At 62.2% G+C, this 105,709-nt stretch carries 100 protein-coding genes, 1 tRNA gene and 1 other RNA gene; 53 read left to right on the forward strand and 49 right to left on the reverse strand.

Annotation, left to right across the window (positions count from 1 at the left end):
• The 6 genes from RIF72_RS12710 to RIF72_RS12735 form a co-directional block, all read left to right on the forward strand.
• The coding region (locus RIF72_RS12710) for a sugar phosphate isomerase/epimerase family protein (protein WP_309075242.1) at positions 1-995 on the forward strand (995 nt) is incomplete at its 5' end.
• Positions 996-999: 4 nt separating this feature from the next.
• The gene (locus RIF72_RS12715) at positions 1,000-2,028 is read left to right on the forward strand and encodes a Gfo/Idh/MocA family oxidoreductase (protein WP_309075243.1); all 1,029 of its coding nucleotides are present in this window, start codon (positions 1,000-1,002) and stop codon (positions 2,026-2,028) included.
• Positions 2,025-2,495 carry a heme-degrading domain-containing protein gene (locus tag RIF72_RS12720; protein WP_309075244.1) on the forward strand — a complete coding sequence of 157 codons (471 nt, stop codon included), beginning with the start codon at positions 2,025-2,027 and terminating at the stop codon, positions 2,493-2,495. Before RIF72_RS12715 ends, RIF72_RS12720 begins: the two co-directional genes overlap by 4 nt.
• A gap of 60 nt (positions 2,496-2,555) precedes the next feature.
• Positions 2,556-2,726 carry a hypothetical protein gene (locus RIF72_RS12725; protein WP_309075245.1) on the forward strand — a complete coding sequence of 57 codons (171 nt, stop codon included), beginning with the start codon at positions 2,556-2,558 and terminating at the stop codon, positions 2,724-2,726.
• Positions 2,727-2,769: 43 nt separating this feature from the next.
• On the forward strand, positions 2,770-3,036 hold the full coding sequence (locus RIF72_RS12730; protein ID WP_309075246.1) for a type II toxin-antitoxin system Phd/YefM family antitoxin: 267 nt from the start codon (positions 2,770-2,772) through the stop codon (positions 3,034-3,036).
• Entirely contained in the window at positions 3,033-3,293 is a 261-nt protein-coding gene (locus tag RIF72_RS12735; RefSeq protein WP_309075247.1) for a type II toxin-antitoxin system RelE/ParE family toxin, read from the forward strand. The genes RIF72_RS12730 and RIF72_RS12735 overlap by 4 nt, the downstream gene beginning before the upstream one ends.
• Before the next feature lie 15 nt (positions 3,294-3,308).
• Here the strand turns inward: RIF72_RS12735 and RIF72_RS12740 are convergent, their stop codons facing one another.
• Positions 3,309-3,977, reverse strand: coding sequence for a response regulator (locus RIF72_RS12740; RefSeq protein WP_309075248.1), 669 nt, complete (start codon positions 3,975-3,977; stop codon positions 3,309-3,311).
• Positions 3,974-5,572 (reverse strand): sensor histidine kinase, encoded by a 1,599-nt coding sequence (locus RIF72_RS12745; protein WP_309075249.1) that lies wholly within the window; start codon positions 5,570-5,572, stop codon positions 3,974-3,976. The genes RIF72_RS12740 and RIF72_RS12745 overlap by 4 nt, the downstream gene beginning before the upstream one ends.
• Positions 5,573-5,868: 296 nt before the next feature.
• Here RIF72_RS12745 and RIF72_RS12750 point away from each other — a divergent pair, with 296 nt between their 5' ends.
• Genes RIF72_RS12750 through RIF72_RS12765 form a run of 4 tightly spaced genes read left to right on the forward strand, consistent with a single transcriptional unit; the run spans position 5,869 to position 9,354 of the window.
• On the forward strand, positions 5,869-6,873 hold the full coding sequence (locus tag RIF72_RS12750) for a tripartite tricarboxylate transporter substrate-binding protein (protein ID WP_309075250.1): 1,005 nt from the start codon (positions 5,869-5,871) through the stop codon (positions 6,871-6,873).
• A complete protein-coding gene (locus RIF72_RS12755; RefSeq protein WP_309075251.1) occupies positions 6,870-7,373 on the forward strand; it encodes a tripartite tricarboxylate transporter TctB family protein in 504 nt (167 codons plus the stop codon). The genes RIF72_RS12750 and RIF72_RS12755 overlap by 4 nt, the downstream gene beginning before the upstream one ends.
• Positions 7,373-8,965 (forward strand): tripartite tricarboxylate transporter permease, encoded by a 1,593-nt coding sequence (locus RIF72_RS12760; protein ID WP_309075252.1) that lies wholly within the window; start codon positions 7,373-7,375, stop codon positions 8,963-8,965. The genes RIF72_RS12755 and RIF72_RS12760 overlap by 1 nt, the downstream gene beginning before the upstream one ends.
• Entirely contained in the window at positions 8,962-9,354 is a 393-nt protein-coding gene (locus RIF72_RS12765; protein WP_309075253.1) for a universal stress protein, read from the forward strand. The genes RIF72_RS12760 and RIF72_RS12765 overlap by 4 nt, the downstream gene beginning before the upstream one ends.
• 70 nt (positions 9,355-9,424) lie before the next feature.
• Here the strand turns inward: RIF72_RS12765 and RIF72_RS12770 are convergent, their stop codons facing one another.
• Genes RIF72_RS12770 through RIF72_RS12780 form a run of 3 tightly spaced genes read right to left on the reverse strand, consistent with a single transcriptional unit; the run spans position 9,425 to position 13,499 of the window.
• A complete protein-coding gene (locus RIF72_RS12770) occupies positions 9,425-12,013 on the reverse strand; it encodes a GH32 C-terminal domain-containing protein (protein ID WP_309075254.1) in 2,589 nt (862 codons plus the stop codon).
• A gap of 38 nt (positions 12,014-12,051) precedes the next feature.
• Positions 12,052-13,257 carry a NosD domain-containing protein gene (locus RIF72_RS12775; protein ID WP_309075255.1) on the reverse strand — a complete coding sequence of 402 codons (1,206 nt, stop codon included), beginning with the start codon at positions 13,255-13,257 and terminating at the stop codon, positions 12,052-12,054.
• Positions 13,258-13,316: 59 nt separating this feature from the next.
• Positions 13,317-13,499 carry a hypothetical protein gene (locus RIF72_RS12780; RefSeq protein WP_309075256.1) on the reverse strand — a complete coding sequence of 61 codons (183 nt, stop codon included), beginning with the start codon at positions 13,497-13,499 and terminating at the stop codon, positions 13,317-13,319.
• A gap of 393 nt (positions 13,500-13,892) precedes the next feature.
• Here RIF72_RS12780 and RIF72_RS12785 point away from each other — a divergent pair, with 393 nt between their 5' ends.
• The 8 genes from RIF72_RS12785 to RIF72_RS12820 all read left to right on the forward strand — a co-directional run bounded on the left by RIF72_RS12785 (position 13,893) and on the right by RIF72_RS12820 (position 22,741).
• Entirely contained in the window at positions 13,893-15,170 is a 1,278-nt protein-coding gene (locus tag RIF72_RS12785; protein ID WP_309075257.1) for a sugar ABC transporter substrate-binding protein, read from the forward strand.
• 72 nt (positions 15,171-15,242) lie between these two features.
• Positions 15,243-16,130 (forward strand): sugar ABC transporter permease, encoded by an 888-nt coding sequence (locus RIF72_RS12790; protein ID WP_309075258.1) that lies wholly within the window; start codon positions 15,243-15,245, stop codon positions 16,128-16,130.
• A complete protein-coding gene (locus RIF72_RS12795) occupies positions 16,130-17,095 on the forward strand; it encodes a carbohydrate ABC transporter permease (protein WP_309075259.1) in 966 nt (321 codons plus the stop codon). Before RIF72_RS12790 ends, RIF72_RS12795 begins: the two co-directional genes overlap by 1 nt.
• 46 nt (positions 17,096-17,141) lie before the next feature.
• Positions 17,142-18,539: a NosD domain-containing protein gene (locus RIF72_RS12800; protein ID WP_309075260.1), complete on the forward strand. Its 1,398-nt coding sequence runs from the start codon at positions 17,142-17,144 to the stop codon at positions 18,537-18,539.
• A gap of 70 nt (positions 18,540-18,609) precedes the next feature.
• On the forward strand, positions 18,610-19,698 hold the full coding sequence (locus tag RIF72_RS12805) for a LacI family DNA-binding transcriptional regulator (protein WP_309075261.1): 1,089 nt from the start codon (positions 18,610-18,612) through the stop codon (positions 19,696-19,698).
• A gap of 49 nt (positions 19,699-19,747) precedes the next feature.
• Positions 19,748-20,695, forward strand: a complete 948-nt coding sequence (locus RIF72_RS12810) for a carbohydrate kinase (protein WP_309075262.1) — start codon at positions 19,748-19,750, stop codon at positions 20,693-20,695.
• Entirely contained in the window at positions 20,688-22,205 is a 1,518-nt protein-coding gene (locus RIF72_RS12815; RefSeq protein WP_309075263.1) for a glycoside hydrolase family 32 protein, read from the forward strand. Before RIF72_RS12810 ends, RIF72_RS12815 begins: the two co-directional genes overlap by 8 nt.
• A 5-nt stretch (positions 22,206-22,210) precedes the next feature.
• Positions 22,211-22,741 (forward strand): GNAT family N-acetyltransferase, encoded by a 531-nt coding sequence (locus tag RIF72_RS12820; RefSeq protein WP_309075264.1) that lies wholly within the window; start codon positions 22,211-22,213, stop codon positions 22,739-22,741.
• Positions 22,742-22,745: 4 nt separating this feature from the next.
• Here the strand turns inward: RIF72_RS12820 and RIF72_RS12825 are convergent, their stop codons facing one another.
• Both RIF72_RS12825 and RIF72_RS12830 read right to left on the reverse strand, forming a co-directional pair.
• Positions 22,746-24,881 carry a glycogen debranching N-terminal domain-containing protein gene (locus RIF72_RS12825; protein WP_309075265.1) on the reverse strand — a complete coding sequence of 712 codons (2,136 nt, stop codon included), beginning with the start codon at positions 24,879-24,881 and terminating at the stop codon, positions 22,746-22,748.
• Positions 24,878-25,930, reverse strand: a complete 1,053-nt coding sequence (locus RIF72_RS12830; protein WP_309075266.1) for a glycosyltransferase family 4 protein — start codon at positions 25,928-25,930, stop codon at positions 24,878-24,880. Before RIF72_RS12830 ends, RIF72_RS12825 begins: the two co-directional genes overlap by 4 nt.
• Positions 25,931-26,088: 158 nt before the next feature.
• Here RIF72_RS12830 and RIF72_RS12835 point away from each other — a divergent pair, with 158 nt between their 5' ends.
• Positions 26,089-26,796, forward strand: a complete 708-nt coding sequence (locus RIF72_RS12835) for a DsbA family oxidoreductase (protein WP_309075267.1) — start codon at positions 26,089-26,091, stop codon at positions 26,794-26,796.
• A 64-nt stretch (positions 26,797-26,860) separates the two neighbouring features.
• Here the strand turns inward: RIF72_RS12835 and RIF72_RS12840 are convergent, their stop codons facing one another.
• From RIF72_RS12840 to RIF72_RS12870, 7 genes are all read right to left on the reverse strand, one after another.
• A complete protein-coding gene (locus RIF72_RS12840; protein WP_309075268.1) occupies positions 26,861-28,399 on the reverse strand; it encodes an alpha-N-arabinofuranosidase in 1,539 nt (512 codons plus the stop codon).
• 66 nt (positions 28,400-28,465) lie between these two features.
• Positions 28,466-29,362, reverse strand: a complete 897-nt coding sequence (locus tag RIF72_RS12845; protein WP_309075269.1) for a carbohydrate ABC transporter permease — start codon at positions 29,360-29,362, stop codon at positions 28,466-28,468.
• 2 nt (positions 29,363-29,364) lie between these two features.
• Positions 29,365-30,312, reverse strand: a complete 948-nt coding sequence (locus RIF72_RS12850) for a sugar ABC transporter permease (RefSeq protein ID WP_309075270.1) — start codon at positions 30,310-30,312, stop codon at positions 29,365-29,367.
• Between the two features lie 36 nt (positions 30,313-30,348).
• Positions 30,349-31,683 (reverse strand): extracellular solute-binding protein, encoded by a 1,335-nt coding sequence (locus RIF72_RS12855; RefSeq protein WP_309075271.1) that lies wholly within the window; start codon positions 31,681-31,683, stop codon positions 30,349-30,351.
• 203 nt (positions 31,684-31,886) lie between these two features.
• Complete coding sequence (locus RIF72_RS12860; protein WP_309075272.1) at positions 31,887-32,888, reverse strand: LacI family DNA-binding transcriptional regulator; 1,002 nt, start codon at positions 32,886-32,888, stop codon at positions 31,887-31,889.
• A gap of 105 nt (positions 32,889-32,993) precedes the next feature.
• A complete protein-coding gene (locus RIF72_RS12865) occupies positions 32,994-33,785 on the reverse strand; it encodes a TIM barrel protein (RefSeq protein ID WP_309075273.1) in 792 nt (263 codons plus the stop codon).
• Positions 33,782-34,903, reverse strand: a complete 1,122-nt coding sequence (locus RIF72_RS12870; protein WP_309075274.1) for a Gfo/Idh/MocA family oxidoreductase — start codon at positions 34,901-34,903, stop codon at positions 33,782-33,784. The genes RIF72_RS12865 and RIF72_RS12870 overlap by 4 nt, the downstream gene beginning before the upstream one ends.
• Positions 34,904-35,008: 105 nt before the next feature.
• Between RIF72_RS12870 and RIF72_RS12875 the strand changes: the two genes are divergently transcribed.
• Together RIF72_RS12875 and RIF72_RS12880 are read left to right on the forward strand one after the other, a co-directional pair.
• Positions 35,009-36,007 (forward strand): LacI family DNA-binding transcriptional regulator, encoded by a 999-nt coding sequence (locus RIF72_RS12875; protein ID WP_309075275.1) that lies wholly within the window; start codon positions 35,009-35,011, stop codon positions 36,005-36,007.
• A 48-nt stretch (positions 36,008-36,055) separates the two neighbouring features.
• Entirely contained in the window at positions 36,056-36,760 is a 705-nt protein-coding gene (locus RIF72_RS12880) for a TetR/AcrR family transcriptional regulator (RefSeq protein WP_309075276.1), read from the forward strand.
• Positions 36,761-36,796: 36 nt separating this feature from the next.
• Here the strand turns inward: RIF72_RS12880 and RIF72_RS12885 are convergent, their stop codons facing one another.
• The gene (locus RIF72_RS12885; RefSeq protein WP_309075277.1) at positions 36,797-37,474 is read right to left on the reverse strand and encodes a LytR C-terminal domain-containing protein; all 678 of its coding nucleotides are present in this window, start codon (positions 37,472-37,474) and stop codon (positions 36,797-36,799) included.
• Entirely contained in the window at positions 37,467-37,766 is a 300-nt protein-coding gene (locus RIF72_RS12890; protein WP_309075278.1) for a type II toxin-antitoxin system VapB family antitoxin, read from the reverse strand. The genes RIF72_RS12885 and RIF72_RS12890 overlap by 8 nt, the downstream gene beginning before the upstream one ends.
• 145 nt (positions 37,767-37,911) lie before the next feature.
• Between RIF72_RS12890 and RIF72_RS12895 the strand changes: the two genes are divergently transcribed.
• Positions 37,912-38,832 (forward strand): hypothetical protein, encoded by a 921-nt coding sequence (locus tag RIF72_RS12895; protein WP_309075279.1) that lies wholly within the window; start codon positions 37,912-37,914, stop codon positions 38,830-38,832.
• Between the two features lie 67 nt (positions 38,833-38,899).
• Positions 38,900-40,489, forward strand: coding sequence for a stealth family protein (locus RIF72_RS12900; protein WP_375164225.1), 1,590 nt, complete (start codon positions 38,900-38,902; stop codon positions 40,487-40,489).
• Here RIF72_RS12900 and RIF72_RS12905 read toward each other — a convergent pair.
• From RIF72_RS12905 to RIF72_RS12920, 4 genes are all read right to left on the reverse strand, one after another.
• Positions 40,467-41,468: a phosphodiesterase gene (locus RIF72_RS12905; RefSeq protein WP_309075280.1), complete on the reverse strand. Its 1,002-nt coding sequence runs from the start codon at positions 41,466-41,468 to the stop codon at positions 40,467-40,469. The two genes, RIF72_RS12900 and RIF72_RS12905, sit on opposite strands and share 23 nt — an antisense overlap.
• 143 nt (positions 41,469-41,611) lie before the next feature.
• Positions 41,612-42,094, reverse strand: a complete 483-nt coding sequence (locus RIF72_RS12910) for a glutathione peroxidase (protein WP_309075281.1) — start codon at positions 42,092-42,094, stop codon at positions 41,612-41,614.
• A 121-nt stretch (positions 42,095-42,215) separates the two neighbouring features.
• Positions 42,216-43,814, reverse strand: a complete 1,599-nt coding sequence (locus RIF72_RS12915; RefSeq protein WP_309075282.1) for a M23 family metallopeptidase — start codon at positions 43,812-43,814, stop codon at positions 42,216-42,218.
• Positions 43,815-43,969: 155 nt separating this feature from the next.
• Positions 43,970-44,365, reverse strand: a complete 396-nt coding sequence (locus RIF72_RS12920; RefSeq protein ID WP_011773425.1) for a MarR family winged helix-turn-helix transcriptional regulator — start codon at positions 44,363-44,365, stop codon at positions 43,970-43,972.
• A 97-nt stretch (positions 44,366-44,462) separates the two neighbouring features.
• Here RIF72_RS12920 and RIF72_RS12925 point away from each other — a divergent pair, with 97 nt between their 5' ends.
• Positions 44,463-45,905 carry an MFS transporter gene (locus tag RIF72_RS12925; protein ID WP_309075283.1) on the forward strand — a complete coding sequence of 481 codons (1,443 nt, stop codon included), beginning with the start codon at positions 44,463-44,465 and terminating at the stop codon, positions 45,903-45,905.
• Positions 45,906-45,948: 43 nt separating this feature from the next.
• Entirely contained in the window at positions 45,949-46,869 is a 921-nt protein-coding gene (locus tag RIF72_RS12930) for an oxygenase MpaB family protein (protein ID WP_309075284.1), read from the forward strand.
• A gap of 182 nt (positions 46,870-47,051) precedes the next feature.
• Here RIF72_RS12930 and RIF72_RS12935 read toward each other — a convergent pair whose 3' ends face one another.
• The gene (locus RIF72_RS12935) at positions 47,052-50,513 is read right to left on the reverse strand and encodes a bifunctional proline dehydrogenase/L-glutamate gamma-semialdehyde dehydrogenase (RefSeq protein ID WP_309075285.1); all 3,462 of its coding nucleotides are present in this window, start codon (positions 50,511-50,513) and stop codon (positions 47,052-47,054) included.
• Between the two features lie 123 nt (positions 50,514-50,636).
• Between RIF72_RS12935 and RIF72_RS12940 the strand changes: the two genes are divergently transcribed.
• On the forward strand, positions 50,637-51,566 hold the full coding sequence (locus tag RIF72_RS12940) for a LysR family transcriptional regulator (RefSeq protein WP_309075334.1): 930 nt from the start codon (positions 50,637-50,639) through the stop codon (positions 51,564-51,566).
• 184 nt (positions 51,567-51,750) lie between these two features.
• On the opposite strand, the gene RIF72_RS12945 is transcribed toward RIF72_RS12940, so the two are convergent.
• Positions 51,751-51,835: transfer RNA gene (locus RIF72_RS12945), tRNA-Ser, on the reverse strand.
• Positions 51,836-52,140: 305 nt separating this feature from the next.
• Between RIF72_RS12945 and RIF72_RS12950 the strand changes: the two genes are divergently transcribed.
• Entirely contained in the window at positions 52,141-52,464 is a 324-nt protein-coding gene (locus tag RIF72_RS12950; RefSeq protein ID WP_309075286.1) for a hypothetical protein, read from the forward strand.
• 11 nt (positions 52,465-52,475) lie between these two features.
• Here the strand turns inward: RIF72_RS12950 and RIF72_RS12955 are convergent, their stop codons facing one another.
• Complete coding sequence (locus RIF72_RS12955) at positions 52,476-52,964, reverse strand: hypothetical protein (RefSeq protein ID WP_309075287.1); 489 nt, start codon at positions 52,962-52,964, stop codon at positions 52,476-52,478.
• Between the two features lie 464 nt (positions 52,965-53,428).
• Between RIF72_RS12955 and ffs the strand changes: the two genes are divergently transcribed.
• The 4 genes from ffs (at position 53,429) to RIF72_RS12975 (ending at position 57,849) form a co-directional block, all read left to right on the forward strand.
• Positions 53,429-53,525, forward strand: an RNA gene (ffs, locus tag RIF72_RS12960) — signal recognition particle sRNA small type.
• 34 nt (positions 53,526-53,559) lie between these two features.
• Positions 53,560-56,574, forward strand: a complete 3,015-nt coding sequence (locus RIF72_RS12965; protein ID WP_309075288.1) for a DNA polymerase III subunit gamma and tau — start codon at positions 53,560-53,562, stop codon at positions 56,572-56,574.
• 33 nt (positions 56,575-56,607) lie between these two features.
• The gene (gene recR, locus RIF72_RS12970; RefSeq protein ID WP_017198356.1) at positions 56,608-57,207 is read left to right on the forward strand and encodes a recombination mediator RecR; all 600 of its coding nucleotides are present in this window, start codon (positions 56,608-56,610) and stop codon (positions 57,205-57,207) included.
• Between the two features lie 36 nt (positions 57,208-57,243).
• Positions 57,244-57,849: a dihydrofolate reductase family protein gene (locus RIF72_RS12975; protein ID WP_309075289.1), complete on the forward strand. Its 606-nt coding sequence runs from the start codon at positions 57,244-57,246 to the stop codon at positions 57,847-57,849.
• Here RIF72_RS12975 and RIF72_RS12980 read toward each other — a convergent pair.
• On the reverse strand, positions 57,830-58,924 hold the full coding sequence (locus RIF72_RS12980) for a hypothetical protein (RefSeq protein WP_309075290.1): 1,095 nt from the start codon (positions 58,922-58,924) through the stop codon (positions 57,830-57,832). The genes RIF72_RS12975 and RIF72_RS12980 overlap by 20 nt on opposite strands.
• Before the next feature lie 106 nt (positions 58,925-59,030).
• Here RIF72_RS12980 and RIF72_RS12985 point away from each other — a divergent pair, with 106 nt between their 5' ends.
• Both RIF72_RS12985 and RIF72_RS12990 read left to right on the forward strand, forming a co-directional pair.
• On the forward strand, positions 59,031-59,549 hold the full coding sequence (locus RIF72_RS12985) for a DUF427 domain-containing protein (RefSeq protein ID WP_309075291.1): 519 nt from the start codon (positions 59,031-59,033) through the stop codon (positions 59,547-59,549).
• Positions 59,550-59,690: 141 nt separating this feature from the next.
• The gene (locus tag RIF72_RS12990; protein ID WP_309075292.1) at positions 59,691-61,037 is read left to right on the forward strand and encodes an aspartate kinase; all 1,347 of its coding nucleotides are present in this window, start codon (positions 59,691-59,693) and stop codon (positions 61,035-61,037) included.
• A gap of 71 nt (positions 61,038-61,108) precedes the next feature.
• Here the strand turns inward: RIF72_RS12990 and RIF72_RS12995 are convergent, their stop codons facing one another.
• Positions 61,109-61,705: a TetR/AcrR family transcriptional regulator gene (locus tag RIF72_RS12995; protein WP_309075293.1), complete on the reverse strand. Its 597-nt coding sequence runs from the start codon at positions 61,703-61,705 to the stop codon at positions 61,109-61,111.
• 135 nt (positions 61,706-61,840) lie between these two features.
• Between RIF72_RS12995 and RIF72_RS13000 the strand changes: the two genes are divergently transcribed.
• The 3 genes from RIF72_RS13000 to RIF72_RS13010 all read left to right on the forward strand — a co-directional run bounded on the left by RIF72_RS13000 (position 61,841) and on the right by RIF72_RS13010 (position 66,085).
• A complete protein-coding gene (locus tag RIF72_RS13000; protein WP_309075294.1) occupies positions 61,841-63,115 on the forward strand; it encodes an MFS transporter in 1,275 nt (424 codons plus the stop codon).
• Positions 63,116-65,611, forward strand: a complete 2,496-nt coding sequence (locus RIF72_RS13005; RefSeq protein WP_309075295.1) for a glycoside hydrolase family 3 C-terminal domain-containing protein — start codon at positions 63,116-63,118, stop codon at positions 65,609-65,611. It begins immediately after the preceding gene.
• Positions 65,612-65,785: 174 nt separating this feature from the next.
• Positions 65,786-66,085, forward strand: coding sequence for a DUF4193 domain-containing protein (locus RIF72_RS13010; RefSeq protein WP_011773410.1), 300 nt, complete (start codon positions 65,786-65,788; stop codon positions 66,083-66,085).
• 105 nt (positions 66,086-66,190) lie between these two features.
• On the opposite strand, the gene RIF72_RS13015 is transcribed toward RIF72_RS13010, so the two are convergent.
• From RIF72_RS13015 to RIF72_RS13025, 3 genes are all read right to left on the reverse strand, one after another.
• Positions 66,191-66,586 carry a LapA family protein gene (locus RIF72_RS13015; protein ID WP_309075296.1) on the reverse strand — a complete coding sequence of 132 codons (396 nt, stop codon included), beginning with the start codon at positions 66,584-66,586 and terminating at the stop codon, positions 66,191-66,193.
• Positions 66,587-66,753: 167 nt separating this feature from the next.
• A complete protein-coding gene (locus RIF72_RS13020; protein WP_309075297.1) occupies positions 66,754-66,984 on the reverse strand; it encodes a hypothetical protein in 231 nt (76 codons plus the stop codon).
• Positions 66,985-67,086: 102 nt separating this feature from the next.
• Positions 67,087-67,311, reverse strand: a complete 225-nt coding sequence (locus RIF72_RS13025) for a hypothetical protein (protein WP_375164226.1) — start codon at positions 67,309-67,311, stop codon at positions 67,087-67,089.
• 116 nt (positions 67,312-67,427) lie between these two features.
• Here RIF72_RS13025 and RIF72_RS13030 point away from each other — a divergent pair, with 116 nt between their 5' ends.
• From RIF72_RS13030 to RIF72_RS13045, 4 genes are all read left to right on the forward strand, one after another.
• On the forward strand, positions 67,428-67,889 hold the full coding sequence (locus tag RIF72_RS13030) for a MarR family transcriptional regulator (protein WP_309075299.1): 462 nt from the start codon (positions 67,428-67,430) through the stop codon (positions 67,887-67,889).
• Between the two features lie 113 nt (positions 67,890-68,002).
• Positions 68,003-68,521, forward strand: coding sequence for an SSI family serine proteinase inhibitor (locus tag RIF72_RS13035; protein ID WP_309075300.1), 519 nt, complete (start codon positions 68,003-68,005; stop codon positions 68,519-68,521).
• On the forward strand, positions 68,508-69,446 hold the full coding sequence (locus RIF72_RS13040; RefSeq protein ID WP_309075301.1) for a 3-methyladenine DNA glycosylase: 939 nt from the start codon (positions 68,508-68,510) through the stop codon (positions 69,444-69,446). The genes RIF72_RS13035 and RIF72_RS13040 overlap by 14 nt, the downstream gene beginning before the upstream one ends.
• A 29-nt stretch (positions 69,447-69,475) precedes the next feature.
• Entirely contained in the window at positions 69,476-69,910 is a 435-nt protein-coding gene (locus RIF72_RS13045; RefSeq protein WP_309075302.1) for a serine protease inhibitor, read from the forward strand.
• A 132-nt stretch (positions 69,911-70,042) separates the two neighbouring features.
• On the opposite strand, the gene RIF72_RS13050 is transcribed toward RIF72_RS13045, so the two are convergent.
• Positions 70,043-73,129 carry a S8 family serine peptidase gene (locus RIF72_RS13050; protein ID WP_375164227.1) on the reverse strand — a complete coding sequence of 1,029 codons (3,087 nt, stop codon included), beginning with the start codon at positions 73,127-73,129 and terminating at the stop codon, positions 70,043-70,045.
• 387 nt (positions 73,130-73,516) lie between these two features.
• A complete protein-coding gene (locus RIF72_RS13055) occupies positions 73,517-76,459 on the reverse strand; it encodes an exo-alpha-sialidase (RefSeq protein WP_309075303.1) in 2,943 nt (980 codons plus the stop codon).
• A 209-nt stretch (positions 76,460-76,668) separates the two neighbouring features.
• Between RIF72_RS13055 and RIF72_RS13060 the strand changes: the two genes are divergently transcribed.
• Together RIF72_RS13060 and RIF72_RS13065 are read left to right on the forward strand one after the other, a co-directional pair.
• Positions 76,669-77,607, forward strand: a complete 939-nt coding sequence (locus RIF72_RS13060) for a phosphoglycerate dehydrogenase (RefSeq protein ID WP_309075304.1) — start codon at positions 76,669-76,671, stop codon at positions 77,605-77,607.
• A 127-nt stretch (positions 77,608-77,734) separates the two neighbouring features.
• Entirely contained in the window at positions 77,735-78,679 is a 945-nt protein-coding gene (locus RIF72_RS13065; protein WP_309075305.1) for a manganese catalase family protein, read from the forward strand.
• Between the two features lie 69 nt (positions 78,680-78,748).
• Here RIF72_RS13065 and RIF72_RS13070 read toward each other — a convergent pair whose 3' ends face one another.
• A complete protein-coding gene (locus RIF72_RS13070) occupies positions 78,749-79,039 on the reverse strand; it encodes a DUF1540 domain-containing protein (protein WP_054808888.1) in 291 nt (96 codons plus the stop codon).
• Positions 79,040-79,216: 177 nt separating this feature from the next.
• On the reverse strand, positions 79,217-79,402 hold the full coding sequence (locus RIF72_RS13075; RefSeq protein ID WP_017198376.1) for a hypothetical protein: 186 nt from the start codon (positions 79,400-79,402) through the stop codon (positions 79,217-79,219).
• A 278-nt stretch (positions 79,403-79,680) separates the two neighbouring features.
• Here RIF72_RS13075 and purS point away from each other — a divergent pair, with 278 nt between their 5' ends.
• From purS to purL, 3 genes are read left to right on the forward strand one after another with little or no spacing between them, the layout of a single operon-like run.
• The gene (purS, locus tag RIF72_RS13080) at positions 79,681-79,932 is read left to right on the forward strand and encodes a phosphoribosylformylglycinamidine synthase subunit PurS (RefSeq protein ID WP_011773385.1); all 252 of its coding nucleotides are present in this window, start codon (positions 79,681-79,683) and stop codon (positions 79,930-79,932) included.
• 1 nt (position 79,933) lies between these two features.
• A complete protein-coding gene (gene purQ, locus RIF72_RS13085) occupies positions 79,934-80,704 on the forward strand; it encodes a phosphoribosylformylglycinamidine synthase subunit PurQ (RefSeq protein ID WP_309075306.1) in 771 nt (256 codons plus the stop codon).
• A complete protein-coding gene (gene purL / locus RIF72_RS13090; RefSeq protein ID WP_309075307.1) occupies positions 80,701-83,010 on the forward strand; it encodes a phosphoribosylformylglycinamidine synthase subunit PurL in 2,310 nt (769 codons plus the stop codon). Before purQ ends, purL begins: the two co-directional genes overlap by 4 nt.
• Before the next feature lie 45 nt (positions 83,011-83,055).
• On the opposite strand, the gene RIF72_RS13095 is transcribed toward purL, so the two are convergent.
• Genes RIF72_RS13095 through RIF72_RS13105 form a run of 3 tightly spaced genes read right to left on the reverse strand, consistent with a single transcriptional unit; the run spans position 83,056 to position 86,149 of the window.
• Positions 83,056-84,474 (reverse strand): bifunctional diguanylate cyclase/phosphodiesterase, encoded by a 1,419-nt coding sequence (locus RIF72_RS13095; protein WP_309075308.1) that lies wholly within the window; start codon positions 84,472-84,474, stop codon positions 83,056-83,058.
• The gene (locus RIF72_RS13100; protein ID WP_309075309.1) at positions 84,471-84,974 is read right to left on the reverse strand and encodes a hypothetical protein; all 504 of its coding nucleotides are present in this window, start codon (positions 84,972-84,974) and stop codon (positions 84,471-84,473) included. The genes RIF72_RS13095 and RIF72_RS13100 overlap by 4 nt, the downstream gene beginning before the upstream one ends.
• Positions 84,971-86,149 (reverse strand): GGDEF domain-containing protein, encoded by a 1,179-nt coding sequence (locus RIF72_RS13105; protein ID WP_309075310.1) that lies wholly within the window; start codon positions 86,147-86,149, stop codon positions 84,971-84,973. The genes RIF72_RS13100 and RIF72_RS13105 overlap by 4 nt, the downstream gene beginning before the upstream one ends.
• Positions 86,150-86,258: 109 nt before the next feature.
• Between RIF72_RS13105 and RIF72_RS13110 the strand changes: the two genes are divergently transcribed.
• A complete protein-coding gene (locus RIF72_RS13110) occupies positions 86,259-86,552 on the forward strand; it encodes a DUF503 domain-containing protein (RefSeq protein ID WP_309075311.1) in 294 nt (97 codons plus the stop codon).
• 6 nt (positions 86,553-86,558) lie between these two features.
• On the opposite strand, the gene RIF72_RS13115 is transcribed toward RIF72_RS13110, so the two are convergent.
• Positions 86,559-87,200: a GntR family transcriptional regulator gene (locus RIF72_RS13115; protein ID WP_309075312.1), complete on the reverse strand. Its 642-nt coding sequence runs from the start codon at positions 87,198-87,200 to the stop codon at positions 86,559-86,561.
• A 164-nt stretch (positions 87,201-87,364) separates the two neighbouring features.
• Here RIF72_RS13115 and RIF72_RS13120 point away from each other — a divergent pair, with 164 nt between their 5' ends.
• The 6 genes from RIF72_RS13120 to RIF72_RS13145 are packed head-to-tail and all read left to right on the forward strand — an operon-like array spanning position 87,365 to position 92,604.
• Positions 87,365-88,732 carry an MFS transporter gene (locus RIF72_RS13120; RefSeq protein ID WP_309075313.1) on the forward strand — a complete coding sequence of 456 codons (1,368 nt, stop codon included), beginning with the start codon at positions 87,365-87,367 and terminating at the stop codon, positions 88,730-88,732.
• On the forward strand, positions 88,729-89,523 hold the full coding sequence (locus RIF72_RS13125) for a carbon-nitrogen family hydrolase (RefSeq protein ID WP_309075314.1): 795 nt from the start codon (positions 88,729-88,731) through the stop codon (positions 89,521-89,523). The genes RIF72_RS13120 and RIF72_RS13125 overlap by 4 nt, the downstream gene beginning before the upstream one ends.
• A 10-nt stretch (positions 89,524-89,533) precedes the next feature.
• On the forward strand, positions 89,534-90,220 hold the full coding sequence (locus RIF72_RS13130) for a DUF2848 family protein (protein ID WP_309075315.1): 687 nt from the start codon (positions 89,534-89,536) through the stop codon (positions 90,218-90,220).
• The gene (locus RIF72_RS13135; protein WP_309075316.1) at positions 90,217-91,704 is read left to right on the forward strand and encodes a 4-hydroxyphenylacetate 3-hydroxylase N-terminal domain-containing protein; all 1,488 of its coding nucleotides are present in this window, start codon (positions 90,217-90,219) and stop codon (positions 91,702-91,704) included. Before RIF72_RS13130 ends, RIF72_RS13135 begins: the two co-directional genes overlap by 4 nt.
• A gap of 2 nt (positions 91,705-91,706) precedes the next feature.
• Positions 91,707-92,078, forward strand: coding sequence for a cupin domain-containing protein (locus RIF72_RS13140; protein ID WP_309075317.1), 372 nt, complete (start codon positions 91,707-91,709; stop codon positions 92,076-92,078).
• 1 nt (position 92,079) lies between these two features.
• A complete protein-coding gene (locus RIF72_RS13145; RefSeq protein WP_309075318.1) occupies positions 92,080-92,604 on the forward strand; it encodes a flavin reductase family protein in 525 nt (174 codons plus the stop codon).
• A 123-nt stretch (positions 92,605-92,727) separates the two neighbouring features.
• On the opposite strand, the gene RIF72_RS13150 is transcribed toward RIF72_RS13145, so the two are convergent.
• The 12 genes from RIF72_RS13150 to RIF72_RS13205 all read right to left on the reverse strand — a co-directional run bounded on the left by RIF72_RS13150 (position 92,728) and on the right by RIF72_RS13205 (position 103,409).
• The gene (locus tag RIF72_RS13150; protein WP_309075319.1) at positions 92,728-93,048 is read right to left on the reverse strand and encodes a putative quinol monooxygenase; all 321 of its coding nucleotides are present in this window, start codon (positions 93,046-93,048) and stop codon (positions 92,728-92,730) included.
• A 118-nt stretch (positions 93,049-93,166) separates the two neighbouring features.
• Positions 93,167-94,060, reverse strand: coding sequence for a carbohydrate ABC transporter permease (locus RIF72_RS13155; RefSeq protein ID WP_309075320.1), 894 nt, complete (start codon positions 94,058-94,060; stop codon positions 93,167-93,169).
• A complete protein-coding gene (locus RIF72_RS13160) occupies positions 94,060-95,076 on the reverse strand; it encodes a sugar ABC transporter permease (protein WP_309075321.1) in 1,017 nt (338 codons plus the stop codon). The genes RIF72_RS13155 and RIF72_RS13160 overlap by 1 nt, the downstream gene beginning before the upstream one ends.
• Before the next feature lie 5 nt (positions 95,077-95,081).
• The gene (gene ngcE / locus RIF72_RS13165) at positions 95,082-96,491 is read right to left on the reverse strand and encodes an N-acetylglucosamine/diacetylchitobiose ABC transporter substrate-binding protein (RefSeq protein ID WP_309075322.1); all 1,410 of its coding nucleotides are present in this window, start codon (positions 96,489-96,491) and stop codon (positions 95,082-95,084) included.
• A gap of 176 nt (positions 96,492-96,667) precedes the next feature.
• Positions 96,668-97,294 (reverse strand): hypothetical protein, encoded by a 627-nt coding sequence (locus RIF72_RS13170; protein WP_309075323.1) that lies wholly within the window; start codon positions 97,292-97,294, stop codon positions 96,668-96,670.
• Positions 97,295-97,389: 95 nt separating this feature from the next.
• The gene (locus tag RIF72_RS13175) at positions 97,390-97,800 is read right to left on the reverse strand and encodes an MmcQ/YjbR family DNA-binding protein (RefSeq protein ID WP_309075324.1); all 411 of its coding nucleotides are present in this window, start codon (positions 97,798-97,800) and stop codon (positions 97,390-97,392) included.
• Between the two features lie 49 nt (positions 97,801-97,849).
• Positions 97,850-98,674 (reverse strand): polysaccharide deacetylase family protein, encoded by an 825-nt coding sequence (locus RIF72_RS13180; RefSeq protein ID WP_309075325.1) that lies wholly within the window; start codon positions 98,672-98,674, stop codon positions 97,850-97,852.
• Positions 98,675-98,812: 138 nt separating this feature from the next.
• A complete protein-coding gene (locus RIF72_RS13185; RefSeq protein ID WP_309075326.1) occupies positions 98,813-99,238 on the reverse strand; it encodes a CoA-binding protein in 426 nt (141 codons plus the stop codon).
• A gap of 85 nt (positions 99,239-99,323) precedes the next feature.
• On the reverse strand, positions 99,324-100,229 hold the full coding sequence (locus RIF72_RS13190; protein WP_309075327.1) for a hypothetical protein: 906 nt from the start codon (positions 100,227-100,229) through the stop codon (positions 99,324-99,326).
• On the reverse strand, positions 100,226-100,780 hold the full coding sequence (locus RIF72_RS13195) for a sigma-70 family RNA polymerase sigma factor (protein WP_309075328.1): 555 nt from the start codon (positions 100,778-100,780) through the stop codon (positions 100,226-100,228). The genes RIF72_RS13190 and RIF72_RS13195 overlap by 4 nt, the downstream gene beginning before the upstream one ends.
• 273 nt (positions 100,781-101,053) lie before the next feature.
• Positions 101,054-102,475, reverse strand: a complete 1,422-nt coding sequence (locus RIF72_RS13200; RefSeq protein ID WP_309075329.1) for an HNH endonuclease — start codon at positions 102,473-102,475, stop codon at positions 101,054-101,056.
• A 61-nt stretch (positions 102,476-102,536) separates the two neighbouring features.
• A complete protein-coding gene (locus tag RIF72_RS13205; RefSeq protein ID WP_309075330.1) occupies positions 102,537-103,409 on the reverse strand; it encodes an NAD(P)H-binding protein in 873 nt (290 codons plus the stop codon).
• A 443-nt stretch (positions 103,410-103,852) separates the two neighbouring features.
• Here RIF72_RS13205 and RIF72_RS13210 point away from each other — a divergent pair, with 443 nt between their 5' ends.
• Entirely contained in the window at positions 103,853-104,989 is a 1,137-nt protein-coding gene (locus RIF72_RS13210; protein ID WP_309075331.1) for an AI-2E family transporter, read from the forward strand.
• Positions 104,990-105,002: 13 nt separating this feature from the next.
• On the opposite strand, the gene RIF72_RS13215 is transcribed toward RIF72_RS13210, so the two are convergent.
• Complete coding sequence (locus RIF72_RS13215) at positions 105,003-105,458, reverse strand: DUF1801 domain-containing protein (protein WP_309075332.1); 456 nt, start codon at positions 105,456-105,458, stop codon at positions 105,003-105,005.
• Positions 105,459-105,709 lie beyond the last annotated feature (251 nt).

A 105,709-nucleotide genomic window follows, 5' to 3' on the forward strand; every position in this document is an offset into this window, starting at 1 on the left:
GCCCGTACACCCTGTTCACTGGCCAGTGGGCCGACCTCCCTTTCGAGGAAGTCGCGCGCCTCGCTTCCGGTTGGGGCTATGACGGCCTGGAAATCGCCGTTTCCGGAGACCACCTGGACGCCTGGCGTTGGGACGAGCCCGGCTACGTCGAATCCAAACTCGCTGTGCTGGAGAAGTACAACCTGAAGGTCTGGGCCATCTCCAACCACCTCAAAGGCCAGGCCGTCTGCGATGACCCGATCGACTTCCGCCACGAAGCCATTGTCGGCTCCCGCGTGTGGGGTGATGGGGAGCCCGAAGGCGTCCGCCAGCGCGCCGCCGAGGAAATGAAGCACACCGCCCGCCTCGCGCGCGCTTTGGGCGTGGATACCGTGGTGGGGTTCACCGGCTCCTCCATCTGGCAGTACGTCGCTATGTTCCCGCCCGTCCCCGAAAAGGTCATCGACGCCGGCTACCAGGACTTCGCCGACCGCTGGAACCCCATCCTGGACGTCTTCGACGAACAAGGGGTCCGTTTCGCCCACGAAGTGCACCCCTCCGAGATCGCCTACGACTACTGGACCACCGTCCGGACCCTCGAAGCGATCGGCCACCGGGAAGCGTTCGGCCTGAACTGGGACCCTTCGCACTTCATGTGGCAGGGCATCGACCCGGTGTCCTTCATCTGGGACTTCAAGGACCGGATTTACCATGTGGACTGCAAGGACACCAAGCTCCGCCCCACCGGCCGGAACACGGTCATGGGCTCGCATCTGCCTTGGGGCGACCCGCGCCGCGGCTGGGACTTCGTCTCCGCCGGACGCGGGGACGTGCCCTGGGAATCATCCTTCCGCGCCCTCACCGCCATCGGCTATGACGGACCCATCTCCGTGGAATGGGAAGACGCCGGCATGGACCGCCTCCACGGCGCCCCCGAAGCCCTGGCCGCCCTGAAAAAGTTCGACTTCCCGGCCTCCCAAACCAGCTTCGACGCCGCGTTCAGCAGCAAGGACTAAGCACGTGACTCTCAGCAATGGCACCTCTGATGGAACAATCCGCTGGGGCATTCTCGGCACCGGATTTATCGCCGGGCTCCAAGCCAAGGACCTGAACGAGAACGGCTTCACCGTGCAGGCGGTCGGCTCGCGCTCACTGGAATCGAGCAAGGCGTTCGCGGAGCAGTATGGCGTTGCCACGGCGCATGGCAGCTATGAGGATTTGGCGGCTGACCCTTTGGTTGACGTCGTCTACATCGCCACACCCCACCCCTTCCACCACGCGAACGCCCTGCTGGCGTTGAATGCGGGCAAGCACGTGCTGGTGGAGAAAGCGTTCACCATGAACGCCCGCGAGGCTCAGGACATCATTGACCTGGCAGAGTCCAAGGGGCTTGTGGCCTTGGAGGCCATGTGGACGCGGTTCCTTCCCCATATGGTCCGCATCCGGGAGCTTATTGCGGCCGGCGCTATTGGCGAGGTCCGGAAGGTGGTGGCCACACATAACCAGAGCCTTCCCAAGGATCCGGCCCACCGGCTCAACGATCCTGCACTCGGTGGCGGAGCGCTGCTGGACCTGGGCATTTACCCGATCTCTTTTGCTTTCGACATCCTGGGCACACCTGCGTCGATCAAGGCCAGCGCTTCCATGTCGGCCACCGGCGTGGACCGCCAAACGGCGGCAATCTTCGAATACCCCGACGGCGCCCAAGCGATCGTTGATTGTGAGCTGGACGCCGCCAGCGCCAACCGCGCAATGGTCATCGGAACCGATGGGTGGATCGACATCGAACACACCTGGTACAACCCGGTTCCGTTCACGGTTTTCGGGGCTGATGGCACTGTTGTGGAGCGCTACGAGCAGCCCGTAAACAGCCGGGGCATGCAGTACCAGGCGGCAGAACTCGAACGCCTGATCCGCGCCGGCGAGACGGCGGGTACCATTTTGCCGCCGGCCGAGACCGTGGCCATCATGGCTGCCATGGACGAAATCCGGAAACAGATCGGACTTCGCTACGAATCTGACGCCACCCTGGAAGGAACCCAAGAATGAGTGATTCACCGCGCCTTGCCGAACTCCGCCAGCAGGAAGAAGAGTTGGTCTTCGCTTCGTTCGATCACCATGACGCATGGCGGCTCGGCTCGTTGATCGCCAACCACGCCATCGCCTCGGAGCTCGGGGTTGCGATCGATATACGGCGGCACAACATAGTCCTCTTCCGCTGCGTCCTTCCCGGTTCCACCGCCGACCAGGAGGAATGGATCCGCCGCAAGTCTGCTGCCGTGCTGCGGTTTGAGCACAGCACGGCCTTGTTAGGTGAAAAGTTTGCCGAACGCAACCCCCTTGGCGGCGGGTGGCTGGCCCCGGAGGACTACACGCTCGACGGCGGATCGTTCCCCATCCGCGTACGAGGCGCAGGCGTAATTGGTGCTGTTACGGTTTCCGGTTTGTCCTCGGACGAGGACCACCAGATGGCGGTGGACGGGATCCGCAACTATCTGAAAACGGTGGGGATTTAGGGACTCTCTCTAGCAGGAATCGGCTTTGATTTGGGTAAGCGGCTTCACTCGATTGAGCGAATGAACTCTACACAACGCAACGTCCCTTACCGGCTATTAATCCGTGGGTACCGGGAAGCCGACCACACGTCCGGAAGCACGGCCCGGGCGTCGCAGGGGCTGGTAGAGATTCCCACCGATTCCGCCGCCGCGCCCGGTCTTGGGCTGGAAATCGGCCGCATGAGCGCTTAGCGCCGAAATGTACATTTTCGCTAAATAAGCCTAAAATCAGGTTATGAGCGAGATGACAGTAACCGTTGCGCGTAGCCGGCTCTCCGAAGCGGTCGATACCGCGCGAGTGAGCCATGAACCGGTGTACTTGTTGCGCCGTGGTCGTCGCGTCGCTGCGCTGATCGATGCAGAGGATCTCGCGAAGCTAATCGAGGCAGCTGAAGACCTCCACGACCTCCGCGCAGCAAACGCTGCGCGGACCGAAATGACCGAGACGGGCGACGAAGCGGTGCCGTGGGAGGAAGTCAAAGCTGAGCTGGGCTTGGCTTGAGCTATGCAGTACAACTCGCGCCTGCCGCCGTCCGCCAGTTGCGAAAGCTCCCGCCGGATGCTCGCCGACGCATCCAGGCCGCCATCGAGATCCTCGCCGAAACACCTCGCCCGCCAGGGGCGAAAAAGCTATCCGGAAGCATCAGCGACTGGCGTGTACGTACCGGTGACTACCGCATCATCTACGAGATTCGTGACGCACAGCTCCTCGTTCTGGTGGTAGCCACGGGCCACAGACGCGACATCTACCAGCACTAAGGCGCGCCCGGCGAATCACCGCCCCTTCAGCACATATCGCCTTTCAGGGCGTCCGACGCCGTACTTGAGTCTGACCTCCAGCGCTCCCTCGTCGTGGAGGTACTCGAGGTAACGCCGGGCGCTCACCCGCGAGGTCCCCAGCTGCTCGGCGAGCTCGGCGGCAGAGAGGTCACCGGGCGCTGTTTTCAAGGCTGATTCAACCAGCTCGAGCGTCTCAACGCTGCAGCCCTTTGGCAGGCTCCGCTCGGAAGCGCCCAAGCCGAAGACCCGGTTCACGTCGGATTGCTCGGCCTCCACTTTGGAGGCGTCCAAGCCTTGGTAAGCGCTGAGGTAATGCTCCAGCCGCTCCTGCAGGTCAGCCTGAGAGAACGGCTTGATGAGGTAGTGGACGATCCCGCCCCGCAAGGCCTTTCGGACGGTTTCCACTTCCCGGGCAGCGCTGATCACCAGTACATCGAGGTCCGGGGCCACATCCCGGAGTTGGTGCATGAGTTCCAGCCCGTTGATGTCCGGGAGATGGATGTCCAACAGCACCAGGTCTGGCTGCAGCCGCTCGGTTTCCACCACAGCCTGGGCTCCCGTGTGCGCCACGCCCACCACCCCGAAGCCCGGCGTCCGCTGGATGAACCCGGCGTGGACCTTGGCCACCATGAAATCGTCGTCGACGATCAGAACCTTGATCACGGCTGCGTTGCCCCTTTGTCGAAGTTGGAGTGGTGCTTGTCGAAGCGTGCAGTGAACACGGCGCCTTCATCATTGGCCACCGTCAGGTCACCCCCGGAGCGCCGGCAGATCACCCGCGACAACGCCAAGCCAAAGCCCCGCGCATCGCCGGGTCCGGGCTCTTTCGTAGAGAAGCCTTGCCGGAAAATGTCCTCCGCGGAGCCGGAGGGCACCCCGGGACCGTTGTCCCTGACGGTCACTGTAACCTCGTCTCCCGAGTCGGCAACCAGCACGCCTACCGAGGCCCCGGGAAGTCCAGTGACGGCGTCGAACGCGTTATCCACCAGGTTTCCCACCACGGTGGTGAGGTCGCGTGACAGTTCCTCGTTGACGCGTGGCAGCGCGGACTTGGGATCCAGCTTCAGCTCCACGCCCCGCTCCGCCGCCAGGCTGGCCTTGGCGATCAGCAGGGCTGCGAGCGCGGGGTCCTCGATGCGGCTGGTGACGTCGTCGTTGAGCCGCGTCCTGTCTACGGTGGCTCCATTGACGAACTGCACCACGGAATCGTATTCGCCTATCTGGATCAGGCCGGAAATGACGTGGAGTTGGTTGGCGAACTCGTGGGCCTGGGCCCGCAAAGTATCGGTCACGGTCTTGGTGGCGCCGAGTTCACTCTCGAGGGAGGACAGCTCGGTCCGGTCCCTCAAGGTGGTGACGGAGCCGATGTCGCGTCCGTGGGAACGCAGGGCAACGCGGTTCATGACCACCAGCCGCTCCCCTACCAACACCAATTGATCCGCATCTGACTGCTCGCGGGTGAGGACTATTTTCAGCGCGGGGTCCACGTGGAGGGATCGCAGCTTCTTTCCCACACAATCCGGTGGCAGGCCAAGGAGTTGCCTGGCGCTTTGGTTGGCCACCGTAATGCGTTCGTGGGGGTCCAAAGCGACCACGCCTTCCTTCAGGCCCTGCAGCATCGCTTCACGGTTCTCCACGAGACCGGTGATTTCCCGCGGTTCCATGCCGAGGGTTTGCCGCTTGACGCGGCGGGACAGCAGGAATGATCCCGCAATGCCTAAAACACTGGCAACACCCAGATAGGTCAGCAGGTTGGGAATGGCGTCCCCCAGCCGCTCGATGGTGGATGGGTAGTTCCTGCTGACGGATGCTACACCGATGACTTTTCCGGAATCGTCCAGGACGGGGACGTGGGCGGACAGCACGGCACCGCTGCTGCCTGGCAGGACACCTGTCCAGGCGCGCCCTTCCATCACTTGGCTCTCACCCAGCGGCAAGGGTTGGCCCAACAGTCCGGGATCCGATGAAGCCACTACGGTGCCGTCAAGTTTGGCGAGTGCCACCTGTGATGATCCCGAAACGGTACGCACGGATTCGGCAACGGCAGGGAGGGCTGAACCGACGCGCGGTTCGGCCTCAGGCAGCAGCGCGCGAACAGTGGGGTTGCTGCCCAAGGCTTCAGCAGCCAGCAGCGCACGGCGCCCTTCAGTCCGTTCGAAGGTGGCGGCGGATTGGGCCAACGAAATGGCCACAACGGCAACAAGAACTGCCAGGACGATCAGTAACTGCAGCACAAGGTACTGCCCTGCCAGGGACATGCCTCTTCTTCGAGACAGTCGCGTGAGTGGAGTCACTGCTGGGTTCCTTTGGTGGCGCCTGGGAGCGGGGGAAAAACAGTTCCCCCGTGGCGTATCGGAACTATACCCCAGTGGCACAGAAGACCCCAGTGGCACGAAAGACCAGCTCAGACCGCAGAAGACCGTGAACGCAATGAACTTAAAGATCACTGCGAACACAAGAGTGATCCCTGTCACGCCCGGACCTAGCATCAAGTGAACAGGGCACAACGCTGATCGCCCTGCACCGAATTTTCGATGATGAGAAGAGGAACACCATGCGCCAGATCCGCGCATTGCGAGTCGCCGCCGTCGCCGCCGGCCTCGCCCTGATGGCCACCGGCTGCGGTGCTACAGGTAAGTCCACCGGTTCTGACAGCACCGGTGCAGCAGGTCCGATCACCGGACTCCAGATCATGGTTCCAAACACTCCGGGCGGTGGCTACGACACCACCGCCCGGGCAGCCGCCAAGGTACTGGACGACGAGAAGATCTCCACCAACACCGAAGTGTTCAACCTTGCGGGTGCGGGCGGTACGGTGGGCCTTGCCCGCATCGTCAATGAGAAGGGCAACGGTGACCTCACCATGCTCATGGGCTTGGGCGTTGTTGGAGCCAGCTACACCAACAAGTCCGAGTCGAAGCTGACGGAGACCACCCCGCTGGCGAAACTCATCGAGGAACCCGGCGCCATCATGGTCAGCAAGGATTCCCCCTACAAAACCATCGATGACCTGGTGACGGCGTGGAAGGCCAACCCCGGTTCCATCGCAGTTGGCGGCGGTTCTTCGCCGGGCGGCCCGGACCACCTCCTGCCCATGCAGTTGGCCGGCGCGGTGGGCATCGACGCCACCAAGGTCAACTTCGTCTCTTACGACGGCGGTGGCGACCTTCTGCCCGCCATCCTTGGCAACAAGCTGGGCTTCGCCGCTTCCGGCGCCGGCGAGTACCTGCAGCAGATCAAGTCCGGTGAGGTCCGTGTTCTGGCCACCAGTGGCGAGAACCGGCTGGAAGGCGTCGACGCTCCCACGCTGAAGGAGTCCAACATTGACCTCGTCTTCACCAACTGGCGTGGCGTCGTTGCCCCTCCGGGCATCAGCGAGGACGACAAGAAGTCCCTGATCGCCGCACTTGAGAAGATGCACGCTTCCACAGCCTGGAAGGAAACGCTCAAAACCCACAGCTGGACCGATGCCTTCGTGACCGGCGATGAATTCCAGACGTTCCTGACAGACCAGGACAAGAGGGTGGCGGACGTACTGACCAAGCTCGGGTTGGCGTGAGCTCCTTAGCCACAGGCCTGAAAGGCCGCGCCGAGCTGGGGGTAGCCCTCCTGCTCGGCGCGGTAGGCGTCCTGGTCTTCCTGGACGCGAACGGCCTGGTCACCCCGTACTCGCAGTCGGACCCGGTGGGGCCCAAGACTGTACCGTTCATTGTCTCCGGCTTGCTGATCGTCTGCGCTGTTCTCCTTGCCATCAACGTCCTCCGCGGCGGCAAAGGCGAGGCCGAGGGCGGCGAAGACGTCGACCTGGCACACCCTGCCGACTGGAAGACCGTCCTCCCGCTGGCCGGTGCTTTCATCTTGAACATCCTGCTCATCGACTGGGCCGGCTGGGTCATTTCCGGAACGGTCCTCTTCTGGGGCAGCGTGCTGGCGCTCGGCAGTCGTCGCTACCTCCGTGACGGCCTTATTTCCGTCGCGTTGTCCTTGCTGACCTTCTACGGCTTCTACCTCGGCTTGGGCATCGCACTGCCGGCCGGGCTCCTGGAAGGAATCCTCTAATGGACGTCTGGTCCTCCCTGATGGACGGTTTTGCCACCGCCCTCACCCCTATGAACCTCTTGTTCGCCGTGATCGGCGTCCTCCTGGGCACCGCCGTCGGCGTCCTTCCCGGGCTGGGCCCGGCCATGACTGTGGCGTTGCTGCTTCCTGTCACCGCCGCCCTGGAGCCCACCAGCGCCTTCATCATGTTCGCCGGTATCTATTACGGTGGCATGTTCGGCGGTTCCACCACTTCCATCCTCCTCAACACACCAGGGGAATCGTCGTCGGTGGTGACGGCCATCGAAGGCAACAAGATGGCCAAAGCCGGCAGGGCCGCACAGGCGCTTGCCACCGCGGCCATCGGCTCGTTCATCGCCGGCACCATCGGCACCGCGCTACTGGCGGTCTTCGCACCCATCGTGGTGCAATTCGCCGTCAGCCTGGGTGCTCCCAGCTACTTCGCCATCATGGTCCTCGCCCTACTCGCGGTGACTGCCGTCCTTGGCTCGTCCAGGCTCCGCGGCTTCGCTTCCCTGGCCCTTGGTTTGGCCATCGGGCTGGTGGGTATCGACTCCGTGACCGGCCAACGCCGACTCACTTTCGGCCAGCCCTTGCTGGTGGACGGCCTGGACATCGTGGTTGTTGCTGTCGCAATCTTCGCCGTGGGTGAAGCCCTCTGGGTTGCCGCCCACCTGCGCCGTACGCCCCTTCACGTCATTCCCGTGGGTCGTCCTTGGATGGGTAAGAAGGACTGGGGCCGTTCCTGGAAGCCTTGGCTCCGCGGCACGGCTTTCGGTTTCCCCTTCGGCGCGCTGCCGGCTGGTGGTGCCGAGATCCCCACTTTCCTCTCCTACGTCACCGAGAAGCGGCTCAGCAAGCACCCGGAAGAATTCGGCAAGGGTGCCATCGAAGGTGTCGCTGGACCCGAGGCTGCCAACAACGCTGCCGCTGCCGGTACCCTGACTCCGATGCTCGCCCTCGGCCTGCCCACCAACGCAACAGCCGCCGTCATGCTCGCCGCCTTTACGTCCTACGGCATCCAGCCCGGTCCGCAGCTGTTCTCCAGCCAAGGCCCGCTGGTCTGGGCGCTCATTGCCAGCCTCTTCATCGGCAACTTCCTGCTCCTGCTCATCAACCTGCCCCTGGCACCCGTGTGGGCCAAGCTGCTGCAACTCCCCCGCCCGTACCTTTACGCAGGCATCCTGTTCTTCGCGACGCTGGGTGCGTACTCGGTCAACCTGCAGGCTTTCGACCTTGTGCTCCTGCTGGCACTCGGTGCCCTCGGATTCATGATGCGGCGCTTCGGACTTCCGGTACTGCCGCTGATCCTCGGCGTCATCCTGGGTCCGCGCATTGAGGGTCAACTCCGCAAGACGTTGCAGCTGAGCGCCGGCGATCCCGCTGGCCTGTTCAGCGAGCCCATCGCGATCGTGGTTTACATCATCGTGGCGCTCATCCTGGCCTGGCCGCTGATCTTCAAGCTCATCCGCCGCAACCGTCCCGTGGCAGCGCTCGTAGTGCCGTCTGCGCAGTCAACTCCCGAAGAACCGGAGACAGCCGCCCCCATCGAATCGACCACACCGACCCACCGAAAGCAGGAGAAACCATGACCATCGTGGTGGGATACGTCCCCACACCAGAAGGCGAAGCAGCGTTGACGCAGGCCATCGCCGAGGCCAAGAAGAGCAATGACACCCTGCTGGTCATCAACTCCTCCAAGGGCGACGCCCTGGTGGACAACCGATACGCCCAGGAACCGGACATCCAGAGCATCGAGGACCGTCTAGCCGATCAGGGCATCCAGCACATCATCAAGCAACCGGTCCGCGGCCATGACGCGGCTGCCGAAGTCCTGGACGCCGCCGACGAGAATGATGCCGATCTGATTGTCATCGGCCTTCGCCGCCGCAGCCCGGTTGGCAAGCTCATCATGGGCAGCGTCTCCCAACGGATCCTGCTGGAGGCGGACTGCCCGGTCCTGGCGGTCAAAGCGGAATAACTAAAGGCATAAAACGCACGACGACGGCTGGTCGCCTGGGTGACCAGCCGCCGTCGTGCGTTTGGCCGGTTTAGCCGCCCCACATCGCTGGGTTGAGCGGCGTCACGGTCATGCTTTCAAGACGAGCAGTGCCTCCTTCGGAAAAAACCGAGATGGCGTTGGCGCCGGCGGTTGGGAAGACCTGGTCCGTGATGGCTGTCAGGCCGTCCTGCGCGAAGAGCTCCACGGACGCCCTGTCCAGATAAAGGCGCAGCCGCAGCCGGCCATTGAGCAACTCCACCTTCGCGTCCTCGACTGAACTGAAGGCGGGATGGAAGCCCTCGTTGCCGGAGTTGGTCCTGTCGACGGAGAGCCGCTGAGTGGCAGTGGTGTAGCCGATCCGGGTGGATTCGTTGGCGTTCCCGAGGACTTTCAGGCCAAAAGCGGACGCAGTTCCGGGTGAGAACTCAGCGTCTATCTGCACCACGTCGCCTGTGATTGGAAGCGTGGTGGTTCCAGCTTGGATGTCCTGGGAGGATGCGGTGTAGCTTGCTCCCGCGTCCTTTAGGGCGTCCACCTGTGACACCACTTGCTGCCTCAACCTTGGTCCGGCGGATGTCTGGGTCAACACCACCTCGCGCGGCAGTGCCATGGTTCCGCGCCAGGTTGAAGTGGGCGTGTTTTGGCCGTAATCCCAGTTGTTCATCCAGCCCAGCATGATCCGCTTACCACCGGGGGCATTATTGAAGGACACCGCGGCATAGTAGTCCCGGCCCCAGTCCAGCCAATCGTGCTTTTCCAAGTGGGATACGTCCGAGGAGACGAACTCATCAGCAAGGATATGCCCCCATCCGCCGCGGTTGTTGTCCACGATCCTGATGGTGGCCTGGCTGCCCTTATAGGCGCTGACGTCCCAAGCGTTCCAGCTCAAGTGTTCGGAATCGGAGCCGGTCGCCGTCCGCACGGTCTGACCGTTGACCACCAGGTTCACCGTGGTTTCGCTGCTGCGGATCTTGGCTGGCTCGGAGCCAAGGACCATGTTGTCCAGCGTCAGATGACCCCAAGGGCCAGTTGCGTTGTCCACGATTCTGATGCGCGCGATCTGGCCGTGCCAAGGGGAAACATCCCAGTTTTGCCAATTCAGGTCCCCCGAGTTGGCGCCGGTCGCAGTGCGGACTGGCACCCCACCCACCAGCAGCTCGACTTGCAGTTGCCCGTCGGTGCGGCTGCCTCCGCCGAGGAGGAATGCGATATTGGTGTTGGTCAGATAGAACTCAGGGGACGTGATGGTGCCGACATTGTTGTCTTGGTAGGGGCCACCTTCGAAAGTATTGATCCTTTTCCCGATAGCGAATTCGCCGCCCGACGTCGACGGGTTCAGTGCCGCTTGGAAGTCGCCGGCTTGTTGCCAGCCGGCTTGAGTCAGCGTTCCGGAGTAGTCGAAGCCATCAAAAAGCAGGTAACCCGGCGGAGCCTGGTTACCTGACTGCTGTCCGGGCTGCCGGGCATGCTTTCCGCCCCCGACGAGGAAGTTAAGGTAGTCCTTGTCCAGTGTGAAAGGTGCGGATTCCATGGTGCCAACCGGGGTGTCTCCACCGTTAAAGCTGTTCACCAACCCGGCGCCAATGTGTCCGGTGACTTGCTGTTGCCCCGGGAGGGCCCCTGTGGCCGGTGCGCTTGCCCAGGGACCGGAACTGTTGGATGGATCGTTCTGGATGTTCCAGCCGGTGAAGTTGCCGCCGTTGAAACCGGCCAGGACGTCGCCGGGTGGAAGCTGGCCGGCAGGGTCGATGTTGTCGGCGGTGAATGTTGTCCCGTTGAAGTCCCCAACGAAGTATTGTCCGCCGCTGCCGCCGCCGACCGCACCGGGGTTGATGTTTACGGCCAGCACCCACTTGATGTTGTTGGGGTTGCCATCAATGGGTAGGGGGAACAGGTCAGGACACTCCCACTGCCCACCAACGGCATTTGCCGGGCCGAAATCCGACAGGTAGTTCCAGTCCTTCAGGTTGGTGCTCTTGTACAAAAGGACCCGGCGCTCATCGGCTTCCACCGCCGCCATCACCCAATAGTCTGCTCCGGCCGGGTTGTCGTACCAGAAAACCTTGGGGTCCCGGAAGCTGGAGGTATTCCGGTTGAGGACGGGATTGCTGCCGTATTTGGTCCAGCTGTGCCCGTCGTCGAGGCTATAGGCCAGTGATTGGGCCTGTTTGCCGGCCAGACTCGGATGGGCCCCAGTGTAGTTGCTCGTGTACACAGCCACTAAAGGCGGGTTTTGCAAGGTCCCAAACCCGCTGCTGTTCTGGGTGTCTACCACCACTGATCCGGAGAAAATCTCCTCGATGACGTTATTGTTTCCGTCGCGGCCGCGCGGGATGGCGAGCGGCTGTTCCTCCCAGTGGATCAGGTCTGTTGAGGAGGCATGACCCCAGCTCATGTTCCCCCACCCCGTTCCTTCAGGGTTGTACTGGTAGTACATGTGGTACTTGCCGTTGTGGTAGACGAGCCCGTTGGGATCGTTTATCCAGTTGGCCTCGGGTGTGTAGTGCAGATAGGGCCGATACTGCTGCGTGGACGGATCCGGACCTGTAGCCGCAGCATTCGTCGCGATGGTGAACGAAGCAGCGGCGAGGGCCACCACCGTCCCGAGTGTCAGCAAAGCTTTGGTGCGTCTGGTCATCTTTGACAGACCTTTCAAGAGTGCTTGCCTGGGAGTGGTTACGGCGTCGCCCTGAACGAGTGGCTGCTCTGGAACGGCTGGAACTGAGCTTGGGTTCCGCTGTCCAGGACTTTGGTTCCTGTAGTGGACGAGTCAAGGGTGACGGTGTGCACCGCGATTGCTGACACCGTGTTGTTGGTGGCAATGAAGTTGTTGTTCCCCGATGCCACCAGGATGATGGTGGGCGTCTGTCCCGACGGTTTTACGGACCCGGACGGGACGTCGTAGCTGAAGTGGTTTCCTGTCACGGTGTTGTTGCTGCCGGCGATATGAACCAAGCCGAAGAGATCATCCAGTCCGTTGTTGTACGGCTTAAGGGGGTCGAATGGTTCCATCTGACGGAGAAAGTGATTAGCCCCCACGAGGTTCTCGGTGCAGCTCCCCTCAAAATTCACCATCCCCGGGTAGAAAGCATGGAACCGGTTGGCAGTGATGGAAGATCGGCCGCAGTCCTTGAAGTGCACGCTGCTCTTCCCGCGCGGGAACACGTTGTTGCCTGTGACCAAAAGGCCCCAATGGCCCTCTGCGAAGATGGAGAACCCCACGAAACCCGCGCCGATCAGGTTGTCCGTGACTTTGGAAGCCTGGCCTGAGCCCGTGAGTTCAATGCAGGAACCACATTCAGCGAGGAAATTGCCGCTGACGCTGAGGGCATCCGTGTCCCGCACCACCAGGCCGTGCTCCAGGTACACCATGCCCATCCCTTCAACCCTGCAGGAATCGTTGGCGGAGTCGAAACGGATGCCAGTCTTGCCGTTGACGTAATCGTTCTCGTTGGCTCCAAAGGAGACTCCATCCAGGCAGAAGTTCTGGAAAACCACGGAACTAAGCCGTGGATCACCTGTCCGGTAAACGCGGAAGGCGTCGCCGTTCCCATCAGTGTTTTCCACCCGGATTCGGCTGCCACCAGGATTAATCTCATGCCAAGCTGAGGTGTTGCCAGCGTTGTAGCGGATACTCAGCGAGGTGAAACCGTGCCCGGAACCGCGGATGGTCAGGTAACTGACGTCCACGTTCACACGGGTCTTAAGCGAGTAGTCTCCCGGCGGAATGTAGATCACGGCGCCAGGCTTGGACGCCTGGTTGGTCTGTTGGCTCTTGATGTCAGCAATGATGCTGTTCATGATGAGCCCAATGTCGTTATACGGGCTTGCGCTTGGGTTCCCTGGAACGCTCCAAGTGGTGACGTCGTAGACAGTGGTCAAAGCTGGTTCTCCTCATCGTTGGGGTACTGCTTGAACGGTGTGCTGCACTGCTGATCGGCCTAAAGGACTCCAATAATTGCCCTGTGACCGGGCGGGGCCGGCGTAGGACCAGGGGTTTGCTGCGGAACGCGCGCCTGCGCCACCTCGGGCTGGGAAGAGAGCGCGGCGGCGGCCGCTACGGCCGCCGCCGGGAACATCCGGAGGATGCTCCTTCGGCTGAGGGTGATGGTGGGTGGTTTCACAGTTCTCCTTTGAAGTGGGCTTCGTGCCTGCCTGCGACCGGTTGCTGTGGCAAAGCTTGCAGAGTCCTGCGGCTTGCAGAGGCGTTACCTTTGCCGCCAAATGCACCCCGAGGACTGGAGCGAGCGGCGGGACCGGGTGCGAGTTCCAAGCCTCGGAACCTGCCAAAATTGCCAAAACGATTTATCGCGAGACTGGGAGTTACACTAAGCGCCCTTGAAGCGGGCTGTCAACGACAAAATCTTCGGCCATTTTTTGGCAACAGCCGGCCGGCAAAGTGACTCTTGACACTCCCAAACCCACACCCCTACAGTGTTGCCAAGTCGTTTTGGCAAAACGATTCTTCACCCCAAATAGTCTTGCCATCCCGTTCGAGAGAAAGTGAGTCGACAGCGATGTCCACTCGAAACACCATCTCCAGGCTCGTCACCCTTGGCGGCCTCTGCACCGCCGTCGCACTCGCGGCTACCGGATGCGGCGCAGGGGGCCCTGCACCAACGTCGGGTAGCGCCGCAGGCACAGTCAACGTCCTGGTGGAAGCCGGCGGTCACGCCGAACTCACCGGCGTTGCCGAACAGTGCACGAAGGACACCGGAATCGACGTCAACTTTGTGGAACTGCCGTACGACGGCATGTTCAACCGGCTCTCCAGTGAATTCTCCTCCGGCAACGTTTCCTTCGACGTCGCCGCCCTCGACTCCGTGTGGCTCCCGAGCTTCAAGGACGCGGTCCAACCCATCGACGAGATCTTCACCGAGGAGGCCAAGAAGGACATTTTCCCCGCACTGGTCAAGGAAGCAAACGTCGATGGCCATTTCATCGGCCTGCCGGCGTGGACCAACGCCGAGATCATTCTCTACCGCAAAGACCTCTTTGAAGACGCCAAAAACAAGGCCGACTTCCAGGCAAAGTACGGCTACGAACTGGCCGCCCCCACCACGTGGAAGCAGTACCAGGACATCTCGGAGTTCTTCACCAAGGACGGCATGTACGGCACGGATGTGAAGGGCGCCGTGGAAACTGAATGGCTGGCCCACGTCCTGCAGGCCGGCTCTCCCATGGTCCTCGACGGCGACAACGTAGTAATCGACAACGCAGCCCACAAAGAAGCGCTCGACTTCTACGTAAGCCTGACAAAGTCCGCGCCTCCAGGCGCTGCACAGGTGGACTGGGCTGCAGCGCAGAACCTGTTCAACCAGGGCAAGACCGCCATGACCCGCTTCTGGGCCCACGCTTACCGTCAGATCCCCACGGATTCACCCGTGGCAGGCAAGGTGGGAGCCGCAGCAATGATTGGCGGCAGCGCCGGCGTCGCTGGGGTCCCGGGACCCTGGTACCTGTCCGTCCCGAAGGCCACCAAGAACGCAGACTCCGCAAAGAAGTTCATCAAATGTGCCTACGACCACAACGGCCTGGGCATTGAATCAAGCCTTGGCCTGGCCTCCCGCATTTCCGCCTTCGAGAAGTACCAGGACCAGCCCGGATACGAGAGCTTCAAGCCTCTGATCGAAACCCTCAACGGCAAGGCCACAGCCACCCGACCGGCAACAGCCAAGTGGCAGCAAATCGTTGACACCGTCCTGGTCCCGCTCCTGCAGAAGGCAGTGGCCGGCGGCGATTCCGCGACCCTCCTGGCCGAAGCCAAGAAGCAGATCCAGGACCTCCTCAAGTAAAGACTCCGCGGCCGGCACCCGGAACCATAAACCCCGTGCCGGCCGCGGCCCCAACCAGCAGAAGAGAAAATCGTGCGCATCTCCGATCGCCGCTTCGCCCTATACCTGATGACCCCGGCGGCGTTGTTCCTGGCCATCTTCGTGGCCTACCCGCTATTCCGCCTCATTGCAGACAGCTTCTTCAAGATCTCGCCCATCGCAGGCGGCCCGCGTGACTTCGTGGGCCTCCAAAACTACGTGACCGCATTCGCCTCCGAAGCGTTCATGGGGGCGGGGTGGCGGACCCTCGCCTACACCTTGGTGGTAGTCACCCTCGAGTTCGCCCTCGGCTTGGGAATGGCACTCCTGTTCACCGCCCTCGGGCGCAGCTCGCAGGTATGGAGGACCGTCTTCCTGTACCCGCTGATGATCGCCCCGATTGTCGCCGGCTTGCTGTGGAAGTTCCTGATGATCGACAACTTCGGCCTCATCGGAACCCTCCTGCACCAGGCGGGCATCCTCTCCAACCCCAACCAGATCGGGTGGTTGTCAGATCCGAATATCGTGCTGTTCTCAGTGGCGATCCCGGACATCTGGCTCACCACCTCCTTCATGTGCCTCGTGCTTTTCGCCGGCCTGCAGAACATCCCCGGCGATCTCATTGAAGCTGCACGCCTGGACGGCGCCAGGGCACCTGCCCTCCTGTTCCGGATCATCCTTCCGCTCCTCCGCCCGGTGATCGCAGTGGCGTTGGTTGTCCGGGGAATCGACGCCGCACGCGCCTTCGACACCATCCTGATTCAAACCAACGGCGGCCCCCAGTCCGCATCCGAAACCATGAGCCTGCTGATCTACCGCACCATGATTCGCTTCGGCGATCCCGGCCTGGCCAGCGCCATGGGCACTATCTACCTGCTGGCGATGCTCGCCGTCGCATTCTTCGCGGTGGCCACCATCTGGCGGCCAGGAAAGGACAACTGATGAGCTCCCGGACCGCGATTCCACGGAACCGAGCCACAACTGAGGGCGACGTGACCGGCCAAGCCGCACAGCCGACGTCGAAAGTCACCGCACCGCAGCGCCTGCGCCAGCGTCGCGGCGTCAACCGCGAAGGCTTGGAAGCCGGACGCCGCAGCACCCGGACCATCCTGTGGATCCTGCTGGCGGCGGCCATGGTGCTGTACGGCTTCCCGTTCCTATACCTGCTGTTCACCTCATTCAAAACGCCGATCGACACCATCGCCGTTCCGCCCACCATTCTGCCCACGGAATGGACGCTGGAGAACTACGCCAACGCGCTGGGCCGGAGCGGAGTGCTGGCCTCGTTCATCAACAGCGTGCAGACAGCCATCATCAGCACCCTGCTGTCACTGGTCCTGGCTATCCCGGCCGCCTACGGCATCACGCGCTACAAGACTCCCAGCGGCCGGGTGTTCATCATGGCAGCACTGGTAACGCGTATGGTCCCGCCGGTGGCCATCGGCATCCCGCTGGCATCAATGATGTCCTCCGTAGGGCTCGCGGACACGCCCATCGCTTTGTCCATCGCCCACACCACCATCTCGTTGCCACTGTCCATCTGGCTCATGTCCAGCTTCTTCGAGGCTGTGCCCCGCGACTTGGAGGAAGCTGCAACGGTTGATGGCTGCAGCAGGCTCGGAGCACTCTGGCGGGTGGTCATCCCGGTGGTCTCCGGAGGCATCGCAGTCACCGCGATCTTCGCCTTCCTGGCCTCGTGGAACGAATTCCTGTTCGCCCTCCTCATGACCGCCATCCGCTCGCAAACTACTCCGGTGGTTATCGCGAACTTCCAGACCCAGTTCGGACTGGACTGGGGATCCATGACCGCACTCGCGGCGGTCTACTCGATCCCCGTCATCCTCCTGACCCTTCTCCTGCAGCGCAAAATCGTGGCAGGCATGACGCTCGGCGCTGTTAAGGGCTAAGAGCACGGTCAAGGCTACGGAAACTTTCAAGCTAAGAGAGGACCCCATGTCCAGCAGCAACTACTACGACGTCACCACGTGGCCAATCGGTAACCCCTCTGAGGACGTTGGTGAAGTTATTAACAGCATCATCGCGGACATCAAGGACCGGCAGACGGTCAAGGATGAGAACGACGGCGGCAAGCCGGGAGCGGTGATTTACCTTCCGCCCGGGGACTATCACCTCCGCACGCAGGTGGTCATCGATGTCAGCTTCCTCAAGATCCAGGGCTCGGGGCACGGCTTCACGTCCTCGAGCATCCGATTCAATGTTCCTGAGGATGAATGGCCGGACCTCCATGAGATGTGGCCCGGGGGAAGCCGCGTCATCGTCGATCTTCCGCTCAGCAACGACATACTCAGGGACGACGAATCCAAGGGCGCCGCGTTCTACATCGAACGTAGCGGGAGCCCTCGGATCAGCTCGGTGGAATTCTCCGACTTCTGCATCGACGGGTTGCATTTCACCCCGGATGGTTCAGCGCTGCCTGCGGAGAACAGCTACGTCAACGGCAAGACCGGCATCTACGTGGCCAGCGCCAATGACTCCTTCCGGGTAAACGGGATGGGATTCGTCTACCTCGAGAACGCGCTCACCATCTACAAGGCGGACGCCCTTTCCCTTCACGACAACTTCATTGCCGAATGCGGAAGCTGCATCGAACTCCGTGGCTGGGGCCAGGCATCAAAGATCACCGACAACTTGATTGGGGCCGGCTTCAAGGGTTACTCGATCTACGCCCAGAACCATGGCGGGCTCCTGATCACCGCGAACAACATCTTCCCCCGCGGTGCCAGCAGCATCCATTTCGACGGCGTCACGCGTTCAAGTGTGTCCAACAACCGCCTGCACTCGTTCTACCCCGGGATGGTGGTTCTTGCAGGGAACAGTTCCGAGAACCTCGTGGCCACCAACCATTTCCTTAGGGACCACGAGCCCTGGACTCCCTTCCTGGGAGTCGACAATGGGCGGAATGACCTCTATGGGCTGCTGAGCATCAGCGGCAACAACAACTCGGTGATCGGCAACCACTTCTCCGAAATAGTGGACGTAGCCAGCATTCGACCATCAGGGGCCACACCCGTGATCATCCGCCTGGCAGAGGGGGCCGGCAACTTCGTCTCCAACAATCACGTGGTGGCCATGGACGTTCGCGCTGCATCGAGTGACTCTTGCTTCTCGGCCCAAGTGGATGCGTTGTTGACCACCGGGGCTTCGGAGGGCCTTGCGGTGACCGCGGTCCTGGTTGATTCCGCCTCGGCCCGGAATACCATCCTTGATTCCGGACATGACGCCCAAGTGATCGCGAACAGGGGCGTCAACGCTGTGAGGGCCACACCGACCATTGGTTTCAACGCCGCAGGGACCGCCCAAACGAGCCAAACTACAGGTATTCCTCGATAGCCTACTGGGACGAGCAGGCCGAACGTAGGATCAGCAGCAAACATCAACACCATGAGGACGTGGGAGAGAAATGACCAAAAGATCCGTAGGTATCAAAGACGTGGCCGCCGCGGCCGGTGTCTCTGTCACCACCGTCTCCCATGTCCTCAATGACGTCGCCTACGCCCGCGTAGGCAACGAAACGAGGGAACGGGTCCACGAAGCGGCCCAACGTCTGGGTTACGGACCCAATCGGCTGGCCCAGGCTTTGCGCACCCAACGTTCGGGCATGATCGGTTTCATCAGCGAAGAAATTGCCACCACTCCACACGCAGGCAGGATCATCCTCGGGGCCGAGGAAACGGCGCGGGCCCGTGGGTACAACATCATGATCATCAACTCCACCAGCACCGGTTCCCAGGATTCGCGCGAAAGCGACGTCGCTGATCTGCTGGATCGCCAGGTGGATGGCATCCTGTACGCCACCATGTACCACCGGAAACTGTCCGTTCCCAAGAATCTGGCCGGAGTTCCCGCGGTCCTGGTGGACTCCGAGGACATCAACCACTCTGTTTCCTCAGTCATCCCCGATGAAGCCGGTGGCGCACGGCTTGCGGTGCAAACCTTGATTGACGCGGGGCACACGCGGATTGGCATGATCAACAACACTGACGACGTACCGGCAACGCACTCCCGGCTGAAGGCCTTCAAGGACACGCTGGCCGATGCCGGGCTGGAGTTTCACGAAGAGCTGGTCCACTCGGAACTTTCCGAGGTGCCGGGCGGCTACCAAGCGACGCTCCGGGTTCTGGAGTCCCCCAACCGGCCCACGGCCATCTTCTGTTACAACGACCGGATGGCCATGGGCGCTTACAGGGCGGCCGGGAAACTCGGTTTGCGAATACCCGAGGACCTCTCACTCGTAGGGTTCGATAACCAGCAGCTCATTGCCGAAAACCTTTACCCCTCGCTGACTACGGTTGCCCTTCCGCACTATGAAATGGGCGCGTGGGCAACAAAAAACCTGATCGACGCCATTGAGGGAAAAACGGACCTGCAGTTGTTGTCTGCCCACCCCACCGTTCTTCCCTGCCCTTTGGTCCTGCGTCATTCCGTGGCCTCCCCACTTTCCGGGGCAGATGACGGTAGCGCAGAACTGTCCGCACGCACAAACACCTGACTTCATCTGCGTCCAGCCTCGGACGCCCCAAACCCACAAAGGACCATAAATGCACAGCCGCCCTGTCCCCTCCTGCCCTGAAACGGATGTCCTGGTAGTCGGTGAGGCCCTCATCGACATCATTGACACCGCAGCGGGAGCCGTCGAGTTCCCCGGTGGTTCAGGACTGAATGTTGCGTTCGGGCTTGGCAGGTTGGGTGTCAGCACCTCGTTTCTCACCGCACTGGGCAAGGACGCGCGCGGTGTGCGAATCCAAGAGCATCTGGCCAGCGCCGGAGTGTCCCTGCTGCCGGGGGCCGGGAACCTGCCGAGGACATCCACGGCCACGGCCCTCCTGGACAGCAGTGGCTCGGCGGAATACGACTTCGACATTCAATGGGAGCTCCCGCATCTCAGTCCCCCAGTTCTCCCAAAGGTGCTGCATACGGGCTCGCTGGCTACCTTTTTGGACCCAGGAGCAAAGCAGGTCCGCACGTTGTTGGAGTCGTTCCCCGGCTTGATTACGTACGATCCCAACATTCGCCCGACGCTGCTCCCCGACCATGCCGCAACTCTCCGGACCTTCGAAGAATCTGCAGCCTTGGCCACCGTGGTGAAACTCAGTTCAGAAGACGCGCAGTGGCTTTACCCCCGGCGGTCCCCCACCGCCGTCGGGCACCACCTTCTTGGCCTTGGGCCGGAAGCGGCGATCATCACTGACGGCGGTTCCGGGTCCTTCCTGTGGTCGAAGACCGCCCACGTCCACGTGCCGGCGCGCGCTGTTTTGGTCAAAGATACCGTCGGAGCCGGCGATTCCTACATGTCCGCCCTGATTGCAGGGCTGATCGAGGACCCTCAGGGCGATTTCGACGCCGCCAAGCTCACCCGTCTGGGCACCGCAGCCTCTCTCGCTGCGGCTATCACCGTGGGGCGGCACGGAGCCAACCCGCCCACACGGACCGAACTGACCGAATCGCTTGAACTGGCGGCTACTTCCGGAAAGAACTCCAATGACTGATACAACCACTCACACTGCCGCTCCCGCAGAACACACCGTCCGGCCGGCACTTCACTACACCGCCAACAGCACGTGGCTGAACGATCCCAATGGGCTCGTATTTTACCAAGGCCTTTACCACCTCTTCTACCAGAACAACCCCTTCGACAACGTCTGGGGCAACATGTCCTGGGGCCATGCCACGTCGAAGGACCTTCTTCACTGGAACGAGCACCCCGTGGCCATCCCCTGTGATGAGCAAGAGGACGTGTTCTCCGGGAGCATTGTGGTGGATAACGGCAATACCACCGGCTTCGGCAGCCCGGAGAACCCCGCCCTGGTTGCCATCTACACCAGCGCTTTCAAGGAAGGCTCGGGATATGAAGGGACTCAGGCGCAGTCTCTTGCCTTCTCCACGGACGCGGGCATGACATGGCAGAAATACGCGGGGAACCCGGTCCTGAACCGCGGCTCCGCCCATTTCCGCGACCCCAAGGTGTTCCGTTACCAAGGTTCGGCGGGTTCCTTCTGGGTAATGGTGGCAGTGGAAGCGCAGCATCAACAGGTGGTCCTGTACCGCTCGGCCGACCTCAAGGACTGGGAGTACCTGAGCACGTTCGGGCCTGCCAATGCCACGGGCGGCGAGTGGGAATGTCCTGATCTCTTCCCCCTCCCCGTCGACGGGAACCCGGATCACGTGAAGTGGGTCCTGGTGGTCAACATCAACCCCGGTGCCGTAGCAGGAGGATCGGGAGGGCAGTACTTCGTGGGCCATTTCGATGGGGTTCAGTTCACCGCGGACAGCGATTCATTGGTTGCTGACGGAAATACCAACCTGAGGCACTGTCTATGGCTCGATTGGGGCCGCGACTACTACGCAGCAGTCTCCTTCAGCAATGTTCCGGACAACCGCCGCATCATGATCGGCTGGATGAATAACTGGGACTACGCCAACTCCCTGCCAACGTTCCCGTGGCGATCCAGTATGTCGCTTGCCCGCGAGATTGAGCTCGCCACCATTGACGGCCTGCCGCGCCTGGTCCAACGCCCCGTTCTGCCAGCTGACCTCGGGCCAACCATCTACACCATGGAGGACCAGGAAATTCGTGATTCCAGGGTGGCATTGCCGCACGCAGATCCTGCTTCAGTCCAGGTGATTGACGCCGATATCCTGCCCGGATCTGCCGGAACAACCACCCTGAGCCTTCTCGGCGCAGCGGACGGGAATGCCGCAACGCTTGTCAGCTTCGACGCCGTCACCCAGCAATTGACCCTGGATCGACGCCGCTCCGGAAACACCGCTTTCCACGAAAAGTTTGCATCAGCAGAGTCTGCCCCCGTGACCCTTGAGGATGGCGTGCTCCGGCTCCGCGTGATCATCGACCACGGCTCCGTGGAGGTCTTCGCGCAAGGTGGCAAGGTTGTCTTGACCGATCTGGTGTTCCCCGAGCCCGGGAACCTGCGCACCCAACTCAGCGTGGAGGGTGGCACGGCTATAGTACGTAAACTCACGGTCTCGGCCGTATCCTGACTCACGTGACTGAAACCATCCGCACCGCAAATACGCACGACGCCGGGAAGCTGGCTGAGCTTGCCGCCGTCACCTTCCCGCTGGCATGCCCGCCCGGCTCCTCACCGGAGGACATCCAGGCACACCTCGAAAAGACATTGAGCGAGGCCAACTTCGAGGATTACCTCGCCGACGCCAACATCACAGTTCTGGTGCTCGACGACGACGGACAGCTCAACGGGTACACGATGCTGATTGCCAAGCCGGCCAGCGACCCGGACGTCGCCTCGGTGCTCTCAGCGCTCCCGTCCACGGAACTGAGCAAGTGCTACGTCCACCCCGACCACCACGGCAAGGGTGCCGCATCCCGGCTCATCCAGGCATCGTTGGCCGATGCAGCGGACAAGGGCGCAGCGGGGGTGTGGCTCGGCGTCAACAGCGAGAACGCGAAGGCCATCCGCTTTTATGAGAGAAGCGGCTTCCAGCGGGTTGGCACCAAGTCGTTCAAGCTCGGCAACACGGTGGAGCACGACTTTGTCATGGAGTGCGGGCTCTAGGAAACTACCCGAACAAGTCCCCCGCCAACGGCGGCCGGGGATCGGACCTCAACTCAAGACCGGCAGGTACCCCGGTCACGCTTCCGGACGAACCAGAGGCCTCGATGGTGATCCGCGAGCGCCCCAGCAGCACGTTGTCGGCCTTGAACGTGCCAAAGGAGTCGGGCAGGATGGGCGCCAGGTGCAGCACGTTACGGGTGAAATCGGGGTCGAACCGCAGTAGGATCCGGGCGAGTTGAACGGGCGCCGCAGCCGCCCACGCTTGCGGGGAACACGCCGTCGGATAGGGAACCGGTTCCGCAAAATCTCCACGGTCGAAGCCGCAAAAAAGCTCCGGAAGCTGACCGCCGAAGTGCTCGGCGGCATCGAACAGTCCGCTCGCAACCCGGCTGGCCTCCTTCACGAAGCCGTACCGCATGAGCCCCGTGGCAACGAGTGCGGTGTCGTGGGGCCAGACGGAACCGTTGTGGTAGCTGACGGGGTTGTACGCGCCCATATCGGAGCCCAGGGTGCGAATGCCCCACCCCGTGAACATCTCAGGGGACATCAGCCGTTCCGCCACAAGTGGCGCCTTGTCCTCGTCCACTATCCCCATACACAGGCAGTGCCCCATATTGGATGTGCAGGAGTCCACGGGTTTTTTGTCCTTGTCCAGTGCCAGCGCAAAATAGCCCCGGTCCGGTAGCCAGAAGGCGTCGTTGAAGGCAGCTTTCAGCGCTGCGGCGCGGTCCGCGCAACGGCGCTCGACGGCGGTATCGCCCGCCGCGCGCGCCAGCAGGGACCGTCCCACATAAGCTGAGTAAGCATAGGCTTGCACCTCGCAGAGGGCTATGGGAGTTTCGGCCATGCGGCCATCGGCAAAGTTGATTCCGTCCCAGGAGTCTTTCCACCCTTGGTTCACGAGCCCGTGCTCGTTGGGCCTTTGGTATTCGATGAATCCATCGCCGTCGCGGTCCCCGTACTGTTCCAGCCATTCAATGGCGCGGTCCGCGTGCGGGAGCAGGGACTCGATGATGTCCGCACCAAGGCCCCACCGGCTGAGCTCGCCGAGCGTCGAGACGAACAAGGGCGTCGCGTCTGCGGTTCCGTAGTAGGCGGTCCCGCCCAGTGAGAGTCCGGCGGTGACGCCGAGCCTGACCTCGTGGGGGATGCGCCCGGGTTCTTCCTCGGAATCTACGTCCACTTTGCTGCCTTGGAGCGCGGCCAGGGTCTGCAGGGTTCCGGCCGCCAGGCGCGGGTCCACCATGAGTGACATGTAGGACGCAAGGAGGGAGTCGCGTCCGAACAGTGCCATGAACCAAGGCGCTCCGGCCGCCACGGCCACCCGGTCCGGATGTTCGGGATCGAAGATGCGCAGCGAGCCCAAGTCGCGTTGGCTTCGCTCCAGGACTTCCTCCACATTCCGGTCTGTTACCGCGATCCGGGGAACGTGTTCTTCCCAGGCAACGTGGCGGCGAACGCCCGGAGTGTGGTGCAGCGGGGTGGTTTCGGTGAAGGGATCGTTGGGCCCCTTTCCGTTGACCAACGGGAGGGCAATGATACTGGTTGACCACTGGCTGCGTGCCGGGATGTTGATGTGAAACCGTAGTCCGTCCTCGGACACCTTGGCTCCGGAGGCCCGGTAGGCGACTCCCCTGCGTTGGCCGCTGGAGTGCAAGGATTCGATGTGCAGTTCCTTCTTGTGTGCTTTCCTTGTAGGCGTTCCTGCTTTGTGGGTCCGGCCGCCCTTGACGTCGAAGAGGTCGGCCAGGTCGGCGTCGATCAGCAGTTCAATCTCGCAGGGCGCATCCTGGCCTGAGTAGTTCCTGATGGTGATGTCGTCCCGCAGGCCTGCCCCGACGTGGCGTTGATGCTGAACTACCAGGGGGCTGTCGAACCTCCCGTCGGCGGAGCATGCCCGGCCCACATACTCAGCTTGGAAGGCAGTGGGGTTCCGTGCCACCAGAGGTTCCCTGAGTGCGCCGTTGATCCTCAGGATCCAGCGCGAAACGATCCTCGTGTCCTGATAGTAGGTACCTTGGGAGCCGCCGCCGTGGATGTCTCCCGAGTGCGAGGAAATACAAAAAGATGAACCCTCGACGACGGTCACGGCACCCAGTTCGGACGCCCCGGCTTCGGTGTCTTCGTTCCAAGCGGTCATGGCCGGAAGGCCTCCTCGGGAAGAGGTCTTGCTTGGAATCGTTCGATCACTTTGGCATAGAGGTCCAGGTGATCGGCTGCCATCCGTTGAGCGCTGAACGACTCCTCGACGGAGCGTCTGCACGCCTCGCGGCTCAGGTTCGGGATTCGGGCAATGGAGTCGGCCAGATCCCGGGCAGACCCTATAAAACCGGTGACCCCATGCCTGACGATTTCCGGGGCGGCCCCTATGGGCGTGGCCAGAACCGGGGTTCCCGTGGCAAGGGCCTCAATCATCACCAGGCCGAACGGTTCGTGCCATTGAATCGGGTTGAGCAGCGCCATTGCATCACCCATCAGCTCGTATTTCTCGGGATCGGAGAGTTCGCCCAGGAACTCTTCGTTGGATCCCAAAGCGGGTTGCACCACGTCGTGGAAGTAGCCCTGCTCATCCGGGGCGTGCATTTTTGCCGCAATTCTTAGGGGAACACCCGCTTCCCGGGCGATGACTACTGCTTCCATCAGCCCCTTGTCCGGGCACATACGGCCCACAAAACAGGCGTATTCCCCGGCTCCGCGGCCGACGCTCACTGCCGAGAGATCGATCCCATGATGGATGACTGCGGAGATCTCAAGGTCCTCCACCCGGCTGCACTGATCGTGGGAGATGGCGATGATGGCGGTGTCCTGGGCCATGTCCCGGTAGAGCCGCGCGTAGATGGGCGACAAAGGTCCGTGAATGGTGGTGACTACGGGGATGCACGGTGGTCTGTGCGCATAGAGCGGGCCGGCCAAGGTGTGGTCATGGATGATGTCCACGTCCCGCAACTCCGCGTAGGCCTTGATGACGTGCCCCAACTCGCTGAAACTCAGCCCCAGGTCCTCCGGAACGGCTGGACCAAAGCCCGGGATTTGGGGCACAGGGCAAGAACTGTCCGCTGCCGTTGCCAGCAGGACTTCGTGGCCGGCGTCGGACAAGGCCCGCGCCAACGCATCCACTACACGCTCTGTTCCGCCGTATTTTTCCGGCGGTACGGTAAACCAAGGTCCAACTATGAGTCCGATGCGCACGAGATCTTCTCTGTGTAGACCCCCAACCCATAGGCTGTCTGCATAACCTGCTTCCAACATATTCTTGAGCGGCCGCCCCGGCAACACCCTTTGGGCAGGTGAGGAAACTAACAGCAGGCTCCCGGAATGTCGGGCCACGTCAGGGCGTTGCAGCCAACATGAAGATTGAGATCTGGTCAGACGTCGCGTGTCCGTGGTGCTACATCGGCAAGCGCCGTTTTGAGAGCGCCCTGGCACAGTTCCCGCACCGCGATTCGGTGGACATCGAGTGGAAGAGCTACCAGCTTGACCCCTCCATCCCGGAGCACTACGACGGCACGGAGCTGGATTACCTGAGCAAGCGCAAAGGTATGGCTCCGGAGCAGGTCAAGCAGATGTTCAGCCACGTCACGGAGACCGCCAAGGAAGAGGGCCTGGACTACCGGTTCGACCAAGTAGTGGTGGCCAACAGCTTCACCGCCCACCGCCTCATCCACCTTGCCGCCGCCCATGGACGGCAGGACGCCGCGAAGGAACGCCTGCTCAGCGATCACTTCGAGCATGGCAAGGACATCGGCAACCAGGAGTACCTCACGGAACTCGGCGCAGCACTTGATCTGCCCGCCAACGAGGTTGCCGAGCTCTTCACCTCGGACAAATACACGGATGCGGTCAACCTCGACATCAACGAGGCCCGCGCCATCGGCGTCACCGGGGTCCCGTTCTTCGTCATCGACCGCAAGTACGGCATCTCCGGTGCCCAGCCGGTTGATCTTTTCAGCGAAGCACTGAACCAGGCATGGCAGGAAGCCAACCCGCTGATCCCCGTGGGTGCCTCCGATGCCGAGGCCTGCGGGCCGGACGGCTGCAGCATCGAACCCAAGTAAGTCGCAGATCAGGTCGTTCCCAGCGCTCAGAACGACCTGATCTGTTACTCAGTTGGGTGCGTCGCTAGGCTTTCACCACGTCAAGCTCGACGACGGCCCAGGACAGGGCGGGCAGCGTCAGGCGCAGCTCCGAACCAGTCGCTTTCACACCTTCCAGAGCCGTCAAGCCAACACGGCCCGGCTGGTCCTGGGTGTTGATGGTGAAGCGGTCGCCGTCCTCGGGGATTTCAAGGACCTCGGCGCGGAGCACCTGGCGGGCGTCGAAACCGCGCAGGGCCACTGCGACGTCGGCAGCTTCTTCCAAGCCGCGGTTAGCGAAGAACAGTGCTACCCGGCCCGTTTCCTCGTTCCACGTGGCGCTGACATCCACGAGGTCGGTGTCCCCGAAACGGTTGTTCGAGTACTTGTCCGAGTCCACCGAGAGCCGCAGGATCTGGCCCTTGGCGAGCTCGGCCATCCGCGCGAACGGGTGGAAGATTGTCTGCTTCCACGCCGGTCCGTTCTCTTCCGAGAGGATCGGCGCAATCACGTTGACCAGTTGGGCCTGGTTGGCGATCTTCACGCGGTCACCATGGCGGAGCAGCGAGTTCAGCAGGGTACCCACCACCACCGCATCGGTGACGTTGTACTTGTCTTCAATGACGCGCGGGTGCTCCCGCCATCCGGCCTTAATCACGTTGTGCGGCTGGTCCTCCGTGTCCAGGCCGCGCTGGTACCAGACGTTCCACTCATCGAAGGACAGGTTGATGTGCTTCTTGTGCTTGCCCTTGGCACGAACGGCATCCGCCGTGGCGATCACTGATTCGATGAAGTAATCGGTATCGACGGCGGAGGCCAGGAAGCTTCCGACGTCGCCTTCCTCTTCGAAGTAGTAGGCGTGGAGGGAAACGTAGTCCACTTCGTCATAGGTGTGCGTCAGGACCGTCTGTTCCCAGGCGCCGAACGTGGGCATCCGCGAGTTGGAGCTGCCGCAAGCCACCAACTCAATGGAGGGGTCAACGAACCGCATGGCCTTGGCGGCTTCCTGTGCCAGCCGGCCATATTCTTCGGCGGTTTTGTGGCCGATCTGCCACGGACCATCCAGCTCGTTGCCGAGGCACCAGAGCTTGATGTTGAACGGGTCCTTGTGTCCGTTCTTGGCGCGGAGGTCGGACAGGTGGGTCCCTCCCGGGTGGTTGGCGTACTCCACGATCTCGCGTGCCGCGTCCACTCCCCTGGTTCCCAGGTTGATGGCTTCCATGATTTCCGTACCGGCCTGTTTGGACCAGTCCACGAACTCGTGCAGCCCGAAGGCGTTGCTCTCCACCGTGTGCCAGGCTCCGTCCAGCCTGCGGGGCCTGTTCTCGCGCGGGCCGATTCCGTCTTCCCAGTTGTATCCGGAAACGAAGTTGCCGCCGGGGTACCGGATGACGGTGGCGCCGAGTTCTTTGACGAGCTTCATGACGTCCTGGCGGAAGCCGTTCTCGTCAGCCTCGGGGTGCCCGGGCTCATAGATGCCGGTGTAGACACAACGGCCCATGTGCTCCACGAAGGATCCGAAGAGTCGTCGGGGTACCTCGCCAATGGTGAAGTCGCGGTCGAGGCTGATGCGTGCGCGGGACATGTATCTCCTTGGTTGTGTTCTGAAACTGTTGTGTTCTGAATCTGGTGGTTGGCGAAAGGCTGCCGGTCAGGTTCCGGCGAGTCCCGTCGTCGCAACGCCCTTGATAATTTGGCGCTGGAAGAAGAGGAAAACGACGATCAGTGGAAGTGCGGCGAGCAATGCGGATGCCATGTTCTGCGCGTACTGCACGCCATAGGCGCTCTTGATGGTTTGCAGGCCGACGGGGAGGGTCAGCAGGGAGTCGTCGTTGGTGGAGATGAAGGGCCAGAGGAAGTTGTTCCACGCACCAATGAAGACAAAGATCGCGACGGCGGCCAGGATCGGCCGGGACAACGGCAGGACGATCTGCATGAAGATTCGGAGGCGACTGGCACCGTCCATCACAGCCGCTTCTTCCAGCTCATGAGGGATTTGGTCGAAGAACTTCTTGAGGACGAACACCATGGCGGGGTGGATGACCTGCGGCAGGATGATGGCCCAGGACGTGTCGATCATTTTCAATGCGAGCATTTGGTAGAACAGCGGAATCATCAGCACGGGTGGAGGCACGATGATAGCCGCAATAATCACCACCATCAGGACCTTCTTGCCTTTGAACTCAATCCTGGACAGGGCGTAAGCAATGAGGGCGGAGATCACCAGGGTGATGGCTGTGATGGCCGCCGAGGTGTAGAGGGAGTTCCACGTCCAGAGCGGGATGTTGCCGGCCTGGAACACATTGATGAAAGCATCAAAGGTAAAACCCGACGGCGGAAACCAGCTCACTTTGGAGGCTGAGGCATCTGCTTCGGACTTGAAAGCAGTAACCGTCGCCCACGCGAAGGGAATCAGCCAGAGCACGGCGATGAAGGCGGCGACCGTCACTGCCGCGATCTTGCCCACTGTCCACTTCTTGCGCGGCTGGCGTATGACCTGGCTGGAACCTGTGGCGGGGGTTGAACGGGTAAGGGTGGAAATGGCCATGGCTATGCGCTCCTGCGACGTGTGATGACGAACTGCAGTACCGAAACCAGCACGATCAGTCCGAAGAAGATGTAGGAGATGGCTGCCGAATATCCCAGCCGGTATCCGGTAAACCCGGTTTCGAAGATGTACTGGACCACTGGCCGGGTAGATCCGCCCGGCCCGCCCGCGGTCATCTGGTAGATCTGGTCAAACACCTTCAAGGAGGCAAGGATCTGGAGCAACACAATCATCACGGTGGTCGGTGTCAGCTGCGGCAGTGTGATGGAGAAGAACTGCCGCCAAGCGCCGGCGCCGTCCAGGGACGCCGCCTCATAGTGCTGTACGGGAATGTTCTGCATGGCTGCCAGATACAGCAGGAAGTTGAAGCCCACTGTCCACCAAAGTGTCGCGATCACGATTGACCACATGGCCACGTTGGGGTCGTTAAGCCAACCGACTTTTGGTATTCCGAACTTTGACAGGAAATCGTTGATCAGGCCGAGTTGCGGGTTGTACATCCAGACGAAAAACAACGACACAACCGTGGAAGCCAACAGGAACGGCGCAAAGTAGGAGAGCCGCCATAGCCACTGGGCCGGAAGGCCGATGTTCAGGAGCGCCGCCATCACCAATGCAACCAGCACCAGTGGGACAGTACTGATAACTGTGAAGTACAGGGTGTTGCCAAGTGAACGCCACATGCCGGCATCGGCAAAGGCTTCGGCATAGTTGGAAAAACCGATGAGGCTATCGTTGGCGCCTGTCAGGGATTTACCCGTGAGACTCATGTAGAAGCCATACAGGATGGGCCAAATGAGGAAGACGAGGAAGAACACCAGGAAGGGGGCTGCAAATGCCCAACCGTTCAAGTTGTCCCTTCTTCTTCTGAGGGATAACCCGGCTTTGACGCCAGGACTGAGAGTTGTCCGCGGTTGGCTGATCTGCCGGGACGCTGTAGAGGAACTCATAAAGGACTCCTTTGTCGCTCGGTGCGCTGGTGCCGGTCAGACCGGGTTGGGCCGGGATAGAAGATCGTTGGTGCGGGCCACGAAGCCATCCCACCCTGTTACTGCCTTGTCGCGTCCGAGAAGCACGTTCTGAATATGCTCGGCAAAGTAGGTCTGCCAGTCCGAACCGGAGCCGCTGAACCATGCCTCGGGATCGTAAGCGATGATGTCCGCGGCGTTGGCGTAATGGACCTGCGGCGTGAGCTCGCGGTAAGCCGGCGATTGAATGACGGGCTGGAAGGCCGGGATGTGGCCTGCCTCGGCCCATAACAGCGAGCCCTTCAATACGTCGCTGACGAATTTGTACGTATCTTTCCGTTTCTCCTCATCAACGGCGAGCTGCCGCGGAAGGACAAAGGAATGGGAATCCGCGTAGGAAGCGGGCGTGCCGTAGAGGGTAGGGATGGTGACGGCGTCCACCGGCAAGTTGGCTTTTTTCATGGTGGGCAGTTCCCAGCCGCCGCTGAAGAGCATTCCTGCATCCCCCCGGACAAACTCTGCAATGCCGGTATTGATGTCACCGCTCTTGGCCGCAATGGTGTCGTCGAAGAGTGAGGCCATGAACTCCAGTGACTCAATGGCAGCATCACGGTCGGCCTCCATGGGCTTACCGGGGATCAGCACAATCTCCGCCCCGTGTTGCTTGTAGAGCGTGTAGAACAGGCGCCACATCTGCGACCCCAGATTCAGGTAACCGAAGGACAATCCGTGTGCCTTGGTGATCTTTTGCATCTCCAGTGCCATGGCCTTGAACTCTTCGGGGGAGCTCACCTCCTGCAACCGGCCGTTGTTTTCCAAAAGCCCGGCTTTGCCGGCTACATCCGTGTTGTAGAACATGATGAACGGGTGGGAGTCCAGCGCCAGGGAGAAAACCTTCCCATCCTGCTGTCCCTTTTCCCAGATGCGCGGGGCGAAGTTCTCCGGGGCGATGCCGTTCTCCGCCAGTAAGCCCAAGTCCCACGGTTCTATGAGGCCACCGGGGGCATATCCGGGAACCCGGCTGGCGTGCATGATGGCTACCTCTGGTGGCCGCCCGCCTGCAGATGCCATGGCGAGTTTAGTGTAGTAAGGCGGCCCCCACGCGAGCACGGTGGGATGCACCCTGAAGCCCGCATTGACTTGATTGGCGTTCGCGATCATTGCCTGCATCTTGGTGCCGTCACCTCCGGAGAGGAGATGCCAAAAGTTGATGGTCTGCCTGGATGCGGCTCCGGCGGGTCCGCCACAACCGGTAAGGCCTGCGGTCAGAAGCCCGCCGCCAAGTAGCGCTGATCCTGTCAATAGCTGTCTCCGGGACAAGCTTTTCCCGGTTAAAGATTCAAACTGCTTCACCCGTCACTCCTTTGGATGGGTCCGCTGAAAGGTCACTGCTTCACTGCAAAGTCCGGTTCCGGTGCATCTCCACGCTTGGGTAAAAGGTGGCCCTGGGGTGACGCGAGTCTCACATTACATCGTTGTAATAGGGAGGGCAAGAGAAATTGTTAGCGCGCACAATCTTTATTTCCAGACCCTCGGTTAAGTCCCCGGTGCTGCTTTCAGCCTCTGCTGCTGTCCCGCTCCACTATGCTGTACGCGATTTCAACCAAGCGTTGTCCATGGGACCTGTCGGACATGCGTTCGATCAGGAGACGCAAGGCTTCCGTGGCAATTGCCCGCTTGTCGAAGGACACGGTGGTCAGCGAAGGTACCGCGAACCGTCCGTCTATCACGTCGTCAAAACCGGCTACCGCGATGTCATCCGGAACGCGCACGCCCCTTTTCCACAAGGTATTCAAGGCACCTATAGCCATGGAGTCGGTGAAACAGAACAGCGCCTCGGGTACCGGGTTTGCGTCCAAATACTTGTCCAACGATTCAGCCGCTGAAGCAGGCGTCCAACGGTCGCAGGAAATCAGCAACGACTTATCCTTGGCAATTCCCAGCATCTGGAGTGCGGCCTCATAGCCGCCCGCCCGCTGGATCGCCGTGGCGGATTGCCTTCCGCGATTGACACCCAGAACCGCGATACGCCGGCGTCCGGTCCTGGCCAAAGCCAGGGTCATGTCCCGCGCCGCCGCAAAGCTGTCCACAAAAACGCGGTCGGCCAGTTGCTGCGTAACTTCGCCCAGGAGAACTACCGGTGGCAGTGCGACGCCCACCTGCACGGCACTCTCCTTGAGCACCACCGGATTGAGGATCAGTCCATCGATGAGGTTGGCCCGCGCACGCGTCATCAACTCACGCTCACGGTGCGGATCGGAGCCGGTTTCCTCGATCTGCACGCTGAAGCCTTGCTCGTGGGCGACTTCCACAATGCTTTGGGCAATCTCCGCAGAAAAGGGAGTCGCCAGATCCGGCAGCGCCAGCCCGATAACACCTGAACGACCGTTGCGCAGTCCGCGTGCCGAGAGATTGGGGACATAATCCAGTTCCGCCATGGCCTGCTCAACCCTGAGCCGCGTAGGCCCGCTGACGGGCACGATCCCGTTCATCACGTTCGATACCGTTTTAGGCGAGACCCCTGCACGGCGCGCTACGTCCTTGACCGTTGCGCGCAAGACGCCCCCTAGCTGCTGTTGACCAGTTTTCCTTGATGCTACGCGAGTTACTGCGCTTGGACGCAGTGCACTGTCGCCCATAGCAAGCGGGCCCACCGCTCGTAGCTAGCCTTCAAAGGCCGCACGGAAAGCCGCCAGCGCGGTGTCCCCTGCTTCCAGGCCGGCTCCTCCGGCGGCCTGCGCCTCGAGACCGACCACGCCGTTATATCCGGCGTCCTCAAGAGCCGTCGCGATGACACGGTAGTTGATTTCCCCGGTGCCGGGTTCGCAACGGCCGGGGACGTCTGCCACTTGTATCTCTCCTACCCAAGGCAAGGCCGCCCGGATAAGTTCGATCAGGTTGCCCTCCCCGATTTGGGCGTGATACAGGTCCAGCATCATCCTGACGTTGGGGTGGTTAACCGACGAGACCAGCGCCAAAGTGTCCTTCGCACGTGCCAAAGGTATGCCGGGGTGGTCCAGCACAGTGTTCAGGTTCTCCAAGGCGAAGACCACTCCATGCTTCCCGCCCAATGCCGCCAGCCGTTCGAGCGTACGCCTACCGGTCAGCCACATCTCGCCGGTAGATCGGTGAACGGGGCGGACGGCCCGGCCGCCTTCCCCGAGCTCAGCAGGGTGGACAACCATACGCTCGATACCAAGTTCAAGCGCGACAGGAATCAGTTTCTCCGCTGATACCAATACCTCGTCGGCACTGGCGGGATCAGTGAGGCTACCCCCAAAATAGCCGCTCATCGACGAGAACCGGGCTCCTGTTGCTGCCAGGGCCGCAATGTCCCGGCCCCGGGTGTCCCACAACTCCACCTCAAAGCCTTGCTCATGGATCCTCTTCACACGCTCCGTCAAGGGCAATTCGCCGTAGAGCATTTCAGCACAGGCAGCCAAGCGGAAGCTCATGCTTCATCACCTACGGTGTGCAATGCGGGCTCGGCTGGTCGCAGCACGGCAATGGTTGCCACATCAACCGGCAGCCCGGTTTGAACTGACTGGGAGGCGGCAAGGGCCACGGCCAGGGCGTTCCGTGCGTCGGTTCCGCCGGCAGCCAAGGCCGCGGGGGCTTGGATGCCATCGCGGTCAGCCTTCACGCAGTCCACAAAGTGGGCGAGTTCCGCCGTATACGCGTCGTGAAAGAGGTCAACGTTAAGGCGGACGGTGGCCGCACTGATGCCGGCGGCGGTGTAGCTCATGGCCGTACTGGCCTGCGGGCCTCCCGCTGTCACCATTCCCGCAGAGCCAAAAACTTCTCCCCGCACGTCATAGCCGTAGAGTGCGTTGAAATTTGCCTCAGCTACAGCAATGGCTCCGTTGCTGTAGGTCACAGTGACCACAGCGGTATCCAACAGCCCACCCGCTTTTGCTTCAGGAGCGACCAACGCGTCAGCCACAGCATGAACGCGAAGAGGGACAGCTCCCGGGTTCAGCCAGTTCAACGTGTCGAAGTCGTGAATGAGGGTCTCCAGGAAGATGGTGCCCGGCGGAATCCGCTCCGGGTTGGCGATCCCGTCCAGGTTGCCGGGATCGCGGGTCAAGGATCGCAGCAACTGCGGCGTTCCTATGGCACCGTCATCAATGAGCCTGCGGGCGGCGGCGAAGTCACTTGAGTAGCGTCGATTGAAACCGAACTGGACGATCACACCTGCGGCCGCTGCTGCGTCAAGGGCCCCATCAAGTTCTTCCACGGTACGGCCGCCCGGCTTCTCGCAGAAAGAGGGCTTACCCGCCTGCGCTGCCGCGGCGATCAGCCCGGAATGAAAGCGCGCCGGCGCAGCTACAAGAACAGCATCCACATCAGGATCGTTCAGCACATCTGCCGGGTCACTACTGATCTTCGCAACGCCGAGGCGGCCGGCAAGTGCCTCGACGGCGGACAGGGCAGGATCCGCGATTGCCTCAAGCCGTGCATTGGGGATGCGGTGCGCGACTGACTCAGCGTGGAAACTTCCGATCCATCCCGCTCCGATCAGTCCGATACGAACCGGCCGGTCTTCACTGACCGGATGCTGAAGGTAACCCATGGTAGCTCCTGAATAGTCTTCTAGATCGTTCTAGTCGAACCATCCTGACATGCCGTTCGCGCTACGTCTAGATCGTTCTATAGACTGTTTCACCCAGGAGGAAATATGTCGGAATTGCAGCGCCGCCCCACTTTGATGGACGTAGCCGAGGTGGCAGGTGTCTCCCGGGCCTTGGTTTCCATCGTGATGCGGGGTGCACCCGGCGCGGCGGAATCGACGCGGCAGAGAGTATTGGAGGCGGCCCGCCAGCTCGGATATCGGGCAGACTCCCGGGCCAGGCTGCTGCGGAGCAGCAGGACCAAGCTCCTGGGTCTCATCTTTTCCAGCTCACAGCCCTTTCACTCGGAAATTGTGGATGCCGCGTACGCTGAAGCCTCCGCCAGGGGCTATGAAATAGCGCTGAGCGCGGTAGCGAGCGGCAGGCCCGAGGCTCGCGCCATAGAGACCCTGCTGGATGTCGGCGCGGAGGCGTTGATCATCATCGCTCCCACCCTCAGCGCGGATGACCTCGCACAACACGCCCGCCAGGTGCCGGTGGTGAGCCTCCTGCGCGACAACGTGGGCGACCTCGTGGATTCGGTCAGCAGCGACGATTACGCAGGCATCGCGATAGCCGTTGACCACCTGGTCAGCCTCGGTCATAGCCGGATCGTCCACGTCGACGGCGGCGCTGCCGTGTCGTCGGACAGGCGCCGGGAGACGTACCGCTCGGAAATGATCCGGCACGGGCTGCAACCCGTGGTTGTTCCAGGTGGCCCAGGGGAGGAGGACGGCATGGGAGCCGGACAAATCCTTCAGGAGAATCTGCCCACGGCTGTCATCGCCTTCAACGACAGGTCGGCCCTCGGAATAATGGAGAACTTCAGGGCCGCGGGGATCCGGATTCCCGAGGACGTATCGGTACTCGGCTATGACGACAGCCACTTCGCCAAGCTAAGCTTCGTCCAATTGTCCTCAGTCAGCCAGGACGCTCCGCTCCTTGCCGCCGCAGCCGTTGGCCGCGCCGTGGACCGGATCGAAGGGGCAAAGTCACCCGGCAGCGTGGTCCGAACGCCGCATCTGGTCCTCCGCAAAACCACAACCCGTGCTCCTGCAGGCAACTGATGCCGAAGCTGCGCAGCTCTTAGTGACAGATCGCTGTAAAGTGTCTATATGCCAAGGATCACGGCCGCCACTAATGCTGCCCAACGCGCCGAGACCCAACGTCGGATTCTGACCGCTTTTGGGGAGCTCCTCTTCACTCATGGCCTCCCTGGGCTCACTATGACGGACGTAGCCCGGCACGCCGGCGTGGGACGCACCGCGGTCTACAACTATTACGCGGACATGGAGCAGCTGCTGATCGCGTACGCCTTGGATGAGACCGAGCGTTTTATCGTGGACCTCCGCGACTCGTTGGCTGCCTTGGAGAACCCCGTGGACAGGCTTGCCCTCTATGTCCGGGCCCAGGTGGAGGATCTCAGCCGCCGCCACTTGCCGCCAGGACCGGCCATGGCCGCCGTCCTCTCCCCCGGTTCCTTCGCGAAGCTCGCCAACCATGTGGGCGACCTGAACGTCCTGCTGCAGGACATCCTTCAGGACGGCGTGGAGCAGGGCTACCTGCCGAACACCGATGTCGCCCAGTTGGCGCGGCTCATCCACGGAACGCTTTCTGCCAGCGCCGCACGACGCAACCGAACGCCCGACGGCGAGACTCCCCCGCCGCCGCCGGCCTCCGACGTCGAGCCTCACACCGCCCTCGAACTCCACACGGCGCAAACAGTGCGGTTCATCCAATTGGGCGCGGGAGCCCGCTTCGACGAGGCAGGCAAGCCGGTGCGTCTGGAATCCCCCGCCCACGACGCCCTCGCCAGCTAGCTGATTACTGACCCCAGCGAGCTACTGATTCGCGAGCTACTGATCTGCGGGAAGCGTGGGGACGATGGGCCACTTGGAGTTGTCCGCTATCCGCAGGTCCTCACGCGGGCACTGCAGCATCCCCGGGGTTTGGTCCACCAACTGGGGCTCCACCAGGCCTTCGAAACCAGGCGTCAGGATGACATCCACGGACTCGTCCTCACGGTTATCTTCGAAGTAGTCCGTTCCGGCAAGATTCCGCTGGATATTGAACGCCGCGGCCTGGCCCTTGACTCCGGAGACCACCACGGCAATACCTGAATAAGCGGTATCGCTGTTGTCCACCGAGGCCACCTTGTAGCCACGCGCCGTGAACTGATCAGCAACCGTACTGGCCAGCCCGGCGCGGGACGTGGCATTGAAAACGTTGAGGGTCACGGTCTCGTTCGGGACGTAGTCGAATGTTGTGGTGGGGCAGAGGCTGGTGGGCGCTTTGCTGGCGATTGAGCTGGGAACCTTCACCACGCCGTTCATGATCGCCCAAGCACCCACGGCCCCGGCCGCTATGACACCCACCAGCAGCACCAGGACGATTCCATGGAACAACCGCCGCCAGAAGCGGCCTTTGTGCGCCTGGGCGTCCTCGGCAAAGGTTGCCCGAAGCTCCGCGCCGGTCACTACATGGTGGCCGTGGAGCTGCGTCACATCCTTGGGACGCCTGCGCTTGCTAGCCATCGATCACCAATACACGTGCGTGAATGGCCGTCCGCTGGTGGAGCGCTGTGCGGACGGCCCTGTGAAGCCCGTCCTCGAGGTACATGACGCCTTGATACTGGACAACATGCGGAAACAAATCACCGAAGAAGGTCGAGTCCTCAGCCAACAGTGCCTCCAAATCCAGGGTCCGTTTGGTAGTAACGAGTTCATCGAGGCGGATAGGACGCGGGGGCAGGGAAGCCCAGTCCCGCGGCGCAGAGTATCCATGGTCAGGGTACGGGCGTCCCTCGCCCACAGCTTTAAAGATCACCCTGCAAGCCTATGGAAGATGCCGCGTGAACGGAACTTGTGACCCGCAGCACAGGCACGTTGTAGCCAAAAGGTGACTATCCGTCGTCGCGCGTCACAGATGTCATAGCTGTGATGGGAGCCGCCGGGACTGACAGAATGGGGTCATGACTCAACCGCTCCAAGGTACTGACCGGACCGCTGCCCGCGCCACACCCGCATTGGCGCTGCTGCTCGATGTCGATGGCCCTATCGCCAGTCCTGTAACGCGCGACGTCAAGCCGGACATCATCGCGGACATGGTGGCCTTGGCTTCAGCCGGGATCCCCGTCATCTTCAACACGGGGCGCTCCGACGCGTTCATCAGCGAGCAAGTCATGGAACCCATGATTGCCGCTGGCATGCCGGCGGACACTGTCATCCACGCTATTTGCGAGAAGGGCGCCGTGTGGTTCAGCTACACAGCCGGAGGTCCTGGCCCCATCCACGTGGACCACGAACTCGCAGTGCCCAAGGCCTACGGCGACGATATCCGCAGGCTCGTTGCTGAAGACTACTCAGCGCACATGTTCTTCGACGAGACCAAGCGCGCCATGGTTTCGGTGGAGCAGCACTTGGACGTTGCAAGCCAGGACTACCTGGCCGAGCAGAAACTCTTCGACGCCGATGCCCTGGACATCATGGGGCGCCACGGGCTCAACGCGGCCATCCTGGACCACCACGCACCCGAGTCTGATGACACCGGGGACTACCGCTTGGACCCCACCATCATCTCCACGGACATCGAATCGGTCCGGTTGGGCAAGGACCTCGGAGCGAGTCGCGCGGTTGAACTCCTGGCGGCCCAGGGCATTACTCCGCTTTCATGGCGGACGGTGGGTGATTCCCGCACGGACTACGCCATGGCAGACTGGCTTCACCACAACGATCACGATGTGAAGCACGTGGACGTCCGGCCCGCAGACGGCGTACCGGTCAAGCCCTACACCATTTTGACGGCAGCCGACCTTGAACTGGCGGATGACGTGATCCACGACGACGCCGGCGGCGCTTTCCTTCGCAGCTGGCGCGAAGCCCTTTCGATCTAAGTTCCACCGCATCATAGTTTTAGAGTCTTAAAGCAACCCGCACCGCAACGATCCCGGAGATACAGCCATCACACAAGCACAGGTCGATCCGATTTACCACGGCAGCCCGTCCATTGAAGAGGACGCGATTGCTGAGGCGATCTCGCCTGCCGTCGTCGCGCATCTTAGGCACAGGTCCGACGTCGTCCGTCACCGTGGGCGGTACGCCCTGGTCAACGGCGACCTGACTCCGCAACAGGCCATGGTGTCCGATCTTCTGGCTGTCAGGGCCGCTTTGGACGCTGCTGGTATTGATTTCATCCTGGTGCGTGGAAATGATGAGCGGCCCGTTATTGCCGTGGACTGGGAATCACGCAAGGAGGTTCGCGAGGCACTGGTCACGGCGTTCCGGAATGAGCCTTTCTATTCCATGACCGTCGACGCCAAGAAGAAGACCTCCATGTTGGTGGCCGACGGCGATCTCACGGCTAACCGAAAAGCCCGCATCTTCCGCTTGTACCGGCCGCGCGTCGAGATCGGCGGCGGGCTCTGGTATGGCCCGGCCCTGGGCGTGCAGCTTGAGCTGTGGCGGTTCGAAGGCGATCATTTGGAACTCCCGGTGGAAAATTCCCTCACCCGGCGCACCATGCTGCGACAGGACGCAGTTCGGGGCACAGTCCAACGGCATGGCCTGTCCTGGCCCACCATCGAGAACATGTTCGCTGACCATGCCAGCGACATCGACTTCGATATCGACATCGTCTTCTCCTGGGTGGATGGCAGCGACCCCGAATACATTGCCAGGAGGCGCGCTCAGCAAGCCGAGGCTATCCTCGGCGAGGGCGACGATCATGAGGCACGCTTCCGGCAGATCAACGAGCTGAAGTACGCGCTGCGCTCGGTGCACATGTTCGCGCCGTGGATCCGGCGGATCTTCATCGCCACTGATTCCCCCGCACCGGAATGGCTGGCCGACCACCCGTCGGTGACCATTGTTCGCAGTGAGGAGTTCTTCGCCGACCCCTCCGTGCTGCCCACTCACAATTCGCAGGCCGTAGAGTGCCAGCTGCACCACATCAAGGGCCTTTCAGAGCACTTCCTGTACTCCAACGACGACATGTTCTTTGGCCGGCCCGTGGGCCCGGACATGTTCTTCACCCCCGGTGGCATTACCAAGTTCATCGAAGCTGACACCCGCATCGGGCTGGGCGAGAATGACGCCGAACGCAGCGGCTTTGAGAACGCAGCCCGCGTGAACCGCAAGCTGCTGTGGGAGCGCTTTGGCCGGATCACCACCCGGCACCTTGAGCACACGGCTGCGCCGCTGCGCCGCAGCGTGGTGGCCCAAATGGAGAAGGAATTCCCGGCCGAGTTCGCAAAGACCGCCGGAAGTCGGTTCCGTGCAGCGGACAACATCTCGGTGACCAACTCGTTCTACCACTACTACGCCCTGCTTACCGGTCGCGCGGTCACGCAGACCAGCGCCAAAGTCAGGTATGTGGACTCCACCATGTGGGCCGGACTGCACTACCTGCCAAAGCTCCTGGCCAAGCGCCACATGGACTTCTTCTGCCTGAACGACGGCAGTTTCCCCGAAGTCGGGGCAAATGAACGAGCCGACCTGGTGACCGATTTCCTGGAGAAGTACTTCCCCGTCAAGGCACCCTGGGAGAAGTAAGGCCGCCGGGAGAAGCAGCGCCACCGGGAGAAACAAGCGGGAGCGACGAGGTGTGCGTGCCTGGCGATGTGTGGGCTCCCACCCGCGACTCGTGCGGTATGCGGATGCCGGCCGCCGCCAGGCGCCGCTGAACCTCGGCTGCGTCCAGGGGCTCGCCAACAGTGACGCCACCGGACATCGGCACCACGGAATGCACGATCGTGTGCTCGTAGACGTGGATCATGTTGTAGGACTGCGCCCCGTCACGTCCGCGCTGTCCGCCGGCGCGAACCGCCAGGTCCTGGGTGTAACAGGTAGCTGAGGCAACCGATACCGGGATGCCTGCGAAGCTCGCAGTCGTTGAGTAGTGCAGATGGCCACCAAGGATGCTGCGGACGTCAGTGTTACGGACGACGGCGGCCAGTGCGGCTTGGCCACGCAGCTCCACCAACACGGCAAGGTCCTGCACGCACGGGACGGGCGGGTGATGCAGGGCTAGGATGGTGCCGTCCGGTGCCGGCGTAGCCAGTTCAGAGGCCAACCACTCCAGCTGAGATTCTGACAGTTCGCCGTGGTGGTGGCCGGGGACCGTGGTGTCCAGTGTGATGATGCGGAGCCCGTTGACGAAGTAGCTGCGGTCCACGGGGTCCTGTGGCTTGCTGGCCGCGGAGGCATGGGCAAACGCTGAACGGAAGTTTGCCCGGTTGTCATGGTTGCCCATGGCCCAAATGGCTTTGGCTCCCAGAGAGGCACACAGAGGCTCAATCATCTCGCGGAGTTGCTTGTAGGCTTCGAGCTCACCCTTGTCAGCAAGGTCCCCGGTGAAAATGATGGCTTCGGGCCTGATCCTCGAGGCAATGATTTGCTCGCAGATCTCCTGGAGCCTGGCTGCGCTGTCCACTGAGCCGTGAAGCGTGCCCGGACCACCCACCAGATGAAGATCGCTCAGGTGCAAAAGCACATGACCTGGTTTGGGGTATTCGGCCTCGATGAGCTCCATAGCTTCGCCTTAGCGTTTGGTGGGAGACGGCGCCTCCCGTATCAATCCAGTAGTCCCAATCCAACCAGACAACAAGCCAACAACTGGCTAACTTCCGGCGGAATGTTGGAAAATTACTTTTTCTCCCTTCGGGATCGGTGGCCTTATGCCAGCGCTTCTTCCACTGCTTTTACAAGGTCTTCGGAGTCAGGCTCCACTGCGGATGGGAACCTTGCCACAAGTTCGCCCCCGCGATTTATGACGAATTTCTCGAAGTTCCATTTCACCTTGGCCGGCTGCCCTTCCTCGTCTCGGGCCAGCTCCGCGAAGAGGGGATGCTGCTGCTTGCCAAGGACGTTGGCTTTGCTGGTCAGGGGGAAGGACACACCAAAGTTACGTTCACAGAACTCGGCGATTTCCTGGTCAGCGCCGGGCTCCTGGCCACCAAACTGGTTGCAGGGCACGCCGAGGATTTCCAAACCTTGCGCACGATACTTGCCGTAGAGCTCCTCCAAGCCAGAATATTGGCGCGTGTAACCGCATTCCGAAGCGACGTTCACCACCAGGACCGCTTTGCCCTCGAACCGGCCGAAGTCTGCTTCGGTGCCATCGTTGAAGGTGAGGGGAATGCTGTAAAGGCTGGACATGGGTTTCGCTTCCTGACGACGTCGTCTGGCGGGTTTGCCGCCATCGAGCTTACGGGAGCTGGCTTGGGCCGCGAAATGCAGGGGTGTCCCGCGTCTCGCGTGCCGTTAGCGCGTGTACGGCCTAGGGCGCCGGGAGGATCAGCGTGGACAACGGCACGATCACACCATCCGGGCGCTGGACCAGGTCCGGTGCGATCAGGATGTATCCGGGCGGAAGCACGACTACCGGGAGCGACGTCGGAAGGACAGCCACGGGTGCGGGCGCAGGGGCCGCCGGAGGTGCAGGAACCGGCGGAGCAACGACTTGGGTAACTACCGGTGCGGGCGCAGCAGGCGCAGGTTCCACTATTGCCGGCGCTGGAGCCGGCACAACTGGCGCCGGTTCAACCACTGCTGGCGCCGGAGCGGGAGCGATCGGAGCCGGTTCAACAACTGCGGGCGGCGGGTCGATGGCCGATTGAAGAGTCGGTGCCACCGGGGCCGTCGTCAGCGTCGGCGGGACGGTACTGGTTTCCGGAGCAGTGGTCGACGGCGGTGGCGTGGCGGTGCCAGTCGGAGTCGGCGTGGCGGTGGTCGTCGGAGTCGGCGTCGCAGATGTGGTCGGCGTCGGCGTGGGAGTCGGCGTCGCAGTGGTTGTCGGTGTTGGCGTCGGTGTGGCCGTCACGGAAGGTGAGGGGGTCGGCGTCGTGGTTTGAACCGGCGTCGAGGTGGCTGGCGGTGTGGTTTGAGTTCCACCAGGGTTGCTCGGCGTAGTGGTGGCCGGCGGAGTGGTTCCGGACGGGGCCGGCGGTGGAACAGGAAGCGGTTCGTCGTGTTCGTGCTCTCCACCGATGACGGCCCGGTTGGTTCCATCCGATACAGGAACAGCCCATTGCGGAGTTCCCGAGGCGCCGTTGCCAACACCGGGTTGGTAGTTCACCATGGCGATGGTCTGCAGCGGATCAGTCTGCCGGATGGGCAGCAGTGTCCAGTTGGCGGGGTCAGTATGGAGACCGTTGACGATCGTCTCGAAGTGAAGGTGGCAGCCTGTGGACCACCCCGTGGTCCCGACCTCTGCGATGACCTCGCCCACCCGCACCGATTGGCCTTGCGTGACGCCGATTGCCTGGAGGTGGTTGTATGTGGTGACCAAGCCATTGCCATGCTCGATTTCAACTCTGTTGCCACCACCCCACACATGCCATCCCACAGCCCGCACCACACCGGAGTCCACCGAATAGACCCTCGTTCCGCAGGCGGCTGCATAGTCCTGGCCCCAGTGGAATTCTCCGGCGTGCCCAGTCAGCGGGCTAGTCCTGTACCCGTAGGAGGAACTCGGGTAGAGGACTTCGAGGGGCGAGTAGAGACTGCCGGCAGGTGGCCGGGACAGGCCGGCTGAGGCAACGGTAAGGCCTGTGGATCCGTCCTTGCTGACAGTGCGGACCAAAGCGCGGTCGAAGTAGACCATTGGCGTGCCTGGGATTTGTTCGGGAGGCTCCGGCATGGACTCGATCACCAAGGTCTCGGCGTCCGGCGGCACCAGGGTGCCCAGAGCCGTTGGTTCTACCACCCCCTGCGCCAGTGCTCCGCCATTGGAGCTGCTGCTGGAGACGGAATTCAGAGGTTGGAAGCCAAGCGCAAAGAAAGCCAGGACGGCGAGACTTCCCGCGATCAGAACGCGATGGAAGCCTACGGCGCGGATTAAATCTACTGCCCGGTCTGATTCATGATGCTTGCCCACAACACACTCCCCAAAGCCAGCGGCACCAAACCCCAGCCTGGCGTGCAAGCACCATTGTTGCGGGAATCAGGGGAGAAATAAAGGCTTCCCGGGTGCCATCGACCGAAAGGTTGCCTCAGTTTTGGCTCAAGAATCTTGAGCTTTGCTTTCGGGGACTAAGAGCCCAGGTTTTCCTTTAGCAGTGCGCGGTGTTCGACGGCGGCATTGGCGTGGAGTGCGCGGCCCGCCTCAGTCAGTTCCAAGAAGAGGGAACGGCGATCGTCTGCGCAGGTTTCGCGGGACACCAAGCCTGCTTTTTCGAGCCGGTCCACCACCTTCGAGACGGCACTTTGGGTCATGGGGGTGCGCTCCCCCAAAGCCTTCATCCGGCACGCAGATTCTTCGCTTTCGGCAACGAGGTCCAGGATTTCAAACTCGTTGAGGCCAATGTCGAACTTCGCTTCGAGGGCGCGGTCAATCGCTCCTGCGGTGCGGAAGTAGGAGTTTTGGATGCTGCGCCACTGCTCAACCAATTGGCGGTCATGCAGTTGACGGTCACGCGTCGTTGCCATGCCCTGATTCTAGTTCATTTAAAGGTTAGAATCCACGTCATAATATTCCGCATCATATTCCTTGTCATTGAATGACGCGTCATGTAGATTCAGGGCCATGACCTCACCCACCACCCTCAAAACCTCATCTGAGCCGCCTTTGGTTTCAGCCGTTCACTGGACGCGTGCCCAGTGGCTGCTGCTCATGGTTGTGTGCACCGTCCTGGCTTTGGACGGGCTGGACGTCTCCATGGTCGGCGTTGCCCTGCCGTCCATTGGACAGGAGCTCAACCTTGGAACCGACTCCCTGCAGTGGATCGTTTCCGCCTATGTCCTGGGCTACGGGAGCCTCCTGCTCCTCGGTGGCCGCCTCGCCGATCTGTTGGGCCGGCGTCGAATCTTCCTCATTGCGTTGACCGTATTCGCCGCGGCGTCGCTCCTTGGCGGGCTGGTGGACGACCCTGCCATCCTGATCGCCACGCGGTTCATCAAGGGACTTGCCGCTGCCTTCACGGCACCTACCGGCTTCTCCATCATCACCACCAACTTCGCCGAAGGCCGCGAGCGCAACAAGGCGTTGTCCATCTTCACCACGTTCGGTGCCAGCGGCTTCTCGCTGGGCCTGGTGGTGGGTGGCCTGATGACCAGCCTCAGCTGGCGTTGGACGTTCCTGGTCTCGGTGCCCATCGCCGTCGTCGTTGTCCTCCTGGGCATGAAGTTCATCCCGAAGGACAAGCCATCGGCGGAGAACAGCGGACACGATATTTGGGGCGCCGTCACTCTCGCGCTGGGCATGCTCGGCCTTGTATACACCTTGGTTTCAGCACCGGAGCAGGGCTGGGGATCTGTGGCAACAATCGCCGGATTCGCAGTTTCCATCGCCGTGCTGGCAGCCTTCGCGGTGATCGAGAACAAGGTCAAACATCCGCTGATCCGCTTCAGCATCCTCAAGGAAGGTTGGGTAGCCCGAGCCAATCTCAGCGCCGTGGGGCTGTTCGGCTCCTATCTCAGCTTCCAGTTCATCGTCACCATGTACCTGCAATCCGTGCTGGGCTGGACGCCGCTGGGAATGGCACTGGCTCTGCTTCCGGCAGGACTGTTGGTGGCCACGAGTGCGCCGTTTGCCGACCGGCTCATTGAGAAGTTCGGGGCCACGCAACTAATTCTGACCGGGCTCACTGCGCTGGGATTGGGCTACGTCTTGTTCCTCAGGGTTGGCACCACTCCGAACTACGTGTTGGATATCCTGCCGTCCGTGGTCCTGCTGGGCATCGGCTTTGCGCTGGCGTTCCCGTCCATCAACGTCCAAGCGACGGCCGGGATCAAGGATTCCGAGCAGGGGCTGGCTGCTGGATTGATCCAGACCAGTACCCAAGTGGGAGCCGCCTTGGTTTTGGCGGTCACCACGGCGCTGGTCAGCGGACATGGCCAGGCCGCCGGAACCGTCAGCGCCCAAGCCATGCTGGAACAGTACCGTCCGGGCCTTATCCTGAGTGCCGCCGTCGCCATCGCCGCCCTCTTGGTTGCGGCAGCACCGCCCAAGCGCCGCGTCCGCTCCTAACCTCCGCGTTTTCCCCTGTACACAGCCGCAATTGCGAGGTCTCATGGGACCTATGAGGAACTACCTCACGGAGTACAGGCACGAACTGCAGCGCACGTTCACAGGAACGTCGGGCACGCCTCCGGAGTGGGTGCCGCGCCTCGCGGAAGGGAACGACGCCGGATATCACCTTCCGGGGTCGGCAGTCTGGGCTGTGCACGGCCATGTGGCCACCATCGTTGCCGGGATCAGGGTGCTGTTGATGCAGGCCCTGCATCCCGGTGCGCTGGCAGGGGTTTACGAGCACTCCGGTTTCCAGAAAGACCCACTCGGACGGTTGGCTAATACGGTCCGATGGATTTTCACTGTGACCTACGGTTCCACGGAGGCAGCCGAAGCTGCGACCGCCCGAGTACGGAAGATCCACGAGCGCGTCCGGGGAACGTATGTGGACGGCAACGGAGTTTTTCGCGAGTACGCCGCCAACGATCCCGAACTCCTCCGTTGGGTCCACATCACCTACGCGGACTCCTTCATTACCGCCAACCGCATCTGGGGCCGGCCCATCCCAGGTGGGCCCGACGCCTACGTTCGCGAATGGGCAGCGGCAGGGCGGCTCATGGGAGTGGAGGACCCGCCGCTGACCGAGGACCAGGTCCGCGAAGAACTTGAGCAGTGGTACGCCTCCGGGATACTCCGGGCTGATGAGCGCTTGGCCGAGACGGTATCGTTCATTCGCTATCCACCCCTGAGCCCGCTCCTCAAACCCGGTTACACCATCCTGTTCGCGGCCGCCGTCGCAAGCCTTGAGCCCAAATACCGCGAGATGCTGGGTATTCGTCGTGCCGGGATTGGTCCGGTTCCCCTGCCCGTCATCACCGCTGCCCGGGCTGTCCTGGGCATGGTCCGGTTTGCCTTGGGTTCCCACGGGCCAAGTGAGCAGGCCGCCCGGCGTAGGTTGCAGAGGCTCGGCTACGCGGCTTGAGGTGCGCCCCACCCCCGCCGAGGAGTGAGATCTCACCTCTTTCGCACCCTCAAAACGCCGAAAGCTCACCCCTCGGCGCAATCCCCTGTTGAGTGGGCTTCGCCGAGGGGTTAGCTCTCAACCCTTACGCGTGCTTATTCAGCCGAGAGCTCACCCCTCGGCGCATGCCCTTGTTACGCCCCTTAGATCAGGTGATCCGACAGGTGGTTCGGCGTACCGAAGCGGTGGGCCGTGATGGACACAGCCTGCTCGCGGAGGAACGGGAGCATCTCGATGCGGCCGGCCTGGGTCACAGCACCGTGGTAGACCGCGACGTCCGGACGGCCACCCATTGCTGCGCTCAGTGCGGCGAAGTCGCCACCGATCAGGCGGATCCGGCCGGCGTCGAAGTTGGCCGCACGGGCCATCCACGCGGCGTCGTCCTCAATCCGCACGCTGACGCCCAGGTTCGCGAACACGGTCACCACCGCGTCGGGAAGCACGACGGCGGAGCTCACCTTGAGCGCCGAACCCGCCACTGCACCGGCTGCTACGACACGGAGCAGCTCAGCGAGTCGCTCACCTTCGGAAAGCCGGATGGTGACCGGGAGGGAACGGTAGCGGAAGACGTTGCGCTCTGCAGACAGTGCGGAGACGTCCTTGCAGGTGCCGAACTCGGCTTCCCAGGCCGCTGCGTCACTGAAGAGTGACTGCTGCAGGGTCTGCAGTTCCTCAGCGGACACGTCCGCTGACTTTGCGGCGGAGAGAATCTGCGCTGCAGCGCCTTGAAGCACGGTGCCGCGCTTGGCCTTGGCCTCGTCGGGGAGCCAGCTGCCCAAGCCGATCAGGTAGTTCGGTCCGCCGGCCTTGGTTCCGGCACCGACGGCCGACTTCTTCCAGCCACCGAACGGCTGGCGCTGGACGATCGCGCCCGTGATGCCACGGTTGACGTACAGGTTTCCGGCCTGGATGGTGTCCAACCAGACGCCCATTTCGGCGGAGTCCAGGGAGTGCAGGCCTGCGGTGAGGCCGTACTCGATCTCGTTCTGGATAGCGATGGCTTCCTCGAGGGTTTCAGCTGTCATGACACCCAGCACCGGGCCGAAGAACTCGGTGAGGTGGAAATAGGAGCCACGCTTGACGCCCGAGCGGATGCCCGGGGACCACAAGCGGCCGGTCTCGTCCAGGCGCTCGGGCTTGACGGCCCAGGTTTCGCCGTCGCCCAGTGTGGTGAGGGCGTTCAGGAGCTTGCCGTTGGCCGGTTCGATGATCGGCCCCATCTGCGTGGTGGCGTTGTCCGGGTAGCCCACCGTCAGGGAACGTGCGGCGTCGATCAGCTGGTTGTGGAAGCGGGCGCTCTTGGCCACCGAGCCCACCAGGATTACCAGCGACGCAGCCGAGCACTTCTGGCCGGCGTGGCCGAACGCCGAGTACACAACGTCCTTTGCAGCGAGGTCCAGGTCAGCACTGGGGGTGACGATGATGGCGTTCTTACCGGACGTCTCCGCGAGCAGCGGCAGGTCCTGGCGGAAGCTACGGAACAGCTCGGCGGTTTCATAGCCGCCGGTGAGGATCACGCGGTCGACGCTTGGGTGCGAGACCAGACGGGTGCCAAGCTCACGTTCTTCGAGCTGCACCAGCGCCAACACTTCGCGCGGCACGCCGGCTTCCCACAGGGCTTCCACCATCACGGAACCGGAGCGGCGGGCCTGCTTTGCAGGCTTGATCACGACGGCGGAGCCTGAGGCGAGCGCTGCGAGAGTGGATCCTGCGGGGATCGCCACCGGGAAGTTCCATGGCGGGGTCACCACGGTGAGGTTGGCTGGGACGAACGTGGCGCCGTCCACCGTTTCCAGGTCCTTGGCACGCTCGGCGTAGTAGTGCGCAAAGTCGATTGCTTCGCTGACCTCGGGGTCGCCTTGGTCGATGGTCTTGCCCGTTTCGGACGCCATGACTTCCAGCAGCTCGGCCCGGCGGGCTTCGAGGGCCTCGCCGGCACGGTGCAGGATGGCTGCGCGCTCCGCCGCGGGACGGGCACCCCAGGCCTTGCCGTGGTCCACCGCAGTGGCGATGATGCGGTCCAGTTCAGCGGCGTCGGAGACCTTGGTGGCATCGACGGTCTTGTTGCCGGCGGTGGAACCGGGAATGCGACTGAGGATGTCGCGGCCCCAGGCACGGTTGGCCGGGAGCGCCGGGTCCGTGTCGGGGGTGTTGCTGAAGCCCTCAAGCGGGGCAGGCCCTGCCGGGAGGCGGCGGTCCTGCTTGCGGTTGGGGCCCGGAACTTCGGCCGTCATGCCGGCCAAGGAGTCCAGGAAGCGTTGCTGCTCGCGCTTGAAGAGGGCTTCGTTTTCACTGAGTTCGAAGACCGCGCTCATAAAGTTTTCCTGGCTCGCACCTTCTTCGAGGCGGCGGATCAGGTACGCAATGGCGACGTCGAACTCACCCGGGTGGACCACCGGTGTGTAGAGAAGCAGGCTGCCGACGTCCTTGCGGACCGCGGTGGCTTGGCCGGTTGCCATGCCCAGAAGCATTTCGAACTCGATACCCTTCGTCACACCCCGCTGCTTGGCGAGCAACCAGGCGAAAGCGACGTCAAAGAGGTTGTGGCCTGCGACGCCGATGCGGACCGCGTCAATGCGCTCCGGGGTGAGGGCGTAGTTGATGACGTTCTTGTAGCTGGTATCAGAGTCCTGCTTGGTGCCCCAGGTGGCCAGCGGCCAGTCATGCAGGGAGGCTTCAACCTGCTCCATGGGAAGGTTGGCACCCTTGACCACACGGACCTTGACGGGGGCACCACCCTGGGCACGGCGGGCGGCAGCCCATTCCTGGAGTTCCTGCATGGCGCCAAGGGCGTCCGGGAGGTAGGCCTGGAGGACGATTCCGGCCTCAAGGTTTCTGAACTCGGGCATGTCCAGGATGCGCTTGAACACCGCAATGGTCATGCTGAGGTCCTTGTATTCCTCCATGTCCAGGTTGATGAACTTGGGCTTGGGGAATGAAGCAGCAAGGCGGTAGAGCGGGGTGAGCTTCTCCACCACGTGGTCGACGGCTTCGTCGAAGGCCCACGGGGAGTGCGGTGCAACGGTGGAGGACTCCTTGATGGAAACGTAGTCCACGTCATCACGGGCAAGGAGCTTCAGCGTGCCTTCCAGGCGACGCTGGGCTTCGTGTTCACCCAGGACCGCTTCGCCCAGGAGGTTCACGTTGAGGTGTACCCCGTCCTGGCGGATCTTGGCAATGGCCGGGCCGAGCTTGGCGTCGGTGGCGTCCACAATGAGGTGGCCCACCATTTCGCGGAGCACCCGGCGGGCGATCGGGATGACCACCTGCGGGACGATCGGAGCCATGACGCCACCTACGCGTACAGCGCTGCGCATGTACCACGGGAGGAACTTGGGCACCTTCGGGGCGAGCTCGGCGAGCTTGCGGCCGGCGACCGACAGGTCCTCGGGGCGGATGACGCCGTCGACGAATCCGACAGTGAAGTCAAGGCCGTTCGGGTCCTTCAGGACGCCGGCGAGGCGCTGCGCGGATACATCCACGGGGATCTTGCCGGCTTCGGTAAGCCAGTGGCGGACCAAGGCGATGGCTTCCTGGGCCAAAGCATCGAACTGCCCGGAATCCTGGGTGCGCGGGGCGGTGGCATCCGGGAGGGTGCTGGTCATGGGGGCTCCTTCTGAGGCGGAGAAGTTTGTTTGTTTCCATCAGTATGGATCTACAATCACGTTAGGAAAAGCGATCTTTTCTGACGAATATTGATTACCCATCCCGAACCTTTGGAGGCTGCCTTGCTGGATGTCCGCAGGCTGCGTTTGCTGCACGAATTGAAGATCCGCGGAACCCTTGCCGAGGTTGCCGACGCGATGCAGTACAGCCCTTCATCGGTTTCCCAGCAGCTGACGTTGCTGGAGAAAGAAGCAGGGGTGGAACTGCTGCGCAAAGCGGGGCGCCGCGTACAACTGACACCTCAGGCAGAAATACTCGTGGCCCACACCGCTGCCCTGCTGGAAACCTTGGAGCGCGCGGAGACCGAACTCGCAGCTTCGCTGTCCATGGTCACCGGCACGGTCCGGCTCGCAGTGTTTCAATCCGCCGCGTTGGCGCTCCTTCCGGATTTCCTCAGCATCATGCGCCAGGAGTATCCCGAGGTCCGCGTGGAGATGACCCAGCGTGAGCCCGAGACCGCACTCTACGAAACCTGGGCGCGCGACTTCGATCTCGTGGTGGCAGAGCAATACCCAGGCCACGCCGCCCCGCATCACAGCGGCCTGGACCGTGTGATCCTCACCAGCGATGCCATCCGCCTGGCCACTCCCCCGGTGGGATTGGGCGGCGAAACTGTTTCTTCGCTTGCGGACACCGCCTCAATGCCGTGGGTCATGGAGCCCCGGGGGGCCGCCTCCAGGCATTGGGCTGAGCAGGCGTGCCGTTCGGCGGGGTTCGAGCCCGACGTACGTTACGAAACGGCCGACCTCCAAGCACAGATCCGGCTCATCGAATCCGGAAACGCCGTGGCGCTCATGCCGGACCTGGTGTGGACGGGGAGAACCCGCACCGTCCAACTCCTGGACCTCCCGGGCCTTCCGAAGCGAACCGTGTTCACGTCCACCAGGACCGCCGGCCGCATCCACCCTGCAACCGCAGCCTGTCGTGAAGTGCTGGAGCGGGTTGCTGCGGCACAACAGCAGGATGCCGAGCAGCAGGCTGACGCCGGCTAATCTGACTGGGCTGGCCAGCTGGCCGGCTGGCGACACGCAAATTCGTGCGCGCCCAGGATCAGGGCCCATGACACGCGGATTTGAGTGTCCCCTGCCCGGCTCCATGGCGAGGCCAAACATGGGTGTCCCGGGTTTGTGGTCGAGGGAACGCAAAAGGCCCCAGTCCGAGGACTGGGGCCAAACGCGGAGAATGGGGGATTTGAACCCCCGAGGGCGTTAACCCAACACGCGTTCCAGGCGTGCGCCATAGGCCGCTAGGCGAATTCTCCTTGCTTCCGATTCGAAAGCAGATACTACTGTACCTGAGAATTTCGGCATCGTGTAATCGGGCTGAATCACCATCCGCGGAAGGGTTCGAAGATAAGCCCGTTAACGGAAAAATGGACGCCCCCAACGCGCCCATTCTTGCGGTATCACCGTTGAGCTGCCGGGTCCGGCCCCTCGCTCCCAGGCCCCGCAGCTCACAACCTTGAGATTGCCCCAATCGGTGTACATACCCATGGTCCGCTGCGGTCCCTCGTTTTGCAATGGTTGAGACCTGTTTGTAGCCGAAGTTTATTGACAGGATGTCCTTATGGCTCAGCTGCATGCCCTGGTTCTCTACGTTCCTGAGACGCATATCGAGGAGGTCCTCCTGGCCATAGGCGACGCAGGCGCCGGGCGAATCGGCGACTATTCCCACTGCGCCTTTACTTCGCCAGGCACTGGCCGCTTCACGCCGCTGCTTGGAGCGCGCCCCTTTATTGGTGAGGTGGGGATCGAGGAGCAGGTGCCCGAAACCCGGGTTGAGTGCGTTGTTCAGGAGGACATGCTCGACGGCGTCGTGCAGGCTTTGCGCGCGGCGCACCCTTATGAGGAGCCGGCTTTCATAACGTGGCCGGTGAATGGCTGGCGGTGACGGGGAGCAGGTCAGGCAAAGATGGGCATTCGCCCGGCAGCCAATTCTCCATTGATCATTGCGATCTCGTCGGCGGACAACAGCCTTGCATCCCCGCTAACGGCATGGCTCGAGACTGTTGCCCAGTTGACGACGTCCGACCAGCACCACAGTGAGACTCCCGCCTGAATGGCTGGACGAGGGAATGGAAAGGCCGCTTGCCGCTGGCCAGCAATCCAGTGAGCCACAGCCTGTCGCGTCGTTCCCAGCCGCTCGGCAATCTCACCCCTCGTGACATAGTCGAAATCAACGGCTTGAACCACTCCACCGAGATGACGAATCTGGTCAACAATCCGATGGGCGGCCTCCGTGCCGCTTTCGGCATCCTGCAGGACAGTCACATAGGGCACTCCAGCGAAGCGAGACACGATCGCATCAAGCTGTTCCGCGAGTAGGTCTTCAACCGGCTCGGGAAGTTCCCCCAACCGGAGACGCACTTCGAAGGGCTGCTCGGTTTTCATGGTCTTAGAATATTCCAAAGTGTTGACAAGTGACAACAGCTACCGCCGCCCTCTGAGTAATTCATGCTGACCCGGGCACCGACGTGCGTCGCGCAGAAGGATCTTGGCTCGCTGGGTCGAATTCCTGGGAGTGCCGTCCACTCTCAACTGCGCACCGTTAGATCCACAGGGGCAGTACATGTAGAACTTGTGCCCCTGCCGCCTCAGCCTCCATCCGGAGACCGCCAGGACACGAACCACAGCGAGCACGTCCTTGTGAATCACGCCGGACACATCTTTGGGGTCCACCCACTCCCCACTACCCATCCCGCACCATAGCCACACCTTTCCGACGAACCTCTCCTGCAGTACGAGGTCTACCAGCCAGCCCCGACAAAATGAGAAGGCCAGCCAACCGCCGTCGAGCCTTATCCACAGCCCTTCCAGCCGATTCGAACCGCAACCCAAGTTCGGGTAAGCTTGTCGACGGCCCCTCATGTGGCGTCATCCTGTTGAACTCCCCCAGGACCGGAAGGTAGCAAGGGTAGATGGGCTCTGGCGGGTGCATGAGGGGTCACTTACTTTAACTGTCAGTCCCTATAGGTAGGTTTCACTTGTGACTGTTACAACTGCCCTGTATCGAAGGTATCGCCCGGACTCTTTCGCGGACGTTATCGGGCAGGAACACGTCACGGAGCCGCTGATGACGGCGCTCCGCAAGAACCGCGTGAACCACGCCTACCTCTTCTCCGGCCCCCGCGGTTGCGGCAAGACCACGTCCGCGCGCATCCTTGCCCGCTGCCTCAATTGCGCCGAAGGCCCCACTGATACTCCCTGCGGCAAATGCCCCAGCTGCGTCGAACTCGCTCGCGGCGGCTCCGGCTCGCTGGATGTCATCGAGATCGACGCCGCCAGCCACGGTGGCGTGGACGACGCCCGCGATCTCCGCGAGCGCGCAACCTTCGCCCCGGTCCGCGACCGCTACAAGATCTTTATCATTGACGAGGCCCACATGGTCACGTCCGCCGGCTTCAACGCGCTCCTCAAAATCGTTGAAGAGCCGCCGGAACACATCAAGTTCATCTTCGCTACCACCGAGCCGGACAAGGTCATCGGGACCATCCGGTCCCGTACTCACCACTACCCCTTCAGGCTGGTGCCGCCCGAGCCCCTGATGCAGTATCTCGAGCTCCTTTGCCAGCAGGAGAACGTTCCCGTGGCTCCCGGCGTGCTCTCGCTCGTCATCCGCGCAGGTGGCGGTTCCGTTCGCGACACCTTGTCCGTCCTGGACCAGCTCATGGCCGGCGCCGGTCCCAATGGCCTGGATTATGAGCTCGCTGTTGCGCTGCTCGGCTACACGCATGCTTCGTTGCTGGACGACATCGTGGATGCCGTTGCTGCGGCAGATGCTGCCACTGTGTTCCGTGCCGTGGACCGCGTCATCCAGACCGGGCACGACCCCCGCCGTTTTGTCGAAGATCTCTTGGAACGATTCCGCGACCTCATCATCGTCCAGGCGATGCCCGAGAGCGCGCAGGCCATTCTTCGTGGCATGCCAGCCGACCAGATCGCCCGGATGCGCAATCAGGCAACCAACTTGGGCGCGGCGGAACTGTCCCGAGCCGCAGATGTCACCAACACGGCGCTCACTGAGATGACCGGTGCTACGTCGCCGCGCCTTCACCTTGAACTGCTGTGCGCACGCATCCTCCTGCCCAGCGCCGAGCAGACCGAACGTGGCATCGCTGCCCGCATCGACCGCGTGGAACGTCGCCTGAATTACACCGGCGACGACGGCGCCCCGGCTGTGGCTGCTGCCCCACCGGTTCCTACGGCTACTACGCCGATCGCACCTGCAGTGCCGGCACAGGCGGAAACTCCGGCTGCCCCGGCTGTCCCGGCGACACCCGCCGTTTCCCGGCAAGCCCCTGCTGCAGCATCTGCCGCGCCCGAGCAGTCCGCGTCCGCTCCGGAGCCGTCCCCTGCACATCCGTCCACAGACGCTGGTTCGCGGGATGCCATCACAGCACCTCGAGTGTCCACCAACGATTGGCCCGTCGAAGACCGTCAGGCTGCGGGCCGCTCGCAGCAAGCTGCCCCATCCCAAGCAGCCCAGTCTCAGCCACAGCCAACGCCCGCACCGCAACAGGCACCCGCCTCAGCTCCTCAGCCTGCTGCTGCTCCGGTTCCCGCTCCCGGAGGCACCGGCGATGTGGAAGCATTGCGCCGAGCTTGGCCGGATGTCCTGCAGACGCTGACCAAGATCAAGCGCAGCACTTGGGCGCTGGTTGAACCGAATGCCCAAGTGGCCCAGTTTGATGGCCAGGTGCTGACTCTGGCTTTCACAACTGGTGGCCTCGCGGGTGCGTTCGGCCGTGCGGATCACTCAGAGAACCTTCGGCAGGCGATCCACAAGACCATCGGCATCGACTGCCAGATCGTCGCCGTGGCTGGCGGCAACAGCTCAGCGAGCTCTGAGCCAAACCCAAAAGCACCTACTAGCCGGGAAGCTCCGGCTGCTGCATCACCCATGGGCGCCCCGGCGTCGGCCGGTGGTGTATCCCCGAAGGCAACAGCCACAGGTGTCACGTCAGCGCCTGCGGAAACAGCACCAACACCGGCGCCGGTGTCAGCTGTCGACTCCGCTTGGGGTCTCGCGCCGGCTGCCGCACCTGTAGCTTCCCCCGCTCCTGCACCGGCTGCCGCACCAGTAGCTTCCCCCGCTCCTGCGCCGGTACCGACACCAGCCGCCTCAACTCCGGCCGCTCCCGCGGGGCCAGAGCCTTCCGGCGACTACTCGCACCCCGACGACGATTGGGGTCCGCCGCTCGACGAGGACGCCCCGCCGCTGGATGAAGAGCCTCCGGCGGATTGGGAGCCACCGGCTGGCTACGGCCACACGAGCTCCCAACCGGCTGCCTCAGCGTCGGCACCAGCAACACCGGCCAAGACCTCCACAACCGCGCCCCCGGCCGCAGCCGCAACGGCACCCGCTTCGAGCACCACTGCGTCCGAGGATCCGTGGTCGCGCGCAGTCGAGCAGGCGCCGGGAACCTGGGTTGTAGGTACGGAGTCCAACGTGGGCAAGAAACCCGCGCAGGACATCGAAGAAAGCGCGCCCGCAACTAACACCCCGGACTACGAACCGGCCGCGGCGCAAGCACCGGCGCCGGCAACGGCGTCCGGAACCTACGGTCACCCCACCAATGCCGAGGAGAACCCGAGCTCCAGCTGGGACGTCGCACCGGCGTCGAGCTGGCCCGCAGCGCAATCCATGCCTGCCCCGGCAACCAGCAACGCCCCGGCGGCCTGGCCGTCGTTGGCGACTCAACCCGAGGAAGCGCACGGCTCCGTTGCGACGCTCGAGGAGGCTGCGCCGTCGGGCAGTCCAACTGGCCGCCAAAGCCTGTATCAGCGCTTAACGAACAGCCCCGAAGCCCAAGCGGGCCGTGTCCAGGCGCCGGTGAGGACCCAGTCGAAGCCGGAGTCAGTGGCGGAGGACATTCCCAGCCCGGAAGACGAAACCATCGAGGAGTCCCGGGTATTTGGGCGCGCCGCGGTGGAGCGTATTCTGGGCGGGAAGCTGATTGAAGAGCGCGCCTTGGACGGTTCTCCCCTACAACCCCGCTGACTCCAGCATTGATTTCAACCTAACGAGGACATTGTGTACGAAGGTGCAGTTCAAGAGCTGATTGATGAGCTCGGCCGGCTTCCCGGGGTGGGTCCCAAATCAGCGCAGCGCCTGGCATTCCACATCCTTGAGGCGGACCCCGAGGACATGAAGCGCCTGGTCACGGCCATCACCACGGTGAAGGAACGCGTGAAGTTCTGCAGTGTGTGCTTCAACGTGACCGAGCAGGAAACGTGCAATATTTGCCGCGACCAGCGCCGTGACCCGTCGGTCATTTGCGTCGTTGAGGAGTCCAAGGACGTCCTGGCCGTCGAGCGTACGCGGTCCTTCCGCGGCCGCTATCACGTGCTGGGCGGTGCCATTAATCCCATCGCGGGTATCGGCCCTGAGCAGTTGCGCATCCGTGAGCTCCTCACACGCCTCAATGACGGCGCCATCCAGGAAATCATCATCGCCACGGACCCCAACCTCGAGGGTGAGGCTACGGCTACGTACCTTGCCCGCATGCTCAAGTCGATCGGAATCACCGTAACGCGACTGGCGTCGGGCCTGCCTGTGGGTGGAGACCTTGAATACGCCGATGAGGTCACGTTGGGACGCGCGTTCGAGGGCCGGCGAAACGCCTTGCTGTAATCTCGCAATCACAACATCAGCCGCGATGGGGGTCCTGTGCGAGAACTTGTCTACTACGTTGCCGTAAGCCTGGATGGTTACATTGCCGGCCCCGGAGGCGAGTTCGATGCCTTCCCAGTCGAAGGCGACCACATGGCTGCACAGAATCAGCGCTTCCCTGACGCCATTCCTACCGTGATCGCGGACGCCATGGGCATCCAACGGACCGGGACAATGTTCGACACCGTGGTGATGGGTTGGAATACCTACGCGGTGGGCCTTCCGGCGGGCATGACCAGCCCGTACCAGCACCTCGAACAAGTAGTGTTTTCCCGGACGCGTACCGAGGCGGACATCCCGGGCGAGCACCCGAATTTGACGCTTACCGATGAAAGCCCCGTAGACGTTGTGCGCCGGTTGAAGTCACAGCCGGGGAAGGCGATTTGGCTCTGTGGCGGCGGGCAACTCGCAACGCAGCTGGCCGGTGAAATCGACCGGCTTGTGCTCAAACGCAGCCCGCTGCTCTTTGGTGACGGGATCCCGCTCTTCGCGCCCGGGACCTACCAGCCCAGCGCCTTCAGCGAGTTGTCCACGACGGCCTTCGGCTCAGGCGTCGTAATTTCCGAGTACGTGCGCCAGCCGGTCACCCGGGCCTCGAACTAGCCGCCGCCCGCCGGGCGGCCTGCCAGCGTCCCGCAACCAGCACCAGCGCGGCCAGCAGCCCCTGCAGTGCCAAACCGGTCAGAGCGACGGGGATCGAAGGCGCAAGGCCAGCACTTGATTCCCCGCCGAGGCACGGGACTTCGCGTGAGGGACCGTCGGCAGACCATTGCAGTCCGGATAACATCCATCCAACCGGGTTGTCCGCTGCTGCTAGTTCAGCGCCCACGCTTCCCAGGAGCAGGACAGGGTTGGACGTGGCCAGCCAGGCAATCCGATCCGTGTGCGCCACCTCAACGGGACGAAGGCTGCCTACGCATTCGTACGCTATAACTCTTCCGGACTCGTCGCGCTCGACGTTGACGGGCACCGACACCTGGACTGTTCCCGCGGTCGCGGGAATCAGCAGGAGCGTGACCACCACGTTGCCAATGCACAAGAAAGCCACCAGTACCACAGCCAAAGCCGCACCAGGAGCTGCCTTGGCGAAGCATCTCCGCGAACCGACACCGATCAGTCCAAACAGCGCTACTTCAAGAACAATGACGACGACGGCGGCACCGGCCAGCGCCATTGGCCCGCCGAACCTGAGGCCCACCAGGAGCAAAGCACCGCATCCCGTCGCAGCCAACGCCACGCCCCTCATGGCTCCTGACAGCAGCAGAACAGGGATGCTTCCCTTCGAATTCCGGAAGCCCCAAGCAGCACCCAGCATGGCAGCTGCCAGTGCGAGGAATGGCGCCATCAGCAGATACACGGCGCCCGCAACCTCGGTCTCGAACCAGCCGTTGGCCTCTCCCCAAATAATGAGTGCGGCGGCCATCCCCCACGCGAGCGCAATCCCCAGTGCGCAAGCCAACCAGAACCACCAAGATGTGAAAGATTTCCGGGTGTTCCGCCACGCCTCGTCAACAGCAGTTGCGACGTGGGCACCGGGATGGGTTCGCGAATACGAACCAGTCCGCGGAGCTTCATCCATCCGCCCTTGATCATCGATTATCCCGCCGCCGATAACCTCATATTCGGGCTCATTCCATCCCGGGACCGAACCGCCAGGATGGTCAGGAACGTCGGCCATCGCCTCTCGCTAACATCATCATGAGTTGGATGGTACGCCGGGCAAGCCACCACCGATACGCCGAGACTTCAAGGCGAGATCCCAGCTGATCGTGCCACCATGGCTCATGGTCTCCAGCAACAGCATTTTTCGGCGCCCCCATCCCATCAAACCGGGCCCCGGTCAGGAATCGGTGTGGGACTACCCACGTCCGCCGAGGATCGAAGCACGTTCGGATCGGATTGTGGTGCGGCTTGGCGGTCAGGTGATCGTGGATACCACAGACGCTATGCGAGTCCTGGAGACAAGTCATCCGCCTGTCTACTACCTGCCGTTGGATGCCTTCCGGAGTGGTGTGCTGGTCCCTGTTGGGGGCACCACTTTCTGCGAGTTCAAGGGAGAAGCAAGCTATTTCGACGTCGTAGCCGGCGGCGTCGCCGTATCCCGTGGCGGATGGACCTACACCACACCAGCCCGGGGGTTCGAGGCCCTCAGCAGCCGGGCTGCCCTGTACCCGGAGCATATGGATTCCTGCGAGATCGACGGCGAGCAGGTGGCCTTCCAGGAAGGAAACTTCTACGGCGGCTGGATCACACGGCAGATCGTCGGCCCGTTCAAGGGTGGCCCGGGCACAGCCGGGTGGTAGTGGCGCGTGGCCGCCATGTGGTCACAATTCCTACCAGCCCTGCACGCGGCGATAAACTGGGCAAATAAGCTACGCAGGCGTGCTCCAATTTGGATCCAGCATGCCGCGTTCGAACCCTATTGATGCAGTGAGGGTGCGCGCATGACTATGCCCACTACCGAAGTGAAAATCGAAGAGCTCTCCAACGAGGCTGCCATTACCAAGCAGCTGATCGTTCAAAAGTTCGGCGGTTCCTCGGTTGCCGATGCTGATGGCATCAAGCGGGTCGCTCAGCGCGTCGTGGATGCGCAGAAGGCCGGCAACGAGGTTGTGGTTGTTGTCTCCGCAATGGGCGACACCACGGACGAACTCCTGGATCTCGCAAGCCAGGTCACGGACTCCGCCCCCGCCCGCGAAATGGACATGCTTTTGTCCGCAGGCGAGCGAATTTCCATGGCCCTGCTCGCCATGGCCATTAACAAGTTCGGCGCTTCCGCACAGTCCTTCACCGGTTCCCAAGCCGGCATGATTACCGACGGCATCCACGGCAAGGCCCGCATTATCGACGTCGATCCCCACCGGATCCGCACCGCCCTGGACAAGGGACATATCGCGATCGTGGCAGGCTTCCAGGGCATGAGCCGCAGCACTAACGAGATCACCACCTTGGGCCGCGGTGGCTCAGACACTACCGCTGTTGCCTTGGCCGCCGCTCTGGAGGCTGACGTCTGCGAAATTTACACAGACGTGGACGGCATCTACACGGCTGATCCCCGCGTTGTGGGCTCCGCGCAGAAGATCGACCGTATCTCCAGCGAAGAAATGCTGGAATTGGCCGCGTCCGGTGCCAAGATCCTGCACTTGCGGTGCGTGGAATACGCGCGCCGTTTCGGTGTGCCCCTGCACGTCCGCTCGTCATTTAGCCAGAACGAAGGCACCTGGGTCATCCCGGGCGCCGACGAAAAGTTCACGATTCAAGAGGGAGTTGCCTTGGAGCAGCCAATCATCTCCGGCGTTGCACACGACCGGTCCGAAGCCAAGGTCACCGTTGTAGGCGTACCGGACATCCCCGGCAAGGCTGCGGCGATCTTCCAGGTGATCGCAGACGCGCACTCGAACATCGACATGATCGTCCAGAACGTTTCCACCCACGGCACCGGCCGCACGGACATTTCGTTCACCCTGCCCATCGTCGAAGGCGCGGACGCCCTTGCGGCCCTGCGTGCAGCCGAGGGCCAGATCGGCTTCGAGAGCATCGAATACAACGAGCACGTAGGCAAGCTCTCCCTCATTGGCGCCGGCATGCGTTCGCACCCCGGCGTTTCGGCAACGTTCTTCAAGGCCCTCTCCGACGCCGGCATCAACATCGACATGATTTCCACCTCGGAAATCCGCATCTCCGTTGTCACCAGCGCTGACGCCCTGGACGACGCGGTACGCGCCATCCACAATGCGTTCGAGCTCGACGGCGACGCTGAGGCCACCGTCTACGGCGGCACCGGCCGCTAGGGTCACTCCGGGCGACGCCCCAAGTAAGTAGCAGATAAGGCCGTTCTGAGAGCTCAGAACGGCCTTATCTGCTACCTAGTTGGGTGAGCTGGCGCCAGGAGGACTTCCACCAGTTGGGTCAGCCCCTCTGCCATATCCACGGATTTGTCGTAGAGCCACTGCAACTGCAAACCATCGAAGGCAGCCACCACCAGCCTCGCGAGTGCTTCGGGCCCGACGTCGGTCCGTACCTCGCCTGCCTTCTGTCGCCGCTCGATGTCCACGGCGACGTCCCGCACTACGGTCTCGTAGCGGTCCTTGAAGTAGGCGTGCGAGGCATGCCCGGGATCGTTGGCCGTGGCGGAGGCCACCGCGTAAAGCGTGGTCAGGCCGGGCTCGTTGCGGTTCCGCTCAGCGATGCCGGGCATCAGGCTCAAGCCCACCTCGGACTCGCCACCACCTGCGAGTGACCGGCGATCCCTTTCCGCCAGGACTGCAGTCAGTAGTTCCTGCTTGCCCTTGAAATAGTGGAACAGGGTGGCTTCCTTGACGCCCACCAGCTCGGCGACGCGCTTGAGGGCAGTGCCTTCAAAGCCCTCCGTGGCGAAAACGTCAGTAGCTGTCTGGATGATTTGTTCGCGGCGTTCGGCGCCCTTGGCATACTGGCCGCGGGCCCTGGGTGGTGACATCCGTTCAGTCTATTTGAAGGTTCAAAAATCGAGTATCACCGACTTTTTTGCTGAAAACCTAGTCATACTAGATTTTTGTCGCTAGAGTCTTCCTTCGAGACCCAACGGTGGGTCGCCCGTTCATCAGGAGGCAATGTGGCCCTCAATCTCAATCAGCAAGTAGCAGGCGCGGAAACCGCCAACTCCGAAACCGAAGCACCCCAGGCTGCGTCCCGCGCCTACGTCATCGGCATGCCCATCGCGAGCGCCGGCCTCTGGATGGCCGTCCTGGCCCCCGCACTGGTAGTCCTGGCCATCAAGATTTCGGAGATCACCACTCCGGATACACGCGCCGGAGCACTCAGCCTCGTGGCAGGTGTTGGAGCAGCCGTCGCTTTGCTCGCCAATCCGTTCTTTGGCCGACTCAGCGACCGCACCACGTCCCGGTTCGGCATGCGCAAACCGTGGATTGTCGGCGGATCACTCCTCGGACTTGCAGCACTCTTCCTGCTGGGTTCGGCCACGGACGTCGGAGTGGTTCTGATTGCCTGGGTTGTAGCACAGCTGGGCTTCAACGCCGCCCTGGCCGCCTTGGTTGCAACCCTTCCCGACCAAGCCGCCCCAACGGAGCGCGGACGCCTATCCGGCCTCATCGGCATGACGTTGCCCATTGGCCTGGTGGCAGCCGCTTTTTTCGCGCAGATGTTCGAAACCGCCTTGCAGATGGCGGTAGTCCCGGGGATCGTCGGCACGGCGATAGCCATTGCCTTTGCCTTCACCTTCAAGGACCGCGTCCTCACGGAGAAACCGGCACCGCTGAACTTCAAGGAGATCCTGGGTTCCTTCTACTTCAACCCCAAGGATTACCCGGGCCTGGGCTGGGCTTGGGTCACCAAATTCCTGGTCTACGTGGGCTACTGTGCCGGCCTTCTCTACCTGCCGTACTTCTTCACGGACCACCTTCGCGTCGCCGAAACGCAGGTCACCAGCTTGGTGTTCCAAGCAACCCTGGTGAGCTCAGCCGGCACTGTGATCACCAGCCTTGCAGGTGGCTGGATCAGCGACCGCCTTGGCAAGCGTAAGAGCATGGTCATCATCTCCGCCCTGATCATGATGGGCGGCTTGGTGGTCATCGCTACCAGCACCAACACCGGTCAGGTGCTGGTGGGCCAAGGGATCCTGGGCTTGGGCCTTGGCGTCTTCAGCGCCGTGGACGTAGCCCTCATCACTGACCTGCTACCCAGCGACCAGTCAGAGAATGCCAAAACCTTCGGTGTCTTCAACATCGCCCAAGCCCTCCCCCAATCCCTGGTGCCTGCTATCGCCTTCCCAGTCATCGCCTTGGGTGGCTACCCCGCCCTGTTCCTCGGTGGTGCCGTTGTCGGCATCATCGGAGCCATCCTCGTCACACGTATCAAAGGAGTCAAGTAAATGAATCCCACCCTGTCAACCGCCGTTACGGCCCCACAAGCAGGAGCTAAGGATGCGGAAGCAAGGATCGTCGAACTGGCCCGGAGCCTGACGCTTGAGCAGCAGGTCCAACTGCTGACCGGCGCGGACGTTTGGTCCACGCATGCCATCCCGGAGATCGGCCTGTCCCGCGTGGTCATGTCCGACGGTCCGGCCGGGGTTCGCGGTGAAGACTTTGATGAGCGACACGACTCAGTCTCCTTGCCGTCGTCGTCGGCTTTGTCCGCGACGTGGAGCGTCGAAACGGCGCGCCGGTACGGGCAGGTCCTGGGCCAAGAAGCCCGCCGCAAGGGCGTCCACGCCGTCCTGGGCCCCACCATCAACCTGCACCGCTCCCCGCTGGGCGGCCGCCACTTCGAGTGCATGAGCGAGGACCCGCGGCTCACCGCAACCATGGCCGCCGGGTATGTTGCCGGCGTCCAGTCCATGGGCGTTGGCGCGACCCCCAAGCACTATCTTGCCAACGAAGCCGAAACCGAGCGTTTCACCGCGGACTCCGTGGTGGACGAACGCCCCCTCCGTGAGCTCTACCTGGCAGCCTTCGAGGACGCCATCACCGAGGCCCGTGCCTGGCTGGTGATGAGCTCATACAACTCCATCAACGGCACAACCGCCAGCGAGAACAAGCTCCTTGAAACGCCACTGTCCACCGAATGGGGCTTCGACGGCGTCGTCGTTTCCGACTGGACGGGCGTCCGCTCGGTGCAAGCCGCCAACGCCCACCAGGACTTGGAAATGCCGGGTCCGGCAGGCCACTGGGGACCCAAGCTGCTGGCTGCAGTCAACGATGGCCGCGTGAGCAAGGACGCGATCCTGGAGAAGGTCACCCGGATCCTGCGCTTGGCCGCCCGCGTGGGTTCGCTGGAAGGTTTCGAACCCGCAGTGACCCAGCTCCCCACAGAACTGAACGGGGCCGCCGTCGCGCGTGAAGTTGCAGTCCGCGGCGCGGTGCTGGTCCGCAACAACGGCATCCTTCCGCTGGACGCCAGGGCGCTGAGCCGTGTGGCTGTGATCGGCCACAACGCCGACGAAGCCCGCACCCAGGGCGGCGGCAGCGCCACCGTTATGCCCAAGTACACCGTCTCGCCCCTGGAGGGCCTGCGAAAGGCACTGCCCGACGACGTTACCGTCACCTACGCGCGTGGCGCCAAAGTAGCCGAGGGCATCCAGCCGTTCCCCCGCGCGTCGCTCCATAATCCCGTCTCCAATGTCCCCGGAATCCGCGTGACCTTCCTGGCGGAAGATGGCACGGAAATCTCCGGCGAAGACCGCCTGGCCTCGCATCTGATCTGGTTTGGCATCGGAATTCCCGACGGCGCAGCCTCCATCCGCATGGAAACGGACTGGAGAGCCGAAACAGAAGGCGTCCACCACCTTGGCATTGGCACCGTAGGCCGCATCCGTTTCTCCCTGGATGGAGAGGAAGCCTTCAACAGCGAACTTGAGGACGACACCGAAGTTCTGGGTGCTGCCCTGTTCGATCCTCCCAAGACCGTCCACGCCATCCACACCGCCGCCGGGCAGACTGTGCGGGTTGAGGCCGAATACCAACTGCCCAAAGAGCAGATCATTCCGTTCACGGCCATCCTGCTGGGTGAGGAGACGGTGGTCGCGGACCCGCAAGCTGAAATTGACGCCGCAATGGAAGCTGCCCGGAACTCCGACGTAGCAGTGGTGGTTGTGGGCACCAACGCCGCCATCGAATCCGAAGGCTTCGACCGCAAGGACCTTAACCTGCCCGGCTACCAAGACCAGCTCGTGGAAGCTGTAGCCGCGGCCAACCCCCGCACAGTGGTTGTGGTGAACTCCGGGTCGCCGGTCCTCATGCCGTGGCTCAACAAGGTAAGCGCAGTACTGCTGGGCTGGTTCGGCGGCCAGGAATTCGGCAACGCGATCGCCGACATCCTGCTCGGCGCGGAAGAACCCGGCGGACGCCTCCCCACCACCTGGCCCGCAGCTCTGGAAGACGTTCCTGTCCTGAACACCGCACCCGTTGACGGCAAGGTGGTCTACTCCGAGGGAATCCACATCGGCTACCGCGCGTGGCTCAAGCAGGAAGCCGAAGGCGGCGCCGCCCCCGCACTCCCGTTCGGTTATGGGCTTGGCTACACGACGTTCGAACTCGGCACCGCCCACGCGCCGCAGGTGGTCGCCGTCGGCAACGATGTTGTGGTGCACGTACCAGTACGCAACGCCGGCACACGCACGGGGCGGGAAGTAGTCCAGGTCTACTTGGACCGCACCGATTCCGCCGTGGAGCGGCCCGTTCGCTGGCTCGCCGGCTACGCCGGGACACACCTTGCCCCCAACGGAACCGAGAGCGTGGAAATACGCATCCCCGCCAAGGCGTTTGCATATTACGACGGCGGCTGGCAGTTTGAGCAGGGCAGGTTCCGCCTGTTGGTGGGTCGCCACTCAGCGGACGACTTTCAAGCCCTGGAGATCGAAGTCCGGTAATCACATGGAACTTCGGTAATATATGAGCGAAATCACGCTGGGTGGAGGGTTATTTTGCCCTTTCCCCACGTGGTTTTCGCCACAAGCCGGAGAACTGGGGTATGGTATGGAATTTTCGTGGCATGCTGTACGTTGCATACCCGGTAACCCCCTAACACGAAGAGGCATTAAAAAGTGGCAGCCGATTACGACGAACTCCGCACCGATGTAAAAGAGAACCAGGAGCAGTCCCTCCAGGCTCTCCAGTCCGCCAGCGCTCCCACGGCCAAGAGTGTCGTGCTTGAACTGGACGAAACCGATGGCCTCGACGCCAACGGCCCCGGCGGCGAAATCGTCGCTGAAGAACTGGTCATCCAGGTCATTCCGCAGGCGAACGACGAGTTCACTTGTCACTCCTGCTTCCTGGTTCGCCACCGCTCGCAGATCGCACGCGAAAAAGATGGCGTCGCCTACTGCACCGACTGCGAAGGCTAATACGGTCTAACACCCCGGCGGACTTAACATCGTCAGGGAGTGCCGCCGTCGGGATTAAATTGCGGAAGGACCGGAGCAAACGCTCCGGTCCTTCCGCAGTTAAAGCTAGTGGCCGCCTCCTGGCCCTCCAACTGCCTTCTTGCGGCGGTGATTGGCAATTCTGAGTTGGAGGATTCTGGCCCCGCCCGCAAGGGCAACGAGGACTCCGCCGCCCACAGCCGCTATGAAGAGCGTGGTCCCGAGCGCGAGCGTCCCCTCCAGCCCGAAGAACCGGACGGTGATCATGTCCTGGTTTTGGACGAAGAATACGATCAGCATTACCAGAACCACCAAGCCGACAGCCACCGCCACCCACAAAGCGGCGGTGCGGGTTGGCCTGTCGTGGCCCGAAGCAGGCGGGATCGCTCGTTCCTGTCGCTCCGAGCTACCCGGCTCCGAGCTACCCGGCTCCGGGCGCGCCGGACCACCCGGAATCCTCGCTGCATCTTCTTGGAAACTCATTGACGGCCCCCTCTGTAGACCAGCATTTACCGTACTACCCACATGATAAGCATGCTGATTAGTTGCACAACAGTGGCACGGTGAGCCAACCAAGGTCAAGGTGCCAAGCCGGTCGACGTAAGGAAGGACCGGAGTTCGCGGTCCGGCCCTTCGTATCTCACATGCCGTTAGAGGCTGTAGTCGGTGGTGGTGGGCCCGGGATCATTGTTACGGACCGCATAGTGATGACCTTCAGAGTCGGTCTCGACGTCGAAGTTCCTCAGATCCGCCTCGGAAGCGGTCTCGAAATCATCGTGTTTGTGCACCACGGGGCTGTCCGTATCACCGTGGGTTGCCGGTCCAAAAACGGACTGCAGCCGCTCGGTCACGTGGACGAAGCCTTCCATTCTGCGTCCCATGTTTTCCACCTCCTTTCTTGCCGGAGAGAGAAAAGCGGCAGGGCTGGTGCGTGCCGTTCAGTGAGGCCTATCTTACGCCTGAAATCCCCCGGCGAGGTGGGCTTACCGCAGCGACTTGTCCTCCGGGTTGCGGGGCACTACGTACGTGCTGCCGTCAGGCCGGCGGAGGGTTTCCCACTGTTGGGTCTCAGCCTGGCGCTGCGCGAGCAGCTTCCGGTTGGCGTCGGTCATCTCGTGATCGAGGGAGCTGCTGTGAGCAGGCCCGAAAATGACACGGAACTTCCCTGTCGCGCGCATGAATTTCCGTGTGAAGGATTCCTTGGCCACGCGGATCGACTCCTCTTTTAGGCGGTTCAATAAGTCCATAGTACGCTAATCATTAGTGCACTAACTAATTGGCAACCGTGCGCTAATAGATCAGGCAGCAAGCACAGGAGGCAGCCATGACAGCCCTTGACGAGACCACCCGGGAGACCGACGATCTCCTTCTGGAACGCCAACTATGCTTCGCCCTGACCGTGGCTTCGCGAAGTGTAGTTGGCGTCTACAAGCCTGTGCTGGAGCGGCTCGGGCTCACCCATCCTCAATACCTGGTGATGCTTGCCCTCTGGGAACGAAGCCCGCGGACACTGAAGGACATCAGTGACAGCCTCCTCCATGAGCCCGCCACCCTCTCCCCGCTGCTTAGGCGCCTCGAGGAAGCCGAGTTGATCACCCGCGAGCGCGTGCCCGGCAATGAACGGGCACTTGCGGTCAAGCTGACGGACAAAGGTGCCGCCCTCCGGGAGCAGGCCACCGCCGTTCCGGGCCAGATCCGCGAGCGCCTGCAACTCACCCGCGAAGAAGTAGCAGAACTTCACCAGGCCATGACCGGGCTGATCGCCGCCACTCAACGCAACAGCTAGCAAACCGGCCAAACCCGTCAGCGCAACTCCCTAGCCAAGCCCAGAGCCTCAATGGTGTCCTTGAAGCGAGCACCAAAAGTGCCACGTAAAATGGATGCAACCTAGGAGACTCAATGCGCATGCGATTTGTTCGGCCCTTACTGGCAGTACTGGTTGTCGCCGGCCTCGCCGCATGCTCAGGCAACCCCACCCCGGGTTCCACAGGCAGCGAAAGCCAGGCGCCGTCGTCGGCCACTTCAAGCAGCAGCCCCAGCAAAACCGCAACTCCCAGCGCGTCACCAGCCACCGGCGCAGGCAATGCCGAACTTTCCATCACACTCGTTGAAACTCCGGAGTCCGCTCCCCAGGCTTTCACGCTCGTCTGCACGAATGGCGTGCCCGCCGCCGAGAGCAGCCACCCGTCGGCAGCCGAGGCCTGCACTTCACTCAAGAACGGCCCCTCCCTGCTGAGCCCCGCCCCGATGCGAACGGACCAGGCCTGCACCATGCAGTACGGGGGCCCGGCAACGGCCAAGGTGACCGGTTCAGTGGACGGCAAGGAAGTCAGCGCTTCCTTCAGCCGAACGGACGGCTGCCAGATCGCCCTATGGGACGCCGCGAAGAGCGTCCTCGGATCAGATGGCGGCCTCTAAGCTTCGGCACCTCCCCCAAGAGCAATGGCTCGGGCTGGAGGCAGCCCACCATGCACGCGTCGCGCGTTACGCAGATCCGTATCTGGCGCGTCGTTCAGCCGGTAAGAAGCACCCCGTGGAGGACTTCCTTTTCACCTACTACACGCAGAAGCCGGGCCAGTTGCAGCGTTGGCATCCCGGCGATGGCGTGGTCCTCAGCGGCGAGCGCGCCTTGGAGCGCATCACCTGGAAGTTCTACAGAGGGCTCGACGACGCCGAACTCACCTCTGTGGGGCTGGCTCCGCGAACGCCTGCGGTCACCTTTGAGCGGCCCGGCTTCCTTGCTGACCGCGCCGAAGCTGTCCGCTTCGCGGGAATCATCCTCGCGGGCACGGCCAAGCGACCGGCGCAGTTCGGATGCTTTGGCCTGCACGAATGGGCCATGGTGTATCGGCAGGAAAAGTTTGAGTTGCGGCATGAGTACCTGAAGCTGAGGCTTGGCGGCGAGGGCACGGATGCAGTTGTTGAAGAGAACCGCATCCGCTGCTCGCACTTTGACGCCTTCCGCTTCTACACACCTGATGCCACCTCGCTGAATGAACTTACGCCCACCCGCGAGAACCAGCGCACCATGGAGCAGCCGGGTTGCCTGCACGCCAACATGGACCTCTATAAGTGGGCTTATAAGCTAACGCCTGCCCTACCGAGCGAGCTGGTGATGGACTGCTTCGAGTTGTCGTGGCGGATCCGCGCGATGGACATGCAGGCGTCTCCCTACGATCTTCAAGAATGGGGCTACCCGCCCATCAGGATTGAGACACCGCAGGGCAAGGCCGAGTACGTTGAATACCAGCGGGCTTTCGCGGCCGAATCCCAGGAGCTGCGGGCCCGCGTGCTCCAGGCAGTAGGGCCGCTCTTGGATGAGCTGAGCGGTTTGGCTGCCTGAGCACCCGCCGCCACCAGCGAAAGGTAACCATGGTTTCCGCAGATAATAGCCACGCAGACGAGACAGGCACTGAAAACAGCGGCACAGATAAGAGCGGGTACGACGTCGATCTGACGGTCACGCTGACGGAGGCACCTGGCGCTGAAAGCCGGATCTTCCACCTCCGGTCCGCGGCAGGCATCCTTTCGCCTGACCCTGACTCGCTGGAATCGAACTTGCCTGATGCAACTGCGGCGCTGGCCGCCGTCGAGCAGTTTGGTGAGGAAGTCTTCTTTCCCGAACCGCGGCCGGACCGGATCTGCACGCAGCAGTACGGCGGCCCACAGGTAGCTGTGGTCACGGGGTGGTTCCGGGGACGCGAAGTCCACAGCCAGTTCAGTAGGACTGATGGTTGCGAGATTGCACGCTGGAAGACCCTGGCCGCGTTGCTGGGCAATACCGGTGGCTCAAGTGGCGCCGTGTAAGTCCGGCCCGTGACACCCAAACCGGCTCACGACACGCAAACGGACTGAGGACACCTGGGTTCAGGTGTCCTCAGCCCGTTTCTGTGGCACGCATGAATTTGCGCGTCGCCGGGTTACTGCATCAAGCGAGCACTAGCCGGCGTTGTTGCTCTGCGTCGGCTCATCAGCGCGGATCTTGCCGCCACGCTTCTTATCTTTCTTGTCCTTTTTCGGGTCTTCCTCATCCGGAACCACAACGGTTCCGCCCGGGTTGACCAGGACGGTGACGAAACTCGGTTCGCTTGTACCTGCAAAGGTCAGCCGACCGATGTAGGAGCCAGGCTCCAGGTTCTTCCAGTTCAGTGAGATCTGGCCGGTCTTGCCGTTGGCAAGGCGGATCGGATTCGGCGTCACGGTGGCGTTACCCTGGTTGGCGCCCAGGACGGCGGCGTCAACCGTGGCCTTGGTGGGCTGGTTGTTGGGGCTCGCATAGAGGTTGGCGAACACGTAGTAGTCGCCCGGGGCCGGGTTCGGGACGGACAGAGTCTCGCTGGCCGAGGCCGTTGCGGCCGGCAACTGCTGACCGGTTGGAGTCAGGACCAGCATGTCGAAGTCCGCGGCTTCGTCGGATGAGATCACCGAGAACTTGGCAAGCGCACTGCCCTCGCCAACAGTCACCTTCTTCACGTAGTTGGACGCATTGGTTTCGCCTGCAAACGGGCCGGGAACCAGTTCGACTGCCGAAGAATCAGCCTTGGAGAGACCATCAACGGTGACGCCCACCGGCAGGTTGGTGCCCGAGGTGATGTTGATGGTTCCGGAGCCGTTGGGGCCCGTTCCGGTGAAGGCCAGCGCCTTGTCCGCGATGACGGACTGCGGCCGGACAGCGATCGGCGAGGTAACAGTCTTGCTGGCGCCCTGCCAGCTCAGGGAACCCATGGCGAACTTACCCAAGGCGGCGTTCTTGTTTTCGAACTGCACCTTGAACGTCTTCTTTTCACCGGGAGCCCCGAAGTTCAGCACTGACGGTGTGACCTTGACGTTGACGCCCGGAACGTTCACCGAGGCGCGGTAGAGACCCGGAGTCAGGGCTGTGAGCGTACGCGTGACCTCCACTTTGCCTGCGAGGTTGCCCAGCGCAAAGGAGGGAACGTTCATGTCCCGCGCCTGCGTGGTGCCCAGCCCTTCCATGCCAAGGTCCATGCCTGTGCCCTGGATGAACTTCAGGTAGTCCTCGGTGGTTGCGTCGTAAACGAGGCCTGGCGAGAGGACCTTGGCCGGATCCACCTGCCCGGCGCCGGTGGCGAAGACGTCCTGGTTGATGGCGCCGTTGGCCAGCTTGACCGGACCGGCGGTGGTCATCATTGCGGACTTCACGGTTGCCGGGGACCACTGTGGGTTCTTGGCCAGGATCAGGGCGCCAAATCCGGCAACGTGGGGTGCAGCCATGGATGTTCCGGACAGGAACCCGAAGTCGTCGCCGCCGGTACCGATAGGCGAAACGCCAGCCAGGATGGCAACGCCCGGAGCTGACACGTCAGGCTTGAGCAGGTCCGAGTCCGTGGCAAGCAGCGGTCCACGGGAGGAGAATCCTGCGATCTGCGGCTGTGCCTCAGCGGGCAGGCCCGTGGTGTCGCGGTTCAGCAGGGACACGGTGATGGCCGGGTTGGCCGTGACCTTGTCCTTGATGGTCTGAGTGGCGGGCGGGTTCACGTGGACGGTGGGAACGGCGTGCTTGTCAGTGTCCAGGGACGAATCGGTCAGGTTCACCAGGATCATGCCGACGCCACCGCCGCGAAGGACCTCGGCGCTCTTGGCGGTACGGTCAACAACACCACGGTCACAAACAACAACCTTGCCGGCTACCTTGGCCGGGTCCAGCGAGCCCGGAGCACAGAGCGCCGCGTTGCCTTCACCGCTTGCAGCGTTGGTGGAAAGCACGACGCCGGCCCCGCTCACCTCGCGGTTCATGATGCTCGCTCCGCGGAACTTGCTGCCATCGGAGAACTCAACAGTGCCCTGGAGCTCCTGCGAGAAGGACGTCGCGGCAACCGTGGTCAGCCATGGTGCTCCGTGGTTTACGGTGCTGGCGGTGGGTCCGGAGTTGCCCGCCGAGGTTGCAACGAAAATGCCTGCGGAAGCTGCCGACAGGAAGGCCAGCGAGACGGGATCGGTGGTGGAGGTGGTTGAACCCGAGATGGAGTAGTTCAGCACATCCACACCGTCCAGGATGGCCTGCTCGATCGCATCCACAGAGGCGGAGCCGTAGCAGCCACCCGTGGCAGGATCGGTGTCTTCCCAGCAGACTTTGTAGACGGCGAGCTTGGCGGCGGGTGCGATGCCGCTGGTGGTTCCGAAGCTGCGGCCATCCACTACGGCGTCAACATTGGCGTTTCCCGCTGCCGTGCTGGCTGTGTGGGTGCCGTGGCTGTCCACGTCGACGGGGGAAATGACTTCCTCCGGAGCGCGGTTTTCCGGTGGAACGGTTTCCAGGAAGGCGTCAGCGAAGTAGTGGGTGCTAAGAACCTTGGAGTTGCAGGCGCTTCCATCGTAGTCAGCCCCTGTGTCGGTACCGGGCTGGCATTCGCCGACGAAAGTATCGCCGTCGGCCTTCAGCATTGCGATCTTGCCGTCAGCGGTGCGGTACGGAACGCCTACCTGGGCGTTGCCCACCAGCGGGCCAACAGGCTCACCGGCGAAGAACGGGTTGGACGGGGTGTAGCCGGTGTCGATCACGCCAACAACGGTGCCCTTGCCGGCGTTGTCCTGTCCGCCGTACTGGGTTGCCCAGGTTCCGTTGGGGCCGCTGAGCTTGAGGAAGTCGGTGGTGGAGTAGTCCGCAGCGTACTGCGTGTCCGGTGCCACCATGAGGACCTTGGGGTCCTTGGCAAGGTTGATCGCCTGGTCTGCCGTCAGGTTGGCACTGAAGCCGTTGACGGCGGTGGTGAAGTCGCGCTCGATGGTGACGTTCTCCTGCTGTGCAACTTCCTGCTGCTTCTGCTGCAGGTGCTGCTGGTATTCCTTCACCTCAGCGCTGTCGGCGTCGAGTTTCTTGCCTACTTCGGGCTTGGTGGGCGCAAGCCCGGCCGTGCCGCCGTCGTAGGTAGCTGCAGGCTTTTCGGCCAGGACCACCATGTATCGGCCGTCCTTGTAGGCGCTGGGGTCAAGGTTCTTCTTGGCCACGCCTGCAACATTCCCGGGCGTCTCCGGGGCGGGAGCGGCCTGGGCGGGCATCGCCATCGACGAGAGCAGCAACGGCAGGCCAACGGCGAGCGCCGCAGCCTTCCGAAGTCCCCCGCTTCTGACGAAGCTCTTTCCTTGTGATTTCACGAGTGGTTGCACCTTTCACTGAGGGAGGTCCGGGCTCCATCGCCCGGGCCTGTCAACTTTTGGTTGGTTGAACCTTTGACAGTTCCTGTCAAAGCCGCGCAACCAGCCGAGTCACAGAGTACCTAGCGAGAGCCAAATATGACATAGAGCACATTTCAGGTTTTTTGTCTTGTCACAGCAGTCCGGCCGCTTAACAGGACACCCATACTCATCTGCGCCACACAACAGCGTCGGCGACACCCATATTTGGGTGTCGCCGAGCCGTTTCCGTGGCATCAATGAATCTGCGAGTCGCCCCTACCCCCGAGGGGTCACCTGGAGCCGGTCAAAGGAGACCTGGACACCGTCCTTGTCCAGGACCACCACATCATCACGACCGTTCTTCACGTCCGCGGGAAGGATGAACTCCACGGTGTTCTCCGTGGTGGGGAAAATCCAACCAAGGCGGTAACCCTTCTTGTTGAGGTACACGTAGTACCACTGCCCGTGGTCGAGCCCCTTCAGCACAACCTTCTGGCCCGTCCGGTACTTATCCGCAGTACCCAGCTCAAAGGGCGGCGTGCCCAGATCCTGGCTGGCCACGGCAGGTTCAGTGCCCGGCTGTGCTGGCTGGACAGTCAGCTCAAGGGGATCACCCGATGCCGATGCGGCCGCTTCCTGGGAACCGTTCCTGGCCGTCACGTCAAAGCTGACAGCGCCCAGCTTGCCGGCTGCCACCTCTGATTCCGTCAGCAGGTGTGTACGGGTTGCGCTGACTGTGGCACCCGCCGCGAGCGTGGCTTCCGATATGCCGGCACTGGGTGCTTCGAGCCCCGTCACCGCTACGTTGCCGGCGTTGCCCACGGTGTAGGTGTACGTCACGGGATCGCCGACGCTGGCGAACCGGTCTCCGTCAGCGTCGCTCCATTCTGCGGAGACTGTCGCCTCCAGCATGACGTCACGGACCTTCAGGTCCACTTCGCCGCCATTCACCGGATAGGTCTTGGTGGTTTGGCCCGCAGAGCTGACCTCCCAGGTGGTCTGGGGGACAAAGAAGCCCTGATCGGCTTCCTCGGCGGTCACCGTGTGGCGTGGGGTGGTGCACTGATAGCTCTGCCCCGAGGGGAGCACCCCGTAGCGGCAGTTGCCCGGTCCTTCCGGGAGGAACGGGCTGAAGTTGCCGGCGGTCGGAACCACTTTCTCCACCAGCGGGCTCGTGTTCTTCACCGTGAAGGTATACGGGACCAGATCGCCGGCCGCGTACGGCTGGGTTGCAAGATCACGCCCGACGTCGGCACGCGCCCCGCTGATGTCGGCCGTCAGCAGGCCGTCCCGCAAAGCGACTGCAGCGCCAGTGAACGGCACCGTTGTGGTGAGCGACGGCGTCGTACTGGCTGTGATGCTGAAGCTCGCCTCCGGCGCGAAGTAGCCGCGTTGGACGTCGGCAGCCGTGATCACGTGTTTGGCGGTGGTGCAGTTGTAGCTGGCACCTGCGGCCAGGTTGTTGAACCGGCAGTTGGGGGCCGACGGCGGCAGGAAACCGGAGTCGAACGTCCCGGAAACCGGTACCGCGTTGGCCGTGACGTTGGAGGTGCTCTTGACGTTGAGGGAGTAGCTGAGGGTTTCGCCCACCTGGTACGGGTTGGCCACCACATCGCGGGACGGAGCTGAGCCAGTGATGGTGAGCCCCACCTGCGGGGCTACCGGCACAGTCGCCGTGAAGGTGAACTGCGAAACCCGGCCATTCGCCGTCGTGAAGGCTGCGTTAAGGTTCCGCGGGCCGCTGGCATTCGCCGGCGCGGTGAGCGCCACGTTAACGGTCACCGAGGAACCAGGGGCTACATCCGGAACCGGCACCGTGGTAGCTGACCAGCCACTGGGGGTGTAAATGGTGGCGTTGGCACCGGAAAGCGTGGTGGCTTCCTGGTTGGTGACGGTCACTGGCACCTGCTGGGTGGCCCCCGGCGCGGTGGTGACAGCAGGGACAGACAGCGGAGCGCAGGCATAGTTCAACCACGCGTCGTCGAACTTAGCGAACGGCATGTTGTCCGTGTAGTTGCCCTCATAGAGCACGCCGAATTTGCCTGCTTCCAACCGGGCCACCGTGGAGTAGGCGGAGAAACCTGCCCGAATGGTACGGACGCCCGGCCACGTCGCGCCGTCGTCACAAGAGACGCGCGCCGAGACGTTTTCCCGTCCGGTCTTGGAGTTGGCGTTGGTGAAGATCAGCTTCCTGGCGTCGGCCGAACCCTGAGCGGCATCCGGGAACATGCGCGCGATGGCGCCGTTGTTGGCCGGGTCCGGCAGTTCGGTGTCCTGGGTGACGGGACCATACGTGGCACCGCCGTCCGTGGAAATGGCCACCTTGCGATAGCCCTGGTTGGCGTTGTCACGCGAATTCAGGAGCACGCGGCCATCAGAGAGCTCAACGGTCTTGTTCTCATCCATCCTGTCGCCCACATTGGCGCCCTTATGCCAGGTTGCACCATGGTCATCGGAGTAGACGCTGTAGGCCTGGATCTTGTTGGTTCCGTCAGTCTGGCGGATATCACCGGCGTACTGCTGGATGAGGCGGCCCTTGTACTGGCCGTACTTGAGCTGGATTCCCTCACCCGAGGAAGCGAAGTTGGAGCGGATATCACCGGCCACAGGGCTGGTCTTGCTGGTTCCGGGCTTGGTGACATTCGTAATGAGCCGCGGCTGGCTCCAAGTAACGCCACCGTCCGAGGACTCGATGACCGCCGAGGAAATCACTGACCGGTCCGAATCGTTGTTGCCGAACTGGCTCCCACCGAACCCCTGGTCCTTGGAGTACACAAAGAAGTTGAAGACTTTGCCGGCCTCGGCGTCGTAGATGTAGGAGGGGTCGCTGTAGCCGTATCTGGGACCGCTGGCGTCGCCCACATGTCCGGCGGCAATAACGGTGACAGGTCCCCACGTCTGGCCACCGTCAGTACTGCGGCGCTGGACGATCGAGTTGGGGTTCGGAGCATCCGCGGCAGAGCCCGGACGGCCGTCCCATGATGCGAGAACCACGTTGTTGCCCAGATACGTCAGGGCGGGGATCCGGTAGAAGAAATTGGCGGCGGTGCGGTCGGCGCCGATATTGGCCTCAGTAAAAGTGCCTGGCGCAGCCGCAGGGTTGCTGGGCGGGATGGGGGCGGCGGACGCCGGAAGACCGAGGCCGGCCAGGAGGCCCAGGCTCAGTGCGCCGGCAACGGCGAGTCGGGCGAGCGATGGTGCAGGGGGTGTGGATTTCAAATCCAGTGTCCTTTCGAATCGGCTCCGAGGTGTCACATCACACAGTTCGTGTTACGTGCTACGTCGAACGTCCTACAACCCTATGGTGTGCGGCGTCACATTGCTAGAGATGAACCTGCTTGCCTTTCAACGAGCTGCAAAGCGGTAGCCTCGAAGTGCCACCCGCCGAGCCACTTTTGAGCAGGCCACTTTTAAGCAACGGAGCCGCCGTGAAAATCCTTGTCCCCAACACCATCAAACTGGACCTCTCCGCACTGGAAGACGAGGTCCTCGTGTATCAAGTGGACAAGCCCATCCCCAGCGAGCACCGCGACGCGGAGGTTCTGGTGGCATGGCGGAACACTTCGGACAACCTTGCCGATGCCGCCCGTGAAATGCCCCGGCTCAAACTGGTTCAGACGCTCGCTGCCGGCCCGGATTCAGTGCTGGCAGCGGGCTTTGCGGACAACGTGGCCATCACCTCCGGCCGCTCCCTTCACGATGGCCCCGTGGCTGAGCATGCACTGACCCTAATATTGGCCGCGGTGCGCCGCATGGACCAATTGATGGAGTCCCAGAAGGGCTCCACTTGGAACCAGCCCTATAACGCCGCCCAGTCCGCGCCTGACACTGAGCAGCTTTACACCCTCGACGGCGCCAACGTCACCATTTGGGGCTTCGGTTCAATCGCCGGACGGCTGGCTCCGCTACTGGCCGCTTTGGGCGCGAACGTCACCGGCGTCGCCAGTTCCAAGGGTGAGCGCTACGGCTTCCCCGTGGTGGCTGACGACGAATTCCCGGAAGTCCTGCTCACCACCGATGTCCTGGTCTCCATCCTGCCGGCAACGCCGGAAACCGCGGATGCCCTAAACGAAGACATCCTCCAATCCCTGCCGGACAACGCCATCTTTGTCAATGTAGGCCGCGGCGCCACCGTTGATGAGAACGCCCTGATCGCAGCCCTGGAAGAAGGCAGGCTGCGCGTCGCCGCCCTCGACGTCACCAAGGAAGAACCGCTGCCCGCCGTCTCAAAACTGTGGAGTGCGCCGAACCTGATCATCACGCCACACGTTGCAGGCAACCGCCCCAAGGGAGCAGCCAAGCTAGTCCTGGCCAACATCACAGCACTCAAGGAAGGCGCAGCACTGACCAATCAGGTTGCAGGCTGACGCCAGGCAATCAAATCGATATTTTCATTGCCTCCAAATAGTAAGCATGCTTATGGTAGGTGGGTCCGGGGTGGCCAGCAGAGGGTTTCCATCCCAACACGCAGCATGAACAACGTGAGGAATCGCAATGTACCTGCACACCCAACTTCTCATCAACGAAATCGCAGCTGACGAGCCCGATCCCGCCGCAGCAAACGCCCTCCAGGAAGGCCTCGGCGGACAATTCGGTGAGATGCGCACCATGATGCAATACCTGTTCCAGAGCATGAACTTCCGGGGTGACCCCGCGTCCAAGCCCTACAAGGACCTCCTCCAGGGCATCGGAACCGAAGAGATCAGCCACGTGGAACTCATTGGAACCACCATTTCCCAGCTCCTTGACGGCTCACCGCGATATCAAGGCAAGAAGACCGACCCCGTGGACGAGCCGGGAGCCAAAGGCGCCACACCACTGAACATCGCACTGGACCACAGCAACATCCACCATTATCTGGTGGGCGCACAGGGAGCATTGCCCGTGGATGCCGCCGGCAACCCGTGGAGCGGTTCGTACGTCTACAACAGTGGCAACCTGGTCCTGGACCTGCTGTACAACCTGATGCTCGAATCAACAGGCAGGCTCCAGAAGTGCCGCATCTACGAAATGACGGAGAACAAGACAGCCCGCTCCACCATCGCGTACCTGATCGTGCGGGACCAGGCCCACGAAAACGCCTACGCCAAGGCGCTGGAAAGCCTGGGCGTGAACTGGGGCAAGGTGCTTCCCATTCCGAAGACCAACGCTGAGCAGTTCCCGGAAGTGAAGAAGCTTTTGGACAAGGGTCTGCAGAGCATCCAGTACACCTTCAGCGCGGACAACTTGAGCGAAGCCGGCAAGCTCTTCCGTGGAGCTTCCCCGTCCAACGATGGCACCGAGCTGACCACCGATGTCATGCCGGACGGCTTCCCGATGACCATCTCGCCGGAACGCAAGGAAGAGTTCGCCCCGGGGCTGGACCCCGAACTCCTGGCACTGATCCAAGCCGTTGCCGAGCAGGAGCTACAGGACGCGAACAACCCCAAGGGCGGCTAGCGCAGCTGAAAGCGCACGCAAAAGCGGGCCTGACCTCCACGGAGGTCAGGCCCGCTTTTACGAAAACTATCAGGAGTGCTCGTAGGTCAGGCAGTCGGCGGCTTCGCGGCCGGGCCCAACCTTGACGTCGTGTGCCTCGCACATGAGGTTGTTGTTGTGGACGCACTCGGAGCGCTGGCAGGCACCGACGTGGGCGAGGACCTTGGGAAGGCCGCCCATGGCATTGGTGTCAATGAACGTTGCGCAGGAAGCGTGGTCCTGGCTGCCACCAATGGTGATTCCGAATGCGGTGCAACCGTTGTGGTTGAATCCGCACGTGCCAACGCTACAGGCGGATACTTCGGCAATGTGTTCGGTCATTGTTCCTCCTGGTTTGGATCCTGAAAGGTACTGGCCCTTGAGAGGTACTGGGGCTGAACCCCTGGTGTCCTTCCAAGCTACGCCGAAATCACAACATTTGACCGCTTTGAATAGCGCATTTGTGTGTGCCCTAATCCGCGCCATTCCGCCGAATAACAGCCCTTCGGAGGTTAGGACCTACTTACTTGGAGTGCGCAGTGCGTCGCTGATCCTGGCCCGCGTTTCCTTGTCCAAAGGCGCAGTAACGCGATGCTCCCGAGCGGCTCTGTCCGCCATGATTTTCTGGATGACCATTCGGCCCAGACCTGCAAAAACGGCTGCGGCCACAACGCCCAGCACCATCGATTTCGGTTTCTCAGCCATGCCGCAATCTTAGTGATGACGGACAGCCGCGGCCAGCAATTTCCCCCGCCACGGCGGGGTGTCCTCGCGCAATCCTGCTGAATAGGGTATGTGCCTCGATCCCGGTAGAATGGGTGTGCAAGCTCGCGGAGCGCCCCCCACGCCGTTCAAACATTGCAGTTCACAACGTGTTTAGCCCTGTGCCAAAACGCTGTTTGGATGCGGCTGAACGGCGTGAGACGGCACCTCCGCGGCAGCCTTATTTAAGGTTCACCCAACTCACGCACAGGAGTTACCGGATGCCCCGGATCGTCGTTGACGTCATGCCCAAGCCCGAGATTCTGGACCCCCAGGGGAAGGCCATCGTGGGTGCTCTGCCCCGCCTCGGCTTCAACAGCTTCAGCGCAGTCCGCCAGGGCAAGCGCTTCGAACTGACCGTCGACGGCGAGGTGACCGACGCTATCCTGGCCCAGGCCCGCGAAGCTGCCGAGACTCTCCTGTCCAACCCGGTGATCGAGGATGTTGTCAACGTCGAGGTCGTCGAGGCCTGATATGACGTCGATTCCCCTGATTGGCGAGGCAGTGGCCGTCGCCGCGGAGCCCCGCTTGGCCGGCGCCAAGATCGGCGTCGTGACCTTCCCCGGCACCCTTGACGACCGCGACGCCGCCCGTGCAGTGCGGCTTGCAGGTGGCACGGCCGTTTCGCTCTGGCATGCAGATACCGAACTCGGCGACGTTGACGCCGTCATCATCCCCGGCGGATTCTCCTACGGTGACTACCTCCGCGCCGGTGCCATTTCGCGTTTCGCGCCGCTGATGTCCAAGATCATCGATGCTGCCAACTCCGAGGCGAAGCTCCCGGTGCTGGGTATTTGCAACGGTTTCCAGATCCTGACCGAGTCGCACCTGCTGCCCGGTTCCATGATCAAGAACGACCACCTGAAGTTCATCTGCCGCGACCAGACGCTGCGTGTGGAGAACGCCAACACTGCCTGGACCGTGGACTACACGGACGGCCAGGAAATCATTGTGCCGTTGAAGAACCAGGACGGCCAGTACATCGCTGACGAGAAGACCTTGGATGCCCTTGAGGCTGAGGGCCGTGTGGTGTTCCGCTACGTTGGCTTCAACCCGAACGGCTCCCGCCGCGACATCGCCGGTATCTCCAACGCAGCCGGCAACGTCGTGGGCCTCATGCCGCACCCCGAGCACGCCGTCGAGACCGGGTTTGGCCCCGAGTCTCTTGATGGTGCTCCCCGCGACACCGACGGCCTCGGTTTCTTCACCTCCGTTTTGACCAAGATTGTGGGAGGCGACAAGTGACCACGGAAACCACCAAGAAGTTCAACATCGATACCGTTGAGCACGCTGCCAAGACCCCGGACACGGAACTCCCGTGGGCTGAGCTGGGCCTGAAGCAGAACGAGTTCGACGAGATCGTCAAGGTCCTGGGCCGCCGTCCCACCGGTGCCGAGCTGGCCATGTACTCCGTCATGTGGAGCGAGCACTGCTCCTACAAGTCCTCCAAGAACCACCTCCGCCAGTTCGGCGAGAAGGTCACCGAGGAAATGAAGAAGGACATGCTGGTGGGCATCGGCGAGAACGCCGGCGTCACCAACCTGGGTGACGGCTGGGCCGTGACGTTCAAGATCGAGTCCCACAACTCGCCGTCGTTCGTTGAGCCGTACCAGGGTGCCGCTACCGGCATCGGCGGCATTGTCCGCGACATTATCTCCATGGGCGCCCGCCCGGTTGCCGTGATGGACCCGTTGCGTTTCGGCGCGATTGACCACCCGGACACCGCCCGCGTCATGCACGGTGCCGTTGCCGGCATCGGTGGCTACGGCAACTGCCTGGGGCTGCCGAACATCGGCGGCGAAATGGTGTTCGACTCCGTGTACCAGGGCAACCCGCTGGTGAACGCGCTGGCCGTGGGCGTCATGCGCCACGAGGACATCCGGCTGGCCAACGCCTCCGGCAAGGGCAACAAAGTGGTCCTTTTCGGTGCCCGCACCGGTGGCGACGGCATTGGCGGCGCTTCGGTGCTGGCCTCGGAGTCCTTCGATGACACCAAGCCGTCCAAGCGCCCGGCCGTCCAGGTGGGCGACCCCTTCGCTGAGAAGGTCCTCATCGAGTGCTGCCTGGAGCTCTTCAAGGGCTCACTGGTTGAAGGCATCCAGGACCTTGGCGCGGCAGGTATTTCCTGTGCCACGTCCGAGCTCGCCTCCAACGGCGACGGCGGCATGGAGGTGGAGCTGACCTCCGTCCTGCTGCGCGACCCCACGCTGACCCCGGGCGAGATCCTCATGTCCGAGTCGCAGGAACGCATGATGGCCGTTGTCACCCCGGAGAACATCGCAGCCTTCGAAGCTGTCATGGACAAGTGGGCAGTGGAGTACTCCTGGTTGGGTGAGGTTACCGATACAGGTCGCCTCATCATCACTTGGGAAGGCGAAGTAATCGTCGACGTCGATCCCCGCACCGTTGCGCACGACGGCCCGGTCTACGACCGTCCGTTCGCCCGCCCGGAGTGGCAGGACTCGGTACAGGCCAACTCCTTCACCGGTTCCGTAGAGGACGCCGGCCGCCCGTCCGCTCCCTCGGAGCTCGCTGCAGCCGTCACCGAACTCGTGGCATCACCGAACATGTGCAGCAAGGACTGGATCACCAAGCAGTACGACCGCTACGTTGGCGGCAACACTGCCATGGCTTTCCCCGACGACGCCGGCGTAGTCCGCGTTGACGAGGAAACCGGCTTGGGCGTTGCCCTGGCAACCGACGCCAACGGCCGCTACACCTACCTGGAGCCGTACCAGGGTGCACAGCTTGCGCTGGCTGAGGCCTACCGCAACGTTGCCACCTCGGGTGCTGTTCCGATGGCCGTCAGCGACTGCTTGAACTTCGGGTCCCCCGAGGACCCGGATGTCATGTGGCAGCTCGCCGAAGCCATCCGTGGTTTGTCCGACGCCTGCATGGAACTCGGCATCCCGGTGACGGGCGGCAACGTCTCGCTCTACAACCAGACCGGTACCACGCCGATCCATCCCTCCCCCGTGGTGGCAGTTCTGGGCAAGCTTGACGACGTCGCCCGCCGTACGCCGTCGGGCTGGCGCGAGGACGGCCAGGCCATCTACCTGCTGGGCACCACCGCAGCAGAGCTGGACGGTTCCGAATGGTCCAACCTCCGCGGACACCTTGGAGGTTTGCCCCCGAAGGTGGACCTCGCAGCAGAGCGCGCGTTGGGCGAAATCCTGATCAACGCTTCACGTGACGGCATGGTTGACGCAGCCCACGACCTCTCCGAAGGTGGCCTCGCAGCAGCCTTGGTTGAGTCCTCGCTGCGCTACGGTGTCGGCGCACGCATCGCCCTTGAGGAGCTCATGGAGCGCGACGGCGTGGACCTGTTCACCGCCCTCTTCTCCGAGTCGCAGGCCCGGGCCATCGTGTCCGTCCCGCGTTCCGAAGAAGTCCGTTTCAAGGACATGTGTACTGCCCGCGGCTTCGCCCACCTCCGGATCGGCGTTGTTGACGCTGCCGGCGGAAAGCTGGAGATCAACGGCGTGGACGAGCTCTCCCTGGACGCTCTCCGCGAATCACACGAAGCCACTTTGCCGAAGTACTTCGGCTAAGAGCAGGCAATACGCGGGGTCACTTAGGTGGCCCCGCGTTCCTGTTTAAGCCGGCCACACCATTTGGCGAGCCAACTGTTCGGTGAACTCCACCTCCGGCAACGGTCGCCCGAAGTAATACCCTTGCCCGCTCGCACAGCCGATACTCCGGAGTGCCTCTGCCTGTTCGGCGGTCTCAATCCCTTCCCAAACACCCTCCAGGCCACAGGAGCGGATGACTTCCTGGATGGCGGCCAGGAAGCCGAGCTGCGAAGGGTCCTGGCCCAAGTCCTTGACGAACTGCCGGTCCACTTTTACCCGGTCCACAGGAAGTTTCCGTAGGTAGCCCATGGACGAGTACCCGGCGCCGAAGTCATCGATCTCGAGTCCGACTCCCAGCCTGTGCAGGCTTGCCAAGGTGTAGCGGTCCAGCTCGTTGTTGTGGATGATGGCGCTCTCGGTGAGTTCCAGCACTAGTGACTCCGGGGCCAGGCTCTCCTCGGCCAGGGCCTCACCGACGTCGTCCACGAAGTCGAGGCTTTGAAGGTCGGCGGCAGAAACATTGATGCGCATGGAGAAGTCGTGCTGCTTGGTGGCCGGGTTATCCCGCCACTGCCGCAGCTGGCCGACGGCCGTGCGCAGGACCCACCTGCCCAATTCCGCGATCAGGCCAGTGGCCTCCGCAACGGGAATGAACTGGTCCGGCATGATCAGCCCATGAGCGGGATGATTCCAACGGACCAACGCCTCGCAGCCTTCGATCCTGCCAGTGGAGAGCTCCACGATCGGCTGGTAGAAGAGGACCAACTGGTCAGAACGGATGGCTTCGCGGAGCTCTCCCACTATTTGCCGCCGAAGCTGCCGGGCATGAAGGGTGGCGGGATCGAAGACCTTGAGCTTGTTCCTGCCCTCGGTTTTGGATTCTTCCATAGCCAAATCGGCCTCTTGCAGAAGGTCCTCGATGCCGTGATGTGGTTCCGCAGTGCGCAGCCCAAGGCTTGCGCCGCAGCGGATGCTGTTGTTGCCAAGGTCGATGTTCGGTTCCAGCGCGGCCAGGATGCGATTCCCGACGGCGGCGGCCCGGCTTTGCGGGGTGGCGGGCAACAGCACCGCGAATTCGTCGCCACCCAAGCGGGTGACGACGTCGTTCTCCCGGACGGCCGAGCGGATGCGCATGGCAACGGTGACCAGAATCTGGTCCGCCGCGGCATGGCCGGCGGAGTTTTTCAGTGCCTTGAACCCATCCACGTTCAAAAGGAGGAGCGCAGGCGGGACGGCGCCCTTGGCCGTTGCTGCCTGGGCTTCCATGAATGAGTTCCCCAGTGCTTGGCGGTTGCCGAGCCCGGTGAGGGTGTCCGTAAAAGCCTCGCGGCGCTGTTCATAGCGTGCTTGGTGGAGCTCCTTCATCAGCGCCTGGACGTGCCGCTCCAATTTCTCGATCCGTGAATCAACGGTTATCAACCTGTGTGGCTTGGAGCCTCTCACGACTCTTCCAAGAGTCGCAGGCTGGAGTCGGCAACAGCCTGCGGTTTGGCCACCGGGTTACGGCGTTCGTCCAGGAACAGCCGGTAGGAGGCAATGTCCAGCCTGCCATCCGGCTCCACCTTGTTTCCGGCACGGTACACGTGGGTGATCCACGCCCCGCCAAGGATCGCCTCAATCCAGGCGTCGCATTCCGCGAGCGGGAGGTGCACGCGGGTACCGGTGTTCCTGCGGTGACCCGCGATGGACACTGTGATGCAGCTACCAAGCAGGCCCTTGTCCGCTGTGAACCAGGCGAGGCCTTCGACGTCGGCCACGATGGTGAGGTTTGCGTTGGTGTCCTCCACCGACTGAACGGGACCCATCCTCACCGAACGGCGGTCCGCGTTCAGCATGGTGGGTGTTCCAGCTTTGTAGGGAGGACTGGTGATGCCTTGCCGGAACGCGGACAGTTCTTGGGTGTGCTGGATCTGGATCCGGGTGGTGAGTTCGTTGAAGGTCATGATCGTGCCTCATCCGCGATAGTGGCCGCCTCGGGGCGGTCGGCTCCTACAATCCTGTTTCTTCCTTGCGCCTTCGCGCTGTAAAGGGCTGCGTCCGCTACCTCGATCATGAAATTGAGGTCGGCTACAGCGGGAATGCTTGACGTGACTCCGTAGCTGATGGTGGGGAACACGACACCCTCCGGGGTCGGCAAAGCTGCCATCCGGCGGCTGATTTCCGTAGCGATGTTCTCGGCCCGGTCCTGCGTAGCTCCCGGCAGGAAGAGGATGAACTCTTCGCCTCCATAGCGTCCGATGAGGTCCGTGGACCTGACCGAGGTTGTGCAAGCGTCAGCGAATGCCTGCAAGGCCACGTCACCGGCCCCGTGGCCATGCTCGTCGTTGACTGCCTTGAAGTGGTCCAGGTCAGCCAGGACTACGGCGGCGCCAGACCCAGTGGAGTGAAGGCGCTCTAGTTCCGTCGTAGCGAGGTCCAGGAAGGCTCCACGGTTGAGGAGTCCCGTGAGGTGGTCGCGGGTGGCACGTTCCCTTAGGCCTTTGATGAGTTGGTCGCTGGTCAGGGCCGTCATGCTGAAGGACACGGTCACCAGAAGCACCATGGATATCAGCGCCGAAGGTCCGGGCCCAAAATACGTGCGGAACGTGTAACTGACCGGCCCTTCGAGGGCATAAACCATCCAGCGGCCCAGATAGTAGAAGGCCAGCAGGCCGGCCGCGATGGACAGGGCCTTGTGGACTTGCGAATGCGAAGACTTGATAAACCAGAGATCATAGGCGGCCAACGCTATGCCCAACGTCATCATGGCCAGATAAACGAAGCCTCCGGACCAAACGTTATTCCCGGGGCTTTCCAGAAAGGATGCGATGGCCGTGACTGCCGGACCACAAGCCAGCTGCCATGACGCGGCTTTCCGGTCCCGGAGGGTCTTCGCTCCGGCCCACACGCTGAAAGCGCCTGCAACCACCAGGACGTTGCCCAAGGGGTTGGCCCACTGCTGGTGGGGCGTTCCGTTGAGGAGGAAGGCGGCATTCCCCGTCATGAACTCGAGCAAAGCCAAGCTCCACCAGCCGGCATACGGCGAGCGCGTGCGGTGGAATGAAGTACAGAACAGCACCAGGAGTGTCACTGTGACCACGCCCAGCGCGACCCTCACCGAGAATGCATCGAGCTCCATGTCCAACCCCCTCAGCTGGTCACCCTCCGGCCTTTGAGTTCAGTGTCCCGGGGCTTACTCAACCTCACTGCGACATTTGCTCAAGATTGGATCAAGATAATAATGAACCATGTGGATCGGTTGGATTGAGTTCGATGTCCTCTTGGGCGACGTCCATAGCCTCAAGGAGAAGCGCTCGCTGGTACGGCCCCTCGTGGCTGAGCTCAAGCGGCGATTCGAGGTGTCAGCCGCTGAAACGGGCCTGCAGGACCAACATAGGCGAGCACTGGTTGGTGCCGCTGTGGTGGCCCCGGACCACGCGCACCTTCAGGAAGTGCTCGACGCCGTTGAACGGTTTGTGGCTGCCCGGCCCGAGTTTGAGCTGCTGAGCGCACGGCAACGGGAGCTGCACAGCGAGGACTAGCAGAGCCTAGTAGCCGATGACGGCCAGGCGGGTGGAGTCCAGATGCGCATCAATGGCCTGATGCGCGGCGTCGAGGCTTCGGCCGCGAAGGGCGTCAACAATCAACTGGTGTTCACGTAAGACGTCCCCGGCGCGATCGGTGCCTTGGCTGACTGCCTTGACGCCGATCCTGAGCTGCTTTTGCCGGAGCGACGCATAGAAATCGGCAAGCACGGGGTTGCCTCCTGCCCGGACCATCAGGGTGTGGAATTCGGTATCCAGCTCAATGAACCGAGCCGGATCTTCCCGCGCTTCCTGTTGCTGGTCGATGATGCGCTGGAAGGCGTCGATCTGGGCGTCGGACATGCTCTCCACGGCTGATACGGCCCACTTTTCCACCACCGCCCTGGCTTGCAGGATGGCGCGGACATCGGGGTCCGAGATCGGCGGGACATAGGCGCCTTTGTGGGGCACGCGTTTGACGAACCCCTCGGCTTCGAGCCGCAGCAAGGCCTCACGCACGGGCGTCCGTGAAGTGCCGGTGGTCTTAGCCAGGACCCCTTCGTTGAGAAAGGTCTCCTCCTCACGGGGCAGGGCTGCGATGTAGCTTTTCATCCACTGGTAGGCCACTTCTGGCTGCGACTGTGCAGTGGGGGTCATCTGGATCATGCAGAGCCTTTCTCGCCTAGCCCAGTATACGAGTTGCATTCAGAACGAAGGGAGTCCTGAAAAAACTTCTGGTTCAAATATAGACACGTTGTATACAACTCGTCTACAGTCATCTTAGTGACACCGCTCACGCACTGGAATCTCCCCGCAAAAGGACCCCCACAATGACCGAATTGAAGAAAGCAGAACTGAGGCGACAGAAGCACTCAAGCCTGCCCGTCGTTGCTGCTTCGAGCCTCGCCGGTACCGCCGTCGAATGGTATGACTTCTTTCTCTACGGCACCGCGGCCGCGCTGGTATTCAACAAGCTCTATTTCCCCACCGACGATCCCATGGTGGGCACCATGCTTGCCTTGGGAACTTTCGCAGCCGGCTTCCTTGCCCGTCCCATCGGCGCAATAGTCCTGGGACACCTCGGCGATAAGCACGGCCGCCGGGCCACCTTGGTTGCCAGCCTGATGCTCATGGGCGTGGCCACCACCCTCATCGCGTTTATTCCCTCCTACGCCGCCATCGGCTTGGCAGCACCTTTGCTCCTCCTGCTGCTCCGCTTGATCCAAGGCTTCGCCCTGGGAGGCGAGTGGGGCGGCGCTGTCCTCCTGGTCTCCGAACACAGCAATGAGAGCACCCGGCGTGCTTTCTGGTCTTCCTGGCCAAATATGGGCCCGCCCCTCGGCAACCTGATGGCCGCCGGCGTCCTGGCCATCCTGGCCGCAACCATGCCGGAGAGCGAATTCCTGGCATGGGGCTGGCGCATCGCGTTCGGACTGTCCGCGTTGCTGGTTGTGATCGGCCTCATCCTGCGGCTCTACGTGCAGGAAACCCCGCTGTTCAAAGAAGCACAGCGCAAGCGCGAAGCCGAGGGCAACAAGGAACGGAAACTGCCGCTGGCCATCCTGTTCCGCCGCAACTGGCGTGAAATCCTCATCGCAACCGGCAGCCGGATGGGTGAGAACGCAGGCTTTTACATCTACTCACTGTTCATCATCACGTACGTCACCCAGATCATGGGGTTGCAAAGGCAGACCGGGCTTACCGCCGTCATGATCGGCCAAGGCGTCGCTGTCATCGCCATTCCCATCCTTGCGGTCTATGCAGACAAGGTGGGCCGTAAGCCAATCCTGATTGGTGCCTCGATCGCTACCATGGTGTGGGCCTTCGCGTTCTTCTTCCTGCTGAACACCGGCCAAGTATGGGGCATCATCGCCGCGGCTGTTGGAGGGCTCCTGATCTTCGCGGCATACAGCTCGGTAATCGGTGCGTTCTTCTCCGAACTCTTCCCCACGGACGTCCGATACAGCGGAACCTCAGTGTCCTACAACCTGGCGTCACTGATCGCAGGTTCGTTGTCCCCCATCATTGCCCTGGCGCTCTACAGCGCTTTCGGCACCGGCTACGCGATCGGCATCTACCTCGCCGCCATGGGCCTCATCTCCATGGTGTCGGTGATGTTCGCCAAGGAAACCAAGGGACTGAAGCTCAGCGATCTGGACAATGACGTGACCGCCGTCCTGAAAAAGGAGCAAGCATGAAAATCGCGCTCGTCCAAGTGGCCAGCCCGGACTCCGAAACCCGCGAGGAACGGATTGATCGCGTGGAAGCCATCCTTCGGGGCATCAAGGGTGCAGAGCTCATCGTGCTCCCTGAACTCTGGAGCGCCGGCTACTTCCACTTCGATGCCTATGAGGACCTCGCGGAAACACTGGACGGACCAACAGTCTCCATGTGCTCGCGGGTAGCGGCGGAGTTGGGTGTCTATCTTCACCTCGGCAGCATCATCGAGGCTGGCGAGGACGGCCAGCTCAGCAACACTTCCATCCTGTTGGGGCCGGACGGCAGCGTGATCCACACCTACCGGAAGATCCACGTGTTCGGCTACAAGTCCAAGGAGGCCAGCCTGCTCACTGCCGGCTCCTCACTTCCTGTAGTCCCGCTGCCATTCGGTGCCGTTGCCGGCATCACCTGTTACGACCTCCGCTTCCCCGGGTTGTGGATGGAGTTGAGCACCCGCGGCGCGGACATCGTGATTGTTCCCGCAGCCTGGCCCGCAGCCAGGCGGGAACATTGGCGGTTGCTCACCACTGCCAGGGCACTGGAACACCAGATCTTCGTGATCGCTTGCAACGCGGCAGGCAACCAGGAGGGCGTGGACCTTGGCGGGCACAGCCGCGTGGTGGACCCGGGCGGCAACGTCATCGCCGAGGCAGGGTCAGACGAAACCGTGCTGATGGTGGACATTGATCCCCGTCAGGTCCAGGCAGTCCGCGAAGAGTTTCCCGTCATTGGCGATCGCCTACCCGCCTACGACACTTTGACTGTTTAGAGGAGAACCAATGGAAACCACAAGGCAAGTCCCCCTCACCTTCAGGGTGGTGGGCACCGACAAGGCAATCGTGATCACCAACTTCCATGCTGTAGTGGCCGGCTACACGGGGCGCGATCCCAAGGCAGTCCAGCATCACATCGATGAGCTCGCCGCAATCGGCGTAGCTCCCCCACCGGAGGTTCCCATGTTCTACCGGATGGACTCGGACCTGTTCGAGACCTCGGGCGAGCACGAGACGTCGGAAAACCTGACATCAGGCGAGATCGAGCCCCTCTACATCCGCCACGAAGGAAAGTACTACCTCGGTATCGGCTCCGACCACACTGACCGGGATATTGAAGCCCGTGACATCGGCGATTCCAAGCGGGCATGCCCCAAACCTGTCTCAAACGAGGTGATCGCTGTCGAATCACTGGAGGACCTGGATCTCGACGAATGCACAGCCCGTTCATGGGTTGACGGGACCCTCTACCAGGAAGGTTCGCTGAGCGGCTTGCTCAAGCCGGCCGACGTCGTCGAGCGTCTTCTCGCACGAACCGACATCGGCGACGCTGACTTTATGTGCCTGGGAGGCACTCTTCCCCTTCTGAACGGGAAGTTCGTAGACGGAACTTCCTGGAAGTTGGAGCTCTCCTTCCCGAATGGGACCACCATTGAACATAACTACAAAATCAAGAAAGGCTCACTCCGATGAGAACCGGAAAGCAGTATTTGAAGTCCCTGAACGACGGCCGGACGGTGATCCTCGACGGCGAGGTAGTCGGCAACGTCCTGGAGCACCCGGCCTTCGCCAACGTTGCCCGGACCATGGCCGAGCTGTTCGACATCGCAGCCGATCCTGCCAACGGCATGCAGTTCCACTCGGAAGAGATCAACGGACCGGCAAACCGCACGTTTGCCGCTCCCCGCACGCAGGAAGAGCTGGTCCTTCGTCGCCAGGCCATCGAAAAGTGGGCCAAGCACACCCATGGCTGGGTGGGCCGCAGCCCCGACCACGTCGGAACGTTCTTCGCCGCCTTCGGTTCCCACCCGGACGTCTTCAAGAACGACGAACGCGACTTTGCCGGCAACGTGGAGCGGTACTACAAGAAGATCCTGTCCGAGAACCTGTACCTCTCCTACGCGATCATCCCCCCGCAGGTTTCCCGCGCAACCACGGCGTCCGGTTGGGAAGGCGAATACCTGCAGGTAGGCGTCGTACGTGAAACCGAGGAGGGCATCATTGTCCGCGGTTCACAGATGCTCGCCACAGGCGCGGCCATTGCCGACGAAGTCTTCGTCACCTGCATCAAGCCCCTGGGCCCGGACGATGTGGACTTCGCGGTCAGCTTTGCCATTCCGGTGGCAACCGACGGACTGAAGCTGTACTGCCGCCGTCCGTTCGCGCCGGCTGCAACCAGCGAGTTCGACTACCCACTGACCAGCCACTACGACGAGCCCGACGCTTTGGTTGTTTTCGATGACGTGCTCATCCCGTGGGACCGAGTGTTCATCAACCGGAACATCGAAACCCTCCGCCGCCAGTTCTTCGACACCGGCGCCCACGCGCTGGGCAACTGGCAGGCCCAGATCCGGTTCTCCACCAAGTTGAAGTTCATCGCCTCCGTTGCCCGCAAAGTTGCGCAGGTGAATGGCACGGACAAGATCCCCGGCGTGCAGGAGAAGCTCGGCGAGCTCGCCGCCATTGTGCAGTCCGTTGAGTCAGCAGTCCTGGCCGCCGAATACACAGCAACCACGGACGACGCCGGCATGAGGGTTCCGGGCAAGAGCGCACTTTACGGGGCCATGGGCTTGCAGTCCGAGACGTACCCGCGCGTGATTTCGATCCTCCGCGATTTGGTAGGCGGCGGCGTCCTGCAGCTGCCGTCCAGCATCGCCGACATGACCAGCAGCGTTACCCGGCCGGACATGGAGCGCTACGTCCAGTCCCCGGGCGTTGCCAGCGAGGAACGCGTCAAGCTGTTCAAGCTTGCCTGGGACATCATCGGTTCCGAGTTCGCCGGCCGCCACCAGCAGTACGAAATGTTCTACGCCGGTGCTCCGTTCGTGGTCCGCGGCGCCTACACCTACAGGAACTACGGCTATGACGCACTGGTTGCGGAGCTGGACACATTCCTCGCTTCGTACAGCATCGACAGCACGGTCAACGGGGCCGGCAACGGCATGGGAGGAGCATAACCATGGCAAAGCCCGAAGTGGAGTTCACCCCCGTTTCCACGGTGGACTTCGCACCCTGCAACCCGCACATTGAGGGACTCTCCGAGGCCATCCTCGCCCGGGATTCGGACAACGACAGCGTCACGCGCATCCTCAAGTTCGAGCCCGGCACGGATACTTCCCCCAACGGCGTCCTCACCCACGATTTCTGGGAAGAGGTCTTCATCTTCGAGGGCTCCTTCGTGGATCAGCGCCTCGGGAAGACCTTCAAGGCCGGCGACTGGGCAACGCGGCCTCCCGGAATGGAACACGGACCATGGGTTTCCGAAAACGGCGCCAAGATGTTCGAAGTCCGGTACTACACGGATCCTGCACAAGCGGAGCGGAGCAACTGACATGAGCCTGGCACCAGCCTTCACCATTCCCGACGCCATGGGCATGCGCCGCGCGATGGGCCGATTCCTCACCGGCGTCGCCGTGGTCACCACCCAGCACGAGGACGAGCAGTACGGGATGACCATCAGCTCGCTGACCTCCATCAGCTTGGAACCTCCCATCCTGATGATCTCGCTGAACTTCGGCACCCGCACCGGCGACGCCCTGATGGCCAGCGGTAAGTTCGCGGTATCCATCCTCGGCGCCAAGCAGGAGTCGGTGGCGCGGCGCTTCGCCGTCCGGGGCGGGGACCGCTTCAGCGAAGGAGACTTCGACGTCACAGACAGTGGGCTTCCGGTGATCAAGGGCGCCCTCGCTCAGGCGGATTGCACCGTGGTGCAGCAGTACGACGTCGGTGATCACCAGGTCTTCTTCGGCCAGGTCACTACGTGCCGGGATCGGGACGGTGAGGTGCTGGCGTTCAAGGCCGGCCGTTTCGGCTCGTTCAGCGACTTCGGCCACGCAGAAATCCCTTGGATGTTCTAAGTAGTGCGGTCGGGGGCCTGTGCCGCCACCACCTTCTTTAAATAGCAAACCGCCCCCGACACGCCTCTGGAAAGGTGTGTCGGGGGCGGTTTGCTTCCAAAGTGGGTGAATGCGGTACAGCCGCTACTCGATGGTCAGCTCGCCCATTCGGTCCCAGCCACTGCCTTCGAACTGGCGGCTGATGATGTGGGGAGTCTCCGCGAGTGCCTGCGGCATGTCCGTCATGGCCTTCTTGAAGTGTTCGCTGGTGACGTGGGCTTCAGCGGCATCGTCTTGGAAGGCTTCCACCAGGACGAACTCGTTGGAGTTGTCCACACTGCGGGACCAGTCGAACCACAAGTTGCCGGGCTCTTCGCGGGTCGCCTTGGTGAAGTCGGCCACCAAGTCCAGCCAACGCTCGGACCAGTCGGGCTTGACGTTGAACTTGACCACAATAAAGATCACAGACTGCTGCCTTTCGTTGCACTACAGAATCCGTTCCAGTCTTTCAGACTTAACGCCCGACGGCGGCCCGCACCGTGAGGTGGGGACCGCCGTCGAACGCTGTTTTAGCTTGCTTGTACTACTTGGAGGTGCCCTGCGAAACGGAACCTTGCAACTGGCGCTGGAAGATCACGTAGACGATGAGCACCGGAATGACGGTGACACTGACGGCCGCGAACAGTGCGCCGTAGTCCACGGCGTAGCCCATCTGGCCAGCGAAGGCCGCGAGTTCCTGGGACAGGACGCGAGGGCCGGCTGCGTTGATGGACACCGGAATGAGGAACTGGTTCCAGAGGCCCAGGAAGTTGAAGATGGCAACCGAGGCGAGGCCCGGCTTGGCCATCGGCAGCATGACCTGGAAGAACGTCCGCCACTCCCCTGCTCCGTCGAGTGCCGCTGCTTCAGTGATCTCGTGCGGCAGCGACTTGAAGAAGGAGAACAGGAAGAACACTGTGAACGGAAGCGCGAAGCCCACATACACCAGGATCAGCCCCGGCAGGGTGTTCAGGAGGCCCATGTTCCTCAGGACGAAGAACAACGGCACCATGGCGAGGAAGATCGGAAAGGTCAGGCCCGCGAGCATCAGGTAGTAGATGGCCCGGCTGCCCCGGAAGGTGTAGCGGGCCAGAACGTAGGCACACATGGCACCGAGGACCATGACGATCACCAGTGCCACAGCCACCACCAGCACCGAGTTGAGGAAGGCAGATCCGATGCCTGCCTCGCTCCAGGCCTTGATGTAGTTATCCAGCTTCCATTCGCCCGGCAAGGCGAAGGGTGAGGCGAAGATCTCGCTGGACGTCTTGAAGGAGGACATGAACGTCCACAGGAGCGGAAGGATGACGATGAGGGTCCAGATGGTCAGCGCGGTGTGCGACACCGCTCCCACCACTTTGTCGCCTGTGGTGGTTCCCGGGGTCCGCGGCTGGAAGTGGAGTGACTTCATCTCCGGAGTTGAGACTTTGGTAGTCATTACAGGCTCACATCCTTATCGCCGCCGGTGAGCCGGTTGACCAGGAAGACCAATCCGGAGAAGATCAGCGTGGCAACGGCCAACACAACGCCCATGGCGCTGGCGAGGCCGAACTGTCCCTTGCTGAAGGCTGTAAAGAACAGCTGCTGCGCCATAACCAGCGTGGAGTTGTCCGGGCCACCGCCCGAGTTCAGCGCGGCCATGTATACGAACGCATCCAATGCCAGGATGCCCATGTAAATGTAGGCAGTCTGGATGTTGTCGCGGATCAAAGGGATGGTGATAGACACGGCGGTGCGGAAGCGACCCGCACCATCGATCCTGGCGGCCTCGAAAAGTTCGGCAGGAATGCCTTTGATACCGGCTACGAACAGGACCATGTAGAAGCCAACAAAGCCCCAGACGATCACGAACATGGTCGCGATCATTGCGGTGTTCCTATCACCCAGCCAGGCAAAGTCCTTGAACTGGTCAAAGCCCAGTCCGGTCAGGATGCCGTTCAAAAGGCCGCCGGAGGGATCGTAGATCTGTCCCCACATGATGCCAATGGCGATCGCCGGAATCGTGTAGGGGAAGAACGACACAACCCGGTAGAAGCTGGAGTTCCGCAGGCCCTTGATCTGGCCTTTGCTGCTACCGCCAACCGTCACCAATGATGCGAGCACCAGGCTCAGGATGATGGTGATGATCGGGAGGAAGATGACCAGGAGGATGTTGTTCCCCATGGCCTTCATGAAAATGTCGTCCGTAAAGATCTTGGTGTAGTTCTCAAGCCCAATGAAGTTCTGGGTGGGCGAGAATCCGGACCAGTCCGTTAACGAATAGCCGAAGGCTTGCACGAACGGCCAAATCACGAACAACAGGTAGATCGCCAGCGGCAGTCCGAGGAAGACAGCGAAGAAGCTGACCTTGTCCCATGTCAATGGTTTCCGCCGCCGCTTCACCACCTGTGGAGGAGCCGTTGCCGGAACGACGGCGGCCAGGCCGTCGTCGTTCCGGCTCTGCTGAGTTTTCACTGAGGTCACTTCACTTCGATCTTTGTCACCGAGCTGTCGTTGCGGACCTTATCGGTGATGTTCTGAAGTGCGGAGGTCAGCGTTGCAACATCGGACTGTCCGTCAAGGAAGCTGTTCCAGACCACCAGCTGGTCCTTATTGGTGCCGTAGAGGTCGATGAAGTTCCACGTGAAGATGTCCTCTCCCGCGTCGGCGAGAAGCTTGGTCTGCGAGACCAGTGCCGTTGAACCGAAGCCATCGGCTGGGACGGTGTCCTTGACAATGGTGGGAGCCAACTTGGTCTTGGCGAAGTTGGTTGCAGCTTCCTTGGACAGCATGATCCGGAGCAGTTCCTTGCCACCGGCCACATTCTTGCCCTGCGACGGGACAATGAACGGCTCGCCAGCAGCACTGTGCAATGCGGTGTGGGGCTTGCTGGGGCTGGCACTCGCGGTGGGCACGGGCGCGCCCATCATGTTGAAGCCGGCCTTGGTCTGGTCCTTCATTTCGTTTTCAATCCAGGAACCGGACGGGTAGAACACAGCCTCCTGGGCGTTGGTCCATTGCGCTTGAGCGGCCGTGAACTGGGTACCGGAGCCACCGGGCTTGAAGAAGCCCGCCTTGACGATCTTGTCCATCGCCGTGAACACGGACTGGACGGCCGGGTGGGACCAGCAATCGGCCGTGAGGTTTTCCAAGGCGAGACGGACCTCGTCACCGCCTTCCTTGACAGCGGAAGCGATCGCCATTTCCTGGTAGTACGTCGCGGCTTCCTTGCCCCAAACAAACAGGTACTTGCCCTTGGCCTTGGCCTGCTCCCCCAAGGTGTACATTTCATCCCAGGTCTTGGGGACGGTCCAGCCGTTCTCCTTGAGCAGGGAGTCTGAGTACCACATGGCGTATACGGTCAGTACGTAGTTCAGGGCAGCGAGCTTGCCGTCAAAGGTGCCTGGAGCCAGTACGCCGGTGTACAGGGTGTCCTTAATGACCTGGCCTTCCAAGTTCTTGGCCTCTACAACGCTGGTGAGGTCTTCGAGCTGGGCAAGGATGGTGCTGAAGCCGATGGATTTTGCGCCGGAGTTGTCGATCAGGTCAGGCGGGTTGCCACCGACGAAGCGCGGCTGGAGCTCCTGGGCGATGTCGGTGGACGGTGAGATTTTCGCAGTGGAGCCCTCATGCGTCTTTTCGAAGATCTGGCCGGCGAACTCGACGTAGTCGATGCCATAGCCGCCCTTGAAGATCACGGCGTCGAGGGTTGCCTTTTCCGCCATGCCAAACGGGTTGGTGTCGGAAACGGTTCCGGTGGGACCGGTGGTCGTGCCGCCGCCACCCGCGGCACAGGAAGCAATGGTTCCACCCATAGGCACGAGCACGGCTGCTGCGAGTGCTCCGCGCAGGAATCCACGGCGTCCGACGGACTGGTGCTGAACGTTCATTTCTAAACCCTCCAGTGACTCGTAGTGTCGACCGTTGCGGCGGGAAAGCCGTTCAGTCAGACAGTCTGGGTTGGCGCTCTGGCAGCACCAACCTTCTGTGACATAATTCACCAGGAATGATCGAAAATCAATCTTTCTTGGCAGTTTCGATCAACATTTGTCAAAGCGTGATCTTTCTACGGACCTTCAGCGAGGGCTTTTCCGCACTCCGTGATTGCCTGCCGTGTCATGGCCCTCTGCCGCTCAGTTCCCAGTCGTTCCGCCCATTGTTCGGCCAACTGGAACTCCACCAAGGCTTCCGTGAGTCGGTTTTTACCCTGCAGAAACGACCCAAGGCCTGCGTGCAAAGCAATCATCCAACGCTTGGTTCGCTCATCATGGGCCGTGGACGCATATTCAAGGGCGCTACGCATCCACACTTCGGCATTGGCAGCATCTGCGATGGAGAGCATATGCAGGGCATCAACAGCCAGGAATTCCTCACCAAGGTGGTCCGCCAACTCGGCTGCCTGCTCCAAGAGAGGCACAGCCATGGCGGCGCGTCCGCCGGAGTTAAGAACCCGACCGCGCTCAAGGAGGATACGCACGCCAACAGTTGGTTCGTCGTCGTCTATTTCGTCCAGGAGGGCATCGGCTTCTTCGAAGCGGCCTTGCAAACTGATGGCCCGCCCAAGCTGGGTTGCCAACTCAGCGCGTTCGTCGGCGTCGTACTCTTCTTCTGTCATCGCGGCGCGGAACGCGGCCTCGGAGGCTGCAGGATCGCGAAAGTTCCAAAGGTGGTCCAGTGTTTTCTGATCCAGCATCAAACCGCTCCTGACCAGCCAGTGGCTGAGGTCTTTAGGTATGCAGTATCAATCTAGCCCCATGTCAGCGCCGTGGGGAGGGGTTAGCGGGCGTGTCAGTTGCCGTGTGGCTTTGCGAGCCTGGCCCAGCCAAGTTGCTCCTGTTGCTTACGGCTTAGAGTGGCCACCACGAGGTCGTACGAGTCCTCCACCATGTCCCGGATCATGTCATCGGGCAGGGCGCCATCCAGGCGGACACCATTCCAGTGAGTCTTGTTCATATGCCACGCACCCGTGATTTCAGGGTTCGCTGCCCGGAGTTGTTCGGCCAATGCGGGCTCGCATTTGAGGCTCACGGACCAGTTGTCCGGATCCATGGTGGACAAAGCGAACATCTTGGCCTCCTGACGCGAACCACCGGCGACGGCGGAGCGCACCTTGAACACGGAGGTCTCGGGACCGAACGGGAAGTCTTCGAACGCACCGGGAAAGGCCAGGCAAATCTCGCGCAGGGTGGAAACATCCATGGGGAGAGCCTACTGGCGCTCCGGGCGGCGGGCTATGCTGATGCCCCGCCTACGCCACGCCCAGGAAGTCCTCCAGCAGCACGACTTCAAGCCCCGCCGCCAACTGCGCAGCGCGGAAAGCAGCGAGGTCAGCGGCGAACTCAGCCCGGAAGTGCATGAGCACAATGTCACCCGGACGAAGTGAGTTGCCCACCTGGTAGTCCATCTTCCCGGCGTTCGCCTTCGCCTCCCACGTAACGATCGCCTTCATTCCTGCGTCAGCAACGGCTTGGCGCATCACGTTGGAATACGCCCCTCCCGGCGGCCGGAAAAGCGTGGGACGGCGACCATAGTGCTGGAGCGCGTACTCCTGCATTCCCACCATGTCATTCAATTGCTGCTGGTAACCCCACTGCCGCACCATGTTGATGTTGTGAGTGACCGTGTGGTTCTCGATCAGGCTGCCCTGGGCTTTGAACGCGTTGAAGAAAGCCGGATTGTCCGCGATGGTGTCCTTGGTGAGGAACAGCGACGACGGATAGTCATACTCAGCCAGGAGCTTGATCGACTCCGGCGTTTTGATGTTGCCGTCATCGATGGTCAGGAACACCACCGGGTGTTTGGTCTCGATTTTGGTGATCACCGGAGCCAGCCCACCAACGATCGGCGGCAGCTGATAATCCGGGATAAACGTGCGCCGGATGCGTTTGGTGGCTGTCGGCGTGGGAGTCGGAGAGGGAGCTTGCGTTGGAGAGGCGGACGACGTCGGAACCTCACCTCCGACTGCCAGCGCACCGTTGGGTCCCGGCGCCTCGGGCGACCCGGCCGCGCCACTGGGCGTTATCGCCGGCGTCGAACTTTCATCGGTAGTGCACGCCGTCAATCCGGCCACCACGGAAGCACCTAAAACACTAAAGACTGCGCGTCTGCTGGGCGCGGAACCAGGCACCGCAGAATGGCTACCGAACATGGTTGTCCCCCAACACTCAAGAAATGATTCAGCTGCAATCTAGCAGAGGAATCAGCGCGGCCATCACAGGCCGTAGTGCCATCCTTCGCGTGCCGGGCAGGAGTTGACCACCACATCCAGTCCCGCCTCACGTGCACGCTGCACGGCGTCATCGTCAAAGACGCCGAGCTGGAGCCACACAGCCTTGGCTCCGATCGCAATCGCCTGGTCAATCACTGCCCCCACGCGCTGAGAGTTAACGAAGCAGTCAACAACATCGATGGGGTGCCTGGCTTCCGGGATGTCCGCCAAGGATTTGTACCCCTTTTCGCCGTGCACATCCTCGCCCTTGAGGTTAACGGGGATGATCTCCATGCCCATCTTGTCCCGGACATACAGCGAGACATCGTACGCCGAGCGCCACTGATTGGTACTGAGGCCAACGATGGCCCAGGTGCCTTTTGTTCGCATCAACCGCTCGACGACGGCCGGATCGTTGACATGCATCATGGCCCAAGCCTACTCCCGGCCCTCCACGAGGAGCTTTGCCGAATATTCCGCGCGTTGAGCGTCTTCCTCAGGCGGTGGTCCTTGCCTAGCGTCGGTCGCCGTGCTTAAGCCACTGCTTCCACTTGTCCGCGGCCATCCGGAACTGCTCTTCCGTCAATGGGTTGCCCGGAACGGGAGGAACGAGTCCGGGCTTGATGTCAGCTCCCGGCAAAGCATGCGCAGGTTTCCCGGCGCCTTGGAGTGACGCATCAGGCTTAGGGGCTTGCTGCTTCTCGGTGATCGGGGCGGGCTTGGGCTGTGGGTTTGGAGTGACAGGATCCGCAGTGGCAAGGTTCGGCGTGACATTGCGCGGCGCGGAGTGGCCCGGCGAGGAGTCGCTCCGGGCAGAGCCGGCCGACGCAGGTGCTTCGGGGGCAGCAGCGGGAGCGGGGACCTGAAGCACATCCTGTGCCTGTGCCTGTGCCTGTGCGGGAGTTTCGGCTGGTGCTGCGCGGTCTGGCAGGGGTATGGATGCAGCGGCAGGGACCGACGGAATTGCTGCAGGATCCACAACCGGAGCAGGTTCCGTGCTGACGCGCGGCGCGTCAGGAACCGGCAGTACTGGCGCCGCGGCCACTGACTGCGGCCGGACATTGCCCAAAAGTTCACCTATGAAGGAAGGGTTTCGCGTGAACCCGGAACTTGCTGCGGCAACTCCGCTGGCGCCCAAGCCCATCGCTGCCACCACGGCAACGCTCACTACGGCGGTGCGGTGTTTGTTCCGCCACCGACGTTTTGTGACTTCGTCATGCGGACCCTCCAGCATGGCGGAAAGCTCCGCATCAGGAGCTGGGGCCGCAAGGTTGGCGAAGGAACCCAGTGAGAGGAGCGCCTGCCGGACGCCGGACGTGGCATCGGCATCAGTGGCATCGACATCACTGCCGTTGGCGGCATCGACGTCGAGCAGCAGCTCGTCCACGATTTCTTCGCGTTCACTATCCCTGTATGTCATGGCGACACGTATTCCTTTACTGCCGAGTGCTCACGGAGAGTAATAAGCGCCCGCCGCTGCAGTTGTTTCACTGCCCCGGCGGATTTCCCCATGATGTCGGCAACCTGCTCAACGGTCAGGCCTGCCACGATTCGAAGCGCCAGGACCTCCCGTTGGTCCTCACCAAGGCAGTCCAGAAGTTTCATGACCTCTTTGGGCGCCAGAAGGCCCATGGCTTCCGCCTCCGCGGAACTCGCTTCCCGAGTATCCCGGTCCGGCTCAAACTCGTGGTGTTCGGGTGCCCTGCTTTGCTTCCGATGTTCATCCACCATGCGGGCGTGAGCCACCGAGAAAATGAAGGTCCGAAGTCCGTGAACCCCGCCGCTGATGTCATCCAGTCGGGGCAAGACTGCCATGAATACGTCCTGGGTGATTGCTTCCGGGTCGGAGACACCTTTGGCCGTCAGATAGCCGAGAACCTGGCCGGCATACGTCTGGTAGACGGCACCGAATAGTTCCGCGTTATTGCCCTTGAGTGCATGTAGCGCTTCATCGGTCAATGCGTCGGTCACAGAATGGGGCTTTCGATCGGCGGCAGGTCCGTTGCTTGGGCCTGGACGTCCGCCTTGTCACCAACGGACGACCCCACCAAGGGTAACTGCTCTGCGCGCCCTTCCGTAGGAGGACCCGCTTTCCCGACAAACTCCCCCGAGACAAGGAAGAACCGAGCTGGAACATGATGGGGGACAAATTCCAGCTCGGCCCTTTCAATGACGTAATCGTCGCGGCACACCAAAGGGTTACGCCGGGTACGAACTTTTTGAGAACTCATCTGCGTCAAGTGCCTACGTTCTGGAGGGGTGGTGTCCGGGCAGGGGTGGGGCTTTTGATTGGTAGGTGTGCCCGGTGGGGGTGCTGATTTCCAGGGTGTGAACACCTCCGTGCAATTCAGCGGCAACGGTTTTGGTGGTCCAGCCGGGGTTTTCCTTGGTGTGGTTGCACGCCTCGCACAGGCCTGCGCCGTTGGCGAGGTTCGTTTTGCCTCCGGAACGCCAGGGAAGAACATGATCGATGTGCCGTATGGGCGCATCGCAGTACGGGGTTCGGCAGATGTCGTCGCGGATCTCTATAAAGCGTCTGAGTCGTGGTGGGAAGAGCCGGGCTTTGGAGTCCATGCTCAGGAGCTCACCCGTGGCTGGTGCGGTGTAGAGCCGGCGAAGCCAGACAGTGAGCTCTGCATCCGGCGTTGTCGAGTGATCCGGGCCGGTTTGCTCCTCACTAACAAGGGTTCTCCCCCACTCGGCCGGGACTATTCCGTAGCCCTTGAGCCGGGCTGGTTCGCTGTCACCTTGGAACAGGGTGCGGTCGGTCATGACAAGGTCCAGGTTGATCCCTGAAATCCCGCCGGGTGTGCCGGTGACGCGCTCGACCAAGGTATCGGCCATGACCTGACCGCGGGTCGGGACGACACCAGACCCCGCGCTATCGCCGTTCCCTGCAGCGCAGCCGGATCCCGCGACACCGCGTGAACGGGCCGAATCAGCCTCCCGGCAGAGAGCAGCGTAGACCGCCACCCCTTGGGCCACGGGAAGCAGGGCGGTCAGGTACGTCATGGCGTCGGGGGCCGGGCGCAGGCTCACCATCCGTTCGGTTGCGGCCCGGCTGGCACGCCCGACCACCGACCGCGGATCCCGCCGATACGCAGCAGCCTTCGCCGCCGCAACAATCGCCTTATCGCCCTTCCCGTCAAAAGTCCCGGTATCGGGAGCGAGCTCCTCATCCACCGTGCACCGGTCCTCAACACTCAGGCACGCGGTCTCTTTGACCAGCAGCGTGGCCCGCCACTCATTCAACTGCCCCGACTTCAGAGCCGCCAACGTCCGCGGCATCTCCAGCACAAGGGCCTTCGTCAAACCCAACAACCGGGACCCACGATTCGGAGACTCCCGCCGGGCCAACGCCACCTGCGCACCCACACCTTGGCCACGTTCCGACGGAGGAACACCGGCCTCGGCCTGCTCGGCGCGCTGGGCAAGATCGAAAGCCACAGCAACCCGCGCCAGCAAAGCCGTGATGGCCGACTTCATTTCCTCCAAAACCCGCAACTGCTCGATCAGGTCAGCACTGACCGTACTGGCCGCAACCTCGCCGCACCCCGTCGGAACTCCGCGCGTCGGAACCCCGGGCGTCAAACCGTGAGACGAGACAGGAACAAGCACCTCAGACGCCCGCACCGTGCCCGCCTGCCTCGCCCCAAGTCGCTCCATGCCCTAACTCTGACAGCAGCCACCGACATTATTAGCTGCCCGGCAACCGGCCATGGCTACCCTAATCCAGCAGCGGCTTCAGCTCCGCGTACGCCCACTCGGCCAAAGTGGTGGGCGTTGTGCTGTGGACGGACCTTGGTTGCTCAGGCGTGAAATTGCCAAGGAACCCCGTGGACATCCCCACTACCGCGTCAAGCTGCGCAGCGCTCATCCCCAGCCCTTCCAAGGCACCGCGCATGGCTTCCTCGGAAATTTGTTCCACCTCCAGGGGCTTCCCCACGGCTTCGGAGATGATTCGGGCAACGTGTTGCCACGAAAGGTCAGCCGGTCCGTGAACGGCTTGGACCCCAAGCCCCTGCCACTCACTCGACAGCAAGCGACCGGCTGCCACCTCGGCGATATCCCGAGGCGACACCCAAGCCATGGGCTGGGTGACAGGCAGAAGGACCTGGAGCACTCCTGCTCGAAGCGCGTCCAGCTGGTACTCAAGATTGGTGAAGAAGTAACCACAGCGTAGGTGGATGACATCCGCCCCGGTCACGTTCAACGCGACTTCCGTGGCCGCAAGTCCGTCGATTTCGCCGACGCCGTGCCGCTTTTCAGCTCCAACGCTGCTTTGGAAAACTATCCTGCGGACGCCACCCTCTGTGACTGCTCGCGCCACACTGGCGGCGGCCAGCTTATACTCGGCGAGCGGATCAGGTCCCGCCGGAGGCGGGTCTACCCAGTAAAGTGAGTCGACGCCGGACACGGCTCGGGCCACAGCATCGACGTCGAGCAAGTCAACCCCTGCCACCTCAACTTCGGAGCGGATATCCGGTGCCAGACTGCCTGGATCCCGGAGGAGCACCAGCGGTCTCACTCCAGCCCGGATCAACATCGGCACAAGATGACGGCCTACATGGCCGGCTGGTGCTGCCACTGCAATTCGCATTACTGCGCCTCCCCTTCGTGGTCCCTTTTCCCCACGGTAGCGGGCATTGCGGTCTATTTTTGTCCGCGAGGTGATGGGGCAAGCCCTGTGGCTGACACGAAACCAGGGGTAGGCTGCTGATATCTGCCGGAGCACTACCCTGAGTACGCAAAGGAGAGATCGTGACACTGCCTCCAACCCACGAGCCGGAGCCTTTCCCTCCGGATCCCGGCCCCGTGCCGCCACCACCGGATCCCACCACGCCGTTTCCGCCGAGCCCCATTCCGGACCCCAATCCGACTCCGGGCCCGTCGCCGGTTCCTGACCCCCGACCCGTTCCACCAAATCCGGATCCGACGCATTAGCCGGGCCATTAAAACCGGCACATCTCCATGCCAAGGGTGTAGTCAGTAGGCTTATGTTTGATCACGTCGGTTGACCGATGCGAACGAACAGGAGCCTTTATGACGTCGCCCAAACAAGCATCGCCCGTATCCGCCCGCAGGCAGTACAAGCCCGATCTATGGAAAGACTCACTGGGCCGGACAGCCATCCGGGCAAGCCAGATACTGCTCGTGCTTACCTTGACAGTGGTGGCCATCTTCGGGCTGCTGCAGATTCGCCTGCTGGTCATCCCGGTACTCATCGCGCTGATCCTGGCCGCCGCAATCGGCCCCTTCGTGAACATGCTGCGACGTCGCGGATGGCGCGGCGGCTTGGCCACCGGCGTCGCGTTCCTGGGCCTATTGATAGTGCTCGGCGGTGTTATCACCGTCATCGTGCTGTCAGTGCGCAGCCAGTGGGACGAGCTGATCAGCCAGGCAGCGCGAGGGTTGGACGAACTTGAGAACTTCCTGCTGACCGGCCCGTTCCCCATTGATCGGGAACAGATGAACCAGGCACGCGAAGCGGTGGTGGAGTTCGCCCAGAGCAGCCAGGTTCGGTCCGGCGCAGTGACCGGGCTGTCGGCGGTCACCGAGTTCCTGGCGGGCGCCAGCCTGGTGGTTGTCATCCTGTTCTTCTTCCTCAAGGACGGCGCCAAAATCTGGGAATTTTTCCTGAGGCCCTTTCAAGGAACGCGCGAAGCCAAGCTTCGCCGCGTCGGCAAACGGACCATCGAGGTCCTTGGCGGCTACGTCCGGGGAACGGCGATCGTCGCATTGGTGGACACGGTGGCCATCGGCACTGCTCTGCTCATCATGCAGGTCCCGCTCGCCGTCCCTTTGGCCATCATCGTGTTCATCGGCGCATTCATCCCCCTAGTAGGTGCCACCGTGGCCGGAATTTTGGCCGCCTTGGTGGCACTCGTGGCCAACGGCCCCATAGTGGCCTTGATCGTGATCATCGTAGTGATCGCCGTCAACCAGCTCGAAGGCGACCTCCTCCAGCCGATCGTCATGGGTAAATCCCTGGAGCTCCATGCGCTGGTCATCCTGATGGCCTTGACAGCAGGCACCATCCTCGCCGGCATCATCGGCGCCGTTCTGGCGGTACCCATTGCAGCCGTCACGTGGGCCATCATTCAAGTCTGGACGGCGGAAGACCCGGACCTGGAATCCATGAATCCGGACCTGCCGCCTGCCAACAGCCAGCCGACGTAGGAGCGCTACAGCCTTATCCCAGGGCCTTCTTGATGAGTTCGACGATCCTGGCCTCTACCTCAGGCGTGATTTCCGTGAGGGCGAAGGACGTGGGCCACATGGCTCCGTCGTCCAATTTTGCGTTCTCTTCAAAGCCCAGAGTGGAGTACCGTGCCTTGAACTTATGTGAGCTCTGGAAGAAGACGATGTTCTTCCCGTCCTTGGCATAAGCCGGCATGCCGTACCAGGTTTTGGGCGTGAGCTCCGGAGCGTGCTCCTTGACGATTGCGTGGAGGCGCTCGGCCATGAGCTTGTCAGACTCCGGCATCTCCGCGATCTTGGCCATAACGTCAGCCTCGCCGTCGGCTTTGGATGCTTTCTTGCGTGGTGCCTTCTTGAGTTCCTGGGCGCGCTCCTTCATCGCGGCGCGCTCTTCTTCCGTGAAGCCGTCGTAGGACTTCGCTTTGTCAGTTGTTCCGGTCTCAGCCATGGCAGGCCCCTCTTCTCTGCTGGATTTCTTGCGGATAGCCCAACGATAGGACTCGGCAGCCTGGGCAGCTTCTCCGAAACTGCTCGATCCGGCAGCGAAAAGTCTTGAGGTTTTCTTGAGGAATTGTTGACCGAACACAGGATTTGTTCTTGATCCGGGCCCGGCACAGTAGTTCTTGTCAGCCAGAGAGGCTGGAAATGAACGGCCGGCCGGACCCACGGTGGCCTCCCGAAAGGACCATACTCAGATGG

The sequence above is a fragment of the Paenarthrobacter sp. genome, assembly GCF_031180005.1.
Lineage (GTDB): Bacteria > Actinomycetota > Actinomycetes > Actinomycetales > Micrococcaceae > Arthrobacter.

Coding starts and splice junctions, on each gene's coding strand:
- RIF72_RS12720 (WP_309075244.1), top strand. CDS start 2,025: ATGAGTGATTCACCGCGCCTTGCCGAACTCCGCCAGCAGGAAGAAGAG.
- RIF72_RS12725 (WP_309075245.1), top strand. CDS start 2,556: ATGAACTCTACACAACGCAACGTCCCTTACCGGCTATTAATCCGTGGG.
- RIF72_RS12730 (WP_309075246.1), top strand. CDS start 2,770: ATGAGCGAGATGACAGTAACCGTTGCGCGTAGCCGGCTCTCCGAAGCG.
- RIF72_RS12745 (WP_309075249.1), bottom strand. CDS start 5,572: ATGTCCCTGGCAGGGCAGTACCTTGTGCTGCAGTTACTGATCGTCCTG.
- RIF72_RS12750 (WP_309075250.1), top strand. CDS start 5,869: ATGCGCCAGATCCGCGCATTGCGAGTCGCCGCCGTCGCCGCCGGCCTC.
- RIF72_RS12760 (WP_309075252.1), top strand. CDS start 7,373: ATGGACGTCTGGTCCTCCCTGATGGACGGTTTTGCCACCGCCCTCACC.
- RIF72_RS12765 (WP_309075253.1), top strand. CDS start 8,962: ATGACCATCGTGGTGGGATACGTCCCCACACCAGAAGGCGAAGCAGCG.
- RIF72_RS12770 (WP_309075254.1), bottom strand. CDS start 12,013: ATGACCAGACGCACCAAAGCTTTGCTGACACTCGGGACGGTGGTGGCC.
- RIF72_RS12785 (WP_309075257.1), top strand. CDS start 13,893: ATGTCCACTCGAAACACCATCTCCAGGCTCGTCACCCTTGGCGGCCTC.
- RIF72_RS12795 (WP_309075259.1), top strand. CDS start 16,130: ATGAGCTCCCGGACCGCGATTCCACGGAACCGAGCCACAACTGAGGGC.
- RIF72_RS12800 (WP_309075260.1), top strand. CDS start 17,142: ATGTCCAGCAGCAACTACTACGACGTCACCACGTGGCCAATCGGTAAC.
- RIF72_RS12805 (WP_309075261.1), top strand. CDS start 18,610: ATGACCAAAAGATCCGTAGGTATCAAAGACGTGGCCGCCGCGGCCGGT.
- RIF72_RS12810 (WP_309075262.1), top strand. CDS start 19,748: ATGCACAGCCGCCCTGTCCCCTCCTGCCCTGAAACGGATGTCCTGGTA.
- RIF72_RS12815 (WP_309075263.1), top strand. CDS start 20,688: ATGACTGATACAACCACTCACACTGCCGCTCCCGCAGAACACACCGTC.
- RIF72_RS12825 (WP_309075265.1), bottom strand. CDS start 24,881: ATGACCGCTTGGAACGAAGACACCGAAGCCGGGGCGTCCGAACTGGGT.
- RIF72_RS12835 (WP_309075267.1), top strand. CDS start 26,089: ATGAAGATTGAGATCTGGTCAGACGTCGCGTGTCCGTGGTGCTACATC.
- RIF72_RS12840 (WP_309075268.1), bottom strand. CDS start 28,399: ATGTCCCGCGCACGCATCAGCCTCGACCGCGACTTCACCATTGGCGAG.
- RIF72_RS12845 (WP_309075269.1), bottom strand. CDS start 29,362: ATGGCCATTTCCACCCTTACCCGTTCAACCCCCGCCACAGGTTCCAGC.
- RIF72_RS12850 (WP_309075270.1), bottom strand. CDS start 30,312: ATGAGTTCCTCTACAGCGTCCCGGCAGATCAGCCAACCGCGGACAACT.
- RIF72_RS12865 (WP_309075273.1), bottom strand. CDS start 33,785: ATGAGCTTCCGCTTGGCTGCCTGTGCTGAAATGCTCTACGGCGAATTG.
- RIF72_RS12870 (WP_309075274.1), bottom strand. CDS start 34,903: ATGGGTTACCTTCAGCATCCGGTCAGTGAAGACCGGCCGGTTCGTATC.
- RIF72_RS12875 (WP_309075275.1), top strand. CDS start 35,009: ATGTCGGAATTGCAGCGCCGCCCCACTTTGATGGACGTAGCCGAGGTG.
- RIF72_RS12880 (WP_309075276.1), top strand. CDS start 36,056: ATGCCAAGGATCACGGCCGCCACTAATGCTGCCCAACGCGCCGAGACC.
- RIF72_RS12885 (WP_309075277.1), bottom strand. CDS start 37,474: ATGGCTAGCAAGCGCAGGCGTCCCAAGGATGTGACGCAGCTCCACGGC.
- RIF72_RS12895 (WP_309075279.1), top strand. CDS start 37,912: ATGACTCAACCGCTCCAAGGTACTGACCGGACCGCTGCCCGCGCCACA.
- RIF72_RS12905 (WP_309075280.1), bottom strand. CDS start 41,468: ATGGAGCTCATCGAGGCCGAATACCCCAAACCAGGTCATGTGCTTTTG.
- RIF72_RS12910 (WP_309075281.1), bottom strand. CDS start 42,094: ATGTCCAGCCTTTACAGCATTCCCCTCACCTTCAACGATGGCACCGAA.
- RIF72_RS12920 (WP_011773425.1), bottom strand. CDS start 44,365: ATGGCAACGACGCGTGACCGTCAACTGCATGACCGCCAATTGGTTGAG.
- RIF72_RS12925 (WP_309075283.1), top strand. CDS start 44,463: ATGACCTCACCCACCACCCTCAAAACCTCATCTGAGCCGCCTTTGGTT.
- RIF72_RS12930 (WP_309075284.1), top strand. CDS start 45,949: ATGGGACCTATGAGGAACTACCTCACGGAGTACAGGCACGAACTGCAG.
- RIF72_RS12935 (WP_309075285.1), bottom strand. CDS start 50,513: ATGACCAGCACCCTCCCGGATGCCACCGCCCCGCGCACCCAGGATTCC.
- RIF72_RS12950 (WP_309075286.1), top strand. CDS start 52,141: ATGGCTCAGCTGCATGCCCTGGTTCTCTACGTTCCTGAGACGCATATC.
- RIF72_RS12955 (WP_309075287.1), bottom strand. CDS start 52,964: ATGAAAACCGAGCAGCCCTTCGAAGTGCGTCTCCGGTTGGGGGAACTT.
- RIF72_RS12980 (WP_309075290.1), bottom strand. CDS start 58,924: ATGGCCGACGTTCCTGACCATCCTGGCGGTTCGGTCCCGGGATGGAAT.
- RIF72_RS12985 (WP_309075291.1), top strand. CDS start 59,031: ATGGTCTCCAGCAACAGCATTTTTCGGCGCCCCCATCCCATCAAACCG.
- RIF72_RS12990 (WP_309075292.1), top strand. CDS start 59,691: ATGACTATGCCCACTACCGAAGTGAAAATCGAAGAGCTCTCCAACGAG.
- RIF72_RS12995 (WP_309075293.1), bottom strand. CDS start 61,705: ATGTCACCACCCAGGGCCCGCGGCCAGTATGCCAAGGGCGCCGAACGC.
- RIF72_RS13005 (WP_309075295.1), top strand. CDS start 63,116: ATGAATCCCACCCTGTCAACCGCCGTTACGGCCCCACAAGCAGGAGCT.
- RIF72_RS13015 (WP_309075296.1), bottom strand. CDS start 66,586: ATGAGTTTCCAAGAAGATGCAGCGAGGATTCCGGGTGGTCCGGCGCGC.
- RIF72_RS13020 (WP_309075297.1), bottom strand. CDS start 66,984: ATGGGACGCAGAATGGAAGGCTTCGTCCACGTGACCGAGCGGCTGCAG.
- RIF72_RS13030 (WP_309075299.1), top strand. CDS start 67,428: ATGACAGCCCTTGACGAGACCACCCGGGAGACCGACGATCTCCTTCTG.
- RIF72_RS13035 (WP_309075300.1), top strand. CDS start 68,003: ATGCGCATGCGATTTGTTCGGCCCTTACTGGCAGTACTGGTTGTCGCC.
- RIF72_RS13040 (WP_309075301.1), top strand. CDS start 68,508: ATGGCGGCCTCTAAGCTTCGGCACCTCCCCCAAGAGCAATGGCTCGGG.
- RIF72_RS13045 (WP_309075302.1), top strand. CDS start 69,476: ATGGTTTCCGCAGATAATAGCCACGCAGACGAGACAGGCACTGAAAAC.
- RIF72_RS13050 (WP_375164227.1), bottom strand. CDS start 73,129: ATGGCGATGCCCGCCCAGGCCGCTCCCGCCCCGGAGACGCCCGGGAAT.
- RIF72_RS13065 (WP_309075305.1), top strand. CDS start 77,735: ATGTACCTGCACACCCAACTTCTCATCAACGAAATCGCAGCTGACGAG.
- RIF72_RS13070 (WP_054808888.1), bottom strand. CDS start 79,039: ATGACCGAACACATTGCCGAAGTATCCGCCTGTAGCGTTGGCACGTGC.
- RIF72_RS13075 (WP_017198376.1), bottom strand. CDS start 79,402: ATGGCTGAGAAACCGAAATCGATGGTGCTGGGCGTTGTGGCCGCAGCC.
- purS (WP_011773385.1), top strand. CDS start 79,681: ATGCCCCGGATCGTCGTTGACGTCATGCCCAAGCCCGAGATTCTGGAC.
- purQ (WP_309075306.1), top strand. CDS start 79,934: ATGACGTCGATTCCCCTGATTGGCGAGGCAGTGGCCGTCGCCGCGGAG.
- RIF72_RS13100 (WP_309075309.1), bottom strand. CDS start 84,974: ATGACCTTCAACGAACTCACCACCCGGATCCAGATCCAGCACACCCAA.
- RIF72_RS13105 (WP_309075310.1), bottom strand. CDS start 86,149: ATGGAGCTCGATGCATTCTCGGTGAGGGTCGCGCTGGGCGTGGTCACA.
- RIF72_RS13110 (WP_309075311.1), top strand. CDS start 86,259: ATGTGGATCGGTTGGATTGAGTTCGATGTCCTCTTGGGCGACGTCCAT.
- RIF72_RS13115 (WP_309075312.1), bottom strand. CDS start 87,200: ATGATCCAGATGACCCCCACTGCACAGTCGCAGCCAGAAGTGGCCTAC.
- RIF72_RS13120 (WP_309075313.1), top strand. CDS start 87,365: ATGACCGAATTGAAGAAAGCAGAACTGAGGCGACAGAAGCACTCAAGC.
- RIF72_RS13125 (WP_309075314.1), top strand. CDS start 88,729: ATGAAAATCGCGCTCGTCCAAGTGGCCAGCCCGGACTCCGAAACCCGC.
- RIF72_RS13130 (WP_309075315.1), top strand. CDS start 89,534: ATGGAAACCACAAGGCAAGTCCCCCTCACCTTCAGGGTGGTGGGCACC.
- RIF72_RS13135 (WP_309075316.1), top strand. CDS start 90,217: ATGAGAACCGGAAAGCAGTATTTGAAGTCCCTGAACGACGGCCGGACG.
- RIF72_RS13140 (WP_309075317.1), top strand. CDS start 91,707: ATGGCAAAGCCCGAAGTGGAGTTCACCCCCGTTTCCACGGTGGACTTC.
- RIF72_RS13145 (WP_309075318.1), top strand. CDS start 92,080: ATGAGCCTGGCACCAGCCTTCACCATTCCCGACGCCATGGGCATGCGC.
- RIF72_RS13155 (WP_309075320.1), bottom strand. CDS start 94,060: ATGACTACCAAAGTCTCAACTCCGGAGATGAAGTCACTCCACTTCCAG.
- ngcE (WP_309075322.1), bottom strand. CDS start 96,491: ATGAACGTTCAGCACCAGTCCGTCGGACGCCGTGGATTCCTGCGCGGA.
- RIF72_RS13170 (WP_309075323.1), bottom strand. CDS start 97,294: ATGCTGGATCAGAAAACACTGGACCACCTTTGGAACTTTCGCGATCCT.
- RIF72_RS13175 (WP_309075324.1), bottom strand. CDS start 97,800: ATGGATGTTTCCACCCTGCGCGAGATTTGCCTGGCCTTTCCCGGTGCG.
- RIF72_RS13185 (WP_309075326.1), bottom strand. CDS start 99,238: ATGATGCATGTCAACGATCCGGCCGTCGTCGAGCGGTTGATGCGAACA.
- RIF72_RS13190 (WP_309075327.1), bottom strand. CDS start 100,229: ATGACATACAGGGATAGTGAACGCGAAGAAATCGTGGACGAGCTGCTG.
- RIF72_RS13200 (WP_309075329.1), bottom strand. CDS start 102,475: ATGGAGCGACTTGGGGCGAGGCAGGCGGGCACGGTGCGGGCGTCTGAG.
- RIF72_RS13205 (WP_309075330.1), bottom strand. CDS start 103,409: ATGCGAATTGCAGTGGCAGCACCAGCCGGCCATGTAGGCCGTCATCTT.
- RIF72_RS13210 (WP_309075331.1), top strand. CDS start 103,853: ATGACGTCGCCCAAACAAGCATCGCCCGTATCCGCCCGCAGGCAGTAC.
- RIF72_RS13215 (WP_309075332.1), bottom strand. CDS start 105,458: ATGGCTGAGACCGGAACAACTGACAAAGCGAAGTCCTACGACGGCTTC.